Source organism: Zoogloea sp. GDB6 (genome assembly GCF_056724105.1).
The window spans coordinates 60,172-173,968 of the sequence record NZ_CM161497.1 but is presented as its reverse complement, the minus strand read 5'-3'; the positions used below and the strand labels follow the sequence as shown (position 1 = coordinate 173,968).

The following is a 113,797-nucleotide window of genomic DNA, read 5'->3' as shown; positions in this document are numbered from 1 at the left end:
GCCCGACCTGCACCATGCCCACCGGCAGCTCGATGTTGTGCTCCTTGTAGCGGTCGAGTCGCGGCCATTTCTTGGTCGGCAGGTAGTCGCCATCGACGCGCAGCTGCTCGAAGCCCTTGCCCCGCGCCCACTTGGCGAGGTCGGTGTACAAACCCTTGCGGTTGATGATCAGCGGCGCCAGCAGCTCGACGGAGCGGCCCTGGAAGTCGCGCTGGATCTGCGCGACGATGGCCTCGAAGCTCTGCGGCGTGACCGGCACGTCACAGTCCGGGCAGTACTGGGTGCCCAGCTTCACGTAGAGCAGGCGCAGGAAGGGCTGGATCTCGGTGAGGGTGCCCACGGTGCTCTTGCGCCCGCCGCGGCTGACCCGCTGCTCGATGGCCACCGTCGGCGGAATGCCGAAGATCGCATCCACCTCGGGCCGTGCCGACGGCTGCGCGAACTGGCGCGCGTAGGCGTTGAGCGATTCCAGGTAGCGCCGCTGGCCCTCGCCGAAGACGATGTCGAAGGCCAGCGTGGACTTGCCGGAGCCGGACAGGCCGGTGATCACCGTGAACTGGTCGCGGGGGATGTCCAGGCTGACGTTCTTCAGGTTGTGGTGGCGGGCGTGGCGGATGGTGATCGCCTTCGGCACCACCGCCCGGTAGCGCGGCGCCGGCTCGGCCACCACCGGCGCGGCCTGCATCGCCGACAGCTGGGCGGCGTAGTCGGCCAGCGCCTTGCCGGTATGGGAGGCCGGCGTGGCGATCAGCGCGGCCGGCGTGCCCTCGGCGACGATCAGGCCGCCGCCGCTGCCGCCTTCCGGGCCGAGGTCGATCAGCCAGTCGGCGGCGGCAATCACGTCCAGGTTGTGCTCGATGACGACCAGCGAATGGCCGGCGTCGAGGAGCTTTTCGAAGGCCGACAGCAGGCGCGCCACGTCCTCGAAGTGCAGGCCGGTGGTGGGCTCGTCGAACAGGAACAGCAGGCCGGGCTCGTCGGCAGCGTCGCCTTTCCTGGATTTCTTGGCGGCCAGTTGCGCCGCTTCGGCCAGGTAGCCGGCCAGCTTGAGGCGCTGGGCCTCACCGCCGGACAGGGTCGGCACCGGCTGGCCGAGGCGCACGTACTCCAGCCCCACGTCGGCTAGCGGCGCCAGCGCGGCGAGCACCGCCTTCTGGTCGGCGAAGAAGGCCAGCGCTTCGGAGACGGTCATCTCCAGCACGTCGGCGACGCTCTTGCCACGCCAGTTAAGAGCCAGGATCTCCGGCCGGTAGCGTTTGCCGTCGCAGTCCGGGCAACGCAGGTAGACGTCGGACAGGAACTGCATCTCCACGTGCTCGAAGCCCGAGCCGGTGCAGGTCGGGCAGCGCCCGGTGCCGGAGTTGAAGCTGAAGGTGCCCGGCGTATAGCCGCGCTCCTTGGCCTCCTCCAGGTTGGCGAAGAGCTTGCGGATGGCGTCCCAGGCACCCACGTAGCTGACCGGGTTGGAGCGCGCGCTCTTGCCGATCGGCGACTGGTCCACCATCACCACGCCCTTGATCGCCTCCACGCCGGCGAAGCCTTCAAAGGCGCCGGGACTCTCGGCGGGCTGGCCGAAGTGCTTGGCCAGCGCCGGGAACAGCACGTCCTGGATCAGCGTGGACTTGCCGGAACCGGACACGCCGGTAATGCCAACCAGGCGTTGCAGCGGGATCGCCAGATCGACGCCGCGCAGGTTGTGCTGGCAGGCGCCGAGCAGCGTCAGGCGCGGCGCGTCGGCCTCTACCTTCCGCGGCACACGGCGCGCATCGACGCGCTTGCGGCCGGCCAGGTAGGCGCCGGTCAGCGAAGCCGGGTCGTTGGCGATGCTCACCGGCGGGCCGTAGGCAACGATCTCGCCGCCGCGCTCGCCGGGCCCGGGGCCGATGTCGAGCAGGCGGTCGGCAGCGAGCATCAGCTGCGGGTCGTGCTCCACCACCACCAGCGAGTTGCCCGCGTCGCGCAGGCGCTCCATCACCCCGAGGATGCGGTTGATGTCGCGCGGGTGCAGGCCGATGGACGGCTCGTCGAGCACGAACAGGGTATTCACCAGCGAGGTGCCCAGCGCGGTGGTCAGGTTGATGCGCTGCACCTCGCCGCCGGACAGGGTGCGCGACTGGCGGTCCAGCGTCAGGTAGCCGAGGCCGACGTCCTGCAGGTACTTGAGGCGGCCCTTGATCTCGCCGAGCAGCAGCTCGGTGGCCTCGTCCAGCGGCGCCGGCAGCACGAGGCCGGCGACGAAGGGAACGATCTCGTCCACCGGGCGGGCCAGCAGTTCGTGGATCGCCCACTCGCCGCCGGCCGCCGGCAACCGCCACAGCAGCGCGTCCGGCTTGAGGCGGGCGCCGTGACAGGCCGGGCATTCGGTGTAGCTGCGGTAGCGCGACAGCAACACCCGGATGTGCATCTTGTAGGCCTTGCTCTCCAGCCAGTCGAAGAAGTGGCGCACCCCGTACCACAGGCGCGGCCAGGACGAATCCCAGCTCTTCCACTTGTCGTCGCCTTCGAGCAGCCAGTGGCGGTGTTCCGGCGACAGCTCGCGCACCGGCACGTCCATCGGCACGCCGTACTTTTTGGCCATCTTGGCCAGGTCGTCCTGGCACTCCTTGAAGCTGGGGCTCTGCCAAGGCTTCACCGCGCCTTCGGCGAGGGTCTTGGACTCGTCCGGAATGACCAGTTCGAAATCGACGCCGATGACCCGCCCGAAGCCGCGGCAGGTGTCGCAGGCGCCGATCGGCGAGTTGAACGAGAACAGGCTCGGCGTCGGGTCGGAATAGGCGATGTCGCAGTCGGCGCAGTGCAGGCCGGAGCTGAATTTCCAGCGTGTCTCGCCGTCGTCGCCCAGCGCATGCACGCTGAGGCGGCCGTGGCCCGCACGCAGGCCGATCTCCAGCGCCTCCATCACGCGGGCGTGTTCGGCGTTGCCGAGGCGGAAGCGGTCCTGCACCACGTCCAGCTGCTCGCCGTCGCGGGCATGGATGCGGGTGTAGCCCTGCTGGGCGAGAAGGCCGGCGATCTCCTCGTCGCTGAAGCTGGTCGGCACGGTGACCGGGAAGCTCACCACCAGGCGCGGATCGCCGGCCGCGGCGGCGCGGGCCGCCAGGTCGGCGAAGATCGTCGCCGGCGTGTCGCGGCTCACCGGCTTGCCGCAGCAGCGGCAGTGCAGCTTGGCGGCACGGGCGTAGAGCAGCTTGAAGTGGTCGGCCAGCTCGGTCATCGTGCCAACCGTCGAGCGGGAGGTGCGCACCGGGTTGGTCTGGTCGATGGCGATGGCCGGCGGCACGCCTTCGATGCGGTCCACCTGCGGCTTGTCCATGCGATCGAGGAACTGCCGCGCGTACGGGGAGAAGGTCTCCACGTAGCGGCGCTGGCCTTCGGCGTAGAGGGTGTCGAAGACCAGCGAACTCTTGCCGGAACCGGACACCCCGGTGACCACCACCAGCTCGTTGTGAGGGATGTCGAGGGACAGGTTCTTCAGGTTGTTCTGGCGGGCGCCGCGAATACGGATGGCGTCGGCCTCAGCAGGGCCGTGATCGGCCGGGCAGGCGGGATCTGAACACATGGGCAGTGGGGGTCGGAAATGAGGCGTGCAAGCCTTATTGTAGGGCCTGTTGGCAGACCTGCCGCAGCACCGTCGGTTCCCCGCACATCGACGCGCAAGCCGTCAGGGATTGACCAGCCTGTCGGTCGCGGCTTCATCCACGATCGATCGATCACGGAACAACTGGGTCTGCGGCGAAGTGGCCTGCTGGGCCAGCGCGCGGGCAGTCACGGCCAGCACCTCGCTGCTGTCGCCATCGGCGATCAGGATCAACTGGCGGGCCGGGCCGATCAAGCCGACGAAGCCCCGCATCTGGCCACCGTTCGGTAGTCCAACGGCGACGCAGTCGCCTACTTCCAGTTCGGCCCACTCGGCGGACAAGGACAATTCACCATCGAAATACTGCTTGTGGCGCAGGATCCGGAAATCCGGCCGTTCTCCCACCGGACCGAGGACCGGCATCGACGGCCGGCGGTAACGGGGCTCCGGGCCGGGCCGTCCGGAGATCAGCGCGGCATGCAACTCGATGCAAGGCGCCAGCCCCTCGCGAACATGCTCCGGAGACAAACCGATCCACGCCAGCCCCTCCTCCAGCGAGCGCATCAGCGCCGGCAACTGGACCATCAATTGTTGGCGGGCCACCTCGTCCGGCTCGGGCATCGCGCTGACCAGCAGCCGATGAGCCGTCTGCACCCGCGACGTCCACTGGGTGCTGCCGGTGCCGTAACGATAGGCGGCCTTGGCCAGCACATGCACCCAGTACCCCTCGATGAATGTCCGCACCACGGGCTCCGCGCGATGCCCGATCAGCAGGTAGATCGCCCGACTGGCCTGATGCAGGGCCACTTCGCGCCGTTCCAGGCGCTCGGCCTCATCCTTGAGGGCAGCAGCACGGGCCACGGCACCCTTCTGGCGGGATCTCAACAGGCCCTCCGCTCCAGACAAGGCAACCTGGAAATCCCGGTCCTCGATGCGGGGCACTCGCAGCAGCGGCCGCACGACCAACAGCAGCCCACGACATACGGGCAAGTCGGCAGGACAGTCCTGGGGCAGCGTACGACCGACATTGGCGATCAGATCCACCAGACGCAGTGCCGGATGACGCTCCGCGGCGAGCAAGGACTCACTGCGCAGGGCCAGGCGCAGCATTGTCACGCGCAACTGGGCCAGGATCATGCGGATCGTTGCCGGCAACGCCGGCGACGCGGCCACATAATTGAATACGGTCTCCACGACCTCGACCGACGCGGCTTTCGCCGGTGCCAGCAAGGCGCCAAGTTCGCTCGTCCCGAGGGACTGGGGTACACCGTTGCCATAGTTCTGGCGTTCGCTGAGCCAGGCTTCGATACGCTCCAGCAGGGCCGAGGCCAGCGTCGGATCCAGATGGGCCACGCCGGGCGCCATATCACGCCGGGCCAGCACGGACAGACGCAGCGCATCCACCGGATCGATCGGCAGAGGCGGCGCCTCCACCTCGTCCGCACGTTCGTTGCCAGGCCCCAGGGAGGAGCGGGACGGCGTGACGATCCGGTAACTGGAGTTGACACCCGCCGCCGCCAGATCCCGCTCGAGATCCCGGTAGAACGCGCACAGATGACGTTGCAGCGGCTCCTCAAGGCGCTCAAGGATCATCATCGCCTCCGCCGCACTGAGGCGCTCGGCTTCCTTCAACGCTCGCAACGCCCGGCACACGCTCTCGGTGCCAACCGGCGACTCCTTGTGCAGCACAGCATCAGTCCCGGACATCAGAATGCGCATGCGCAGGTGCAGGGCCGCCAGTTCCCGCTCGCAGCTATCCCGCAAGCGTTGGTCGAGATTCATCAACTCGACCGAGTAATCCATGTCGTCGTCGTGGACCAGACTGATGCTCGAGGCAGTCAGGCTCCGCATCTGCTCGAAGCCCTGTCGTTCCTTGCTGCCGGACAACTCGTCGAAACACTCGCCCGCAGCCTTGGCCAACTCGTCGAGCCAGACCTGATGACGAATCACCTCACTTGCAGCCTGGCGGAGCGTTCTCAGGAAACGCGCCCGACAATCGGCCAGCAATGCTGCTGCCATCGAAGTCGATTTGTCGTCGGTGGGGGAAGGATGCGCCATGGCCATCAGGGTCGTATTATGTTGGCGGATCTTAGCGATAAGTGGGCTTATCGGGAAAATTGCCGAAATCTTCAGCGTGAAGGACGCCCTGCCGGCCCGTATTTATCGAACAGACGCCTTCCCGCCCAGACGGCAAACACCAGAACGAGCGCCCACTTCACGGATGAGCATAAGCCCGACAAAGGAATGAGCACACTCGGTGCACCGAAGGAACCAGCCAGCAGTCGAAGTTGCAGCAGGTTTTCAGCAAGATCGAACAACGCCGCCAATGGCAGCAGGCATGCCAGCCTGCCAGACGCGCGGGTGTCGTGGTCCGGAAAAAAACCGCCGCGCGTTGCCAGCACATGACCGAACAGCGCATAGATGCACAGATGGACAAAATCCGCAGCAAAATGCCGACGGTACGCCTGCAGTCCATCAGTCCCCCATTCGCCCAGGATCCCCCAGTAGCGCTCTGCGCTGAAACTGAGTTGCAAGCAGATGATGTTGGGATGACGATCACCCAGAATGTAGGCCAGATGCACTTGGGACACCACCACCGCGACCCCCGCCAAACCCGTCAGAAAAAGGGATCTGCGTGCCATTTTTCCTGCTCCGGCCGATCACCTTCACTGCATGAGTGTGTAATAGTCACGCATGTGGCAAAGCAGCAATTGCCTATCGACATTTTCATCTTAAAATAATAAAAATATTATTTTTAATAAATTTATCAAACAAGCCCGCAGTCAGTATCCGATCATGACAAGCGCCACTCAAGCTTCACTCCCCAGCAGCGAAAAACTGGCGGCCGACCTGGCCGCAATCCGCATTCCCGCCTGCCCAGCCGTGGTCACCGAGGTACTGCGGGAGGCCCGCAAGGATGAACCGAATTTCAAGATCCTGGCCCGCATCATCTCGTCCGACGTCGGCATGTCGGCAATGGCGGTCAAGCTCGCCAACTCGCCAATGTTCGGCTCTGCCGCGCAGGTCAAGAGCGTACAACAAGCCATCAACCGCCTCGGCACCAGCAACATCCTGAACATCATAGTCGCAGCCGCGCTGCGCAGTTCAGTCGATAGCCTGCCAGCCGATTTCCTGCAGCATTTCTGGGACATGGCAGCCTCCCGAGCCCTGTGCGCCGGCCTACTGGCCCGCAAGCATGTGGGCATCCAACCGGAGGATGCCTACACCTACGGACTGTTCCAGAATGCCGCCGTGCCGGTACTGATGCAGCACTTTTCCACTTATGCCGAACTCTATGTACGCGCCGGCGAGCATGGGGATCATCTGGTCGCACTGGAGCGGGCGCACTTTCACAGCGACCACGCGGTGGTCGGCTGGCTGCTGGCCCGCAACTGGGGCCTGCCACCGAAGATCGCGTCGGCGATCCAGCACCACCACAATCCGGAACGCTACATCCTGCCGGAGGAGGAACTGCCATCGAATGCGCTGGCGCTGATCGCCGTCACCCAACTCGCCGAGTACATCATCACCGAACTCGGCGGCGCCGCACTGGACGTGAGCCAGCGTGCCTTTGAGGACGCCCGCAGCTTCCTCGGCACGACCGACCACGATCTGGACGAGTTCCGCGAGATCGTCGCTGCCGCGCTGGCCTGACGAAGAATCCTCCGGGGGCCGATGACTACACAGCCCCCGTCGGTACACGCAGACGCCTCGCTCCCGCGGCACAAAAAAATGCCCGCCATGTCTTGGCGGGCATTTTTCTGGAGCAGGCTCGAGCTTACTCGGTTTCGGCCTTCTTGCGGGTGGCCGGCTTCTTGGCGGCAGCCGTCTTGGGTTCCTTCTTCTCGAACTCGAAGCCGACCTTGCCGTCGTCGCCGCGCACCAGGAAGGCCGAGAACTTGCGCTTGGTGCGGCTCGACACGAAGCCGCGCAGCAGGTCGGTGCGCCCGGTATCGAGCAGCTTCTGCATCTGGTCGCGCTCGATCGGCTGCTGCAGGATGATCTTGCCGGAGCGGAAATCACACGACTTCTCCGGCCCCACCGACTTGCTGCACACGTAGGACAGGCCGTGTTCATACACCTGGGCACTGCACTTCGGGCACTGGCCAAGGGAATCCTGGCCGGAGAAGTCCACCGCCTCGGCGGCTTCGTCTTCTTTCGGCTGGCCGAAATCGAATTCCGGCTGCTTGTCGTCGTTGAGACGGATCTCCGCGTTGAACAGGCGCCCCATCTTGTTGCGGAAGCCCAGCAACGGACCAACCCGGCCGGTGGACAGCAGGGCCTCGATCTCCGGGATCTCGAACTGGCGGCCGGCGACGATCTTCCAGGCACTCCAGTCGCAGCTCTGGCAGGAGAACTTCTTGTAATTCTCCTTCACTTGGCCGCCGCACTTGGGGCATGGCGTCTGCAGCGTGGCGAAGTCGCCGGGCACGGTGTCGGACTCGTAGCGCTTGGCGCGCTCGACGATATCGCGGGTCATGGCCTGGATGTGCTCCATGAACTCGGCCCGCGACAGCGCCCCGCGCTCCATCTGCGCCAGCTTGTGCTCCCACTCTCCGGTGAGTTCCGGAGAGGTCAGCTCGTTGGTGCCGAGGCCGCGCAGCAGCGTGATCAGCGAGAAGGCCTTGGCAGTCGGGATCAGCTCCTTGCCATCCCGCAGCATGTAGGTTTCACCGATCAGGTTTTCGATGATCTGTGCGCGGGTCGCCGGCGTGCCGAGACCGCGGCCAGCCATCGCGGCGCGCAGTTCCTCGTCGTCCACCATCTTGCCGGCACCTTCCATTGCCGACAGCAGCGTGGCTTCGTTGAAGCGTGCGGGCGGCTTGGTGACCAGGGCCTTGACCAGGATCTCGTCGGTGCTGACCTTCTCGCCGGGCTCGACGGCCACCAGCTGCGGCGTGCCGCCCTCTTCGTCGCTCGCCACCGCGGCAGACTTGCCGTAGATGGCCAGCCAGCCCGGATTGACGAGGATCTTGCCCTCGGTCTTGAAGGCCTCGCCCTCGACGCGGGTGATGCGGGTGGTCACGCGGTACTCGGCGGCGGGGTAGAACACCGCCAGGAAGCGCCGGGTCACCAGGTCGTAGATCTTCGCCTCGGCCTCGGACAGGCTCTTGGGCGCTGTCCCGGTGGGGATGATTGCGAAGTGGTCCGAGATCTTGGCGTTGTTGAAGATGCGCTTGTTGGGCTTGGCCCAACCATGCTTGACGATCTCGTTGGCAAATGGGGTGTAGGCGTCCGGCAGGCCTCCGAGGATACCCTTGACCTGGCCGACGTAGTCTTCCGGCAGCGCGCGGGCGTCGGTCCGCGGATAGGTCAGGACCTTGTGCTTTTCATACAGCGCCTGGGCCAGTTGCAGCGTGGTGCGCGCCGAGAAGCCGAAACGGCCGTTGGCCTCGCGCTGCAGGGAGGTCAGGTCGAACAGCAGCGGCGACAGCTGGGTGGTCGGCTTGGACTCTTCCTCGACCGTGCCGGCCTTGCCCTCGCACTTGGCCTTGATGGCTTCGGCCTTCGCCTTGTCCCACAGACGGAAGGCGGTGGCATGCTCGGCGAGTGGCGTGCCTTCCTCGGGCTTCTTGAAACCCTCGTCGAACCAGCGGCCGGCATAGGCACCGGCTTGGCAGCCGAAGCTGGCCTCCAGCTCCCAGTAGTCGGTGGGCTTGAAGGCGCGGATCTTCTCCTCGCGCTCGACGACGATGGCCAGCGTCGGGGTCTGCACGCGCCCGACCGTGGTCAGGTGGAAGCCACCGGTCTTGGAGTTGAAGGCGGTCATCGCGCGGGTGCCGTTGATGCCGATCAGCCAGTCGCTCTCGGCACGGCACACGGCCGCTTCACGCAGACCTTCCACGTCGGCGGCGGCACGCAGCTGGGCGAAACCGTCGCGGATCGCACCGGCGGTCATCGACTGCAGCCACAGGCGCTGCACCGGCTTGGCCGAGCCCGAGTGCTGCACGATGAAGCTGAAGATCAGCTCCCCTTCGCGCCCCGCGTCACAGGCGTTGATCAGGCCTGTGACGTCCTTGCGCTTGATCAGACGGGTCAGCAGCTTGAGGCGGTCCTCGGTCTTCTCGATCGGGTTGAGGGCGAAATGGGGCGGGATGACCGGCAGGTGGGCGAAGGACCACTTGCCGCGCTTGACTTCGAATTCGGCGGGTACCGTGAGTTCGAGCAGATGGCCGACCGCCGAGGAGAGCACATAGTGCTCCGACTCGAAATAGTCCTTTTCCTTGGTGAAACCACCCAGGGCGCGGGCGATATCCGCCGCGACCGAGGGCTTTTCCGCGATGATCAGCTGCTTGCTCATTGGAGTACCTTCGTGCTGCGCACTCCGGTCCTCGCCCTGGGGGCGGCCGGCCGGCTCATGCCTGTAGTGCGCAACATGGCGCCTGATTCAGGTTGTTGGAGGAGCGGCGCATCATACGGAAGCCTGCGCCGGGCGTGCAAGCCGGGCCGCTCAATGCACCGGGAATGCAGCCGGCTCTTCGTCCTCGAGCCCTTCGTTGAGCAGCTCGTCGAGGATCAGGCCATTGATCGGGCGATCCTGCTGCCACAACACCATCAGCACGATGACCTTGAGGTTCTCCAGCTCGATTTCCGGATCGTCGAGGGCCAGGGCTCGCTCGATGATCACTTCCCTGCACTCGGCGTCGAGAATGCCTGCATTCTCGAGGAAGAGCAGGAAGCCGCGACACTCCACGCCCAGACGAACCAGCTCGTCGTCAGCGTAGATGCGCAAGGAGCCGGCGCGGGCGCACTGGGCCGGACGCTCGCCATCAGACAGCTGACGCAGGCCGGACAACCATTCCAGGGCGTCGGTGATTTCTTCTTCCTCGAAACCGGCGGCCGTCAATTTCCGGGCCAGCTGCGCAGGTTCGGGGCATGCGTCGGCGTGGACGTAGTTCTCGAAGAGGTACACGAGGATATCGAACATGGCGCGTAGGGCCTGAGGCCGGTGGTTTTTCAGAGGCGCTGGAGGCGCCCTCCGGGCAGGCGGGAGACCCGTCCGTCGAGTTCCAGCGTAAGCAGAATGGCGTAGAGCGCCTCCGGCGTCAAGCTGGTGCGGTGCACAAGAGTCTCGATATCCACCGGGTCATGCCCCAGCGCCGTGAGCACGCAGCCTTCGTCTCCGCCACCCTCAACCGGGCTGGAGGCTTGCTGCGGCGCCACTTCCCGTGCAGGCAAGCGCAGCTCCTCAAGTATGTCATTGGCAGATTCAACGAGCTTGGCGCCGTCGCGGATCAGGCGATGGCAACCTCGGGACAGGGGCGAGTGGATGGAGCCAGGAATCGCAAAAACCTCCCGGCCGCAGTCACCGGCCAGGCGTGCAGTGATCAGCGAACCGCTCTTCACCGCCGCCTCGACCACCAGCACGCCACGGGACAGACCGGCAATCAACCTGTTGCGGCGCGGAAAGTGATGGGCCAACGGGCCGCTGCCGAGAGGAAGCTCGCTGACGATGGCGCCGGCTTCGGCAATCCGCCGGGCCAGCGCCGCGTTGCGGGCCGGGTAGATGCGGTCGGCACCGGTGCCGATCACGGCCACCGTCCGCCCGTCGCCGGCAAGGCCGCCCCGGTGGGCCGCCGCGTCGATACCGAGGGCCAGGCCGCTGACGATGCCCAGGCCGGTGGAGGACAGCGCCGCGGAAAAGGCCTCGGCGTTGGCCTCCCCTTGCGGCGTCGCATTGCGCGCGCCCACCACGGCGATGGATGGGCGGCTGAGCAGGCCGGCGTCGCCTTTGACGTAGAGCAGCACCGGTGGATCGGGGATTTCCAGCAGCGCCGCCGGATAAGCCGCATCACCGAGCGTCAGGACGGCATTGCCGGGTTCGGCCAGCCAGGCCAGCGCGGTATCCACCGCCTCGTTAGCATCATGTTCGAGGAGCAAACGGCTCGTGGCATCACCGACAACCGCCGCCAACGCGCCCGGCGTAGCGGAATAGATGACCTCAGGCAGCCCGAAGGCGGCCAGCAGCTGGCGCTGGCTCGCCGGGCCCAGGCCCGGCGTGAGGGTCAGACGCAGCCAGCCGGAGAGGGGATGGACGGCCGGCAAGATGCTTCGGCGTTCAAGGCTTGCGGGCGCTGTCGGCCACCGCTACCGAGCCCTTGCTGTCCATCACCAGCGCATAGGAGAGCCGGTCGAAGACGCGGAACACGAAGACCAGCCCGTAGCGCTGCTCCGGCAGACGGAAACGCTGGGCCGGCCCCACGTCACCCTCCCGGTAGACGGCCTCCCCGCGGTTGCGGTGCAGCGCCAGCACATGGCCGACTTCCATGCCGTCCCGCTTGCCGAGGCTGATCGACACCACGTGGTAACGGCCGGTTTCAGTCACGCCGTTATAAATGGACACCACATGCCCACGCACATCCCCGTCCGGAGCATGGGGCACATAGCTGGGCAGCTCAGGGCGCCCCGCCGGCAGCAGACGGTCACCCTTGCCGATCTCCTGCTTGGCGCTCAATACCAAAAGGCTGGTCGGCACCGTGGCCTCCGGCTTGCCCTCGACGGGCTCCTGCGGGTCCTCTTCCGGATCGGCGGTCACCCGCGCCACCCCGAGATGAACGGCTTCATAGCCGAGGATCTCTCCGCTTAGCGGATCCTTCAACGGCTTAGCCTTGCGGTACACATTCCAGGTCTTGACGTCCGGCGTGATGCGCGTGGCAAAGATCGTATCGCCGGCCCCGGTGAAAACGCGTCCTTCCTGGGTGGCGACCAACACGCCGGCGGTCGCGTCGTCCTTGTCGGACACCACCACCGGCTCGGTCAGGAAGGGAGCGATGGCACGCAGTGGAATACTCTGGATCGCAGCCTGGTCCGGTTGTGAATAGACTTGCGGGAAACGCTTTTCGTACAGCGCGCGATCGACGGGGCCACCGACACGCGTGCCGAACTTGAGGGTCGGATTCGGACCGCTGCGGTCGAGGACGATGATCTGGCCTGGGTAGATGAGATGCGGGTTGCGGATCTGCTCCCGGTTCAGGCGCCACACCTCGGGCCAGCGCCAGGGTTCCTTGAGAAACTTGCCGGAGATGCCCCACAGGGTATCGCCGGGCACCACGACGTGGCTGTCCGGCGCGTCGTCGGCCAGGCGGATGGGACTTGCTGCACCGGCAGCCGCAGGCACCAGGGCTGCGACGCCGATCAGGAGGGCGGATATAATGCGAATCATCGGAAGAGCACTCGCTTTCGGCGAACAGGCACCGCCCGGCAAAGGGCTGCCTGTGTTGCGGAGCCGATACCCGCCTTGCAAGATGCGAGCATCGTAGATTTGGCTCAAAATTCTGCACGTAAAGTCTTCATCCGGCAATATTTATGGCCCTGCTACCCATTCTCCGTTATCCCGATCCTCGTTTGCACACCCGTGCTACTCCGGTACGCGAAGTGAACGACGAAATCCGCCGACTGATCGCCAACATGGCGGAAACCATGTACGAGGCCCCCGGCATCGGCTTGGCCGCCACACAGGTGGACGTCCACAAACGGGTCGTCGTCATCGATGTCTCGGAAGACAAGTCCGAGCTGCTGGCGCTGATCAACCCGGAAATCCTCGAACGCTCCGGCGAGCACCTCGGCGAGGAAGGCTGCCTGTCCGTGCCCGGTATCTACGACAAGGTCGTCCGTGCCGAACGGGTCAAGGTGCGCGCCCTCAACCAGAAAGGCGAGACCTTCGAGATGGAGGCCGACGGCCTGCTCGCGGTGTGCATCCAGCACGAGCTGGATCACCTGGAAGGCAAGGTCTTCGTCGAATACCTGTCCCAGCTCAAGCAGACCCGCATCAAGGGCAAGCTGGCCAAGAAAGCCCGGATCACCGCCTGATGAGAGTCGCCTTCGCCGGAACCCCCGAATTCGCCGCCGCCGCGCTGCAGGCCATCCTCGCCGCCGGCTTTGAAGTCCCGCTGGTCCTGACCCAGCCGGACCGCCCCGCCGGGCGTGGCATGCAGCTGCAGCCGAGCCCGGTCAAGCAGGTCGCAGCCGCCGCCGGCATCCCTGTCCATCAGCCGGAAAAGCTGCGCACGCCAGAACAGCAGGCGCCGCTGGCCGAAGCCGGCGTCGACGTGCTGGTGGTAGCCGCCTACGGCATCATCCTGCCCCAGGCGGTGCTCGACCTGCCGCGCTACGGCTGCCTCAACATCCATGCCTCGCTGCTGCCACGCTGGCGCGGCGCCGCGCCGATCCACCGGGCCATCGAGGCCGGCGACGCGGAAACCGGCATCACCATCATGCAGATGGACGCCGGCCTCGACACTGGCCCGATGCTGATGAAGCGCAGCACGGCCATCGAATCCGACGACACCACCGGCAGCCTGCACGACCGCCTGGCCAGCCTCGGCGCCGATCTGATCGTCGACGCCCTGCGGGCGCTGCCCGGCGGCGGCCTGAAGGCCACGCCGCAGCCGGCCGACGGCGTCACCTACGCGGCCAAGATCGGCAAGGCCGAAGCCACCGTGGACTGGACCCGCCCGGCCGCCGAGATCGAGCGTGCCATCCGCGCCTTCAACCCCTTCCCCGGCGCGCTGGGCACCTACCAGGGCACGCCGATCAAGCTATGGCGCGCCCGTGCCATCGACGCCAGCGGCGCTCCCGGCGAAGTACTGCTGGCCGAAGGGGCCGGCGTGATCGTCGCCTGCGGCGAGGGTGCACTGTGCATCACCGAGCTGCAGAAGCCCGGCGGCAAGCGTTTGGCGGCGGCCGATTTCGTCCGCGGCACGGCCATCGCCGTAGGTAGCCGCTTCGACTGATCCAGCCTCCCGACTGCAGCCCCAAGCCCGCGCCGCCCGCGGGCTTTTTTTCGCACTTCATGCCAGCCGGCTGCCGCTTTCATGCAAGCGCCTAAAAATTCTTGAATTTTTGGTGGTCTTCCCCATCTAACCAGCGCTTCCCACTTAATTCCGAAAGGACGGTTACACCCAATGCTCGGCAACTGGCTCAAGACATCCATCCTGATGGCGGCGATCATCGCGCTGTTCGGCGTGATCGGCGGCCTCATCGGCGGCAAGTCGGGGATGGTGCTCGCGCTGGTCTTCGGCGGCGCAATGAACCTGTTCTCCTACTGGTTCTCCGACAAGATGGTCCTGCGCATGTACAACGCGCAGGAAGTGGACGAAACCAGCTCCCCCTACCTGTACAACATGGTCCGCGAACTGGCCGGCCGCGCCCAGCTGCCGATGCCGCGCGTCTATATCATCCACGAGGACCAGCCGAACGCCTTCGCCACCGGCCGCAACCCCGAGAACGCCGCCGTGGCGGCCACCACCGGCATCCTGCAGATGCTCAGCCAGCGCGAACTGCGCGGCGTGATGGCCCACGAGTTGGCCCATGTGAAACATCGGGACATCCTGATCTCGACGATCTCGGCGACGATGGCCGGAGCAATCTCGGCACTGGCCAACTTCGCGATGTTCTTCAGCGGCCGCGACTCGGAAGGCCGCCCGGCCAACCCGATCGCCTCCATTGCGGTGGCCCTGCTCGCCCCGCTGGCCGCCAGCGTGATCCAGATGGCGATCTCCCGCGCCCGCGAGTTCGAGGCCGACCGGGGCGGTGCCGAAATCGCCAGCGACCCGCACGCGCTGGCCGACGCGCTGATGAAGATCGATGCATTCGCCCGCGGCATCCCGATGCCGACCGCCGAAGCCCACCCGGAAACCGGCCAGATGATGATCATGAACCCCCTGTCGGGCCGCGGCCTGGCCGGCCTGTTCAGCACCCACCCGGCCACCGAGGAACGGGTTTCCCGCCTGCGCGCGATGGCCAACCGCCGCTGAGGCTTTCTCTCAGCGCCCAGCGGCTGAAATCAAGATCGGCCTCGCCACGATCAACGCGGTATGACCGGGATCCGCGTGGCCGTGGCGATGGCTGCGCGTTGATCAGGGCCACGATTGCGATGCCAGCCATCTAACGTGACGAAGCCGGCTTCGAAACAATCCATCCACTGGCAGAGCGCGCTTTTCAGCGGCATGCTCATGACCGACCCGATGCGCCCCCCTCAAGGGCGCAGCGGATTGCTCCGACCAGCGGCGGCAACACCTGTCCCAGCGCCACCAACTGGTCTGCCAGCGCATCCACATTGCCGCTGCGCACGGTCCGACAGATTCCATCTGCCAGCGCAAAGACATCCACTGCGCCCACGTTACCCGCAGCCCCCTTCAAGGTATGGGATAGGTGTGCGATGGCCGCCAGATCACCGGCAGCCAGGCAAGCATTGAGGCGATCGGCCGCATCGCCATGGTTGCTGGCGAAGATATCAAGCAGTCGTCCATAGGTCGGCCACTTGCCACGCACCAGCCTCACCCCCCTCTCGGCGTCGAGTCCGGCAATACCTTGCAAGCGAGTAGCCCACGCATCGGACGTAGCGTCGGGTACAGGGGGCTGCACAGGCTCAGGCAAGGCATCCGCTCCTCCCTGTACCAGCCATTTGAGCAACACTCGACGCAGATCTTCCGGCTCCACCGGCTTGGCCAGGAAATCGTTCATACCCGCCATCCGGCACGCATCCTGGTCTTCCTCAAAGGCGTTGGCGGTCATTGCGACAATAGGCAAAGCATCCTGGTCAGGCAGGGCACGAATGGTACGGGTAGCCTCCAAACCGTCCATAACCGGCATCTGCATGTCCATCAGCACCAGATCGTAATCGCCGCTTCGCACGCACGCCACGGCTTGCTGACCGTTTTCGGCACACTCCACGACCAGCCCCAGATCGTCCAGCATGTCCACCGCCACTTCCTGATTGAGCTGATTGTCCTCAACCAGCAAGACTCTCCGCCCCTGCAACGCAGGCACATCTTCGGCCAGCAGATCAGTCCGTGCATCACCGCCCGCGACGGGCAGACTGATCCCCGGTCGGGTCTGCAGGCGTGCAGTAAACCAGAAAGAGCTTCCCTGTCCCAAGCGACTTTCCACCCCGGCTTCGCCTCCCATCAAGGCCGCCAGATGGCGGGTCAGAGCCAAGCCAAGACCGGTGCCGCCGTATTTGCGGGTAGTCGATGCATCGGCCTGCTCGAAAGACTGGAAGAGGCGCGACAACTGGTCGGGCGCAATGCCGATGCCGCTGTCACTCACCTCGAAGCGGACCAGCATCTCCTGTTCCCCCTCCTCCAGAATTCTGGCCTTGAGACTGACCCCACCCCGTTCGGTAAACTTCACCGCATTGCCGAGATAGTTGAGCAATGCCTGGCGCAAACGAGTCACATCACCGCGCAGCACCGGCGGCAGGCCGTCCGTATCCGAATGAAAACTCAGATGCTTGGCGGCGAGGCGTTCGTGGATCAGGGAATGAGCCTGATTGAACAGGGCTTCCGGAGAGAAATCGATAGACTCAAGCAACAGCTTGCCGGCCTCGATCTTCGAGATGTCGAGAATGTCGTTGATGATCGACAGCAGATGTGCCCCCGCATGACGGATCTTGTTCAGGCGGTCGCGCTGGGACGCATCGAGGGGGCTGCGCTCCAGCAGGCGGGCCAAGCCGAGGATGGCATTCATCGGCGTACGGATCTCGTGGCTCATGTTGGCCAGGAATGCGCTCTTCGCCTGACTGGCGGACTCGGCGCGCCGACGGGCTTCGGCCAGCTGCTCGGTGCGCTCGGCCACCAGATCCTCAAGGTGGTGGTGATATACGGCCAGCTGGGCATCCCGCTCGCGCAACTCGGTGATATCGAAAAAGGTCGTCATAAAGAAATCGCCCACGTCCGACCCTGACACCAACAGGGTCCGCTGCTCGCCGGATTTGCAGGTGACGCGGAATTCCCGTGGCTCGACAGGACGTCCTGCCGCGCGAGCTTGACTGACGGCATCCTGCCAAGAACTCCGCCCCCAAGCCCGATAAGCGGGGTCGGGATAGGCCAGCTGCCACCAGCACTCCGCATCGGGAATTTCCCGGCGGTTGTAACCGAAGCTCTCCACGAAGCGGCGATTGATATCGATGATCCGCCCCTCGCGATTGACAAGACTGAGCGGCAAAGGTGCCACTTCAAACAACTGGCGGAAACGCGCCTCGCTCTCCCGCAAGGCGGACTCTTCCCGGTGGCGGGCAACAGCAATCGCCGCCAGGTCGGTCGCCAGGGCCACCTGCTGAAGATGACGTTCGGCCGGCCCCGACGTGCTGCCCGGGTACAGCGCAAAAGTCCCAAGCACCACGCCCTCACGACTGAAAATCGGCGTCGACCAGCACGCCACCAGACCATATTCGGCGGCCAGCTCGCGATAATCCTTCCACAGGGGGTCAGTGGCGATGTCCCTGACGATCACCGGACTGCGCCGCCACGCCGCAGTCCCGCAGGAGCCCACGGCCTCGCCGATGGGCACACCATCCACGGCGCGGTTGTAACCATCGGGTAGATTGGGCGCAGCGCCATGGCGCAAGTGGACGCCATCCGCATCGAGCAACAGGATCGATACCCTCACGTCAGGCAGTTGTGCCTCCACACCGCGAGCCAGGGTTTCCAGCGTATTGCGCAGCGTAGCGCCAGACGCCACCATTTCCAGAATATGGCGCTGGGTCTCCAAGTAGATCTCGCCCTGCTTGCGGACGGTCACATCCGTCCACGAACCGACGATTTCCTCTCCATCCTCTGCATCACTGCCGGCCATTCGCAACTCGTCGCGCACCCAGAAATAGCGCCCGTCCCGATGGGCAAAGCGGTACTCGAGGCCCAGTTGCCCACCAACCCGAAGACTACGCCAGGCAGCCTTCGCCGCCTCGCGGTCATCGGGATGCAGCCCGGCCTGCCACCAGCCGGGCTCCAGCACTTCGTCCGGCATGTAGCCGAAGATACGCTGAATGTTGTCGCCGACCATCGCCGGCACCCAGCGCCCGGCCTTCTGCCGCATCGCATAAAGGATGGTTGGACTGGCCTCCACCAAATGGCGCAGCTGGCGCTCTGCGGCCACCTGACGGCGCTGGGCCTCCTCTCCTGCCGCCCGGTCGCGCAGGGCGCGGATGCCGAAGGCCAGATCGCCCCCGAGGTCGGACAGCAGACGCATTTCCTCTTCAACGAAGGCATCGGCCTCGCTTGAATAGACGCTGAGGACACCGAAGCAATGTCCATCGGCATCCAGCAAGGGAAGCGCGCAGGAAGATGCGTAGCCGTTGCGTGTCGCCGCATCCCGCCAGCGTTCGAAGCGCGGATCGCTCAGGATGTCGCGACACACCTGCGGGAGTCTGTCGCGAACTGCCGTACCGGTGGGCCCTGCACCGTCCTCGCCATCGCACCATGAAACGAAGAGCGAGTCGAAATAACCTTCGATACAGCCGAACTGGGCCACCGGCCGTACCTGCCGGCGTGCATCGTGTTCCGGATAGCCGACCCAGACCATTCGGTAACCACCGAACTCCACCATCAAACGGCAGACATCCTGCAACAGGGCATTCTCATCGGTGGCCCGTGCGACGGCCTGATTGCATTCGCTGACCATCAGCAAGGCTCGGTTGGCCCGCCGCAAGCCGGCTTCTACTCGCTTGCCCGCAGTGATGTCGCGGGCAACCCCAAGCACACCGATCAGTCGCCCATCTTCGTCGTACATGGGCGTCTGGATGGTTTCCAGTGTTTCCTGGTGACCATCTGACGCAAAGGTGACGGTCTCTTCGTTACGTACAGGCCCCGTCGCCGCCATGGCCGCCTGATCGTTCCGGCGAAAGACCTCGGCCAACTCGTTTGGCACGAAATCATGATCCCTGCGCCCAATGATGTCCGCCTCTCTAGCGCCGAAAAACAGCTCGAAGCGCGAATTGCAAGCCAGATACACGCCCTCTGGATCCTTCAGCCAGACGAGATCCGGCAGGGTACGCACAAGGGCCTCGAGCAAGGGCCCAGGACGCCCCCTGTCCGCTGGCGTCGGAGAGGCTGCGGGAACAGTTTGGGAACTCGATGTCTCCGGCTGCAGGCACATGATGAAACAGAACCCTTTGCGGTCGCGGGTTAAAGTCAGCCCGGCGCGGCCGTCAAACAGCGGGGACGGCACCGGACAAACGAAATCAGGACGCTGACATTAGCATGAAGCATTGTCGCGGCTTTGTGCATCTGGCCTGATTCAACCCGCTTTCCCATGGCTCCAGGCCAACAGCCCGCCCGGGATGTCATGCAGAGGCAGCACGCTCCCTGCGGCACCACGCAGGATGGCTTCCTTCGGCATACCGAAAACGACACAGGTTTCTTCGGCCTCGGCGATCGTCGCCGCCCCGGCATCCCGCATCTCCTTCAGACCGAGGGCACCGTCGTCGCCCATTCCGGTCATGATGATCCCCAGCGCGTTACCGCCGGCTACCCGAGCCACCGAACGGAAAAGCACATCCACCGACGGCTTGTGCCGATTGATCAGCGGGCCATCCATGACGCCGACGAAATAGCCGTTGCCATCCCGCGCCACCTGCAGGTGGCGCCCACCCGGTGCGATCAGCGCCAGCCCGGATTCGATGCGGTCGCCATGGCGTGCCTCGCGCACCTGGATGCGGCACAAGCCGTTGAGGCGGCGGGCGAACATCTCAGTGAAACCGGCCGGCATATGCTGCACCACCACGATACCCGGCACCTCCTCGGGCAGCGCGGTCAGCACGGCCTCCAGCGCCAACGTTCCGCCGGTGGACGTGCCGATGGCCACGATGCGCGTCCGATCGCCGCCGGACGCCAGACGCGGCCCACGCGGCAGGTCGTCGAGGGTCAGCTTCGGGCGTGGCGCCACCTCCGCCGCCGGCGTGATCCTGGCCTTGGCTTTAGCCGGATGCAGGCGGGCACTTGCCGCCGCACGGACGGCCGCCACCAGGCTGTCGCTCTCGTCCTGCAGAAACTGCTTGAGGCCGACCTTGGGCTTGGTAACCAAGCCAACCGCGCCGGCAGAGAGCGCCTCGAAACTGGCCCTGGCACCGCTCTCCACCAGCGTCGAGCAGATCACTACCGGCGTCGGCCGCTCGGCCATCAGCTTGCGCAGGAAGGTCAGGCCGTCCATGCGCGGCATCTCGATGTCGAGAACGACCACGTCGGGCCATTCCTTGCGCATCTTGTCGATGGCGAACAGGGGATCGACCGCGGTGGCCAGCACGGTCATGTCGGGTTGGGCATTGATCGCCTCGCTGGCGACCTGGCGCACGATCGCCGAGTCGTCGACGATCATCACACGAATCGGGCGGGATCTCATGGGCTCACCTCGTCGATGGGACGATGGGCCAGCCACACGTGACCGGTCCACAGGTCGAAAATCAGCTTGCGGTGCCCCGTCCCCCCGCAATGGGTGACGCTCGGGCGATAACCATGCCGCACCAGCAGCGCATCTGCCGCGTCCACGTTGCGACGGGCGATGTCCATGACTGCCGGGCGAGCGGCATCACGGTTCAGCATGTTGCCGCCGCCGAAAACCTTCACCTGGTAATCCGCCGGCCGTCCGCCCGCCTTTTCGATCTCCTGATCGAAGAGGGCCAGCGCCTCGTCCGCGTAGCGCCCATCCAGCGCCTTGCCGCCTGTCCGCCCACGGCTCGGCAGCATGTAATGGCACATGCCACCGATCAGGCGCAGCGGATGCCACAGGGTGATGGACACGCAGGAACCGAGCAGCGTCGAGATACGCGTGCGGCCACCACCGAAGAAGAATCCACCGGGCTGCAGGAAAACCTCCCGGATATCGTCACCGCACTCGATCATGGCTTGCGATAGATCGTCGCCTTCACCAGTTCCAGTCCCTGCTGGATGCCGTTGAGCGTCTCGGAATGGCCGATGAACAGATAGCCCCCCGACTTGAGGCGCGGCAACAGGTTGGCAACGACTTTACGCTTGGTATCCATGTCGAAATAAATCATCACGTTACGCAGGAAGATCACATCGAACTCACCGACGTCGGCCGGCACCGGCAGGGTCAGGTTGACCTGCCGGAAGCACGTGCGACGCTTGAGCTCGGGCGTGATCAGGAAGGTCCCGCTCTGGCTGCGTACCCCCTTCAGGCAATAACGGGTCAGGAATTCGGGCGGGATGCCCTCGTTCCGGTCGAGCGGATAATGCGCCGCCGCAGCCTTGGCCAGCACCTGGGTGCTGATGTCCGAGCCGACCACCTCCCACGGGGCCTGCGGCAGCGAATCGGCCAGCAGCATCGCCAGCGTATACACCTCCTCGCCGGTGGAGCAGGCGGCACTCCACACACGGAAGGTCCCGGCGGGACGACGGGCGCGGATCACCTCGTTCTTCAAGAAGGCGAAGTGACCCGGCTCGCGGAAGAAATAGGTTTCGTTGGTGGTCAACAGATCCACCATGACCTGCAGTTCCTCCGGATGCTGACCGGAGCTGAGCAGCCGGTAATACTGGGAAAAGGTGTCGAAGTTGTGGTGCTTCAGGCGCTTGGACAAGCGGCCGACCAGCAGCACCTTCTTCGCATCGGAAAGGCTGATACCGGCGATCTTGTAGATCAGCCGCTGAAACAGCGCAAATTCCTCGTTGGTGATGGCGGAACCCATGGGGCTCCCGACAGGAGGACGAACCCGCTCCATGGCGATCCTTAAAACAGTTCGACGTTGTTATCCGGCTCTGCGGGCTTGTTCAGCGTGGCCGCATAGGCCTGTTCTTCGCGGGCAATCACCTCGGCGGTGGCATGGGACGTGACGATGCGCTTGCACCAGGCATCCCCGTTACCGGGCAGAAACAGCAGCTTGCGCGACCAGGGGCCGAGGAAATCCGACGCCAGCAACGGAATGCCCTCCCGCTTCAGCCAATCCCGCGCAAAGCGCGCATTGCGCTGGCCTATAGCGAGGGATTGGCCGGTGGTTTCGATGATGGTACCACCGCCGAAAGCCTTGGCCTGCAGACGCGCCTTGCGGGCCCCCTGGGCCAGCAGCGCGTTGAGCAGGGCCTCCATCGCATAGTCGCCCGCCAGCAGCGCATCCACCTCGCCATGGGTGCTGCGCTGCATATTGGGCAGCATGAAGTGGTTGATGCCGCCGATACGGGCCTGGGGGTCGAACAGGCAGACCGCCACGCAGGACCCCAGCAAGGTCGCCAGCGGCCGCTCCCGCTCCACCGCCCAGGCACCGGGCGCCACGTTGCGGGCCAGACGCTCGATCTCCCGCGCCGGCAGGCTGGCGTAATCCATCGTCCTCACCCGCCGCACTCAAGCCGACGGCGTGCCTCCCGACAGGTCGGCCGTGCCGCCATCCGAAGCGACGCGGGCCAGCGTGGCAATCTCATCGACCGAGAGGACTTTTTCGACCTCCAGGATGATGACGAACTTGCCATTCACCTTGCCCATCCCCTTGATGAAGTCGGCGCGGATCTTGGCCCCGAAGGACGGTGGCGGCTCGATCTCCGAAGCTGGAATCTCCAGCACTTCGGACACCGCATCCACCACCACTCCAACATCCTGGCGCTCATCGTTCTCGGTGAGTTCGATGATGACGATGCAGGTCCGTCGCGAGATTTCGGAACGCTTGCCGCCAAAGCGGCTGGCCAGGTCAATCACCGGCACCACCGCACCGCGCAGGTTGATGACCCCGCGAATGAAGGGCGGCACCATCGGAATCTCGGTGACCGTACCGTATTCGATGATCTCCTTGATGTTGAGGATTCCGACGGCGAACATCTCGCCGCCGAGCAGGAAGGTCAGGTACTGGGCCGGACTGGTCTCGACCACTACCGGGGCCTTGGCCCCGGCAACGGCCGTCGCCCCTGCCGGCGTGGGCAGCGTAGTCATACTCTGGCTCCTTTCGCCGCTCAGAACTTCTCGAAGTCGCCTTCGTTGAACGCGAAGCCCGCCACCTTGGCCGGCGTACGGGCCTTGCTGACGTGGGAATGGCCCAGCGCCGCCGACGGTGCCGCGGCCAGAATCCGGCCCATATTGCGCTCGTCGATGGTGAAGAACTGCATCAGCTGCTGCAGTTGCTCAGCCTGGCCGCCCAGTTCTTCCGCGGTTGCGGCCAGCTCTTCAGACGCCGATGCGTTCTGCTGCGTCGCCTGGTTGAGCTGGTTCATCGCGTTGTTGATCTGGGCGACACCGGACGATTGCTCCTGGGACGCGGAGGCGATCTCCTGCACTAGGTCGGACGTCTTGCGGATAGACGGCACGATCTCATCAAGCAGTTGACCGGCACGCTCGGCCAGGCCGACGGAATCACCAGCCAGACCACCGATTTCCTGCGCTGCGACCTGCGAACGCTCGGCCAGCTTGCGCACCTCCGCGGCCACGACGGCAAAGCCCTTGCCGTGCTCGCCGGCGCGGGCCGCTTCGATGGCGGCGTTGAGGGCCAGCAGGTTGGTCTGGTAGGCGATGTCGTCGATGATGCCGATCTTCTGGGCGATCTTCTTCATCGCATCGACGGTGTTCTTCACCGCGTCGCCGCCCTCGGTGGCCTCCACCGCGGTCTTCGAGGCCAGGTTGTCGGTGACCTTGGCGTTATCGGCGTTCTGCTTGATCGAGGCCGACATCTGCTCGACGGACGCGGACGACTCTTCCACGCTGGCGGCCTGTTCCGACGACGACTGGGACAGGGACTGAGCGGTTGCCGAGACTTGGCCGGATGCATTGGTCAGCGCATCGGCGGCGGTGCGCACCTGGGTGATGGTGTCGGAGAGCTTGCCGACGGTGTTGTTCACCGCTTCCTTGAGCGCCTTGAAATCACCTTGGTAGTCGTTGGTGATGTTCTGGGTGAGGTCGCCCTGCTCGATCGCGCTCATGATGCGGCGCACTTCGTTGATCGGCCCGACGATGGCATCCAGCGTGCCATTCACGCCATCCACGATCTTGCGGAAATCACCCTGGTGCTGACTGGCTTCTGCACGGGTTTCCAGGCGTCCGGCAATCGCAGCCGCAGACAGCATGTTGGCGTCGGCCACCAGCTTGTTCACCGCCTCGATGCAGGTGTTGAGGTTGTTCTTGATGGTGTTGAAGTCGCCGTTGTAGCTGTCGCTGATCTTCGGCGGGATGTCGCCCTTGGAGATCCGATCCACATAGTTGGCGGCCACGTTCAGAGGCCCGATCACCGCATCGAGCGTGTTATTGACGCCCTCCACGATCCTGCGGAAATCACCTTGATGCTGGCTCGCATCGGCACGGGTCGCCAGACGGCCTTCCACCGCGGCCTTCGACAGCACGCCCGCATCGGCCACCAGCTTGTTCACCGCCTCGATGCAGGTGTTGAGGTTGTTCTTGATGGTGTTGAAGTCGCCGTTGTAGCTGTCGCTGATCTTCGCCGGGATGTCGCCCTTGGAGATCCGATCCACGTAGTTGGCGGCCACGTTCAGCGGCCCGATCACCGCATCGAGCGTGTTGTTGACGCCTTCCACGATCCTGCGGAAATCACCCTGGTGCTGGCTCGCATCGGCACGGGTCGCCAGACGGCCTTCCACCGCGGCCTTCGACAGCACGCCCGCATCGGCCACCAGCTTGTTCACCGCCTCGATGCAGGTGTTGAGGTTGTTCTTGATGGTGTTGAAGTCGCCGTTGTAGCTGTCGGAGATCTTCGCCGGAATGTCGCCCTTGGAGATGCGGTCGACATAGCTGGCTGCCACGTTGAGGGGACCGATCACTGCATCCAGGGTGCCGTTCACCCCTTCCACGATCTTGCGGAAGTCGCCCTGGTGCTGGCTGGCATCGGCACGCGTGGCCAGGCGGCCGTCGACCGCCGCCTTGGACAGCAGGTTCGCATCCGCAGCCATGGCTTGCACTGAACGTTGCACGGCTCCCACGGCATTGACGACCTGACCGATCTCATCCTTCGCGTCGCTGGCCAGACTGAAACTGAAGTCACCCACCGCCATCTTCTTGGCTGCATCCACAACCTGGGCCACGGGGCGAGTGATACTGCGAGTCAGCAGGAAAGCAATCACGGCGGCCAGCACAATGGCCAGCGCTGACAGGGAAATCAGCAAAGTCTTGGCGGCGGCTGCCAGTTCGACCGCAGCCTCACCCGTGCTCTTTGCACTCGCCACCTGGAACTTGGAAAACTCCTCCAGGGCTCCGTTGTAGCTGGCTGCCACATCAGTATATTCGCCGAACAACAGCTGGACGGCCTTATCCTGGTTGTACTGAGGCGACGTTGTATCGGCGAGCGGTAACAGGCGCTCCACCACAGCATTGAAGCGGGTGCGGGCCTCCTGGGCCTTGGTGATGAGCGCCTTGCCCTTCTCGGTATGCACCAGCGGCACCATCTCCTCGAGGATCTGTGCGTTACGGCTGCGGTACTTGGCGATGTCCTCAAGCTGTTTTCTCTCGAGTGCCTTGTCCGTCGTCATGATCATGTTGCGCACCCCGCGCCCCATGATCTGGACGTTGAGGCGGACTTCCTCGATCTGCACGATCTTCGGCAGGCGCTCCTCAGCGAGCTGCACCACCTGCCCGTTGAGGATGTTGATACGCGAGATCGACACGATGGAGATCGCTGCCAGCAGGACGAGGACAAAGGCGAATCCCAGGCCCAGGCGAACTCCGATCTTGAGGTTCTTGAACATGATGGTCTCCGGATGATGCAGAAGGTTCAGGCGCTACGTTGTTCGGGTCGGGCCAGGAGACGCTGCTCCGCTTGCCCGGAAATCTTGATGAGTGCAGGGATATCGAGAATCAGGGCCACCTCGCCGCTGCCGAGAATGGTCGACCCACCGATGCCCTGCAGGTGGCGGAAGATCGCCCCGAGGGGCTTGATGACCGCCTGAAGTTCGCCGGCCAGGCGGTCCACCACGATACCGGCGCGCTGGCCGGCATACTGCACGACCACCACACTTTCCCGCGCTGGCCGCTTGCCAGGCAGGCTGAAGCTCTCCCGCAGGCAGACCGACGGCAGGACCTGGCCACGCAGGTTGAAATAGTTGCGATCGTGTTCGGACTCGGGCCGCTCGACGCACTCGACCACCGCGTCGAGGGGAATCACGTAGGAGCGGTTGGCCGACACCACCAGGAAGCCGTCGATGATCGCCAGCGTCAGCGGCAGCCGCAGCGTCAGGCGCGTGCCTTGGCCGGCCTGGCTGCTGACGTTGATGGTGCCACGCAGGGCCTGCAGATTACGGCGCACCACGTCCATGCCGACGCCACGACCGGACAGATTGGTAACCTGATCGGCGGTGGACAGGCCGGGCGCGAAGATAAGATCGTAGATCTCGCGGTCGGACAGGTGGGTATCCGGGTCCACCAGGCCACGCTCGATGGCCTTGGCGAGGATCTTGTCGCGATTGAGGCCGGCGCCGTCGTCGGCCACCTCGATGACGATGTTGCCGGCATCGTGATAGGCGTTGAGCAGCAGCGTACCGCGCGGACTCTTGCCAGCGGCCTCACGCACAGCCGGCGCCTCGATGCCGTGATCGAGGGAATTGCGCACCAGGTGCATCAGTGGATCACCGATTTTCTCGACGATCGACTTGTCGAGCTCGGTCTCGCCACCGGAAATCACCAGTTCCACGTCCTTCCCCAGATCCTTGCAGGCATCGCGGACGAGGCGGTGGAAGCGGTTGAAGGTTTCGCCGATCTGCACCGTGCGCAGCTGCAGCGAAGCATCGCGGATCTCCTCCACCAGCCTCGTAAGCAACGACGAGGACTCGATCAGCTCGCCGTCGCTGCGCTTGTGGGCCAGCAAGCTGGTCGCCGCACCGGCGATCACCAGTTCGCCGACCAGGTTGATCAGGTGGTCGAGCTTGTCGGCCGGCACGCGGATCAGCTTGGCATCCTGGGCCTTCTTCTCGCTGACCTGGGTCTGCTTGGCCACCGCTGCGGCAACCACTTCAGGCTGCACGACCTGCTGGGCGACCAGAATCTCGCCGATCGGCTTGTCATGGCGTTCGGCCGCTGGTGCCTCACCATCGTCCATGGCTTGGGTACGCAAGCCCTCGCTCAGTTCGTCGGCGGTCAGCGCCCCGATGCGCACCAGGATCTCACCCAGGCGCAGGGTGTCTTCCGGCAGGCTCTCGATCAGCTCGACGTAATCGTTCACCTTGCTGTTCGGCGGCAGGATGGACAGCTGGCACTCGTCACGCACGAAGGCAAAGACATCCTCGATGGTCTGCTTGTCGGCGGCGGACTCCAGCGCGATCTCGAAGCCCAGGTAGCACAGCTCCGGATCCATCTCGGCGACGGCCGGCATCCTGTCGGCGAGAGTTTCCACGTGACGGATGTTGCCGACCGTCTCGAGGAAGCGCAGGAAGTTCTCCGGGTCCATGCCCTGGCGCAGCACTTCGGGACCGAAACGCACCGAGATGTGCCAGCAGTTGTGGCCAGTCTGTAGGGACGGGATCCGCTGCACGCCGGGCTCCTCAGTCTTGGGGGCCTGTTGCACCTGCCCCCCTGGGCCGAAGGCCCGCAAACGGGCCAGCAGGCTGGCCGTCTGGGCTTCGATCTCGGCCTCCCCCATCTGCGCCGTACCGGCCTCGCTGGCGACCAGCACACGCAGGTGGTCGGTACAAGCCAGCATCAAGGCGGCCAGTTCGGTGGTAACGGCAATCTCGTGATTACGCAGGCGGTCGAGGACGTTCTCAACCACGTGGGCAAAGGACTCTACCGCAACGGCTTCGACCATCCCGGCTGCGCCCTTGATGGTATGGGCCGCCCGGAAGATACCGTTGAGGGTGGTTTCGTCGTCGGGGTGCGCTTCCAGTTCGAGCAGCAACGACTCGAGCGCGTCGAGTTGCTCTCCGCTTTCCTGCAGAAAGACTTGCTTGAGTTCGTCCATGGTAGGGGCCGAAGTTATTCTGCCGGTACGACCAGCGGGTCGCCGAACCAGGCCGCGAGGTTGTAGAACTCGATGAGGGACTGCACCGCCGGGCTGTGGGCAACGATCGCCAGCGTTTTGCAGGCCGCACTGGCTTCCCGCTTGACCAGCATCAACAACTGACAGCCGGCCGAATCCATGCGCTCGACGCCGGACAGGTCCAACTCGATGCGCTCAGCCTCACCGAGCAGTTCGATCAACGCTGGTTTCAGTTCCGCAACCCGATAGATGGTGAAATCCTCGGCAAAGGCCCGCCGAATGACGCTCATGCTATCCCTCAATGGTTAAAACAGTTCGACTGCCGGACCATCACCGCCCGCTGAAGCAGACGAGGAGCGGGGAAGTGCGATGCCACTGCGTCGGGCATGTTCTTCACGCTCCCGCTCCATCACATAGCTTTCGAAAAGGCGATCAATCTGCTCTGTCATCGCCGGAATGTCGCTGATGGCGGCAGAGCCGTTCAGACAGGCGGACAGCTTCAACACGTGTTCGTCGAGGCGCTCCAGCGCCTCGATCACATGCCCCACCTGCTGACGGGTGACATCCTGAAACTGCACGCTGGCCATGGTTTCCATGAACATTTCGGCCAACCGGCGGCTCGATTCGCGGAACACGCCAAGGATCCGGTTCTCGTGCTCGAGCAGGTTGGTATAGCTGTCACTGACCTCATGGAACTGATCGGCCACCGTACGCAACGCATCCTCCTCGGCGTTCGAGATCGTCTGATCCAACTGTGCGCTGAACTTGGACTCGATGGTATGCACGACCCGGTCAATGCCTTCGCTGATCTTCAGCACGGCCTGGTCGGTCTGCCCTGCCAGCTTGCGTACCTCGTCCGCGACCACCGCGAAGCCACGCCCGGCCTCACCGGCCCGGGCTGCTTCGATGGCTGCATTGAGAGCCAGCAGGTTGGTCTGGCCGGAAATATCCCGTACCAGACTGACGAACTGGGCCAGCGACTTGGCTTCTGCGAGGGCCGCCATCACATGCGCCTGCTCTTCGCCGACGTTTTCAAGGCGGCGGTGAATGTAGTCCTGTAACGCTGTCAGGGTCTGCTGATTGCCAGCCGCCCGGGTGTTGGCCTCCTCGACGATCTGGCTGGACTCCTGAGAAAAGGCCTGCACGACCTGATCGAGATCCTGCACAACGGCGTCCACCGCCTGCAGGCGCTCAACCATGCTCAACGCAGCCGCCTCGGTCTGGTCAGTAACCGCATTGAGCTGCCCGACGAGGATGCCGTTGAGATGAGGCACCTGGTCCAGCGAGCGGCTCACCTCGGCCGCTACTTCGCTCTTGTACTCAAGCTCATCCTTGGTCTTGTTGAGCGCATGCTCCGCACCATACAGCGCATCCCGGTAGCGCATGATCGACAGCATGCTGAGCGCTTCGAAGCTGAGCAGCACGGCGGCAATTGCGCCAATCGCATCCACCAGGGACTGACTGAGCCCAAGATCATCCAGCAGTATCCGGTGATAGGCGTCATTACCGAAATACACGACGACAAACACGCCCACCGCCGTCAGCAAGGACAACAGCAGACGCCGGCGCCGGGATTTATCGCCGATGGCCGACATGGTCTTCAACGCAGGACGAGCTTGATCGTGTTGAGCAGCGTGTCAGCCGTCGCCGGTTTGACGATCCAGCCCGAAGCGCCGGCTGCCTTGGCCTCGGCACGCTTGCTCTGCTGGGACTCGGTGGTCAGGAACAGGATCGGCATGAAGCGCAGCTCCGCCCTCTGGCGCACCACCTTGATGAACTCGATACCGTTCATGCCAGGCATATTGAGGTCGGTGATCAGCAGGTCTGGTTTGGTGCCGGCAGCCAACTTTTTCTGGCCGTCTTCGGCGCTGTTGGCGGTAACGACTTGGAAACCTGCCTTGGAGAGGATTCCGGAAATGGATAGCAGGACGGTGGCCGAATCATCGACCAGCATGATTGTTTTCATTTTTTCTCCTCCCGGCAGGGCAAATCCGGGGTATCGGGACAGCAAAACTCATGGGGTGACAGGGTGAAAACCCAAAGCGGGCAACGCTTCCTGACATCTGTATATTGCATGGTTCTACGGACGATGCGGCGCAAACTTTAGACTCCCAGGACAAATATCAACCAACGGTGAAACAGGGCACTATCCACATGGCAATACTTGGCCGGAGATACGCGAAAGGACGTTTCAAGGGCTTCAAGAACTCTTGTAAACCGTTGTAAATCCTTCGTTTTTCAGGCTTCCACAAGGTACGGAGGCTGTATTTTTGCGGCGCAAGGTCGTATCATTCGGCTCCCCCGTTTCACCATTCCCGGTTTCCCCATGCTTCATCCCACCCGTTTCGACGTCATCGTGGTCGGCGGCGGCCATGCCGGCACCGAGGCCGCCCTGGCAGCCGCGCGGGCCGGGTGCGCCACGCTGCTGCTCACCCACAACATCGAGACCCTCGGCCAGATGAGCTGCAACCCGTCCATCGGCGGGATCGGCAAGGGCCATCTGGTCAAGGAAGTGGATGCCCTCGGCGGCGCCATGGCGGCGGCCACCGATGAAGGCGGCATCCAGTTCCGCATCCTTAACGCCAGCAAGGGTCCGGCCGTGCGCGCCACCCGCGCCCAGGCGGACCGGGTGCTGTACAAGGCCGCCATCCGCAAGCGCCTGGAAAACCAGCCCAACCTGTGGCTGTTCCAGCAGGCCGTGGACGACATCACCGTCGCCGGCGACCGGGTCACCGGCGTGGTCACGCAGATCGGCCTGCGCTTCGAGGCGCCCACCGTCGTACTGACCGCCGGCACTTTCCTCAACGGCCTGATCCACGTCGGCCTGCAGAACTACTCCGCCGGTCGCGCCGGTGACCCGCCGGCGATCAGCCTCGGCCAGCGCCTGAAGGAACTCGCCCTGCCCCAGGGCCGCCTCAAGACCGGCACGCCGCCGCGCCTCGACGCACGCAGCATCGACTTCTCGGTGATGGAGGTGCAGCCCGGCGACTATCCGGTGCCGGTGTTCAGCTTCCTCGGCAAGGCCAGCCAGCATCCGCGCCAGCTGCCGTGCTGGATCACCAACACCAACAGCCGCACCCACGACATCATCCGCGCCAACCTCGACCGCTCGCCGATGTACTCCGGCGTGATCGAAGGGGTCGGCCCGCGCTACTGCCCGAGCATCGAGGACAAGATCCACCGCTTCGCGGACAAGGACAGCCACCACGTCTTCCTCGAACCCGAAGGCCTGGATACCCACGAGATCTACCCCAACGGGATCTCCACCAGCCTGCCCTTCGACGTGCAGCTGGACATCGTGCGCTCCATCAAGGGCCTCGAGAACTGCCACATCCTGCGCCCCGGCTACGCCATCGAGTACGACTACTTCGACCCGCGCAACCTCAAGTCCAGCCTGGAAACCAAGTCCATCGGCGGGCTGTTCTTCGCCGGCCAGATCAACGGCACCACCGGCTATGAAGAAGCCGCCGCCCAGGGCCTGCTGGCCGGCATCAACGCCGCGCTGCAGGTGAAGGGCCAGGAGGCCTGGTGCCCACGTCGCGACGAAGCCTACCTGGGCGTGCTGGTGGACGACCTGATCACTCGCGGCGTCTCCGAGCCCTACCGGATGTTCACGTCCCGCGCCGAATACCGCTTGTCCCTGCGCGAGGACAACGCCGACCTGCGCCTCACCGAAACCGGCCGCAAGCTGGGCCTGGTGGACGACGAACGCTGGGCCGCCTTCTGCGCCAAGCGCGAAGCCATCGAGCGCGAGACCGCACGCCTGCGTGCCACCTGGGCGACGCCCGCCAAGGTGTCGGCGGAAGCCGCCGAAGCCGTGCTCGGCAAGTCCATCGAGCGCGAATACTCCTTCTTCGACCTGCTGCGCCGCCCCGGCGTCAGCTACGCGGCGCTGATGACGCTACCCGGCGCCCCGGAAGCAGCGGAAACCGACCCACAGGTCGTCGAACAGCTGGAAATCGCCGCCAAGTACCAGGGCTACATCGACCGCCAGCTCGACGAAGTGGCGCGCCAGGCCGATGCCGAGGCCACCCGCCTGCCGCCGGATCTCGACTATTCCACCGTGCGCGGCCTGTCGAAGGAAGTCCAGGGCCGCCTCAATCAGCACAAGCCGGAAACCATCGGCCAGGCCAGCCGCATCCAGGGTGTCACCCCGGCGGCCATCAGCCTGCTGCTGGTGTGGCTGAAACGCGGCGAACTGGCCCGCGGACGGGAGCAGAAATCAGCATGAGCAGCCGCACCCTCGAACAGGGCATCGCCGCCCTCGGACTCACTCTGCCCACCGACGCTCCCCAGAAGTTGCTCGCCTTCGGCCAGTTGCTGATCAAGTGGAACAAGGTCTACAACCTCACCGCGATCCGCGACGAAGCCCAGGTCACCACCCACCACCTGCTCGACTCCCTGTCGGTACTACCGCAGCTGGATGGCATTTCCCGACTGGTGGACGTCGGCTCCGGCGGTGGCCTGCCCGGCGTCGTGCTGGCCATCTGCCGGCCTGACCTGCAGGTGGACTCGGTCGAGACCGTACAAAAGAAGAGCACCTTCCAGAACCAGGCACGGATCGAGCTCAAGCTCAACAACTTCCGCGCCCACCACGCCCGCATCGAAAACTGGCAACCGGCCTATGCGCCGGACGCCCCCGACGGCATCATTTCGCGCGCCTTTGCCGACCTGGCCGACTTCGTGAACCTCACCGCCCACCTGGCCGGACCGCAGACGCGCATCCTCGCCATGAAGGGCGTGTACCCTGAAGACGAAATCGCCCGCATTCCGAAAGGCTTCACCATGGAACGCAGCGCGGAACTCCAGGTGCCCGGCCTCGACGCCGAACGCCATCTCATCATTGTGAAACGGACTTGAGCATGGCCCGCATTTTCTGCATCGCCAACCAAAAGGGGGGCGTCGGCAAGACGACCACCTGTGTCAACCTCGCCGCCGGCCTGGCGGCCGCCAAGCAGCGGGTACTGCTGATCGACCTGGACCCCCAGGGCAACGCAACGATGGGTAGCGGCATCGACAAGCGCACCCTCGGCAAATCGGTCTATCACCTGCTGGTCGGCCTGTGCACCGTCGCCGAGGCGCGCGTGCGCTCGGAAGCCGGCAAGTACGACGTGATCCCCGCCAACCGCGATCTGGCCGGCGCCGAAGTCGAACTGGTCGGCCTGGAGCGGCGTGAGAACCGCATGCGCGACGCCCTCGCGCTGCACGCCCAGGAATACGACTTCATCCTCGTGGACTGCCCGCCGTCCCTGTCGCTGCTGACCCTCAACGGCCTGTGCGCCGCCCACGGCGTCATCATCCCGATGCAGTGCGAGTATTACGCGCTGGAAGGCCTTTCCGACCTGGTCAACTCGATCAAGAAGGTGCATGCCAACCTGAACCGCGAGCTGGGCATCATCGGCCTGCTGCGCGTCATGTTCGACCCCCGCGTCACGCTGCAGCAGCAGGTTTCCGCCCAGCTCGAATCGCACTTCGGCGACAAGGTCTTCAAGGCCGTCGTGCCGCGCAACGTGCGCCTTGCCGAAGCCCCCAGCCATGGCGTGCCCGGCGTGGTGTTCGACCGCAGCGCCAAGGGCGCACAAGCCTACCTGGCCTTCGCCAAAGAACTGATCCAGCGGGTCAAAACTCTCTAACCGACACCATGGCATCTCCGAAACTCAAAGGCCTCGGCCGCGGTCTCGACGCGCTCCTCGGCGGCAATGCCGAGCCGGAAAAGGCCGAGGGCGAACTGCAGATCCTGCCCGCCTCCGAACTTCAACCCGGTAAGTACCAGCCGCGCACGCGCATGGATCCGGGCTCCCTGGAGGAGCTGGCGGCATCGATCAAATCCCAGGGGGTCATGCAACCCATCCTGGTGCGCCAGATCGGCGGCGCCTTCGACGCCAAGCGCTACGAGATCATCGCCGGCGAGCGGCGCTGGCGCGCCGCTCAGATCGCCGGCCTGTCCGCCGTGCCCTGCCTGGTGCGGGATATTCCGGACGAAGCCGCGCTGGCGATGTCCCTCATCGAGAACATCCAGCGGGAAGACCTCAACCCCCTCGAAGAGGCCGCCGGCATCCAGCGCCTCATCGACGAGTTCGGCATGACCCACCAGCAGGCCGCCGACGCCGTCGGGCGCTCCCGCCCGGCCGCCTCCAACCTGCTGCGCCTGCTGCAACTGGCCCCGCCGGTGCAGGAACTGCTGATGGCCGGCGACATCGACATGGGCCATGCCCGGGCGCTGCTGCCCCTCGATGGCGCTACGCAGATCGGCCTGGCCAACCTGATTGCCGCCAAGGGCCTGTCGGTACGCGACGTCGAGCGCCTGGTGAATCAGGTACTCAATCCCCACAACAAGCTACCGCCCCCGCCACCTGACCGGGACATCCTGCGCCTGCAGGAAGACATCGCCGACCGCATCGGCGCAACGGTGAAGATCAAGGCCAACAAGAAAGGGGTCGGCGCAGTGACGATCGAGTTCGGCAGCCTGGACCAGCTCGATGGGCTGCTCGAGAAGCTGAACCTGAAGTAAGCGAAAAGGCTTGTGCGGGCGAGTTCACTCGCCCCTACGACTTGTCCTGCCCCAGCAACTGCTTGAGCAGAGAGCGCCTGGCCTCCTGCCGCTTGGCCCCACGCGACTGTTCATGGGGACCCGCCTTGCGCAGCAAGGCCGGAACGACAAGGGGATTCCTGGGCCCGCTCTTCCGGACACCGTCCGGATTACGGAACACCAGCTTCTGACGAGTACCGAGAGTCCGATTGGCCATTGCGCAGTCAGGGCTTGCGGCGATGGGCTGCGTCGGCAGCAGCGAGCTCCTGCAACGTGGCGGCTTCCGTCACACCGGAAATCTCGGCAAAACAAGTATCAAGCGGGCACTCACGGCCCGGAGGACAGCCGTGCTCCAAGGCACACTGGCGCTGCGTCTGATCGGTCAAAACCATCTCGCGGACGGCTTCGCAACGACTGATGGGCGAATCGATGAAGCTCATGATATTCCTCCCGTCGATGCTTTCAGTGTAGTCCGGGCGTGCTAGATTTCCTTACCATCAGAAGGGCTTTCACCCCCCAGACCACTTCCGCCATTCTTTACCAGCTCTGGGGCAGTTTCTTGCACAGGATGATGCGTTGCTGCTCGATCTCGATGTAACCACCGGCAACAAGATCGCGGAGAATGCGATTCACCATCTCCCGCGAGGCTCCCACCATATTGGCAAGGTCCTGCTGGGTCAGGCGGCGGTCGATCAGCATCATGCCATCCCGCTCGACGGCCATCGTTTCGAAGAGCCGGGCGATCCGCCCGAACACATCGACGAGCGCAAGCGCCCGGACGTTGTCAGTGAGCAGGCGGATCCGTGCTACCAGGTTGCGTACTACCATCTGCATGCAGGTCGGATCAGACTCGATCAGACTCAGGAAGGCCGTGCGCGGAATCTGCAATACTTCACTGCGCGTCACCGCGATGACGGATGCGGAACGCGGCGAATCGTCCAGCAGGGCGAGTTCGCCGAAGTAATCCCCCGGATCGAGGAGGGAAAGGGTGACCTCCCGCCCATTGTTATCCGTGAGAAAAGCCTTGAGGGACCCACTTTGCACAACGAACAGACTGCTGCCTTCATCCCCCTCGTTGACCACGATGGTATTGGCCGCAAAGCTGCGTATGCGCGAACGCTCCTTCAGCGTCTTGACCTGTATGTCATTCAGGCCCGCAAACAGATCCACCCGCTCGAGATACATCACCGACTTTCCCCCATGACCGAACAGTTCTGACCTGTCCCGTGCCGTTCCCCGACAAACCCCTCGCCGGACTTCTTCTGAGCACCGTGCTGGTGCTGGCAGTAGTTTTTTTCTCGCCAGCCCAGGAACTCGAGAACGGCGCAGGCCTCGATTTGCTTTACGCGCTCCGCGGTCCTCGCCCGGCGCCTGAATCCGTTACGATTATAACCCTCGATTCCCGCTCAGCCCGGGACCTCGGTCAGTCTCCACGTCCCGAACGCTGGCCCCGCATCTTACATGCGCGCCTCGTCAACGGCCTGGCCGAGCGGGGTGCCAAAGCGATCGGCTTCGATGTGCTTTTCGAGAGGGAACGCGAACCCGCCGACGATCAAGCCTTGGCTGCGGCCTTGCGCAAAGCGGGCAACGTAACACTCATTGAAGGCATCAGCCGCGAGTCCGTCACCGGCCCCCACGGTGAAATCCTGGCCAGCATCGACCGCCTTACCCAAGCCCAACCCTTGCTGCGCGATGCTGCGTGGGCCAACGGCCCCTTCATCATGCCGAAAACGCCGGACGGCGTCATCGAATTCTGGAGTGCCGTCCCAAGCGTTGGCGACCGACCTTCCCTCCCATTCCTGATGGCTCGGCGCATGGGTCATCACGACGCCCGGTCGGCGGATGCGCAACGCCGCATTCTCAACCTCTATGGCCCGATCGGCAGCATTCGCACGATCCCCTATTCCACCGCCCTGGAACTGCTCACCGACCCATCGGCCGGGGACGCAGCATTCCGTGGCAAGGCGGTACTGATCGGCTTTTCCGAATTCAACCAGTCGCGCCAGGCCGACATGTTCCGGACACCTTACAGCACGCCGGACGGCCTCGACATCAGCGGCGTCGAACTATGCGCCACCGCGCTGGGCAATCTGCTCGAAGACTCCAGCCTGGAGCGCCCCCCCACAGGGGCTGCGGCCGCTGGAGTACTCATCTGGGGACTGCTGCTCGCACTACCGTGGCGCTTTGCCGGCGCTCGACGAGCCCTGGCGATCACGCTGGGCCTTGCCCTTGGCTGGCTCGTCATCGCCTGGGCCTGCTTCACCTGGGCGTATCTATGGCTACCCGTAATCCTGCCCGTCATCATTGCCCCCCTGATTGCCTCGGTCGGGGGCATCACCCTGCAGATGCGCGCCGCCCGGCAACGGGAACGCCAACTCGTCAGGGCCCTCGACCGGGGGCTCAGTCGCCAGGGCAATGCCAAACTCGCAGCGCTTCTGCAGGATCAGGATGGCGGCCGTACCGTCCACGGGGTTTGCCTGTGCAGCGATATCGAATCCTACACCAGCCTGTCCGAGGGTCTCAGCCCCGAAGCCACCCGCGACACGCTGAACCGGTATTTCGAGATTTTCATCCCGCTCGTCGAAGCCCACGGCGGCCATGTCATGGACATCGTCGGCGACTCCGCCATGTGCTTGTGGCTGGCCGATGACTCGGCCACGGACGCCTGCAGCCGGGCTCGGGCCGCGGCACTGGCACTGCATCTGCGCATGAACGAGAACCAGGCACCAGGCACACTGAAAACACGCTTCGGTCTCCACTATGGCCCGGTTTTTCTCGGTGAAGTCGGAAGCGATCAGCATCGGGAATTACGCGTGGTCGGCGACATCGTCAATACTTCAAGCCGCATCCAGGGCGGCAACAAGCCCCTCGGGACGCGCATCCTGGCGTCTGCGGCCGTCGTATCTCACGGCCGTGACAGCGCCGAACAGGGTTATGCCCGCGCCCTCGGGGCTTTCGCCCTGATCGGCAAGCGGGCGCCGCTGGAACTCCATGAAATCCTTCCCGTACCACTCTCTCCGGACTTGGGAAATGCCTTCGAAACGGCGCGCAACGCTTACATCAGCGACGCGCCGGAGTCCGCAATTCCCCACCTGCAGCGTCTACTGGAACAGCAGCCGGACGATGGTCCGGCGCGCTTCTACCTGCAGCGCTGTCATGACCGCCTGGCTGGCTCACCGCTTCCCGACGGCGATGGGCATATCGTCATGACCAGCAAATAGACCTACATCGAAAGTCATGTAACAGATCGATACAATCAGCATTTTTTCTCAACAAGACAATGACTTAAAGAACGGTCAAATGCGCATTTCGCGGCGATTTGCAGTTAATATGGCGTCTCAAACATCTAGTCAAATGCTTCACAAATTCGATTCGGTACAGTTGTAATGGAGCCTACCCTTCCAACCCAGGGCATTTTTTCGCTACGCCCACACCAGCTTGGCCTAGCTGTTGCGTGTGCCGTCGTGGCGCTCGAAGCGGGGGCTGCCTGCGAACCGAAAGCCGGTACCCTGACCGCCGTCGAAGGACGAGTCGAAGTCCGCAGCAACACCGGCGGTAACTGGCAGGCTGCGACGCTCCGTCAACCCTTGTGTCCAGGCGACCAGGTTGCCGTACGTGGCCCTGGTCGCGCAGCTGTGGTGCTGAGCCAGAATGTTCTGGTCCGTCTGGACCAGAACACCACGCTGACACTACCGCCAACCGCCGACAGCGGGGAATTGGGCCTCAGCCGCGGGATCGTTCACGTCATCAGCCGCTTCAGCAAACGCTTCGGCGTGATCACGCCGTTCGTCAATGCAATGGTGGACGGAACCGAGTTCACCGTCGCCAGCCATGAGCAAGACGCCCAGGTCGTAGTCGCCGAAGGCCGCGTCCGAACCGGCAATGCCGCAGGCGAGAAAATCCTGGGGCCTGGCGACGCCATCGAGGCCCGCGCCGACAGCGCACCCGGCAGCATCACGGTACGCCCCCTGGATGCGGTCGCCTGGGCCATTCACTATCCCCAGGTCGCGCGCATTGGCAGCAGGGAGCTTTCCCACCACCCCGAGGCACTGCGGCAGAAACTCGAAACAGCCCAGCGTGAAGCCGATCGGGGCCATTTCCTGGCAGCCCTCGACGCCCTCGGACAGACACCGACCACCGATCCCACAGTCGCCGCCCTCAAAGCCGGCATCCTCCTCGGCCTAGGCAGAGTAGACGAAGCCACCGCACTGCTGTCGTCCCACTCCCAGCAAAGCCACCCGTCGCTGGCGGCAACCTCGGCCATCGTGCATGTAGCCCGCAATGAGAATGCCCAGGCGGAAGCAGCAGCCCGGCAAGCGGTCGCCCTCGACGAAACGTCCGTTGCCGCCCAACTGGCCTTGAGCTACGTCCTGCAAGCCACCCGCCACCTGCCGGAAGCACGTGCCGTGGCAGAGCATGCCACCCTGCTGGCCCCCAACGATCCGGTAGCATGGGCACGGCGTGCAGAGCTCGAACTGAATCTAGGCAATGCTACCGCAGGCGGAGAAGCCGCCCGCCGCGTCCTGTCCCTGGATCCTGACACCCAGCGTGCCCGTGCGCTAGCCGCCTTCGCTCGCCTGCTGCGCAGCGAGACTGAAGCCGCCCGTGGCGAATTCCTGGCAGCACTCGAGACTGACGACAGCGATCCTTTGACCCATTTCGGGCTCGGCTTGGCACTCATGCGCCTCGGCGACACCGAAGGCGGGCGCCGTGAAGTCGAAATCGCCGCCCTCCTCGACCCCAGCAATGCCGAGCTTCGCAGCTACCTCGGGCGCGCGTATCTGGAGGAAGCACGCAACAAGGTAGCCGGCGCCCAGTTCGATCTGGCCCGTCGCCTCGATCCGGCTTCGCCGACGCCCTGGTACTTCGACGCCTTTCTGAAGCTGCTGGAACGCGAACCCTTGGCCGCCATCCGCAACGGAGAAGAGGCCCTGGCCCGCAACGACAACCGCAGCATCATGCGTTCCAGCGAACTGCTCGACCAGGACCGTGCCGCACGCACAGCCAGTCTCGGCGCAGCCTACCAGCAGGTCGGCTTTGCCGCCGCGGCCCAGGCGACGGCGATCAACGCGCTCGACGACGACGTGCAGAGCACATCGGCTCATCGCCTGTTGGCCGACGCCTACGCGGAAACACCACGCTTCGAGACGGCCCGTCTGGGCGAACTGCTACAGGCCCAGTTGCGTCAGCCTATCGGCCAGTGGCCCCTGCCGCCTCAGTTCGTGATGCCGCCGCTGCCCACTCTCGACGGACCGCGTGCCGCGTCCCCGGAAGAAGCCACCTCCTTCTTCGACCGCAAGCCCGACCGCTTCGCAGCCACACTGGCGACAGGAACCCGGGAAACCCAGTCCGGCAGCCTGGTAGCCTCCCATTCCTGGGAGCGCGGGCAGATCTCCGTCGGCGCCTTCGACTACCGCGGCCGCGGCCTCGACGAACGCATGGCCGACACCCATCTCAGTGGTGGCCGCGTCAATGCTCAGTTTGCGCTGACGTCCGATACCATGGTCCTGGGAGAGATCCGTCACAGCGAGCGCAACGGCGGCGATCTCGACAGGTCCTTGTTCGATGGCCCGATCAATACAGACCATCGCATCATCAACGACCTGTACCGCGTTGCCCTCCGCCATACCTTTGGCAACGGCGAAGAATTCATCGCCGAAGCCAATACCCAGCGCATCCGGGAGCGCGTCGAGGATCTCTTCCAGAGTAGCGGGCTCGACAACAACGCCGATGCAACGCTGGGACAGCGCAGCAAAGCCATGTCAGCCCTGTATTCGTTGCAACGGGATTGGGGTAACGTCACCACCGGCGCCACGGCCTTCCGCCTAGCCGGAGCACGCGACGTTAATCTATCCTTCGCCCCCAGCGCAGCCCCCGACATGATCCTGGGCGCCTATACGCTCCCGACTGTGCAGCTCCGGAGCGACCGAGACACCGTGTTCAGCTATGGCCAGTGGAGGCTGACCCCGGTCGTCACCCTACATGGCGGCGCCGAGTATGTCCGTCTGGACGAACTCAACAACACCAAGAGCGAACGCATCAACGGCAAGCTGGGGATCGTTGCTCGCTTGAACAACGGCACCACCTTGCGCGGAGCGTTCTTCCAGGGTGTTTCCGGCTCGAAATACGATCGGGAAAGCCTCGCCCCCACGCAGTTTGCCGGCTTCAACCAAGTCTTCGACGACACCAACGGCACCCGTTGGCGGCGCGCTGCTGCGGGTGTCGAACAACGCTTCGGCAATGGAGTCAACACCGGTCTGGAAGTCTCCGCCCGCCACATGGATGTACCGATACCGGACTTCTTCAGCAGTTCCAACGACCTCGAGGCCTGGAAAGAGCAACTTCATCGTGCGCATCTCACCCTGCCTCTCGGCCAAAAGGTTGCGTTCAGCCTCGAATGGCGCCATGAAGAAATCAAGGCCCCGGACAACACTGCCCTGCGAGACAGCTTCAATCCCTACAAGGTCCGTACCAATCTGATTCCGGCCCGGCTGTGGTTCAAGACCGGCCCCACCGACACCCTGCTCGAGCACTGGACCGTCGACCAGCATGCTGCACTGCTGTCCAGTGCGGGGAGCGAAACCCGCGCCCAATCGAAGTTCTCGGTTACCAACCTTCGTTTCTCGGTGCCCATGGCGAGCAATCGCCTGACCCTGTCTCTTGGCATATACAATGTATTCGACCGTCAATTCCGCTTTCAGAATACCGACCTGAACGGCGACCCTCGGGTCCCCCTGTTCTACCCCCAGCGCACCGCGCTGCTGCAGGGCAACCTGCGTTTCTGAACACGGAGCTTGCTGGTCGTCCATCGTATAAACCATCTGGAGAACCAAAAGAATGAGGCTGTTTCCGACGCAACGCACCTTCCGGCAACTCACGCTGATCGCCGCTGGCCTGATGGGCTATGCGCTGATCCAAGCGCCTGCCTTTGCCGCCGGCAACCTGGGGCAATTCACCAAGGGCACGCTGGCCCCTGCCGACATCACCGGTGCCGTGGTTTTCGGTAAGAACGGGGAGGTCATCCCGCTCGACGCCAAGGGCAAGCCTGCCAAGGCCTGTGTAATGTCCAAGCTGGCAACTGATGCGGCCAAGGCCAAGAAGACCGCGCTGCCGGAATGTGAAAGCGGCAACGCCCAAGGCAGCTCCGACGGCCCCAAGGCCAAGGACGGCACACCCTGCCAAGGCTCGTACATCGTCTGGATCGGCGGAGTTCCCATCAGGATCTGGTACCCCGCCGGCTGCACCCCTCCGTACTGATCTTCCCGCAATGAAATGGGCCGCATTGGCGGCCCATTTCATTTGGAGGCGCGCGCAATTCAATGCCCCGGCAAGCGGCTCGGATGAAACTGAAGGCGATAGCTGCGGATATGCCCCCAAAGCACCGCGAGCAGATCGATTTCGTCCGGAATATCCTCCAGATCGAACTCCAGGCAGATCTCGCTACTACCCGGCAAATCGCTGGAACTCAGGTTGGCAGCGGCACAGGGCAATGCAGAGCGGTAATGAAGTAGGTGGGCCATAGTTCCATGCGTCCGGAAAGCACGGGCCATCGAATTAAAAGAGCCATAGGGAACAACTTGACTCGACCCGTAGCCCTGAAGCTTAGGCTCAACACCCGGAACACGAAGCCGGCAAAGTCACCCTTCCCATGTGAAGGGTGTCACTCAGCAAAGGGGGCACTGGCTGACGCTCAATCAGCCCGCCCCTTGACGACCGGTTTCAACTTCAAGGTCGTGGCAATGCGGTCGGCCATCTCCCGGGCTTCCAGTGCGGACGCGAATGGTCCCAGTTGAAGCCGGTACTTACCCTCGGAAGCCAGCACCGACACGGACTCCTTGAGCGATTTGAGCTCGTGCTCGACGAAGCCCTTGAAGTTCTCGGCATTGACGGACGAGGCAAACGCCCCCAACTGCAGGAACACCCCCTCACGCTCCGGGCGCGGCACGCTGGAGTAACTCTGGCTCTGTGCAAGCTGCGGCACCGCCGCCGTCGTCGCCACGGGCTCTGGCGCAACCCGCGGCACAGCGGGAGCCGGCACAGCCGCCACCACACCGGCTGGAGCAGCCGGCTGCGGACGGGACGCATGCACGACAGCCGGCACAGCCACCTTCCGGCGTGCCAGCGGCGGCACCGGCCGACGGAGCTGGACCATCGCCACCCCTTCGGGCAGGACCAGGGAAAGCTCTACACTGGCGTGCCCTTGGTCGGCAAAGCCGAGCTTGTAGGCGGCGGCATAGGAGAGATCGATGATCCGCCCAGGATGAACCGGGCCGCGATCATTGATACGGACGATAGCCGAACGCCCGTTGGCCAGATTGGTCACCCGCACATAGCTGGGGATCGGCAGGGTCGGATGGGCACCGGTCAGCGCGTACATGTCGTAGGGATCACCGCTGGACGTACGGCGCCCCTGCAGGGCCTTGCCGTACCAGCTAGCCGTCCCCCTCTCGCGGAAGGCACTGGCATTGTTCCCCAGCACGGCACCACGGGCGAGCGCGTAGTCGCCCCCTTCATACACCGGGGCGATCAGCTCTCCGCCTTCGTCGGACTGAGCCGACGCATCCTCGCCTGCTCCATAACGCAAGCGACCACTCGTAAAGGACGACACTTGAGCCGGCCTGAGGCCCGTTTGCAGAGTCTGGGCATGCAGAACCCCGGCAGCCGGAGCATCGGCCACCGAACCTTGTTGCGGGAGGCCCGCACAGCCGGTCAGGAGCAGGGCGCTACCAAAGGGCACCAGCGCAAGGCCGGCGCGACGAAAAATCGCTACAGGGGGCATGACGCTCTTCCTGTTCGGGCACGCGCATCAGCGCGCGCGGGTTCAGGTGCCTACCCGACGCCGATGACGCTGTATGCTCATGAGCATCCCAACGCCGAGACAAAGGGTAACGAGTGCAGTGCCGCCGTAACTGACGAAAGGCAGCGGAACTCCAACAACGGGGAGGATTCCGCTCACCATGCCCATGTTCACAAACGCATAAGTGAAGAAGATCAGCGTCAGGGCGCCAGCAAGCAGGCGCGAGAACAGGGTCGGGGCACCAGCGGCAATAAAAAGGCCGCGAAAAATCAACAGGATATAAAGTACCGCAAGAAGCAGGGCGCCGGCAAGTCCAAATTCTTCGGTGAGCACTGCGAAGATGAAGTCCGTATGACGTTCAGGCAGAAAGTCCAGGTGTGTCTGGGTACCCTTGCCCCAGCCCTTGCCCAGCACCCCACCCGAACCGATGGCAATAGTGGACTGGATGATGTGGAAGCCCTTGCCTAGCGGATCGGACGTTGGATCGAGCAGCGTGCACACCCGGTGTTTCTGATAATCCCGCAGGCCCGGCCACACCACATCCGGCTGACAGATGGTGTCGCCCATCGCGACAATGGCCCCGACACCAACGATGCCGACCAGCGCCACCGGCAGGATCAGACGCCAGGTCAGGCCGGCGAAGAACAGCACGTAGAAACCCGCCGCAGCCACCAGGATCGCCGTGCCCAGGTCGGGCTGCTTGGCGATCAAGCCCACCGGCACCAGCAGCAGCGCCGCTGCCACGAAGAAATCCCGCACCCGCAACATGCCTTCCCGGCTTTGAAAGTACCAGGCCAGCATCAGCGGCATTGCGATTTTCATCAGCTCGGACGGCTGGATACGCGCCACGCCGATGTTCAGCCAGCGCCGAGCCCCCTTCGAGACATCACCGAACAAGGCCACACCGATCAGTAGCAGCACGCCCAGCACGTACAGCGGCAAGGCCACACTCATCATGCGCTGGGGCGGAATACGGGCGGCAGTCCACATCACCACGAAAGCCACCCCGATATTCATCGCGAGGGTATCCAGGCGATCCGGCGAGGCACTGACCATAACCACCGTGGAAAAGCTCAGGATCGCCAACACGATCAGGGCCAATGGCCCATCGAGCGGCGAGAGGACTCCTGCCAGCCACTTACGGAGACTGAAGCGGAAGTCAGTCACCGCCGGCATCCCCCGTCGAACCTTCCGCCGCCGGATCTTCAGCGGCCATCCCGGCCGGCAGCTTACCGAGCAGGTAGTAATCCATCACCGCACGGGCGATCGGAGCCGCCGACTGGGCTCCAAAGCCGCCGTTCTCCACGAGCACCGCCAGTGCGATGGTCGGCTTGTCAGCCGGCGCGAAGGCAATGAACAGCGCATGGTCGCGCAGACGCTCATTGATCTTCGCCGAGTACTTGCCGCCCTTCAGCGAAAACACCTGGGCCGTGCCGGTCTTGCCAGCCGCCAGATAGGGGGCACCAGCGAAGGCCCGTGCGCCGGTCCCCTCCTTGTTCACGCCCACCATCGCCCGCCGGATCGTCTCCAGGTGCTCCGGCTTGATCGGGATGGTCTTGATCGGCTCCGACTCGATGGCGCGGCGGGAACCATCCTTCGCGCTTTCGATGTACTTGACCAAGTGCGGCTTGTACATCACACCGCCCGCCGCCAACGTGGCGGTGGCATGGGCCAGTTGCAGCGGCGTATAGGCGTTGTAACCCTGACCAATGCCGATGGAGATCGTCTCACCACCGAACCACTTCTGCTGCTCCGGCCGCTTGAAACGCTTGCGCTTCCATTCCGGCGACGGCAGCACGCCGGTGCTCTCACCTTCGATGTCGATGCCGGTGCGGCTACCAAAACCGAACTGGCCCATGATCGACGCAATCAGGTCGATGCCCATGTCGTTGGCCAGGCGGTAATAGTAGGTGTCACAGGACTGCACGATGGAACGGTACATATCCACCATGCCGTGGCCACCCGGCTTGTCGTCGCGAAAATGGTGACCACCGAAATCATAGAAGCCCGGATCGGCGATCGCCTGGCCAGGCGTTCTCTTGCCGCTCATCAGCGCCGCCAGGGCAAGGAAGGGCTTGAACGTCGAGCCTGGCGGATAGGCGCCATTGAGGGCCCGGTTGACCAGCGGATGATCGGGCGAGTTGTTCAGTTCATCCCAGTCCTGCGCTCCGATGCCATCCACGAACAGGTTGGGATCAAAGGTCGGCACCGACACCAGCGCCAGGATGCCGCCGGTACCCGGCTCAATGGCCACCAGGGCCCCGCGACGATTGCCGAAGGCCTTCTCGACCACCTCCTGCAGCTTCAGGTCGACGGTCAGGATCAGGTTGTTGCCCGGTGTCGCATTGGTCCGCCGCAAGCCCCGCACCGCCCGGCCGCCGGAGTCCACTTCAACCTCTTCGAAACCGGTCGTGCCATGCAACTCCCGTTCGTAGCTCTTCTCGAGACCGGCCTTGCCCATGTGGTCGGTGCCACGGTAGTTGGCCGAATCGTCATTCTCCTCGATACGCTCCAGATCGCGATCGTTGATGCGACCGATGTAGCCGACCAGGTGGGCACCCAGATTGCCCATTGGATAATCGCGGAACAGACGGGCCTTCAGCTCGACGCCCGGAAACCGGTAGCGCTGAGCGATGAAGCGGGCCACTTCCTCGTCCGACAGGCGGTTGCGGATCGGCAGCGACTCGAAGCTCTTGCTCTCGTCCATCAGCTTCTTGAGACGCCGGCGGTCCTTCGGCTGGATGTCCACCAGCTTGGAGAGCGCCTCTATGGTCGCATCCAGGTCCGCCACCTTGGACGGCGTGATCTCGAGCGTGTAGGCCGAATAGTTACGGGCCAGCACCGTACCGTTGCGATCAAGGATGAGCCCGCGGTTAGGCACCACCGGCACAAGGGAAATCCGGTTGTCTTCGGCTCGCGTGGAGTAGTAGTCGTAGCGGAGCACCTGCAGGTAGAAGAAACGCGCCGCCAGCAGTACGAAGCACACCACCGCCACGACGCCGGCCACCGCCAGGCGGTTGCGGAAACGGGCCAATTCCTGCTCAGGAGTACGAATACCGCTCATGACATGTCGCCGGCGCTAGATCGGCCGGTTCTCGTCCCGCTCGACCGGCTGGTACTGGGGCAGCAACAGCACGTAGTGCAACGGGATCCACAACGCCGCACCGACGAAGCTGCCGAAGAACATCCACCAACCGGGGAACTCGGCGCCCGCCAGCAGGCGCACGACGACCATCACGACCTGCGTCAGGAAAAGCAGCGGCAGCACGTGCAAAGCCTGCTCCACCGGTGTGAACCACAGCACCCGGCGGGCCAGCTCATTAGAGGCATAGGCCAGCAGCACATAGGCGAAAGCATGCTGCCCCAGCGCCGCACCGACACCGATGTCAGTCAGCAGACCAAAAACAAAACCCGCACCAATGCCAATCTTGAGCGGCTCGCGGACACACCAGAAGGCCAGAACCAGCGCCACGAAATCCGGCACCGCCGGCAGATGGCCAGTCGGGATGTAATTGAGGAACAGTGCGATGAAGAGCGTCGTATAGACGAACCACATCTTCACCGGCAGCAGGATTCGGCTCGAACGGTTAGTCGGTTGCATCGCCTAGTCCTTCACCGCCCGGGACTTGCGCCCCTTGCCCTTGTTGATGACTTCCGGCTCCGGCGGCCGCGGCAGCACATTGGCCCGCTGACCGAGTACCAGCACGTGGCTGAACTGCTCGACGCCGGCCGCCGGCAGACATGGAATGCGTGCGAAGGCCTGCGCCTGGTCGCGCTCCACGCGCGCCACCGTCGCCACCGGCAGCCCCGACTGGAAGACGCCGTCAAGGCCCGAGGTCACCACCTTGTCGCCGGGCTGCACGTCGGCATTGGCCGCCAGGTAGCGCAGCTCCATCAGACCGTTGCCCGAACCGAACAGCACTGCCCGCAGACCGCTGCGGACGATCATCACCGGAATCGCCTGATCCTTGTCGGTCAACAGCGTCAGTTCGGACTGCATCGGGAACACGCGGGTGATCTGGCCGACCACGCCGACGTTGTCCACCACCGCCTGCCCGGCCTCGATACCGGCCTGGGTACCCTTGTCGAGAATCACCTTGCGGGAGAACGGGTCTTTGGCGGTGTACATGATCTCGGCAACGACCGTATTGACCTTCTGGCGCTCGCGCACCTCCAGCAGCTCACGCAGGTGGCGGTTCTCCTGCTCAATCTGGTCGAGGCGCAACAAGCGCTCGGCGCCCTGCAGCTGCTGGCGCTTGAGTTCCTTGTTCTCGATCTGCAGGCGCACCAGCGACGCGAAGTAGTCCGAAGCGTTGCGCACAAAATCCGCCGGCGTGGCCGCCGCCATCTGCATCGGATAGGCCAGCACCGACAGCCCCTGGCGGAAGGCCTCCAGGTAGCGCAGGTTGAGATCGCTGACCAGCAGCCCCAGCGAGACAAGCACGAAAAACACGAGCTTGGCCAGCGGCGCGGGCCCGCGTTTGAAGAAAGGAGGAGGCGAATGACCGACCATGGGGCAGTTCGCTTGCGATCACGCAACGACCGTGCCCGGGACCAGCCCGGGTCGCCGGCGCATGCGGATGAACGAAGCGTTCACCGCAGGCGCCCCGGTCGTCGCCGACGCTTACTCGCTGGTAAAGATGGAGCCGAGCTGGTCCATCTTTTCGAGGGCCATGCCCGAGCCGCGCACCACACAGGTGAGGGGATCGTCGGCAACGATCACCGGCAGGCCGGTTTCTTCCATCAGCAGGCGATCCAGGTCACGCAGCAACGCGCCACCGCCGGTCAGCACCATGCCGCGCTCGGCGATGTCGGCGCCCAGTTCGGGGGGCGTCTGCTCGAGGGCGATCTTGACCGCAGAAACGATCTGGTTAAGGGGCTCGGTGAGCGCCTCGAGGATCTCGTTGGAGGAAATCGTGAAGGCGCGCGGGATGCCCTCGGCCAGATTGCGGCCCTTGACTTCCATCTCCTGCACCTCGGAACCCGGGAAGGCCGAGCCAATGCCCTTCTTGATCGCCTCGGCGGTGGTTTCGCCGATCAGCATGCCGTAGTTGCGGCGGATGTAATTGACGATGGATTCGTCGAACTTGTCGCCACCGACGCGGATCGAGCCAGCATAGACCATGCCGCCGAGGGAGATCACGCCCACCTCGGTGGTGCCGCCGCCGATATCCACGACCATCGAGCCGGTCGCATCGGCCACCGGCATGCCGGCACCGATCGCCGCCGCCATCGGCTCCTCGATCAGGTACACATTGCTGGCACCGGCGCCGAGGGCGGATTCGCGGATCGCCCGGCGCTCCACCTGGGTCGACCCGCAGGGCACGCAGATGATGATGCGCGGGCTGGGGGAGAACAGGCGGGTGTCATGGACCTTCTTGATGAACTGCTTGAGCATCTGCTCGGTGACGGTGAAGTCGGCGATCACGCCATCCTTCATCGGCCGGATGGCCGTGATGTTGCCCGGCGTCTTGCCCAGCATCTGCTTGGCGGACATCCCCACGGCAAGAATGGTTTTCTTGGCGTTCGGCCCGCCTTCGGTGCGGATGGCGACCACGGACGGCTCATCGAGAACGATGCCTTTCCCCCGGACGTAGATCAGCGTGTTCGCGGTGCCAAGGTCAATGGCGAGGTCATTCGAAAAGTAGGAGCGCAGAGAACCAAACATCGGTGGAGAATCCCGGAAACCGTAGGGGTTGGAGGTGGGAATTGGGCAATCGAAGAATCGCTTATGATAACCTACAAACCTTTGTCGTTTAAGCAACTTTGTAAATAGCCATGTCTCTTTCCCTCGACGAAGTCCGCCATATCGCCAAGCTCGCCCGACTCGAACTCGCCGTTGGCGACGCCGAGGCCACGCAGGCCAAACTGAACGGAATTTTCGGCCTCATCGAGGAGATGCAGGCGGTCGATACCGACGGGGTCGAGCCGATGAGCCACCCCCAGGAACTGGCCCAGCGCCTGCGCGACGACGCGGTCAGCGAAACCGACCGCCGCGCCGCCTTCCAGGCCGTCGCACCGCAGACCGAAGCCGGCCTGTACCTGGTGCCGAAGGTCATCGAATAAGGCCCGCCACCGGACTCTGATCGCCGCCGGCCTGGCCGGCGCCCCAGCACCGCTCAAACCGCAGCCCCACGCACCATGATCGAATCCAGTCTCAAGGACATCGCCGCGGCCCTCCGCGACAAGAAGGTTTCCGCCGTCGAACTCGCCACCGAGAGCCTTTCCCGCATCGAAGCCGGCAACGCCCGCATCAACGCCTTCGTCACCGTCGACCGGGACGGTGCGCTGGCCACCGCCAAGGCCGCCGACGAACGCCTCGCCGCCGGCACCGCCGGTCCGCTGACCGGCATCCCGCTGGCCCACAAGGACGTCTTCTGTACCGAAGGCGTGCTCACCACCTGTGGCTCGAAGATGCTGTCCAACTTCGTCAGCCCCTACGACGCCCACGTGGTCAGCCTGTTGAAGGCCGCTGGCGCGGTGATGGTCGGCAAGACCAACATGGACGAGTTCGCGATGGGCTCCTCCAACGAGAACTCCCACTTCGGCCCGACCCGCAACCCCTGGAACACCGACAAGGTGCCTGGCGGCTCGTCCGGCGGCTCCGCCGCGGCGGTCGCGGCGCGCATGGTGCCGATCGCCACCGGCACCGACACCGGTGGCTCGATCCGCCAGCCGGCCTCCCTGTGCGGCATTACCGGCATCAAGCCGACCTATGGCCGCGTGTCCCGTTACGGCATGATCGCCTACGCCTCGTCGCTCGATCAGGGCGGCGCCTTCGGCTACAGCGCCGAAGACTGTGCGCTGCTGCTGTCCGCCATGGCCGGCCACGACCCGCGCGATTCCACCAGCCTCGAACAGGGCGCCGAAGATTTCGGCCGCGACCTCGCCAAGCCCCTCGCCGGCCTGCGCGTCGGCCTGCCGAAGGAGTTCTTCGCCGAAGGCATGTCGGACGACGTGCGCGCCACCGTCAACGCCGCCATCGCCGAATACCGCAAGCTCGGCGCCACCACCGTCGAGGTGAGCCTGCCCAACGCCCGCCTGGCGATCCCGGCCTACTACGTGATTGCCCCGGCCGAGGCCAGCTCCAACCTGTCCCGCTTCGACGGCGTGCGCTACGGCCACCGCGCCGCCGACTACGGCGACCTCAACGACATGTACTGCAAGAGCCGCGCCGAAGGCTTCGGCAGCGAGGTCAAGCGGCGCATCCTGGTCGGCACCTACGTGCTGTCCCACGGCTACTACGACGCCTACTACATCAAGGCCCAGAAACTGCGCCGCCTGATCGCCAACGACTTCGCCGCCGCCTTCCAGCAGTGCGACCTGATCGCCGGCCCGGTGAGCCCGACGGTAGCCTTCGGCATCGGTGAGAAGAGCGACGACCCGGTCCAGATGTACCTGTCCGACATCTACACCATCGCCGTGAACCTCGCCGGCCTGCCCGGCCTGTCGCACCCGGCCGGCTTTGGCGCCGGCGGCCTGCCGGTGGGCCTGCAACTGATCGGCAACTACTTCGGCGAGGCCCGCCTGCTGAACGCGGCCCACCAGTACCAGCAGCACACCGACTGGCACACCCGGGTACCCGCCGGCCTGTGAAGGCACGCACCATGACCACCCTGCCACGCGCCTCCATCGCCCGCATCGCCGCCGGCCTGGCCGTGGCTGTGCTGGCCGGCTGTAGCGTGGTCGCACCGCGCCCCTCGACGGCGCCGCCGGCCCCGGCAGCCGAACAGCAGCCGGCCGAGGTACTGGCTGCCCCGTCCGGTCGCCTCAAGCCGATGCCGCTGCGCACCTTCACGGTCGCCACCGACTGCCGTTTCCGCGACGAGACCGGCAGCTCCGGCAAGGCCACCGTGGACGTGAGCGAATCCAAGGTGCGGGCCCTCAACGTCGAACTGACCATGCCCAAGCACGGCATCTGCCGCTATGAGCTGGCCAGCTTCCATCAAACCCAGGCCCTGCCGTCCGTCGAACTGGAAGGCCCCCGCGACTGCCGCGTGCGGATGTGGGAACAGGGCGAACAGATCACCGTCGCCTTCGCCGGCTGCTACAGCATGTGCTCCCCGTCCAGCGCCCACGACTACGTGTGGCCGCTGCTGATCGACAAGAACACCGGCAAGTGCGACTGAACGACCAAAAAATCTAGAGAGCAAACATGAGCAGAACCGACTGGGAAGTCGTCATCGGGCTGGAAATCCACACCCAGCTCAACACGCAGTCCAAGATCTTCTCCGGCGCCAGCACCGCCTTCGGAGCCGAACCCAACGCCCAGGCCTGCGCGGTGGACATCGCGCTGCCCGGCGTGCTGCCGGTGCTCAACAAGGGCGCCGTCGAGCGGGCCATCCGCTTCGGCCTGGCCATCGGCGCCACCGTCGCGCCGAAGAGCGTCTTCGCCCGCAAGAACTACTTCTACCCCGATCTCCCCAAGGGCTACCAGATCAGTCAGTACGAGCTGCCGGTGGTCCAGGGCGGCCAGATCACCCTGCAGGTACCGGATGGCAAGGGCGGCGCCTACGAGAAGGTCGTCAACCTGACCCGCGCCCACCTGGAAGAAGACGCCGGCAAGAGCCTGCATGAAGACTTCCACGGCATGACCGGCATCGACCTCAACCGCGCCGGCACGCCGCTGCTCGAGATCGTCTCCGAGCCCGACATGCGTTCGTCGGCCGAAGCCGTGGCCTACGCCAAGGCCCTGCACGCGCTGGTGCGCTGGATCGACATCTGCGACGGCAACATGCAGGAAGGCTCCTTCCGCTGCGACGCCAACGTCTCCGTGCGCCCCCGCGGCCAGGCCGAGTTCGGCACCCGCCGCGAGATCAAGAACCTCAACAGCTTCCGCTTCCTGCAGCAGGCCATCGACTACGAGATCCAGTGGCAGATCGATCTCATCGAGGACGGCGGCAAGGTCCAGCAGGCCACCGTGCTGTTCGACGCGGACACCGGCGAAACCCGCGCCATGCGCAGCAAGGAAGACGCCCACGACTACCGCTACTTCCCCGACCCCGACCTGCTGCCGCTGGTGATCTCCAGCGAGTGGATCGAGCGCGTGAAGGGCGAGCTGCCGGAGCTGCCGGAGGCCCTGTCGGCCCGTTTCCAGGGCGAATACGGCCTGTCCGCCTACGACGCCACGACCCTCACTGCCAGCCGCGAAGTGGCCCAGTTCTACCTCGACACCGTTGCCGCCGCCGGTGCCGCCAACGCCAAGACCTGCGCCAACTGGGTGATGGGCGAACTCGCCGGGCGCCTCAACAAGGCCGAGCTGGACATCACCGCCAGCCCCGTCAGCGCAGCGCAACTGGCCGGTCTGGTGCAGCGCATCGCCGACAACACCATCTCCAACGCCATCGCCAAGAAGGTCTTCGAGGCGCTGTGGAACAAGGAAGGCGAGTCCGCTGACGCGATCATCGAAGCCCAGGGCCTCAAGCAGGTCACCGACACGGGCGCCATCGAGGCGATCATCGACGAAGTGCTGGCCGCCAACCAGAAGTCCGTCGAGGAATTCCGCGCCGGCAAGGAAAAGGCCTTCAACGCGCTGGTCGGCCAGTGCATGAAAGCCTCCAAAGGCAAGGCCAACCCGGCCCAGGTGAACGAGCTGCTGAAGAAGAAGCTCGGCTGAACCTCAGTCAGCCAGCCTGCAAGAAACGCAACGGGCCGCCCCTCGGGACGGCCCGTTTTGCGTGAACGGCGCCCTACTTCCAGTACGGCAACAAAGCCTTCGCCGCGTCGATGCGATGCGCCGCGCTGGCCGTCGGGTCGTTCATCACCGCCAGCAGGAAGCTCTGCGGATCGCCGAAATGGCCTTCGACGCCGAGCCTTTCGGTGCCGCCCATCGTCGGCAGTACCGGCAAGCCGGACTGCACCTCGGCCACGACCGATGGCGCAGCCACCACCGGCGGCGGCGCCAATTGCACCAGCGCCCGCTCGAAAGCCATCCGGTCGATGCGCAGGAAATTGCCCAGCAAGTCGGCCTGGCGTTCCGGATTCGGCGCGATGTCCAGCCACGGCTCATGGGCCAGCACGCGGCCCATCGACGGATCGATGAAGGCCGACCACTTGCCGCTGGCGACGTTGATGCCCGGCACCACGTGCACCGTCGTTCCCGGACACGGCGCCAACCGCGCCGTCGGCACCTCGGCCAGATAACGCCGGCTCAACCCGGCCAGGAAACTGCCCGCCTTCGCCAGCGGCACGGGATCCGCCAGCGAAAACCACAGCTGGAAACCATCGGCCCCCGTTACCGCCATCACCGGCGCCGGCAACTGCAGATCATCCTGCACCGCCTGCCACAGGGCCGCGACGCAATCCCAGGCGTCCGCACCGCTCACCCCCAGCACCATCGCCCGCAGCTGCCCGTCCGGCCCCAGCGGATCGAAGACCTGCGCCACACCGCTCAGCAAGGCCTCTTCGTCCGGCGACAAGCCGGGATAGAAAAAGAGCCGCTGCAGTTCCGCAACCAGTTTGTTCATGGATCACCACCCGACGACGACCGGGCGACTGTACCCGGCCTCCCTACCCATCCGCAACGCAGAGCACCCGGCACCGGCGGCAAAGATACGAAAAAGGTCCGGCCGCTCACACGATTTGACCCGCACGCCCTCCCAATTCGGGCAATAATCCACTGCACGCCGCCGTCGCAGCCCCGCCATGAATACCATCGACATTTTTCCGTGGGACGATAACTTCAACACGGGCCTGCCCACCATCGATGAGCAACACCGCAAGCTGGTGCATCTGCTCAACCGGCTGGCCGGCCAGCTCACGCAGGAAGCGGACGAGCTGGACCTGGCGCCGCTGTTCGACGAACTGGTTGCCTATACCGTCTATCACTTCGAGACCGAAGAACGGATCTGGAACACGTTCATGGGGGGCGACGCCCACGAAATCGCTCACCGGAACAACCACGCCTCCTTCATCCGCTACGTCCAGCAGACCCGCAACAGCCTGCACACCCGCCCGCAAACGGAAGTCGCCGAAGATGCCCTGGGGTTCCTGACCCGCTGGCTGGCCTCCCATATCCTCGAAACCGACCGGGCCATGGCCTACACCGTGCGCGCCATTCAGGACGGCATGCCGCTGGAAGTCGCCAAACAGCATGCCGCACGGCAGATGAGCGGGGCCACCCGCACACTGGTCGACATCATCCTGTCGATCTACGCCACCCTGTCCAGCAACACCCTGCGCCTCTTGCGCGAACTGGCCGAACACCGCCAGGCCCGGATCGCCCTCAGCGACGCCAAGGACGCCCTGGAGAAATCCGGTCGATTGTTGCAGACCATCATCGATACGGTGCCGATGCGCGTCTTCTGGAAAGACCGGGACCTGCGCTACCTCGGCTGCAACCCGGTCTTCGCGCGGGATGCCGGCAAGTCGGCCCCGTCGGAACTGATCGGCAAGGACGACTACGCCCTCACCTGGGCACCGGAAGCCGACATCTACCGGGCCGACGACCGCGCCGTCATCGAATCGGGCGTGGCCAAGCTCGGCTACGAAGAGCCGCAGACCACGCCGGACGGCCACCAGATCTACCTGCGCTCCTCCAAGGTGCCGCTCACCGGATCCGATGGCGACATCATCGGGGTACTGGGCATTTACGAGGACATCACCGACAGGACCGAAGCCCAGAAGGCCCTGCACGAGAGTGAGGAGCGCCTGCGCCTGGCCCTCGGCGTCGCCAACCAGGGCTGGTTCGACCTGGATCTGCCCAGCGGTCGGGTAAACCTCAGCCCCAATTACGCCAGCATCATCGGCCACGCCGACGGCAACTTCGAAACCAACCTCTCCAACTGGTTCGCCAACATCCACCCGGACGATGTGGAAGCCCTGCAGCGCAAGTTCGCCGCCTGCCTGCGCAGCGGCGGCCCGGAAAGCATGGAATACCGCCGCCGCACCCGCTCCGGCGACTGGATCTGGCTCGAGTCCGTCGGCAAGATCGTGCAATGGGATGCCTCCGGCAAGCCGCTGCGCATGATCGGCATCCATACCGACATCTCCGCCCGCAAGAAAGCCAGCGAAGAACAACGCCGCCTGAACCGCGCCCTGCGCCTGCTCAGCGAATGCAATCTGGCCCTGGTCCGTGGCGATGACGAAAGCCAGTTGCTCAACCACATCTGCCGCCTGGTGGTCGAATCCGGCGGCTACGTGATGGCCTGGGTCGGCTACGCGGACAACGACTCCCAGAAGTCGGTCCAGCCCGTCGCCCGCTCGGGCTACGAAGAGGGCTATCTGGACAATGTGCGGATCAGCTGGGACCACAACCTGGACATCGGCCGCGGCCCGACCGGCAGTGCCATCTGGTCCGGCGAGACGCAGATCAATCAGGACGTGGCGAGCAATCCCGGCCTCGGCCCCTGGCGCGCGGCCGCCACCCAGCGGGGCTACCGCTCGTCGATCGCCCTGCCGCTGCGCCACGACGGCACGGTGTTCGGCGCGCTGACCATCTATGCGGCAGAGCCCCATGCCTTCCACAAGGATGAAATCACGCTGCTCGAAGAACTGGCCGCCAACCTCAGCTTCGGCATCCGGGCCCTGCGCACCCGTGCCCAAAGGGAGGCCGCCATCGCCGCCAATCAGGCCAAGAGCTCCTTCATCGCCAACATGTCCCACGAGATCCGCACGCCGCTCAATGCCATCAACGGCATGGTGCACCTGCTGCGCCGGGACGGCGTGGACGAGCAACAGGAAGGCCGCCTGGCCAAGATCGAGGACGCCAGCCAGCACCTGCTGGAGATCATCAACACCGTGCTCGACCTGTCGAAGATCGAAGCCGACAAGCTGGAACTCGCCGACGACCCCGTCGACCTGCACGCCCTGCTGCAGCGTGCCGCCGCGATGGTCCAGGAGCGGGTGCACGGCAAGCACCTTCAACTGAGCATCACCCTCTCGCCTGATCCGGCACCACTGCTTCGCGGCGACGCCACCCGCCTGCAACAGGCCCTGCTCAACTACCTCGCCAATGCCGTGAAGTTCACCGAAGCCGGACACATCCGGCTGAACTGCGAGATCACTGCAGACGACGGCGACTGCGCGTGGGTGCGCTTCACCGTCCAGGACACGGGGATCGGCATCGCCCCCGACGCGCTGGCCCGCCTGTTCTCGGCTTTCGAACAGGCTGACAACTCCACCACCCGCCAATATGGCGGCACCGGCCTCGGCCTCGCCATCACCCGCAAGCTGGCCGAACTGATGCAAGGCGAAACCGGCGCCGAGAGCACCCCCGGCGAAGGCAGCACCTTCTGGTTCACCGCCCGCCTCAAGCACGCGGCACACACGGCCAGAGCAGCAAACCCGACGACAGACCTCACCAACGCCGAAAGCACCCTGCGCCAGCGCTTCGCCGGCAGCCGTGTGCTCCTCGTCGAGGACGAACCCACCAACCGGGAAGTCGCCAAGCTCTTCCTCGAGGACGTGGCACTGGCCGTGGATATCGCCGTGGACGGCCTCGAGGCCGTATCCCGGGCCCGCTCGCAGCCCTACGACGTGATCCTCATGGACATGCAGATGCCGCACCTCGACGGCCTCGATGCCAGCCGCCAGATCCGCTGCTTGCCCGGCCACGCCCATACACCGATCATCGCCATGACCGCTAACGCCTTTGCCGACGACCGCCAGCGCTGCCTGGCCGCCGGCATGGACGACTTCATCGCCAAGCCCTTCGCCCCCGAGCAACTGTTTGCGACGCTGCTCCAGTCCCTCGCCAACCGCGGAACATGACCCCTCCCATGCGGGGGGCATCCTCCGCACAAGCACATTTACATTAACCCATTGTGGGCTAGACTGGCCTTAGCCCGCCGGCGACAGACAAGCGGGCCACACAACCCGGCCCGGACGGACAGCGCCGCGCCGCGGCCCCACCGCCGGGCTCACTCCTGGAATGGGGATGATCATGGCCAAGACTTCTTCAGATACGGGCAGCAAGAAACCCTCCAAGAGCAGCACCAAGCCGCCGAAGACCACGAAGCCACCAAAGACGCCGCCCCCACCGGCCAGCCTCCTGATCAACGCCTGGGAACAGGACCCGGGTGCCAGCTCTGCCGCCGACGGTGGCACGCTGATCCAGCGTAGCGTCCCCCAGCTGTCCGCCACGCCCCTGCCCACCAAGATCACCCACCCGTCCGCCGCCCCCGCCGCCGGGGTGTACATGCCCGCCACCGCCGAGTTCCGCTACTGGGCCTGTGCCGACGCGCTGCGCCGCGGCTCCGACTTCTGGGGTGGCCTCATCGCCGGCGTCCAGTGGCAGGTCGGCGCCACCCTGCCGGTGGATCTCGACCACGGGCAGGATCTCAACGCCTATTACGACCGGGTCGGCCTGCGCTTCTTCCACGGCAGCGTGCGGGGCCGCACGTTCTATTCCGGCGAAAGCCCGGACGTCGTCTGCCACGAACTCGGCCACGCCCTCCTCGACGCGATCAAACCGCAGCTGTGGGACGCCGCCAGCCTGGAAGTGGCCGCCTTCCACGAATCCTTCGGCGACATGAGCGCCCTGCTCACCGCCCTGCAACTGCCCTCCGTGCGCCACAGCGCGCTCGCCGAGACCCAGGGCGTGCTCTACCGCTCCAGCGCCCTGTCGCGCCTGGCCGAGCAGCTCGGCTGGGCGATCCGGCAGAGCTACCCGGACGCCGTCGAGAGCGACTGCCTGCGCAACGCGGTCAATTCCTTCTCCTACACCGCGCCCCAGCACCTGCCCAGCTCGGGGCCCGCGTCGGTGCTCAGCGCCGAAGCGCACTCCTTCTCCCGCGTGTTCACCGCCGCCTTCTTCGAAGGGCTGGCCGGCATGTTCAAGGCCCAGCCCAGCCAGGACGAGAACGGCCTGCTCCGCGCCAGCCACGACGCCGCCACGCTGCTCGTCGCCGGCATCGGCAGTGCGGCGGTGGTGCCGGCCTTCTACAGCCAGGTGGCGGCGCAGATGATCCTCGCCGCCAAACAGCAGTTCGCCGCCCTGCCCTACGCCCAGGCCCTGAAGAGCGCCTTCGTCCGCCACGGCATCCTGTCCCCCGCCGCCGCCGCCACCACCGAGACCGCCAGCCCCCGCGGCATGGCCGAACCGGCGGCCGAGCTGGCACGCGTAAGCCTCTCGGTGGCCGAATACGGCCTCAGCGACGAGGAGGTGCACGTCTATGCACCATCCCAGGCCGCCCAACTGGCCGTCGCCGGTGGAGCGCGGGGCATGGGCTCGTCCCCCGACACCGCGCCCACCGACGCCGCCCGGGCCTTTCTGGAACACCTGCTGCGCCGGGGCCGCCTCAAGCCCCAGGAAGAGAAAGGCGGACAAACTCGCGGACTGGTCGCCCGCAGCACCGCCCCCAACACCCACGAAACCCACACCCACGAGCTGCGCCGGGAAGGCAAGGACCTCGTCCTGCGCCGCCTGCGCATAGACTGTGGCCCATACTGCACGCACCACTGACACAGCCACTCCGGCGGGACGCCCGCCCCGCCGGCCTCCACCAACACCTCGGATAGCCCCGTGACCGACCCGCAAGCCCCCGCCGCCAACCCGGACGAAGCCCTGCTACATGCCGGACTGGCCCGGCGCGGGCTGGAACTGGCCGGCATCGACGCGCACCGGCCCGACGGCAGCTACGACCTGCAGGTCACCCGCCTGCAGGCCCTCGACGGCGGGCACGGCCACACCCTCTACGCCCCGGTACGCTTCCCGTGCCGGGTCCGCCTGACGGCGGCCGGCGAGCTCGACTGGCTGGACGGCGACGCCGCCGCGGACGCCGCCCGGGCCGACGCCCAGGCCTGGCTGTCGATGCTGATCGCCAACCAGCAACTCGCCCCGGCCGGCGCGCCACTACCGCCGGGTGCCACCCACCGTATCGAACCAGACGCCGCCGGCCGCCCGGTGGTACACCGCGCCCGCTTCGGCCTGGGCTTCCACTGAAGGCCCCGCAGCCGGCCGCTGCCGACCGGAGAGACATTCATGCCCCTGCCCACCGCCCCCCGTGCCGTGCTGATCGACTTGGCCGGCGTGCTGCACATCGACGACCAGGCCATCCCCGGCGCGGTCCGGGCCCTCGAGGCCCTGCGCGCCAGCGGCCTGCCGCTGCGCTTCCTGACCAACACCACGCGCAGCCCGCGCGGGCGCATCGTCGCCAGCCTGCAGGCGATGGGTTTCGACATCACCGCCGACGAGATCCAGACCGCCGTGCTGGCCACCCGCCGGCTGGTGGAGCAGCGCGGCCTGCATCCGCATTACCTGGTCCACCCCGACATCGCCGGCGAAATCGGCACCAGCCATGCCGAGCCCGATGCGGTGGTGATCGGCGACGCCGGCCCGCATTTCGAATACGACGCGCTGAACACCGTCTTCCGCCTGCTGATGCAGGGCCTGCCCTTCATCGTGATGGCCCGCAACCGCTACTTCATGGCCCACGACGGCCTCACCCTCGACATGGGCGCCTTCGTCAGCGGCCTGGAATACAGCAGCGGCCGCCAGGCCGAGGTGGTCGGCAAGCCGGCCGAGCTCTTCTTCCGCACCGTGCTCGACGAACTCGGCGTGGCCCCCGCCGACGCCGTGCTGATCGGCGACGATCTGGCCGACGACATCGGCGGCGCCCACGCCGCCGGCATTCCCGGCATCCTGGTGCGCACCGGCAAGTTCCGCCCGGCGGACGAGCACCACCCCACCCATCGCCCGGCCGCCGTGGTGGACGACTTCGCCTCCGCCGTCGCGCTGCTGGCCTCCACGACCTGAAGCCCGGCCGGCATGGACACCCGGCGCAAACTGGCCCCGGACGCCCTCGGCGCCTTCGAATCGGCGGTGATGGGCATCGCCGGCACCGCACCGGCCTTCAGCGTCGCCGTCACCACCGCCACCATCGTCGCCGCGGTGGGCGTGCTGTCGGTGGGCAGCATCCTGTACTGCGGCCTGATCATGTTCGGCATCATGCTGGCCTTCTTCCACCTGTGCAAAATCACCCCCGACGCCGGCGCCGCCTATGCCTGGGTCGGCCACGTCTTCGGGCGCAGGTGGGGCTTCTTCGCCGGCTGGGGGCTGTTGGTCGCGTCGATCTTCTTCATGGTCTCGGCCACCGTCCCGGCGGCCACGTCGACGCTGGTGCTGCTCGCCCCCGGCAAGGTCGAGAGCACCGCCTGGGTGACCTTCACCGCGGCACTCTGGCTGACCCTGGTCACCGCCGTGGTGACCCGCGGCATCAAGCACTCCAGCTACGCGCAACTGCTCCTCACCGGCACCGAGACCGCCGTGGTGCTGGCGCTGATCGTCGGTGCCTTCGTCGAATACGGCGGGCGGCCGGCCCACGTGCCGTCGGTCATCTGGTTCTCGCCGTTCTCCTTCACGCCGCAGCTGTTCGCCACCGGCGCGCTGACCGCGATCTTCTTCTACTGGGGCTGGGACGTGACCCTCAACCTCAGCGAGGAAACCCGCCACGACGGCACGGACGGCGCCCACCCGGCCGGCAAGGGCGCCTTCTGGGCGATGGTGAACCTGATCCTGTTCTTCATCATCATGATGGTCGTGGTCCTCATCGTGCTCAGCGACGAGGAGATCGCCACGGCCAACACCAACGTGCTGTACGCCATCGCCAACAAGCTCTTTCCACCGCCGTGGAACTACCTGGCGGTGCTGTCCACCATTCTCAGCACCATCGGCACCATCGAGACCCAGATCCTGCAGTTCAGCCGCAGCATGTTCGCGATGGCCCGCGACGAGATGCTCCACCCCCGTTACGCCGACATCCATCCCCAGTGGCAGACCCCGTGGCTGGCCACGCTGGTGATCTGGCTGCTCGGCGTGCTGCTGCTGTTCAGCGCGTCCTACATGCCGTCGGTGAGCCGCATCCTGCAAAGCTCCATCCTCGCCATCGGCTTCCAGATCTGCTTCTACATGAGCCTGGCCGGCTTCGCCTGCGCCTGGCACTACCGCGCCAGGCTGGCGAGCGGCGCCGTGGACGCCGTGTCCTACGTGCTGTGGCCGCTGCTGGCGGCGCTGTTCATGGTCTTCATCGCCATCTACAGCATCCCCAGCTTCGACGCCGTCACCGACATCATGGGCATCGGCGGCATCCTCATCGGCTTCGTGCCGCTGATCCTGGGCCGGCTGCGGCGGGTGAACCGCGCGCCCTAGCCCCATGTCCCTAAAAAGCACCCGCCGCTCCGACTACGAAACCGCCGCCATGCCGCTGGGGGTGATGCCCAAGGACTACCCGGACGGTTTCGCAGTGGACACCCATCGCCACACCCGGGGCCAGCTCATCTACGCCACGGCCGGCCTGATGAAGGTGTCCACCGCCACCGCCCTGTGGCTGGTCCCACCGCAGCACGCGCTGTGGATGCCGCCGGAGCTCGACCACCGCATGCAGGCCATCGGCCGCGTCAGCCTGCGCAGCCTCTACGTGCGGCCCGACGTGCTGCCGCCGGACCTGCCCGCCCACCCCAGGGTCATCCGCGTGTCGGCCTTCCTGCGCGAGCTGCTGCTACGGGCCGCCGCCGTGCCCATCGGCTATGCGGAAGACAGCCACGACGCGCAGATCCTGGCCGTGCTGCTCGGCGAGATCGCGCTGGCCTGCCAGGCCATCGACTTCCGCCTCGCCACCGCCAGGGACAAGCGGTTGGCCCGGGTCTGCGACGCGCTCATCGCCGACCCGGCCCGGGGCGACAGCCTGGAGGACTGGGCCAGCTTCGCCGGCACCTCCGGCCGCACGCTGGCGCGCCTCTTCAACAGGGAGTTCGGCGTCACCTTCAGCGCCTGGCGCCAGCAGGTCCGCATCATGCTCGCCTTGCCACGGCTGGCCGCCGGCGAGCCCGTCACAGTGGTCGCCGCCGACCTGGGCTACGCGACGCCGGGCGCCTTCACCCAGGTGTTCCGGCGCCTGATGGGCGCCGCACCGAGCAGCTATTTCGCGGACTGAGCGTCCCCCAGCCGGGCGCCATCGGCAGGGCGCCCGCCCGCTTGTCCGATTCGCCACCGAAGATGGCAAGGCCAGCGCAGCGGGCCGCGCTTCATCCGCCTACTCTCCTCCCATGCCCACCCGGCGTACCAACCGCAAGCCCAGAGGAGAAACCACCGCATGAACCCGCAAGCCACTCCGGCCCCAGCCGCCCATCCGGGCCCCGTCCAGCGCCAGGACATCGGATTCGACGCCGACGGCATCACCCTGCGCGGCTGGCTGTACCGCCCGCAGCAGGAGGCCACCGGGCAACACCTGCCGGCCATCGTGATGTGCGGCGGCTACGGCACGACGAAGGAGATGTTCACCGACCTCTACGCCGAGAAGTTCGCCGCCGCCGGCTTTGCGGTGCTGCTCTACGACCACCGCGGCTTCGGCGCCAGCGACGGCCTGCCACGCCACGAGGCCAACCCGTGGCAGCAGGTGGAGGATTTTCGCCACGCCATCACCCATGCCCGCGGCCTGGACGGCATCGATGGCGAGCGCGTCGGCATCTGGGGCAGCAGCTACAGCGGCGGGCACGCGCTGGTCGTCGCCGCCACCGACCGCCGCGTCAAATGCGTGGCCGTCCAGGTACCGACCACCAACGGCACCCAGGCCGCCCTGCGCCGCGTCTCCGGAGACGCCGAAACCGCCCTCTTGGAACGCTTCGCCACCGACCGCCAGCAACGTGCCGCCAGGGCCGCGCCGGCCATGCTGCCGCTGATGGGCGACGCCGACTCCGGCGCCGTCTACCGCAGCCCGGACTCCATCGCCTGGTACACCGCCGCCTACCGGCGCGCCCCCGCCGAAAAACCGGAGATCAGCCTGCGCTCCGTCGAGTTCGCGCGGGCCTACAACCCCGGCGACTACATCGAACGCATCAGCCCGACTCCCCTGCTGATGCAGATCGCCGAACAGGACTCGATCACCCCCACCGACCTCGCTCTGGCCGCCTACCGCAACGCCCTCGAACCCAAGTCCCTGCGCATCATCCCCGGCGCCGGCCATTTCGATGCCTACGGGCGGGACTTCGAAGCCAGTTCCAGCGCCGCGCTGGCGTGGTTCGTGGACCACCTGCGGCCGACTGGGTTGTAGGCTACCGCACGGGCCAGAAACATCTTCGCCTGGGTCGCCGACTCCAATGCGAGGGCCTGGACCTTCTATCGCAGGCAAGGCTTTGTCGCCACCGACGAAACCCAGGCCCACCCGCAAGCCGCGCAGCGTCGTCAAGACACAAGCCTGAGCCCCCTCCAACCCTATCCCCGCACCCAATCGAAGGCTTCCGATACAGGACGGCCCCCGGCGGAGATCGCGCCCCATGCGAAAGAGGTAATCAATTCGGATGGCTCACGGCTTCGATAGAATGACGGCTCCGTCGGATACGTTTGCCTGCCGTGGAGCTTGCTTGAAACCTCGCCAGGCGTCCGCCAAAAGCAGACCCACGCGTCCGTGTAAACGCGGTTCGCCATTCCCAATCGGAATACCTGTGCTTTTTCTAAAATTCATTGCCACCATTTACGCAGTCCTGGTGTTACTTGGTGGGCTTCTCGCGGCCGAAGACAGTTCTGTACTTGGCTATCCCGAGTTCCTGGTGTTCGGAACTATCGTTGCATCTATCGCACTGGCACTCGGCATTCTCTCTCTGACATACAGGTGGTATCCGACCTGGGTTCGGGACTATTGGAAGCCAACGTTTGCCTTCTGCGTAGCAGACTTTGTTGTTGGGATGCTCATGGATTCATCAATCCCGGATGACTACAATCTTTCAACTGACGGCGTGGCCTGGCTGCTCAACACCGCTGTCGTAATGCTTTTCTTGGCGCCTGCCTACTATTTGAATTTCAAGCTTGCGTTCCATCTCCGTGACCAATAATCCATCAATCGGACCGCCGAACCGGAGCTGCCCGGTGCGACACACCGCAGGCTGAATGCCCTGCGGCAGATGCGCGTGTTCTCGCTTATGGCACTTGTTGCGCTGTGCGCGTGCGAGAAACCAGACACGCGCGTTTCTTGTTATACGGCGCAACTTCATCTCGAGCGTAACGGCGCATGTGTATCTGAACCCGGCAGTACCGGGGAACTTCGATCGGGTTGGTCTAGTGACCGCCCGCATCACAGCTGATTTGCCCTGAGGGAAAGCGCAATTTTGGGAACTGAATCTCACAGAAACCCCAGGAACCCATCCGCAAACAGCGCCACCCCCACCAACCCGATGGGAATCGCCGTCCACCACACCCGCTTGGCCTTGACCAGGCCAGCCACCGAGTTGAGCAGGATCGCCACCTGCAGGAAGATCACCGCCAGGCCGAAGGGGCGGCCATGCAGTTTGGCTTCGTCGCGCAGGGCCTCGAAGCCGCGGGCCTTGGCTTCGATGTCCTTCTTCTCCTGCTTGTAGCGCTCGATCTCCTTCTGGTACTCGGCGATCTTCTGCTATTTGAATTTCAAGCTTGCGTTCTATCCCCATGACCAATAATCCAGTCAATCGGACCGCCGAACCGGAGCCGCCCGGTGCGACACGCCGCAGGCTGAGCGCCCTGCGGCAGGCGAGCGCGTTCTCGCTTATAGCGCTTGTTGCGCTGTGCGCGTGCGAGAAAACAGCTACCGGAGAGGCTCAGTCTGAATTGCGGACTGACGTCATTAACTTCGAAAAAGCCACGGGAAACCTCCCGCCTCCAATTATTAGCGAGAAGTTCACCGAACTCATCCGAAATTACATACCCGAAGGCACTACGTTCAGTGACGCTGAGGCATTTCTTGTCAAAGCGGGTTTCAAGCTCGACACGGATCCATACAGAATTCCAAAGAGGGCCGGTCATCACGATGAGACACACGCTTATCTTGTTATACAGCGCAACTTCTACTCGACCGCAATGGCGCATGTGTATCTGAAACCGGCAGTGCCAGGGAACTTCGATCGGATTGGTCAAGTGACCGCCAGCATCACAATTGATTTGCCCTGAAGGAGAAAATAATCCTGGGAACTGAATCTCACAGGAACCCCAGGAACCCATCCGCAAACAGCGCCACCCCCACCAACCCGATGGGGATCGCCGTCCACCAGACGCGCTTGGCCTTGACCAGGCCGGCCACCGAGTTGAGCAGGATCGCCACCTGCAGGAAGATCACCGCCAGACCAAAGGGGCGGCCATGCAGTTTGGCTTCGTCGCGCAGAGCCTCGAAGGCGCGGGCCTTGGCTTCGATGTCCTTCTTCTCCTGCTTGTAGCGCTCGATCTCCTTCTGGTACTCGGCGATCTTCTGCTATTTGAATTTCAAGCTTGCGTTCTATCCCCATGACCAATAATCCAGTCAATCGGACCGCCGAACCGGAGCTGCCCGGTACGACACGCCGCAGGGCGCTCAGCCTGCGGCAGGTGCGCGCGTTCTCGCTTATAGCGCTCGTTGCGCTGTGTGCGTGCGAGAAAACAGCTACCGGAGAGACTCAGTCTGAATTGCGGGCTGACGTCATTAACTTCGAAAAAACCACGGGAAGTCTCCCGCCACCGGTTGTCGACGAGAAGTTCACCGAGCTCATGAGGAATTACATACCCGCAGGCACTACGTTCAGTGACGCTGAGGCGCTTCTTGCCAAAGCGGGTTTCACGATCAACACGGACCCATTCAGAGTTCCGCCGCGGGCCGGTCATCACGATCAGACACGCGCGGCTCTTGTTATAGAGCGCGGCCCTATCGCGACAGTAAGGGCGCATGTGTATCTGAACCCGGCAGAACCGGGGAACTTCGATCGGGTTGGTCGAGTGACCGCCCGCATCCTAGTTGATTTGCCCTGAGGGAGAGCAGAATCCTGGGAACTGAATCTCACAGGAACCCCAGGAACCCATCCGCAAACAGCGCCACCCCTACCAGCCCGATGGGAATCGCGGTCCACCACACGCGCTTGGCCTTGACCAGGCCGGCCACCGAGTTGAGCAGGATCGCCACCTGCAGGAAGATCACCGCCAGGCCGAAGGGGCGGCCATGCAGTTTGGCTTCGTCGCGCAAAGCCTCGAAGCCGCGGGCCTTGGCCTCAATGTCCTTCTTCTCCTGCTTGTAGCGCTCGATCTCCTTCTGGTACTCGGCGATCTTCTGCTGGTAGGCGGGCACGGCCGGGTTGTCCGGCGGCAGGGCCATGGCCTGCAGGCGGAACTGCTCCACCTGCACCTCGAACAGGTGCTGCTTGGTGCTCTTGGACTGGTAGAAAGCCCACTGGTCCGAGGCCAGCGCCTGATTGACCACCCCTTGGGTCGAGAACGACCCGCCCTTGAAGGTGGACAGGGTCGCGCACACGGCCAGCACCACGGTGGCCAGGGACATGCCGTTGAGCCACGGCTCCTTCTTTTCTTCGCTCATGCTTCCAACTTTCCTTGCTGCAGATACAGGTGGCGGATCACGCCGCCTTCACTCGACGACGGCCGGCGCCAGGGTGGCTGCGGGTGCGGGCGGGGGAGCCAGCACTGCGCAGGCCTCGGGCAGCCCGTCCAGGCCCTGCTTTTCGACACTGAAACGGGCCACCGGCGCGTCGTGGCCGGCCTGCTGCACGCGGATCACGTAGAGGCTGTCGTAATCGTCGTCGGCCCACTTGGGCACCGCCTTGGGGTCGGCGCCGAGGGTCTTGAGGAACAGGCGCGCCAGGGATTCGCCCCAGTGGTGCTCCCAGGCGATCACGTGGGTGCCCGCCTCCTTGGCCAGCACCTGGTGCACCAGCGGCTTGATGTCCTCCATGCCGCCGCCGAGGGTCACCGGCCTGCCGGCGCGGATCGCCAGCGGCTCGATGGTGGCCAGCGGGCGCACATAGTTGAAGGGCACGCCCTTGTCCTTCTTCACCACCCCCGGATTGGGCGCATACACCCCATCCGGCACGCCGAAGCGCGACAGCAGCAGCGGCGCCAGCGCCAGCGAGCGGTTGAGCCCCTGGCAGGTAAGCTGGCCCAGCCCGTCGGCGGGCTTCTCGCCGTGGCGCAGGATCACGATGCTCATGTCCGCAAAGGCCGGCACAGCCGCCAGCCCGCACACCAGCGCCAGGCCCCGCAGCGCACTGCGCGCGGCAAGGGTTCGAAGGATCTTCATGTGAGTCGGCCCCCATGGCAGCCCCGCCGCCGGAATGGGGCGGAGCAATTCAAGAGGCGCGATCTTCCGGGATTTTGGCCGCGAAGGACAGGGGGCCGTGGGCCATCCGGCAACCCACCCGCCGGGGTGGATATTCACTGTCCATTTTTCGGGTGCGGAGCCCGAAGTTTCGGACTCGACTGCCGAAGTTTCGGATTCCGGATTCGAAACTTCGGACCTTGAATCCGGAACCCCGGTCCCGGCGTTCGAAACTTCGGCGGGCGGGACCGAATATTCGGCCCGAGCCCCCCGACATTCGATGACGGCCGCCAAAACTCCGGAGTCAACCACCGAAAAACGGATGGCATTCTCCCGTCTCCGGGAGAATGCCATCCAAGCATCGACGAGCGAATCCGAAAGGCGCTCCGGCGCCGTTCGGCAACCCGCGCTCAGGCCGTGGCTTCGGCCGGCTTGGCGCGGCGGCCGGGATTGCGCACCAGCATCGCCTTGCGCAGGGTCTCCAGCCCCTCCCCCTTTCCGAACATCTTCATCAACGCATACCCTTCCAGCATGGCCACGAGGATGTCGCTGCCCAGCGCCGTCGTGGTGTCCTCCGCCTTCGCCACCACCTCGCGCAAGCGCAGCAGGCGCGGCCGCAGCGCATCGAAGGCGGCGAAATCGCGCTGCACCTCAGCCACCGAAAAGCTCGGCGGCAGGATGTCCCGGTTGTGCTCCAGCACCAGCGCCGTCTGACGACAGAACTGCTCCGACTTGTCGCCCATCTTGCTGAGCGAGCGTACCTCGTCGGCCGACAGGCTGATGAAGGGCGCAAAGATCTGCTCGATGGTGGTGAGCGCCTGATCCAGCGTGGCAAGGGCTTCGGCGGACAGATCGAGGGAAACGAGGTTCTGCGTCATGGCGTGGCTCCGGGTGAAATAGGGAAGATCGCGCCGGACGGGTCCGCAAGGCGGACAGGCATCGCCGGCGCGCCGGAATATTACGATGAGATTACGTCAAATGCATACACCAACGAACAAGGCGGACCATCGCGGCCTCAACCTCATTGGCTGGCCGTCCGCGGAGTGACGTACTCAACTGAAGCCATTCGCAGCAGACAGGAGCATGGCGGGCATGACAAGAAAATGGTGCAATACGGCCAATCGCGGCCCCTTAGATACCCTTTCGCAAAGTGGACACTGCTCCCGTTAAACTGTCTGGCATACTTAAACACTCATGCTGTAAACATGAACTCGAAACATCTGAATTTCATGAGCAAAGTACAACCATCCGGGCGCCTCCGGGGTCATCTGTCATACGAGCCCCGGCGTTCGTGTAAAGACTGTTGGCGATAGCACATGGCCACTTGGAAAAAAGTAGTCCTTTGGGTTATCGGTACCCCCCTCGTAATGTTTGGTGGCTGCGCTGCATTGTTAGCGCGCCTTGGCGCGGATATGTGCGCAGAGTCGATGATCGACCAATTCCCGTCGCCCAGCGGGAAATTGAAAGCTGTTGTATTTCAAATAGATTGTGGGGCCACAACCAGCTTCAACAGCCATGTTTCTATCGTGCCCGCTGACACCGACACCTCCAAGAAGGATTCTCTGCCCCAAAGTTTCTTTGTCGCCGATGGAAACCGTGGTCAAGCACCGACCGGGAAAGGCGGCGGCCCAGAGGTTCGCGTCACCTGGAGGGATGACGGCCACCTCGAGATCCAGCACCACCATCTTGCGCATCTAATTCGCGCGGAGCTGAAATCAGAAGGGGTCACCATTGACTACACACCATTTCGCTAAACCCGTACTCAGCCTCGTTTCCCTCTATCGCCGAGATGTCTCGCAAGCGCGGCAGACTCTTACCAATCGAAGTCCAGCTTGAAAGAATTTCCATTTATTGAATTCAACAATATTGTTTTTCAAGTGCAGTGACCTCTCTCGCCATTCTTCTCGCCGGTTTCTCGATATTCAGCGCAATTAGCCTTGCCCTGACGCATTTCCGCGGCGACCAATACCAAGGCCAGCCGATGTCGCGCCTGATGGGATTTGTCCTGCTGATGGCGTTGAGCGGTCTGCAGATCGCGCACTTCGTGTGGCTGTACCTCGATCAGGAATGGGTGGCAACGCTGCCGTACCGCATGATCCTGTTTGCCGTGGCGCCCTCTTTCTTCCTGTTCAGCCAGCCCTTGCTGACCCCCAAGGTGCCCCCTCTGATTAGGCCTGCGCTTCTCGGTCACGCGCTGCCAATCGTGATTTCCCCCTTCCTGCCTGACGATTTGTCCTTGCCGCTGGCTTTCAGCGTTGGCGCCGGCTACCTGCTGTGGCTGGCGCGCAGTCTCTACGCCCTGCGCGGCGAGCGGGCGAGCTTCCACCGGGAGATGATTCTGCTGGGCTGCGTATTCGGTATTGCGATCGGCGTCTCGGCGCTTGGGCTGGCCCAGGCGTCGCTGCCTGGCAAACTGTTTTTCAGTCTGTACGCGATCTCGATCGGGGCCGCCTTTTTTCTGGTGCAAACCACGCTCGGCCTCCGGCCAAAACTATCCGTTGAGGTCACGGAAACCGTGCAGACTGCCTATGCCAGTTCCACGCTGACCAATGTGGATTGCGATGCGGCCCTGGCGAGGCTGAACACCCTGATGACAGCTGACCGAAGCTATGTGGAGCCGGACCTGAGCCTTCCCGGTCTGGCTGAACGTCTCGGACTTAGCACTCACCAACTGTCGGAGCTGATGAATGCCCGGTTGGGCAAGGGTTTCTCCCGCTACTTGCGTGAACTGCGCGTTGCAGCCGCCAAAGCCATGTTGTGTGATGAACCGTCCGCCTCTGTCCTGTCCGTTGGACTCAGCGTGGGATTTACCTCGCAGTCGAATTTCTACGAGGCCTTCCGCGAGATCGAGGGCACGACCCCCGGCCAGTTCCGCAAGCTCCACGCCAGGAGCAAGCCATCCAAGTAGCGGTGATTGGCTGACCGAAGCTCCGAAATGATCTTTCCGGAGCCGAAAAATGTTCCGTTTCGATAGGAATGGAAGGATTCAGGAGGGCTGATCTCCACACTGGGGGCTCCAGTAACCAATCGGGAGCCCTTCATGAATCCTTACGTTCTGCTGTTTGCTGAATCTCTCATCTGCGTCGCCGCGAGCCTCGCGGTTCTGCACGTGCTGTCCGGTCCCCTGGTGAATGTCCTTAACCGGGTCTGCCCGGATGAGCAGGCTGCGTCCTTCTGGTTGAGCTACACGAAGGTGATGCTGGTGATCGCCCCGCTGCTGCTGGTACTGATGGTCGATATGTTCTCGCGCTCCAGCAACCCGATAGATAGCTTGCGTCTTGCCTTGGTGGCGGCCTTGGTCGGGTTGCTGATCGGCCTTCGCTCGATCGGCAAGCGCCTGGGCCAGTTCGTTACGGTACCGCGGCAGCCGGGGAGCGCATCGTGAACATTCTGCTGACCGGGGCGAGCGGCTTCATCGGCCACAATCTCGTCGCTGAACTGACTACTGCCGGACACCGCATCAAGCCGGTATGCCGCAGCGAGGGAGTCGACTTCAGCCGGATGCTGTCGGTGGCTGACTGGCTGCCGCACCTTGAAGGCGTCGATGCCGTCATCAATAGCGTCGGCATCATCGGGGAAAGCGGCTCCCAGCGTTTCGAACTCCTGCACGCCCTCGCGCCGTCGGCATTGTTTCGCGCCTGCGCCCAGGCCGGTGTCCGGCGGGTGTTGCAGATCTCGGCGCTGGGAGCCGACAAGACGGCGTTCTCTGCCTACCACCTGAGCAAGCGCGCCGCCGACGACTGCCTGCGCAGCCTCGATCTCGACTGGTTCGTGCTGCGCCCTTCGTTGATTTACGGCCTCGGCGGCAAGAGCGCGGACCTGTTCATGCGCCTGGCGGCGCTGCCGCGGATCCCGGTCATCGATAACGGGCAGCAAGAACTGCAGCCTGTCCATATCAGCGATGTCGTGGCCACCGTCATGCAAAGCCTCACGTCGCCCAAGACGATGCAGACGCTGGACATTGTAGGCACTGAAATCATCACGTTCGCCGAGTGGCTGCAAACGATGCGCCAGGCGCTGGGGTTGCCCCGCGCCCGGCTTATTCACATCCCATTCCGGGTGGCGATGGCGATTGCCCAGGTGGGACGGCACTTCAACCCGATGCTGCAACCGGAGAACTTGCGCATGCTGAAGACCGGCTACTGGGCCGATTTCCGACCGCTGGTACAGTTCTTGGGCCGTCCGCCCCTGACCACCAAGCCCAGCCTGTTCTTCTCCGCAGGCACATCCACAAGGGGTGCGTCATGACCTACTCCGTTCTCAAAACGCTGCATATTCTCAGCATGGTGCTTCTCTTCGGCACTGGTCTTGGCAGTGCGTTCTACAAATGGATGGCCGACCGCAGCGGCAACCTTGCCCATATCGCGGTCACCAACCGCCATGTCGTATTGGCCGACTGGATCTTCACCACGCCGACCGTCATCTTGCAGCCCATCAGCGGCCTGTGGATGGTTCATCTGCTCGATGCTCCGCTGACAACGCCGTGGATTGCGGCCAGCCTTTCCCTCTTCTTCTTCGCTGGCGCTTGCTGGCTCCCCGTGGTCTGGCTGCAGATTCGCATGCAGAAAATCGCCACCGAAGCCGTTGCCGAAGGATCTGACTTGCCGGTGCTTTACTGGCGGATGGCACGCTGGTGGTTCTGGCTTGGCGTGCCCGCCTTTACGGCAATGGTTGCTGTCGTCGCACTGATGGTCTTCAAATACATTCCAGGAGTTGGATCATGAAAAGCTTGATGCAACAGGCGCTCGGCGCCGACTGGGATAAGCTGCCGCCGGCCCTCCAGGCCCATTACCGGTTCGGCACGACGACTGACACTGGCCGGATGGATATTGAGTATCCTCGGTTCATGCAGCCGTTTCTGAGTGTGCTGAGGGTATTCGGGGCGCTGGTCAATCGCGGTGGGCAGCAGGTGCCAACGGTGGTTGAAAAGAGCGTCGTAGGTGAGCGGCAGCATTGGCGGCGCACCATCACCTACCCGGACGGGAGGGTGATCTATTTCGACAGCTTCTGGATCTCGGCTGGCCACGGCCAGGTGATCGAATTCGTCAATCCTGTGCTCGGACTACAGATGGCCCCGTACGTGACAGGAGGCCGACTCCATTATCGCGGCGTCCGGTTCGTCGTGAAGCTGGGACCGATCCTGTTGCCGATCCCGGAATGGATGGTGCTGGGCCACACCACCATCGTCGAGGAAGCGGTGGATGAAAACCATTTTGTCATGGACTTCCGCCTCACTCATCCGTTGTTTGGGCAGCTTTTCCGCTATTCCGGCAAATTCGAGGCTGCATCACGCTAATCCACTTTTGAATTCCACTGGGGGAGAAAATGGCCGGAGTGCTCGTAAATCCGGCCATTGGATTTGAGCTTATGTAACGACCGCTCAAGGTCGGTAGCAGCCCCTACCCTTCTTGACCTCCCCCCGCCCCCCGGTCAATACTCCCCGCGTCGTCGAAACAGAGACGATCCGGGTTGGAAGCCCGAGAACCAAGGCGGACCGATTAGCCGCGCCGCGGCTATTTTTTCGTCCGTCACGCCCGTGGTGCGCCTTGATCAATGGTGGGCCGGGCGGGGAGGCTTCGGCCTGCCGGTCCCTTGGTTCCGGTCTTCCAACCTCGCTTTGGCCCGCCCCCCGTTTGGAAGCGAGGGGTGGAACTGTCCAGCAAACCGAGGAGCATCACACCATGGCATTTCCCGCCCTGGCGTGCGCACGTCCGCACGCATCCGCTTCGCCCCCTTCTCTGCACCCTTTCCCTGATTTCCCGACCACGCCAGGTCGGCATGTCGCCTTGTTGAACAGGAGGGCGCCGGCATGAGTCACGCACTGAGTTTTCCGGCGCCCGGCGACGGCCTGTACCGGCTGGCCGACGACGTGGGGCGCATGACCTTGTTCGACCAGTTGTCGGCGCGCCAGCAGCAATTGCATGCGCTGCTGGCGATGACCTGCGGAGATGCGTGGGAGGTTTTCCGACAGCAGGCACCGAGCCAGCAGGAGAACTATCTGTGGGCCTGCTCCATGATCGCGGCGGAAGCACGGGATCTGATCGAGGCACTGCAGGCGCGGCCGGACTGAGCGCGGAAGACCACGTGCCCACTCGAATATGAATAGGCGGCCCCTTGGGGCCGCCTATTCACCCTTCAGGCGCTCACATCTCGCCCCCTATACTCTCTCACCGCCACAAACCATCGGAGTCACCGTCCATGTTCGTCGTGCTGCTGAACTACGTGAAGCCCTTATCCGAAGTCGATCGTTTCGTTGGAGAACATCGCCAGTTCCTGGAGCGCCATTACGCCGCGGGGAATTTCCTGCTCTCCGGGCGTAAAGAACCGCGTACGGGGGGCGTAATCCTCGCGACCGCAGGATCCCGTGCGGAAGTCGAGCGCATTATCCAGAGCGATCCATTTCACCGGGAAGAGATCGCCAGCTACGAGATCGTCGAGTTCCTGCCGTCGATGTCGGCCGAGCACCTTGCCGATCTGGTCGTGCCGTAACGCAAACGCTCCCGAACGTCGGCTTATCCGGTCTGCAATTAGCGATTTTCCGGCCACGCGGGGTCGGCATGTCACCTTGTTCGGGCAGTAGGAGGAACATGACGTGGCTCATATAATTGCCCCATGGAGCGCATCCAATCCATCAACCTGGCCCGTATCGACTGGTGTCTTGCCGACAGCGGCATGACGCGGGATGAACTCGCCCGCGAGGTTGATATTGGGCCGGCGATACTGGCGAAGGTGTTCGAGGGAGAAGCGGGGCTCACCTTCAAGCAGTTGCGCAGGCTTGCCACGTACTTTGGGCGCGGCACCCTGTTCTTTCTTTCACCGGAGCCGGTCAACGAAGCGGCTGCCCATACGCCCCAATTCCGCACACTCGCCAACCAGAAGCCAGAGTTGTCGGCGCGCATGAAGTTGTTGATAGAGCGCGTGGAGCGCCAGCGGGAAATCTATCTCGCCCTGCGGGACGAGCTCGACCCGGAGGAGGTCGTCCACTTTTCGCCGCCCGATCTGGCAGGACTCAGTGTTTCTGATGCCGCGCGTAAGGTCCGCGATTGGCTGGGGCTTGCTGATCGCAACGATTTCAACAGCTACCGGTCGGCCATCGAGGCGCGGGGCTTGCTGGTGTTCCAGAGCAACGGTTATCACGGTCAGTGGCAGATTGCCAAGGACAGTCCGGTCCTTGGTTTCTCACTGTATGACCCGGCGTGCCCGGTGATCCTCGTCAAGAAGCAGGACTCGGATGCGCGCCAGAGTTTCACGCTGATGCATGAGCTGGGTCATCTGCTGCTGCACAAGACCAGTTCTATCGATGACGAAGGCGACCTGCATGCGCGTGCGGGCGTCGAGCAGGAGGCCAATGCCTTTGCGGGCCAGCTGCTGGTTCCAGATGCCTTCCTTCTGAGCATCCGGGATCTCGAGCGCCCCGACGACGTGGCCGCATACGACGAATGGCTGGCTCCGCAGCGCCGCCACTGGGGCGTGAGCGGCGAGGTCATCCTGCGTCGTTTGGTGGATGTTGGCCGGCTTTCGAAGGCTCAGTACGGTGCATACCGGCAATGGTGGGCGACACGTCAATTACCCCAAAAGACGGGCGGCAGCCGCGAGTATCGCAATCGCGAGCCCAAGCATATTTTTGGTGATGGATATGTACGCACGGTCCTCGATGCACTCAACGCCCAGCGCATCTCCTTGGCCAAGGCAAGCACCTACCTCGACAACCTAAAGATCAGCGACCTGCACAAGCTTGAACAGCACTATGCAAGTATTTGATGCGTCGTCCATGATCCACGCATGGGATAACTATCCCATCGAGCAGTTTCCGGGGGTATGGAACTGGATGGCGGATCGGATGGCGCAAGGCTTGATCCAGATGTCTGAAGTGGCGGTAGAGGAAGTGGAGCACAAGGTGCCTGAGTGTGTGGAGTGGCTTAAAAATGCCGACCTGCAAAAACTGCCCGTCACCGAAGCTATATTGCTGGAGGCCATGCGTGTCAAAGCCCTACTCGGGATCGAGGAAGACCGTTACGGAAAGGGCGTCGACGAAAACGATCTCATCATCATCGCAACCGCGAAGATGAAAGGATGCGAGTTGGTGACCAACGAGGCGGTTCAGCTTTCGGGTAACAAGCAAAAGCGAAACTGGAAAATCCCGACGGTCTGCGACATGGACACTGTGCATGTTGTGTGGATCAGTTATCTCAACTATCTCAAGCGAACCGGCGCGACCTTTGGTTGATTCATCAAGGTGGCGCGTTTTATCAAGGAAACCTGATCTGCCGCAGCAACCATCCGTTCGACGCGATCTGCTGATCCTCTGGCTTTCCATCGCTGCGGTTGCGCTTGTGCTGGGGTGGTTGCTGCTGTTGCTCAGCCACCAGAGCGCCGGCCCCCAGATTGCGCGGGCGCGCCAGCTGACCTCGACCAGTTGCGAGGCGCTGCAAGCGGGTGCGGTACGCATGCGTCAGCAGTTTCCGCCGGCAAACGGTCCGTCCCGTCCCATGGCCCCGGCCTCGGCACAGGCGGTGCTCGATCTGGCGCTGCGCGACCAGCCGGGCATGGAGGGCGGCTTCTGGCGCGCGGATGCGGGGGTGGTGGCCTACGCCTTTCCAACCTATGACGGCACGGGAATCAAGCGCGATCCACCGAGCGCCGAACTGGAGCGCATTGCCGCCACGGCCCAGCGTGCGCAGGATTCCGCAGGCCTCGTGGCGGACGTGCGGCCGGGTTTGCGCGAGGCGGTGGCTTTTGCGGCCTGCCCCGTGAACACCGATGACCGGCGCCTGGTCGCATGGACGCTGATGCGCGTGCCGCTGCTGGCGACAGAAACGGTCAACACCTTGATCCTCGCGGTGAGCCTGCTGCTGGCGCTGGTCGTGGTCTCCGGTGCGTGGCTGGGCTGGATGATTTCGCGCTGGCAGCGTCAGTCGAGCGATCTGCGCAGGCAGCTGGCCCAGTCCGAACGCCTGGCCACGCTGGGACGCGTCTCCGCCGGGCTGGCGCACGAGATCCGCAACCCCTTGGGCACGATGCGCATGAAGGTGGAAAACGCCTTGGCTGCACCGGCGGACTTGCGGGAGGCACGCGTGGAGGGTGCGCTGGATGCCGTGCTGTCCCAGACGGCGCGCCTGGAGACGCTGGTGTCGAGCCTGCTGGCTTTGACGCAACCGTTCCGCGCCGAGCGTCAGGCCGTCGACCTGCAGGGCTGGCTGGAGGCGCGGCGCAGCGCCCACGCCGAAGCGGCGCAAAGGCATGGCGTACGAATCACGCTGGCGCTTGAGCCGGAACTGGCCGCCGCCGCAAAAGGACTCGCGCTGTTCGATCCGGTACAAATGGCCCGCGTCTTCGACAACCTGCTGCTCAACGCGCTGGCGCACACGGGAGAAGGCGGCGAGATCGAGCTCGGTGCCAGTCGCACGCGCCGCGGCGCCCTGCTGCTGTGGGTGGCAGACAATGGTTGCGGGATACCGGCCGAGCTGCGCGATACGCTGTTCGAGCCTTTTGCCACGTCCCGCGCGGGCGGCACCGGCCTGGGGCTGGCGCTCGTGCGCGAGATCGTACAGGGCCATGGCGGGCAGGTCGCGCTCACCGGGTCGGCCAGGGGAACACGCATTGAGATGGAGCTGCCGTGGCCCGAATCCTGATCGTCGACGATGACGCGGCGTTCCGCGACAGCCTCGCAGAAACGCTGCAGGACCTGGGGCATTCAGTGCTGCAGGCCGAAACCACCGACGCGGGCCTGCACACGCTGCGCAGCGAGGCGGTGGATGCCGCCATCGTCGACCTGCGGCTGCCGGGAGAGGATGGCCTGACCTTCCTGCGCCGGGCGGCTCGTATCTCGCAGGTGCCCTGCATCATGCTCACCGCCTACGCGAGCGGCGGCAATACCATCGAGGCGATGCGCCTGGGAGCGTTCGACCATCTGACCAAGCCGGTGGCCCGGGCGACCTTGGTGGAAACGCTCGGCCGCGCCCTGCGGCAGGAAGCCAATGCGCCGGACCGGCAGCAGGAGGCCGGCGCCGCGCCCGTTGCCAGAGCGCCCGCGGACAGCAGCGAACTGGTCAGCAGCAGCGAAGCGATGCGCCAGGTCTTCAAGCGCATCGGGCTGGCTGCGGGCAGCGAGGCCACGGTGTTGATCCTCGGCGAGACGGGGACGGGCAAGGAGCTGGTGGCACGCGCCCTGCACCGCAACAGCGGCAGAGCCGCCGGGCCTTTCGTCGCGGTGAACTGCGCCGCGATTCCCGCCGAGCTGATGGAGAGCGAGCTGTTCGGCCACGTCAAGGGCGCGTTTACGGGCGCCGTCAGTGAGCGCTTCGGGCGCTTTCGCGAGGCCGATGGCGGCACCCTGTTCCTCGACGAGATCGGCGACATGCCGCTGTCCACTCAGGCGAAAATTCTGCGGGTGCTGCAGGAACGCGAGATCACCCCGGTCGGCGCCAACCGCGCCCAGCCGGTGGATGTGCGCATCGTCGCGGCCACGCACCGGGACCTGCCCGCGGCGGTCAGGGAGGGGCGCTTCCGGGAAGACCTGTGGTACCGCCTGCAGGTGGTGCCGCTGTGGCTGCCACCCCTGCGTGAGCGCCTGGGCGATGTGCTGCCGCTGGCCGAACACTTTCTGCGCCTGCTGGGCGGCGACGCGCCCAAGCGGCTGAGCGCGGCGGCAGCCCGGCTGCTGCTGGCCCACCCCTGGCCCGGCAACGTGCGCGAACTGCGCAATGCCATGGAACGCGCGGCCATCCTCAGCCACGGCGCCGTCATCGATGTCGAACATATCGGCCTGCAGACGCCCACGCTGTCCGCCCCGGGCCTGGACATCGACTGGGACGGCCCGATGGAACTGGCCGTCGCCCGCGTGGAACGCGAGATGATCGTGCGCGCCCTGGCGGCGACGGCCGGCAACCGCGCGGAGGCGGCGCGGCGCCTCGGTCTGTCGCGCCAGCAGCTCTACCGCAAGCTGGCCGAGTTCAAGCTCGATTGAATCTGCCGCCCGGAGGGCGGTGTCCGATCCGGTGACACCCGGACGTCACCAGAGCGGACGGCGGATACCGTCACACGATTTCAAGCCGTTGATTTAATTAGAACTCTCTTTGGCATGGTGTTTGCGCTACAGCTTGGGTGCCTTTCCCGACCCAAGGAGCTTCGCCATGTCCGCGCATTTCCCCGCCACGTCCGTCGCGCTGGCAGTCGGCCTGTGCAACCTGAGCGCCCACGCCGTGCCGCCCGGTCCGGCCTCCCATCTGCCCCTGCCCCCACATCAACGGTTCGAGGCCCCTGCGCCAATGGGCCAGTACGCCGTGGAAGGCCAGGTCCAGCGGATGCTCATCAATCCCTACGGTGAGGTTGACGGACTGCGCCTGAGCGACGGGACGATTGCCCGATTCCCGCCGCACATGGCCGATGCACTCACGGCGACGGTCAAGGTCGGGGACGCCGTCCGGATCATCGGACGGGCGGAGGCGGGAGGCACGCTCAAGGCCGACGCCATCGTCCACACCGGCAGCGGACGGGCGCTGTACGACCAGCCGCCGCCGGTTGGCGCGGGCCGGGCCCTACCGCCCCACCTGCGCGCCCAGCGACTGCAGCCCCAGCAGGTGGAGGGCCGCGTGGAAACGGTGCTCACCGGTCCACGGGGAGAGGCCAACGGCGTCATTCTGAACGACGGCAGCATCGTCCGCTTCCCGCCTGAAAGCCTGCGTCTGTCGGTGCAGACGGGGGCGCCGTTCGCGGCGTCCGGACTCGGTACCCACAATGCGTTTGGCACATCCCTGGAGGCCGTCAGCATGGGCACCGCCCTGTCCGCTCTGCAACCGCTCTACGAGCGCGCACCGTAAATACTGGAATCCCCCCGATGCCCCCCAAGGTCTTACCCATCGCCCTTCTTCTCGTCTCCAACGCGTTCATGACGTTTGCGTGGTACGGCCACCTCAAGTTCGGAGAGCGCCCCCTTTACCTGGTGATCCTGGTGAGCTGGCTGATCGCCCTAGCGGAATACTGCTTCGCGGTTCCCGCCAACAGGATCGGCCACACCATCTACAGCGCCGCAGAGCTCAAGACGATGCAGGAGGTCATCACGCTGGTCGTCTTTGCGGTCTTTTCCGTCGTCTATCTCGGCGAGCGGCTCACGCTCAATCATCTGGTGGGCTTTGGTTTCATCTGCCTGGGTGCGTTCTTCGTCTTCAAAGGCCCGTTGAACTAGGAAGCGATGATGGCCATGCTCTCCACGCACACCAGCTCGCGAAGCTGGCTTTCCGGGCTGAACTTCTTCCTGGCCGACGTCCGTGACGGTCTGGGGCCTTTTCTCGGCGTGCTTCTGGCCAGCCAGGGCTGGCGGGTCGATGACATTGGCTATGTGATGGCCATAGGCGGCGTCGCAGGCATGGTGGCGACCACGCCGATGGGGGCCTGGGTCGATGCGTCGCGCCACAAGCGGCTTCTGCTGGCGAGTGGCGCCATCGTGCTCACGCTCGCCACCGCGGCGCTATGGACGGCACCGTCGTTCAGGGTCGCGGCCGCTTCCCAGGCGGTGACCGGTGCCGTGGGCGCCTTGATGGGGGCCGCCATCACGGGCATCACCTTGGGCCTCGTTGATCGAAAGGATTTGCCCCGGCAGCTGGGTATCAACGAGGCCTGGAACCATGCCGGCAACCTGGTCGCGGCAGGATTGGCCGGGCTGGCAAGCTACCGCTGGGGGCTGTCAGCCGTGTTCGCACTGATGGCGCTGATGGCCTGCGCGGCGCTCGCCTGCTTGCGGATGATCCGTCCGCAGGACATCGACCATGAGCGGGCTCGTGGCGGTGATCCGGCTCCCCGCCCGCCGACTCGAGATCGCAGCGCCCCGCCGTCCGCCCGGCAGGTACTGACGGATTCGCGCGAACTGGGCCTTATCGCGATCACCATGCTGCTGTTCCACCTGGGTAATGCCGCGATGCTGCCCTTGTTTGCGCAATCGATCGTCACGCGTGGGCTGGCAGACCCCGGCATTTTCACGGCATCGGCCGTGATCGTGGCACAGCTGGTCATGATTCCTGCAGCCCTTTGGGCCGGATGGCATGCCAGTCGGCACGGATATCGGACACTGATCATTACCGCCCTGCTGGCTTTGACCTTTCGGGGACTGATCGCCGGTTGCTGGGAATCCCCGTGGGCACTGATTCCGGTTCAGGCCCTCGACGGAATCGGCGCAGGTCTGCTGGGGGTCGCCTTGCCCGGGCTTGTTGCGTCCATCCTGCAGGGCACCGGAAACGTCAATGCCGGGCTCGGTGCCGTGATGGCAATCCAGGGTGCGGGCGCGGCCATGAGTCCGGCGCTCGCTGGCTGGATCGCACATCGTTTCGGCTATAGCGCGGCCTTCGTCGTCCTGGGCATCGTTGCCGCAGCCGGGCTGCTCATCTATCTCCATGGCATTCTTTCTAAAATACATCCGGAGAACCTGGAAAGCCTCTTCGCCGGGCCGGGGGACGCTTTGCTCGAAGAGGTTGAAAAACGGTAAGCAGTGCACCACCAATGCAGAGCAGCAGCGACGGCGTGAACCGCGGGAGTGGCACGATGCCGTGGCCGGGGCGGCCGATGATCGTCACCGCGACGAATTGATGCAGGTGCAGGGCGCGAACATCGCCCCGGAGATCAGGGAAATCGAGAAATATGGACGCCATGTCTGCCCAATAAAATGGCCCGATGAAATCCGGTGCCTGGGCCTTGGCGGCCTTGATCTTTCCATCCTGCGTCTTCGCCGCCCGTCCGTTCGTCACGGATGATGCGCGCCTGACGACCGGTGGCAGTTGCCAGTTCGAGAGCTGGACGCGCGTCTATCAGCACAGCCGGGAAGTCTGGGCGCTGCCGGCCTGCAATCCGACCGGCAATTTCGAATTCACCTTTGGTGGCGGGCGGGCCCGATACGACGGCGAATCGTCGACGCGGGATTTCGTCTTCCAGGCCAAGACCTTGTTCCGCCCGCTGGAGACCAACGACTGGGGCTGGGGCCTGGCGGCAGGCACCATCCGTCATCCGGAAATCGCCCCCGGCCCCAACCTGCTCGGCAATACCTACGCCTATATCCCGATGTCCATTTCCCTGGATGACGACCGACTCGTCATCCATACTAATCTGGGCTGGCTGAAGGATCGGGCTTCCGGGCGCAACAGCGCGTCGTGGGGGGTGGGTGGCGAATTCAGCTTGCGCACCAGGCTGCTCGGCATCGCCGAGACCTACGGCGACAACCACGGCATGTCCTATGGACAGGTGGGGGTCCGCTATTCGGTGATCCCCGATCTGTTCCAGGTCGATGCCACCGCCGGGCAGCAGCTGGCCGGGCCCGGCAAGAGCCACTGGCTGTCCTTCGGCATCCGCTACACGCCCGACAAACTGTTCTGAACACAAACCAGGGAGACTGGATGATCGGGTAATGGGCGAGCCCCTGCCCGGCCTCCAGGCCGGACAGGGGCTTTCCACTTTCTACATCACATGGCGGCCAGGGCCTGGCCGCCGTCACCTCAGAAGATCTGCACGAACAGCCAGTACAGGCTGCCCGACAGGATGATCGCCGCCGGCAGGGTGAGGACCCAGGCCATCAGCAGGTTGCGGACGGTGGACATCTGCAGGCCGGAGCGGTTGGCAGCCATGGAGCCGGCCACGCCGGAGGACAGCACGTGGGTGGTGGATACCGGCAGGCCGAACATGTCGGCGCCGCCGATGGTGCCCATCGCCACCAGTTCGGCGGATGCGCCCTGGGCGTAGGTGAGGTGGGTCTTGCCGATCTTCTCACCGACGGTCACGACGATGCGCTTCCAGCCGATCATGGTGCCCAGGCCGAGGGCGATGGCTACCGCCACCTTGACCCACAGAGGGATGAACTTGGTCGCCGCGTCGAGTTCCTTCTTGAACGCCTTCAGGTTGGTGCGCGCGTCGTCGTCGAGCTTGACCGCTTCATTCTTCTCTATGAAACGGATCGCTTCGGAGACCAGGTACATGTCGTTGCGCACGTTGGCCACGGAGTCGGCCGGCACCTTGGCGAGGGAGTCGGACTGCTTGACCTGCTCCTCGATGGCGCCACTCAGCGCAGCCAGGGCCGGCAGCACCTCGGGCGTGAGGTCCTTGCTGCGGATGTAGGTCGACAGCACGTCGCGGGGGGCGGCCGGCGGCGCCATCGGTGCGGCCTTGAGCAGGGCTTCCTGGGTGACGTGGGCGACGGCGGCGAACTGTGTGACCTCGCTGGCCGGCATGGCGCGGTTCAGCGCGTAGGACAGCGGCACGGTGCCAACCAGGATCAGCATGATCAGGCCCATGCCCTTCTGGCCGTCGTTGGAGCCGTGGGCGAAGGAGACGCCGGTGCAGGTGAGGATCAGGATGCCGCGGACCCACCAGGGCGGCGGGGTGTCGCCCTTCGGCTCGTCGTACAGCTCACGGTTCTTCACGAGGGTGCGCAGCACCAGCAGCAGGATCGCGGCGCAGCAGAAGCCGACCAGCGGGGACAGCAGCAGGGAGTAGCCGACCTTGGTGGCCTGGGCCCAGTCGACGCCGCTGGTGCCGTCGCGGCCGTGCATCAGCGCGTTGGCCACGCCGACGCCGATGATCGAGCCGATCAGGGTGTGGGAGGACGAGGCCGGCAGGCCGAACCACCAGGTGCCGAGGTTCCAGATGATGGCGGCGATGAGCAGCGCGAAAACCATCGCGAAACCGGCGCTGGAGCCGACTTGCAGGATCAGTTCGACCGGCAGCAGGGAGATGATGCCGAAGGCCACCGTGCCGCTGGACACCAACACGCCGAGGAAATTGAAGACGCCGGACCACACCACCGCGAAATGGGGCGGCAGCGAGTGGGTGTAGATGACGGTGGCCACCGCGTTGGCGGTGTCGTGGAAGCCATTGACGAACTCGAAGCCGAGGGCGATCAACAGCGCGATGCCGAGCAGCAGGTAGGGCAGCAGGGAACCCATCTGCGTGCTCGATTCGGCGATGTCGGCAAAGACGCTGTAGCCGGTGAACAGCAGGCCGCCGAAGATGAAGACCAGGAACAGGGCGCGGCTGCGCGGCCCGGTGCCGCGGTCCAGGTTGGGTTTGGATGCGGCACGCAACGCGTCGGGCGGGGCGGCCATTTCAGTGCTGGAGTTCATGCGGTTATTACCTGTTGATGGGGTCGCCGCATTGTCATTGCCGCGCATGACGGTTCAATGATGAGCGCATGGCATGTCATGGTGCCGATTGCAACAAATGGCAAACCGGCCCGGCGGCCCCATCCCCGCAACGGGGCCGCCGGTGGGCAAGCGGCACTCAGCCGAAGTAGTTGGGCACCATCATGTCGTCGGACACTGCGTGGCGGACGTAGTCCGGGTGACGCACCCGCTCCGGCAGGTCGACCGGCGGACGGATCACTTCCTCGTAGGGCATCTGGTCGAGCAGATGCTGGATGCAGTTGATGCGCGCGGCCTTCTTGTCGTCGGCGTGGACGATCCACCAGGGGGCTTCCGGAATGTGGGTACGCTCCAGCATCACCTCCTTGGCCTCGGTGTATTTCTCCCAGCGGGCACGGGACTCCAGGTCCATGGGGCTGAGCTTCCACTGCTTGAGGGGGTCGTGGATGCGTGAGAGGAAGCGGAAGTGCTGTTCCTCGTCGGTGATGGAGAACCAGTACTTGATGAGCTGGATGCCCGAGCGCACCAGCATGCGCTCGAACTCCGGCACCGAGCGGAAGAACTCTTCGTACTCGTCGTCGGAGCAGAAGCCCATCACCCGTTCGACGCCGGCCCGGTTGTACCAGCTGCGGTCGAACAGGACCATCTCGCCGGCAGCCGGCAGGTGATGCACGTAACGCTGGAAGTACCACTGGGTGCGCTCCCGGTCGTTCGGCGCGGGCAGGGCCACCACGCGGCACACGCGGGGGTTGAGGCGCTGGGTGATGCGCTTGATGACGCCGCCCTTGCCGGCCGCGTCGCGGCCTTCGAAGAGGATCACCACGCGCCGCTTGTTGGTTGCCACCCAGTCCTGCAGCTTGACGAGTTCGCCCTGCAGGCGGAGCAGTTCCTTGAAGTAGCGCTGGCGCCGCAGCTTGTCCTCGTCGGACGCCGGCCGGCTCTCCCCCGCCCCGATGGCGTCGAAGCGGGCGTCGTCCATTTCGAGTTCCAGTTCCTCGTCGTAGCTGTCCAGCAATTCCCGCTCGAGGCGGCGGTGGAGATCGCGGATGTCGTCGTTGTCCATGGGAGCCCTCTCTGTCTGGTTGTCGATCCAAGTTCGACCGGCAGCGTGCAGCACGCGTGTTACAGCGAGGAGGCAGGTATTTCAGGCACCGGGGAAATGGAGCGAGAAACACGCACCGCCCGCCGGCAGGTTGCGGGCCGTAATGCCGCCGCCGTGCAGGTGCATGATCTCGCGGGAGATGGACAGCCCGAGACCGACGCCCCCCGCCCCGGTCTGCGTCCGGCTCGACAGGTTGAAACGCTCGAAGATGCTCTCCATCTCGTCGTCGGGAATCCCCGGCCCCTGGTCGATGACGTCGAGGCGGTAGCCGACGGCGGGCTCCGCGGTGCCGCTGTACTCGACGGCCAGACGGAGGACGATTTCCGAGTTGAGCGGCGAGAACTTCAGCGCATTGCCCAGCACGTTGGTGAGCACCTGGCCGATGCGCTGCGCATCGGCGCGCAGCGGGGTCGGAGCCTCGGGCCGGTCGAGGCGGACGACGATGTTGCGGTGCCCCGCGGTGTCGGCAAAGGTGTCCCGGACAGTGGCCAGCAATTCGCCGAGATCGGTGTAGCCGATATCCAGCACGATGCGCCCGGTATCGAGCCGGGACAGGTTCAGCAGGTCGTCCACGAGCAGCGACAGCTTGACCGTGCTTTCGTGGATGCGGGCGAAAAAGCCGCCGAGCTTGGGCCGATCGGCATCGGAATGCCGCTGGGTACCCAACTGGGAGAAGGCCATGATGGCGTGCAGCGGCGTGCGCAGCTCATGGGACATCCGCGTCAGGAAATCGCTCTTGGCCCGGTTCGCACGCTCGGCCTCCTGCTTGGCCAGCCGCAGGTCACGGGTCCGTTCCTCGACCATCGCAAACAGGCGGTCGCGGTGTTGCCGCAGCTCATCGGCGGCGCGGCGCTCGTGTTGACGCAATGCGGCAAGCACGTCGCTGGTGAAGCCGACCCCCTGCAGTTTGCCCTCGCAGACGATGACGAAGCTCTCCGGCAGGCTGCCCGGCACGTCGCCGACCAGGCGGTCGGCGATCTCGTGGATCGGCATCCCGGCGTCGATGCGCACCGGCGCACCGTCCATGATCTTGGTACAGCGTTTCTTGCCGTAGACCTCCCAGTGGAAACGGCCGGCGATCTGCACCATGAAGCTCTGCCGGTTGATCAATCCGACAAGGAGGCCATCGGCCAGCACCGGCAGGCACTGGATCTGCGGCGCGGCCTCGAAGATCTCGAAGACTTCCGTGTTGCGGGCGCCGGCATCGATGAAACGCACCGCGTGGCACAGGTCAGCCGCGGTACACGCCAGTGTGTCCCCATCCTGCGCGGGGGACGCTTTGCCGGAATAAGTGCTTTTATTGGCCACGATGAACGACGCGATAAGGCAAGGGGGAGATGGCGCGGGGCGCTGCGGACTGCCGGCGGACGCTGACAGGGCTTGGTCGGGCCTCAACGGGTTGGGTATCCATGGACATTCAAGGCTAACCCGCTTTGGTGACAGGGAATTTGCAGGCTAATATCGGCGCCAGCGTGAGCATTGCAACGCGGTGACGCAAAACCGTCACATTAAGGAAACCCTACTCCGTTATAAGATATTCGTATCACCCCGGATCCATCAGCGAAGCCCCGACAGTCATGGCAAAAGACCGCGTGAAGCCCTCGCCCGCCAAAACCGGCGCATGGGCCATCATCCAATGCATCGAAACAGGCAAGTTCCTGCTCGGCAAGCGTTCTGAAGTCGTCAACAACTCAGGGCTGTGGAATTTCTTCGGGGGCCGCGTCGATCGCGGCGAGGCGCCGCGCAAGGCGCTGATGCGCGAGCTGGTGGAGGAAACCGGCCTGCGCGTGAAGGAAAAACAGCTGATCAAGCTCGGCCGCGTGTCGTCCATCAGCGGCAACGTGGCCGACCGGGACATGCACTACTACCTGCTGCGCGTCAGCCAGGAGATCGCTCCGCGCCTGAACCGCGAGCATTCCAACTTCCGCTGGTTCAAGCCCGGCAGCCTGCCCGAAAAATTCAACCGGCCGACCACCACGGCGATCAAGCGCGGTCTGCTCAAGAAGCTCGAGCACTGACCTCACGGCGCAGCCGGCGCCGCACCGCGGAAGGCTTCCTCCAGATACCCCAGCAGCGCCTTGATGCGTGCCGGCTGATAGCGCCGGCTCGGATAGGCGACATACAGCGGCGAAGGCTCGCCGCGGGCGTCGGGGAAGAGTTCCACCAAACGGCCTGCAGCGAGGTCGTCTTCCACATCCAGACGCGACTTGTAGGCGATGCCGTGCCCCTGCACGGCCCACTGGCGCACCAGCGCGCCGTCGTCGGCGGCGCGGTCGCCGCGTACCACGATCTCCCTCTGCTGGCCCTGGTGGAACAGGCTCCAGCGGTCGAACAGTTCCCCATTGCGGTAGAAGCAGATGCAGTTGCGGCCGGCTAGCTCCTCAAAGGTAACCGGCGTGCCGTGACGGGCCAGGTAGGCCGGCGCGGCGACCAGCACGCGGCAGTTGTCGGCGAGTTTGCGGCCAATGAGGCTGGAGTCGGCCGACAGGCCGTAGCGCAGCACCAGATCCACCGGGTGGCGGTAGAGGTCGGTGAGGCTGTCGGACAGGTGCATGACCAGCCGGACCTGCGGGTGGCGCAGGCGGAAGGTTTCGAGCAACGCATCGAGGCGGCCGCGGCCCAGGTCGGACGGAGCGCCCAGGTGGATATCCCCGCTGAGCTGCTCGCGCCCTTCGCGCAGCGCGGCGAGGCCTTCTTCGAGCAATTGCTGGGACTGGCTGCAGTAGGCGAGGAAGTTCTCCCCGGCCTGGGTGAGCCGTAGCGAACGGGTCGAGCGTTCGAAGAGCTGGCTGTCCACCCGCTGTTCAAGGCGCTTGATGGCGGCGCTGGCGGCGGCGGCACTGAGACCGAGAGCCCGCCCGGCGGCGCTGATGTTGCCCAGTTCGCTGACGCGGATGAAGAGCTGGACGTCGGCCAGGTGAATCATTTTCAAACCTCGTTTGATAATGCATCAAATCCTAGCCCAATTATCAAACGGCAGGCCCTTGCCTAGACTGGCCTCGTCTCCACTTCCTTCAGGCCGTCATCATGAACTCTCCCCTCTTCCAGCCCTTCTCCCTCGGTGCCCTGACGCTGCCCAACCGCGTCGTGATGCCGCCGCTGACCCGCGCCCGCGCCGGCCAGCCCGGCAACGTGCCGACCGCGATGAACGCCGAGTACTACGCCCAGCGCGCCTCGGCCGGGCTGATCATCGCCGAGGCCACCGATATTTCGGCGGACGCCAAGGGCTATTCGCTGACGCCGGGCGTGCACAGCGCCGAGCAGATTGCCGGCTGGCGCCTCGTCACCGACGCAGTGCATGCAGCCGGCGGGCGCATCTTCCTGCAGATCTGGCACTGCGGCCGCATGTCCCACCCGGACCTGCGCGCCGGCGCGACGCCGGTGGCCCCATCGGCAGTCGCCTTCCCGGGCCAGATCTGGCTGGCCGGGCCCGACGGCAAGGGCGGCATGGTGGATTGCCCGGTGCCCCGCGCCCTCGACCGGGCCGAGATCGCGCCCATCGTCGCCTCCTTCCGCCAGGCCGCGCTGAACGCCATCGAGGCGGGCTTCGACGGCGTCGAGATCCATGCCGCCAACAGCTACCTGATCGACCAGTTCCTGCGCACCACCTCCAACCGGCGCGACGACGATTACGGCGGCAGCCGGGACAACCGCCTACGCTTCCTGCGCGAGGTGGTGGACGCGGTGATCGGCGCGATCGGCGCCGAGCGCACCGGCGTGCGCCTGTCGCCGCGCAACCAGGCGCGCGGCATGGACTGCCCGGACAGCCTGCCGACCGCCCTCGCCGCGGCGGCCTTCCTGGCCGAACGCGGGGTGGCCTACCTGCACACCAACGAGCCGGAAGAGCCCGAGCCCAACCCGGCGGCAGAAGCCTTCCATGCGGACCTGCGCGCGGCCTTCCCGCGGCCGATCATCGTTGCCGGCGGCTATACGCTGGCCCGCGCCAACGCGGTGCTGGCCAAGGGCCACGCCGACCTGGTGGCCTTCGGCCGGCCCTTCATCGCCAACCCGGATCTGCCGGCCCGCCTGCAGCACGGCTGGCCCCTCAACACCCCGGACGGCACCACCTTCTTCGGCGGGGACGCCCACGGCTACACCAGCTATCCCTTCCACGCCGCAATCACCGAGGAGAGCCCCGCATGAAAGCCATCGGATACCGGCAACCCGGCCCCATCGAGCGGGACGACGCACTGATCGACATCGAACTGCCGCGCCCGCAGCCCACCGGCCACGACCTGCTGGTGGAGGTGCAGGCGATCTCGGTGAATCCGGTCGACACCAAGGTGCGCCACAGCGCCACGCCGGCGGACGGGGAATACAAGGTGCTCGGCTACGACGCAGTCGGCGTGGTGCGCGAGGTGGGGCCGGCGGTCAGCCTGTTCCGCCCCGGCGACGCCGTGTGGTACGCCGGCGCCATCGACCGCGCCGGCAGCAACGCGGAGTTCCAGCTGGTGGACGAGCGCCTCGTCGGGCACAAGCCGAAGAGCCTGTCGGCGGCCGACGCGGCGGCTCTGCCGCTGACCGGCATCACCGCCTGGGAGCTGCTGTTCGACCGCCTGCAGGTGCCGCTGGCCGGCAGCGGCCGGCCGAGCACGCTGCTGATCGTCGGCGCCGCGGGCGGGGTCGGCTCGATCCTGATCCAGCTGGCCCGCCAGCGCACCGACCTGACGGTGGTGGCGACGGCGTCGCGGCCGGAAACCCGCGCCTGGGTGACGGACCTCGGCGCCCACCACGTGATCGACCATCGCCAGCCCTTCGCGGCGCAACTGGCGGCGCTGAACCTGCCGCCGGTGGACCAGGCGATCAGCCTGACCCACACCGACAGCCACTTCCCGCAGCTGGTGGAGGTGCTGGCACCTCAGGGCAAGCTGGCGCTGATCGATGACCCGGACCCCATCGATGTGCGCCTGCTCAAGCGCAAGAGCCTGAGCCTGCACTGGGAACTGATGTTTACCCGCAGCCTGTTCCACACTCCGGACATGGTGGCCCAGCACCGCCTGCTCGACGCACTGGGCGAGTTGGTGGACCAGGGCGCAGTACGCAGCACTGCGCAGCTACACCTGGGCATCATCAACGCCGCCAACCTGCGCAAGGCCCACGCACTGCTGGAAAGCGGCACGACCCTCGGCAAGGTGGTGCTGGAGGGCTTCGCCTGACGTACCCCGGCGGCGGCTAGCGCCGCCGCAACCAGCGCAGGATGGTCGAGAACAGCCGGTCTGGATCGACCGGTTTGGACAGGAAGTCATCCATGCCGGCGGCCAGGCACTGGGCGCGGTCTTCGGCAAAGGCGTTGGCGGTCATCGCGATGATCGGCACCTGGCTGTATGCCGGCAGCGCGCGGATCCGGCGGGTCGCCTCGAGGCCGTCCATCTCGGGCATCTGCATGTCCATCAGGATCAGGTCGAAAGGCGAGCCGGCCGCCATGTCCACCGCCACCGCGCCGTTGCCTGCCACCGCCACATCCAGCCCGGCGTCGAACAGGAACAGCTTGGCGACCTCCTGGTTCACCGGCTCGTCCTCCACCAGCAGAACCTGCGCACCGGCGTACTCCCTCTGCAGCACGCTCTCCGCACAACCGCCGTCATCCTGATCCGGCGGCGCCTGCTGGACAGAACGCCCGACCCCCAGCCAGGCGGTGAACCAGAAGGTACTGCCCTTCCCGACATCGCTCGTGACGCCGGCTTCGCCGCCCATCAGCTCGGCCAGCCGCCGGGTGATCGCCAGCCCGAGGCCGGTGCCGCCGTACTTGCGGGTGGTGGAGGCGTCCCCCTGCTCGAAGGGGCGGAACAGCTTGGGCAGGACCTCCCGCGGGATGCCGATCCCGGTATCGCTCACTTCGGCGCGCACACGCAGCGCATCGCCCTGGCGCTCGTCGATGCGCAGGCTGAGGGTGATAGCGCCGGACTCGGTGAACTTGACCGCATTGCTGGCGAGGTTCAGCAGCGCCTGCGTGAAGCGCGTCGAATCACCGCGCACCAACCAGGGCACGCTCTCCGTGTCCACAACGAGGCACAGGCCCTTGGCTGTGCTGCGGTCGTGGATCATGGAGGCGACGTTGGCTGCCACCCCGTCCAGCGCGAACTCCCCTTCCTCGAGGATGAACTTCTCGGCCTCGATCTTGGACAGGTCGAGGATGTCGTTGATGACGCCGAGCAGGTGCTGGGCGGCACCGTCGATCTTGCCGAGCTGCTCAGCCTGGGTCGGGCTGACGCCGTCCCGCTGCATGATGCGCGCCATGCCGAGCACTGCGTTGAGGGGCGTGCGGATCTCATGGCTCATGTTGGCGAGGAAGGCGCTCTTGGCCCGATTGGCGGACTCGGCGGCCTCCTTGGCCTGCAGCAGTTCGCGGGTGCGCGCGTCCACCAGGCTTTCAAGGTTCTGGCGGTGGCGCAGCAACTCGTGCTCGGCGCGCTTGCGTTCGGTAATGTCGGTGGAGATGCCGATGTAGCTGCACACCCGGCCTTCGTCGTCGCGCACCGGTTGTCCGATGGACAGCAACCAGCGGGGCGGCGCGTCGCCCGGCAGATTGACGCGCCATTCCACTTCGAAACGCTCGCCCCGCGCGCTCGCACCGGTCACGACAGACTCCACTCGACCCCGGTCCACGGGGTGTACGAGCTGCCGCCAGGCATCGTAGGAAGGGGTGATGGCCTGGGGCTCCAGACCGTACAGCGCCCATAGTTCGTCGGACCAGAAGTTATTGTTGCTGTCCACAAACCATTCCCACGATCCGGCCCGGGCCGCATCGAGGGCCAGGCGCAGGCGGCGCTCGCTGGCCTTGAGAAGCTCCTCGGCCAGACTGCGCTCGGTGACATCCGAAACGGTGGCGAGCACGTGATCGACGCCATCGATGTTGAGGCTGCCGAGGCTCAGCTCGATGGCGAACTCGCTGCCGTCCTTGCGGCAACCATGGAGGTTGCGTCGGGACATCAGGGCCTGGGCCTGCGCGGGGCTGTGGTGATAACGCTCGCGCTGGAGGCCGTGGCCTTTCCGCTGGGCTTCCGGCACCAGCATGTCGACCGGCTGGCCGACCAATTCGTCTTCTCCATAACCGAACATCTGCGCGATGGAGGGATTGACGAGCACCATCTCCCCGTCGGGCTTGACCACCAGCAGGCCTTCGACGCTGGAATCCCAGACCTGGCGGAAACGGGCCTCGCTATGAGCCCGGGCATCCTCGGCGCGGCGCAGGTCGGAAATGTCGGTAAAGGTCAGCACGGCACCCGCAGTGCAGCCAGCATCGTCGAGGTAGGGATCGACCTGGATCAGGTAATGCAGGTCGCGCTGTTGCACATGCTCGACCCGCGAGCCCTCGCCCGCCACCACGCCAGTCACCCACTGCCGCAACAGCGGCAGGTCGAGATGGCAGGGCACGCCGTACAGGAACTGGCCGATGTCGTCGGGCAGCAGGCCGAAGATGCGTCCGGCCAGTGCATTGAAGCGGGTCACCCGCCCATCCCGATCCACCACGACCAGGCTGGAGCGGATGGAGTCCTGGATGTTGGCAAGGGTGGTGTTGAGCTGCACGTATTCGAGGGACTTCAGGCGCAGTGCCTCGTTGAGCGTAGTGAGCTCCTCATTGGAGGCCTGCAGCTCTTCGTTGGAAGACTGCAGCTCCTCACTGGCGGCCTGGATCTCCTCGTTGAGGGCTTGCAATTCCTCGTTGGAGCTTTCCAGTTCCTCGATGACCGCCTGCAGGTGTTCCCGGGTGTCGGCCAGTTCCTGGCGCAGGCGGGCGATCTCGTCCGCCGCTTCGGCAGCCGCCAGCCCTTCTCCCGCGGCATCCACCGGTGGCATCGGCTTGACCGTGGTTTCCTCGAAGCTGATCAGCACAGCCCCCGATGGCGCCCCATCCGGCCCGGCCACCCGCCGCAACACCGGACGCACCTTCAGGGTTGCGTCACCGATGCGCACCTGGGCACCCATGCCACGCAACACATCGGCGGCATCCTGGCGCATGCGCACGCCCAGGGCCTTGAGCTCACCGCGCAATTCCGGCAGCACCAGCGCAAACACCGAGAAGTCGGCACTGGCCACCGGCAGCGCGAAGTAGCGCCGCGACGCGCCAAAGAAATACAGGGGTTCGAAATGGGCATCCACCAGCACCCCCGGCGGACCATAGGCTTCCGCCACCAGGTCCCGCGCCTGTTCGGCCAGCACGTCCCGTTGCGGCCGGGCGTGCTGGCGCGGCGCCACGCGGGCGAGGCGATCTGGCAAGCCGTAGCGGAAGCCGGGCACGTGCTCCGCGCCAGTGGAGGTGCGGCGTCGATACAGTTTGCCGGCGGCATCGACGGGCTCGAACAGGGCTTGTGCGGCGCCGATGGATTCGGCCTTGCCGAGAAACAACAGCCCGTCCGGGTTGAGGGCGAAGTGGAAGCTGCTGATCAGCTCGGCCTGCTGCTCGGGCTTGAAATAGATCAGCACGTTGCGGCAACTGACCAGATCCATGCGAATGAAGGGCGGATGGCCGGTGAGGTCGTGCAGCGAGAAGACGCACAGTTCCCGCAGGGCCTTGCCGACCCGCCAACCTTCCCCGTCAGCAACGAACCAGCGAGCCAGGCGTTCGGCCCCCAGGCCTTCCAGTTCGGCGGCATCATAACGGCCGGCGCGGGCGAACTCGAGCGCCTCCTGGTCGATGTCGGTGGCGAAGATGCGGACCTGACGCGGCACCGCGTGCTCATGGACGGTCTCGGCCAGCAACATCGCAATGGAATACGCTTCCTCGCCCGTTGCACAGGCCGGCACCCAGGCCCGCAGCGGCACGCCGGCCGGCTGTCGGCCGACCAGTTCACGCAGGCTGTGCGCCAGTTCGCCGAACACTTCGGCATCGCGGAAGAAGGACGACACGGACACCATACAACCCTGCAGCAGACGGGTCAGTTCCTCCGTGTACGTTTGCGCGTAGGCCAGGTAGTCCACAAAGGTGTTCAAGCCCAGTATCCGGCAACGCCGCACGGCATGGCGGTGCAAGCCACCTTCCTTATAACGTTCGAGGTCCACGCCGGTTTGCCGGGAGGCCAGTTCGAGCAGGGCACGGTAGGCTTCCGCCTCCCCCTGAGAAGATGGTTCGGGACTGCTCGTCATTGTTCTTGCATTGCCCGTCGTATGCGCATCGGAGTCCGGACAGCTACACGCCATCCACCACCGGATGATGGTATGCCTAAGTTCGGGCCCATACCACGCTACCCAACACAGGTATGGCGGTACTTTTTCGCAGCTTGCGAAAGCGCCCCGAACGTTCCATGATTAATCATCGAATCCCTCCACGAGGAGCAGCCCTCATGACCCGCTCCGTTGCCCTCCTCCTCGCGCTGGCTCTGGGATGCATCTCCACAGCGCAAGCCTGCAGCACCTCCAGCGGCACGCACAGCAAACCCGACATCAGCAAACCGGCCCAGCCTCCGGCAGGGGCCTGACCCGCATTCCGGATTCCCGGCGGGGCGCCCTCGCGCCCCGCCTTCGCGCTTACCCTGTCCGCATCTTCAACACACACCTATAAAGGAGACAACGATGCCGAATAGAACCCTGCGTGACGTCATCGACGGCCAATCCATCACCTGCGCCATCGCTGCAACCAGCGTCCGTGCCGCGGCAGTCGCCATGGCCAATGCCAAGGTCGGCGCGATTCTGGTGATCGACGACGACGGCCTGCTGACCGGCCTGTTCACCGAACGCGACGTACTCAACCGGGTAGTGGCTAAGGGCCTCGACCCGGACAAGACCCCCCTCGCCGACGTGATGTCGGTGAACCTGCAGACCGCCAGCCCGGACAAGCTGCTCGACCACGCGCTGCACATGATGTTCGAGGGCGGTTTCCGCCACGTACCGGTAGTCGACAACGGCCGGCCGGTTGGCATGGTGTCGGCGCGCAATGCGCTGGGCCGCGAAATCTGCCAGTTCGAGGAGGAACTGAAGGAACGCGACCATATCGCCGAGATTCTTTAAGACCTTGACGATCGGGCCCTGCCGGGGATTGGCCCCTCTGGCAGGGCCTGTTCTTGTGGAGCACCACGCTCTGCAGACGCGCCGCCGAGCGGAGTTTCGGGGCGAGTGAATTTACACCTGGGGACGGAAGCCAGGCGCATCGCCGTCCGCACAAAGCGCCAGCCCCGCACGGAAATCGCCTAGAATCGCGTTTTCCCCTTTCCAAGCCCCCAATCCCATGTTCTCCGGAATCGTTGCCGCTACCGGCCGCATCCTGAGCGTGTCGCCCCTTGAAGACGGCGTTCGCCTCGCCGTGGACGTCGGCACCCTCGACCTGGACGACGTCCAGCTCGGCGACAGCATCGCCAACAACGGCGTGTGCCTCACGGTGATTGCCCAAGAAGGCAAGACCGTCCACTTCGACGTATCCCGCGAAACCCTCAACTGCACGGTCGGTCTCGCCGAACCCGGCGAAGTGAACCTCGAGAAGGCCCTGCGCCTGGCCGACCGCCTCGGCGGCCACCTGGTCACCGGCCACGTGGACGGCATCGGCGAAGTGGTCAAGTTCGCGCCGATCGGCGAGAGCCACGAACTGGTCATCCGCGCCCCGGCCGCCCTCGCCGGCTACATCGCCAAGAAGGGCTCGGTGACGATCGACGGCGTGAGCCTGACGGTGAATCGCGTCGACGGCCGCGAGTTCTCGATCAACCTGATTCCCCATACCGTGCAGGTCACCACCCTCAAGCGCCTCGCCGCGGGCAGCACCGTGAACCTGGAGATCGACCTCATCGCCCGCTACGTGGAGCGCATGCAGGCCTGGCGCAACAGTGAAGAAGGAGCCTCCGCATGAGCGCACTGGCCCCGATCCAGGACATCATCGCCGACATCAAGGCCGGCAAGATGGTCATCCTCGTGGACGAGGAAGACCGCGAGAACGAAGGCGACATCGTCATCGCCGCCGAGTACATCACGCCGGAAGCCATCAACTTCATGGCCAAGCATGCCCGCGGCCTGATCTGCCTGACGCTGACCGAGGCGCGCTGCCGCCAGCTGGGCATCAACCACATGGCGCGGGACAACCGCAGCCAGTTCAGCACCGCCTTCACGGTGTCGATCGAGGCTGCCGAGGGTGTCACCACCGGCATTTCCGCCGCCGACCGGGCGCGCACCGTGCAGGCCGCCGTGGCCCGCCACGCCAAGTCCACCGACATCGTGCAGCCGGGCCACATCTTCCCGATCATGGCCAAGCCGGGCGGCGTGCTGATCCGCGCCGGCCACACCGAAGCCGGCTGCGACCTGGCCGCCATCGCCGGGCTGGAACCGGCGTCGGTGATCTGCGAGATCATGAACGACGACGGCACCATGGCCCGCCTGCCCGAACTCATCGAGTTCGCCCAGGAGCACGGCCTGAAGATCGGCGCGATCCGCGACCTCATCGAATACCGCGCACGCACCGAGAAGCTGATCGAGAAGGTCAGCGAGAAGACCGTCGCCACCGCCCACGGGCCGTTCCGCCTGTGCGCCTTCGAGGACAAGACCTCCGGCGACGTCCATCTGGCAATGGTGTATGGCGACATCTGTGCGGACGTCGAAACCCTCGTCCGTGTCCATGAACCGGTATCGGTGCTGGACTTCCTCGACACCACCAGTGGCCGCCACAGCTTCCCGGTGGACGCCGCCCTCAAGCGCATCACCGAACACGGCAATGGCGTGATCGTGCTGCTGTACCGCCCGCAGAGCGGCCAGGACCTGCTCGCCCAGCTGTCCGGCGACCCGGCCGCCGCCAAGCCAGCCCAGAAGTGGGACCCGCGCCTGTTCGGCATCGGCGCCCAGATCCTGCGCGAACTCAAGGTCGGCAAGATGAAGCTGCTGGCCAGCCCGCGCAAGATCCCGAGCATGGCCGGTTTCGGCCTGACCGTCGTCGGCCACGTCGCGCCCGAAGCCTGAGCCCACCGGCCCACGAATCCTCCTTTCAGGTAACCCCATGCCCCGTTACGACAACATTCCCGAAATCGCCCCGAACCTCGACGGTCAGGGCCTCCGCGTCGGCATCGTCATGTGCCGCTTCAACATCGACGTCTGCGAAGGCCTGCTGTCTTCCTGTACCGCCGAGTTGCTGCGCCTTGGCGTCGCCCCCGATGCGATCACCATCGCCACCGTGCCCGGCGCCCTCGAAGCCCCGCTGACCCTGCAGGTCATGGCCAAGAGCGGCCGCTACGACGCGCTGGTGGCCCTCGGCGCGGTGATCCGCGGCGAGACCTACCACTTCGAGCTGGTCTCCAACGAGCAGGGCGCCGGCCTCACCCGCGTCACGCTGGACACCGGCGTGCCCATCGCCAACGGCATCCTCACCACCGAGGACGACGACCAGGCGCTGGCCCGCATGCAAGTGAAGGGTGCCGACTGCGCTCAGGCCGCCGTCGAGATGGCCCGTCTGCTGAAGGCGCTGGCATGAGCACGCCGAACAAGTCCCCCCGCCGCCGCGCCCGCGAATTCGCGCTGCAGGGTATCTACCAGTGGCTGCTGAGCCAGTCCTCGCTGACCTCCATCGAAAGCCAGATGGGCGAAGTGGGCGGTTTCGACAAGTGCGACCGCGACCTCTTCCTCGGCCTCTTGCGCGGCACCATCGGCAATGCGCCGGACCTGCAGGTGGCCTTCGCCCCCTACATCGAGCGCCCCCTCAACGAGCTGTCCCCGATCGAGCGCGGCATCCTGCTGATGGCCACCTTCGAGCTGGTGCATCGCCCGGAAACGCCCTACCGCGTGATCATCAACGAGGCCATCGAGCTGGCCAAGGGCTACGGCGGCACCGACGGCCACAAGTTCGTCAATGGCGTGCTCGACAAGCTCGCTGCCCGCGTGCGGGCCGACGAGGTGGAAGCCAACGCCCAGCAGCGTCGCGCCCCCCGCAACAACGACAAGTCGAACTGATCCGGCCCCGCCGCCGGACCGTCCCTGCGCGATGCCCTCCGAATTCGCCCTGATCCGCCGGCACTTCACGCGTCCCGCCCGCCACACCGACCTGGCGGTGGGCGACGACGCGGCGCTGATCCGGCCCCGGGCCGGCATGCAGCTGGCCATCTCCACCGACATGCTGGTGGCCGGCACGCATTTCTTCGCCGACACCGACCCGGAAGACCTCGGCTGGAAGACCCTCGCGGTGAATGTCTCCGACATCGCCGCGATGGGCGCCGAGCCGCGCTGGGTGGTCCTGGCGGCCAGCCTGCCGAACGCCGACGAGGCGTGGATCGCCGCCTTCGCACGCGGCTTCTTCGCCTGCTGCGAGGCCTTCGGCATCGACGCGATCGGTGGCGACACCACGCGCGGGCCACTCAACCTGTGCCCGACGATCTTCGGTGAAGTCCCGACCGGCACCGCCATCACCCGCTCCGGCGCCCGCCCCGGCGACGACCTGTGGGTGTCCGGCGCACCGGGCCGTGCAGCCCTCGGCCTCGCCGACCTGCGCGGCGAGATCCGCCTGGCCAAGGCCTACCGCGACGACTGCCTGGCCGCGCTGCAACGGCCGCAGCCGCGGGTCACCCTTGGCCTTGCCCTGCGCGGGCTCGCCAACGCGATGCTGGACGTCTCCGACGGCCTGTTCGGCGACCTGAGCCACATCCTCGAACTATCCCGCGTCGGCGCCGAGATCGACGAGGCCAGGCTGCCCCTCAGCACACTGACCGACGCCTGCGGCGACGCAGCGCGGGCCTTCACCGCCTGTAGCGCCGGCGGTGACGACTACGAACTGCTGTTCACCGCGCCGGCCGACCGCCGCGGCGACATCGAGGCCATTTCGCAAAGTCTGGGGTTGCCGCTGCACCGCATCGGCCACATCACGGCGCAGACCGAACAACTCTCGCTACGCACCCGCGACGGCCAGTTGCGACCGGCGCGGGCCAGCGGCTACGACCACTTCGGCCGCAGCACATGAAGCCCACACCGCGCTTCCTGGTTTCCGATCCGGCCCATTTCGTGGCCCTCGGCTTCGGCTCCGGGCTGGCACCGAAGGCTCCCGGCACCTTCGGCACGCTGGCCGGGTGGGCCCTGTTCCCCTTCGTGTCGGCGCCGCTGTCCGACGCGATGTTCGCCGCGCTGCTGGTGGCCTGCTTCCTGTTCGGCGTGCTGGCCTGCGAACGCACTGGCCGGGCTCTCGGCGTTGCCGACCACGGCAGCATCGTGTGGGACGAAATCGTCGCGATCTGGCTGGTGCTGTGGCTGACCCCCGCCACGCTGGCCTGGCAGGCCGCCGCCTTCGTGACCTTCCGCTTTTTCGACATCGTCAAGCCGCCGCCGATCCGCTGGGTGGACGAACGCACCCGCGGCGGCTTCGGCGTGATGCTCGACGACCTGCTGGCCGCCGGCTATTCGCTGCTGGTGCTGGCCATCCTGATGAGGATCATCGGCTGATGGACGCGCAACTGGAAACCCTGTCCCGCCTCGTCGGCGAGCATCTGCAGGCCAAGGGCTGGCGGCTCGCCAGCGCCGAATCGTGCACCGGCGGCTGGGTCGCCGAAGTGGTCACCGCCACGGCCGGCAGTTCGGCCTGGTTCGACTGCGGCTTCATTACCTACTCCAACGACGCCAAGTGCGCGCTGCTCGGCGTCTCGCCGATGACCCTGGCGCGTTACGGCGCGGTCAGCGAACAGACCACGGCGGCGATGGCCAGCGGCACGCTGGAACGCGCCGAGGCCGACCTGGCCCTGTCGATCTCGGGCATCGCCGGCCCCACCGGCGGCTCCCCGGAAAAACCCGTCGGCACCGTCTGCTTCGGCTGGATCCGCAGCGGCGAGGCAGCCCAGACCGCCACCTGCCACTTCGACGGCGACCGGGAAGCGGTGCGCCGCCAGGCCGTCGTCTTCGCCCTCGAAGAACTACTCCGCCGCTACCGCTGAAGATCTCCGACGCCGGCACGCGCGGCATCAAAAAAGTCATCTGGCATGCAGATTGCAATATTGCTCAGCAATTTCGCTGGACGCCCGCCAACGACTGTATAAAATACCAGCATCGCCACATGCCTCGTGGCGAAAATTTGCTGCGGCACCTGCGTCCACTCCTACGCAAACTCTGTGCCATAATCTCCAAAACCCTTATCACAAGGATCAAGACAAATGGATGACAACAAGGCCAAGGCCCTCGCCGCTGCCCTTTCGCAGATCGAAAAGCAGTTCGGCAAAGGCTCGATCATGCGCCTCGGTGACGGCGAGGTCGAAAGCGACATCCAGACCGTGTCCACCGGCTCCCTGGGCCTCGACATCGCCCTCGGCATCGGCGGCCTGCCCCGTGGCCGGGTTGTCGAGATCTATGGTCCCGAATCCTCCGGCAAGACCACGCTGACCCTCCAGGTCGTTGCCGAGATGCAGAAGCTCGGCGGTACCGCCGCCTTCATCGACGCCGAACACGCGCTCGACGTTACCTACGCCCAGAAGCTCGGCGTCAATATCGGCGACCTGCTGATCTCCCAGCCGGACACCGGCGAACAGGCCCTCGAGATCGCCGACATGCTGGTGCGTTCCGGCGGTGTGGACGTGGTCATCATCGACTCCGTCGCAGCTCTCACGCCCAAGGCCGAAATCGAAGGCGAAATGGGCGACCAGCTGCCCGGCCTGCAGGCCCGCCTGATGTCCCAGGCCCTGCGCAAGCTCACCGCCAACATCAAGCGCACCAACACGCTGGTCATCTTCATCAACCAGATCCGCATGAAGATCGGTGTGATGTTCGGCAGCCCGGAAACCACCACCGGCGGCAACGCGCTCAAGTTCTACGCGTCCGTGCGCATGGACATCCGCCGCATCGGCACCATCAAGAAGAACGACGAGGTGATCGGCTCCGAGACCAAGGTCAAGGTCGTCAAGAACAAGGTCGCCCCGCCGTTCCGCGAAACCCTGTTCGACATCCTGTACGGCGAGGGCACCTCCCGCGAAGGCGAGATCATCGATCTGGGCGTCCAGCACAAGTTCGTCGACAAGTCCGGCGCCTGGTACGCCTACAACGGCGAGAAGATCGGCCAGGGCAAGGACAACGCCCGCGAGTTCCTGAAGACCAACCCGCACATCGCCCGCGAGATCGAAAACAAGATCCGCGTGGCGGTCGGCCTGCCCGAGATGGCAGCGGTGGCTCCGGCAGCCGCAGCGACGGCCTGACGCAGCGGCCCCGGACGGCACGCCGATGGCTGCAAGCCTGCATGAGCGCGCACTGCGCTGCCTGGCCCAGCGGGAACACTCCCGCGCGGAGCTGGCGCGCAAGCTCGGCGCGCTCGGCAGCCCCGAGGAGGTCGATGCCGAGCTCGACCGCCTCGTGGACCTCGGCCTGCTGTCCGATGCCCGTTTCGCCGACGCCTACGTACGCTCCAAGGCCAGCCGCTTCGGCGCCGCCCGTCTGAAACTGGAACTGAGCCGCCGCGGGGTATCCTCCGAACTGATCGGCGACGCCATCGAGGAAAACACCGCCGAGAGCGAACTCGAACGAGCGCGCGACATCCACCGCCGAAAATTCGCCACTCTGCCCGCAGACGCGCGAGAATGGGCACGGCAGGCGAGATTCCTTCAAGGTCGCGGCTTTTCCACCGAAATCATTCGTAGAGTCCTGAAAGAACACCCCGGCGATGAGCCTGCTTAAAGTCAGCAACCTGCGCAAGAAGTACAAGGCCCGCACGGTCGTTCACGACGTCTCCTTCAACGTCGGCAGCGGCGAGGTGGTCGGTCTGCTCGGTCCCAACGGCGCCGGCAAGACCACCTGCTTCTACATGATCGTCGGTCTGGTGGCCGCCGACGGCGGTGAGATCACCCTCGACGACGAGGTGCTGACCCATCGCCCGATCCACCAGCGAGCTCGCCTCGGGCTGTCCTACCTGCCGCAGGAGATGAGCGTCTTCCGCAAGCTGACGGTGGCCGAGAACATCCAGGCAGTGCTTGAACTGCAGAGCCTCTCCAAGGCGCAGATCGCCAGCCGCCTCGACGAGCTGCTGAACGAGCTGGGCATCGAACACCTGCGCGACAGCACTGCGATCTCCCTATCCGGCGGCGAACGCCGGCGCTGCGAGATCGCCCGCGCGCTAGCCACCGATCCGCGCCTGATCCTGCTGGATGAACCCTTTGCCGGCGTCGATCCGATCGCCGTCATCGACATCCAGAAGATCATCCGTTTCCTGAAGGACAGGGGGATCGGTGTGTTGATCACCGACCACAACGTCCGTGAAACCCTCGGCATCTGCGACCGTGCCTTCATCATCAACGCCGGCGAAGTACTGGCCAGTGGCCGCCCGGACGAGATCGTTCACAACGAACAGGTTCGCCAGGTGTACCTCGGCGAGCACTTCAGGCTCTGAGGCCCGATACGACTCATGAAGCCCAGCCTCCAGCTCAAACTCTCCCAGCATCTCGCGCTGACGCCCCAGCTGCAGCAGTCCATCAAGCTGCTGCAGTTGTTGACCCTCGAACTCAACCAGGAGATCGAGAAGATCCTCCTGGAGAACCCCATGCTCGAACGGGAGGAGCCCGAGGGCGATCTCGGCTCGAGCCGCGTCGAGGCACCCGGCCCTGTGGCGCCAGCGGGCAGCGAAGCCGCCCACGAGCGCGAGCAGGAGCAATCCCGGGAGGCGGAACGCGAGCGCGAACCGGATCACGATTTCGACGGTAGCGGCGAAGCCGGTGAATGGGCTGCGGCGGGTAGTGGCGGGCAACGCGACGACGATGACGAGACCGACTTCCAGGAGTTCCAGGCCGCGGTGCCGTCCTTGCGCGACCACCTGGACGCCCAGGTTGCGCTGACCCCGCTGTCCGACCGGGATCGGGCGCTGGTGCGCTTCCTCATCGAGGCCCTCGACGACGACGGCTACCTCAGCCAGGACCTGGCCGATCTGCTGCCGCTGTTGCCGCCAGAGCTGGAAATCGAGCTCGACGACCTCAAGATCGCGCTGCGCCAGATCCAGAGCCTGGACCCGGCCGGCATCGGCGCCCAGGACGTGGGCCAGTGCCTGGCCCTGCAACTGCATACCCAGCCCCCCAGCGAAGCCCGAGACCTGGCCATCGCCATCGTCAGCGAACATCTCGAACTGCTGGCCGCCCGCGACTTCCTGAAGATCAAGCGCGCACTGCGCTGCAGCGACGACACGCTGCGCGAGGCCCACGCGCTGATCCTCGGCCTCAACCCGCGCCCCGGCGCCCAGTTCTCCCAGGCCGACACCCGCTACGTGGTCCCCGACGTGGTGGTCCGCAAGATGCGCAACAACTGGGTCGTCAGCCTCAATCCGGACGCGATGCCACGCCTGCGCATCAATCAGCTGTATGCCCAGATCCTGCGCGACAACCGCGGCGCCAGCGGCTCCCTGTCCAGCCACCTGCAGGAAGCACGCTGGCTGATCAAGAACGTGCAACAGCGTTTCGACACCATCCAGCGGGTTTCGCAAGCGATCGTTGACCGCCAGCGCCAGTTCTTCGATTATGGCGATGTGGCAATGCGACCGCTGACCCTGCGGGAAATTGCCGAACAGCTGGATCTACACGAATCCACCGTTTCGCGGGTGACCACCCAAAAGTACATGGCCACACCGCGGGGCATTTTCGAGTTCAAGTATTTTTTCGGCAGTCACGTTGCCACCGACAGCGGTGGGGCTGCTTCCTCGACGGCGATTCGGGCGCTGATTCGCCAGCTCGTGGGAGCGGAAGACAAGAAGAAACCCTTGTCCGACGCCAAGATTGCCGAGTTGTTGGGCCAGCAGGGTATCGTCGTGGCGCGTCGGACAATTGCAAAATACCGCGAGTCCCTCGATATTCCGCCGGTCAGTCTGCGCAAAACCATCTGACAGAAAGGTAGCAACCATGAACCTCAACATCACGGGGCATCACGTCGAAGTTACGCCGGCCATCCGCGAGTACGTTACGAGCAAGCTGGACCGCGTGATCCGTCACTTCGACAACGTCACCAGCGTCGGCGTGATCCTCTCGGTGGAAAAGCTGCGTCAGAAGGCCGAAGTCACCGTGCACGTGCGCGGCAAGGACATCTACGTCGAGAACGAAGATGCCGACATGTACGCAGCCATCGACGGGCTGATTGACAAGCTCGACCGTCAGGTCCTGAAGTACAAGGACAAGACCAGCGACCACGGTCACGACTCCCTGAAGCAGCACCTCGCCGAGTCCTGATTCCCGGCGCTAAGTAATACGCTTTTCCCCGGGACCGTTGTGGCTATAATGCGCCCCAATTGACACAACGGCCCCGGCGGCCTCCGCCTCCGGATCTTCCTGAATCGCCTTTCACCGGCAACCTGTGTCGGACCGTTCCGCACACGGGAGAGTCCTCGCATGAACCTCATCGCCAAACTTCTGCCGCCGACCAACGTGGTCGTCGGGCTCGAGGCGAGCAGCAAGAAGCGCGCTTTCGAGCAAGCCGGCCTGCTGTTCGAGAACAACCACGGCATCGGCCGCAGCACCGTCTTCGACAGCCTGTTTGCCCGCGAGAAGCTCGGCTCGACCGGCCTCGGCCAGGGCATCGCCATTCCCCACGGCCGCATCAAGGGCCTCAAGGAGGCGCTGGGTGCCTTCATCCGCCTCGCCGACCCCGTTCCCTTCGACGCCCCCGACGGACGTCCCGTATCGATGCTGTTCGTGCTGCTGGTGCCCGAGCAGGCCAACGAACACCATCTTCAACTGCTGTCCGAACTGGCTCAGATGTTCAGCGACCGCAGCTTCCGAGAACAATTGATGAGCGCGCCCGATGCCCAGGCGGCCCACACCCTTTTCGCCCAATGGGGCAGCCATGCGTCAGACGACGGTCAGCCGGCTGTTTGACGACAATCTGGAGCGCCTGCGGCTGCGCCACATCTGCGGCAGCCTGGCGACCCGTATTTCGGTCTCCGAAGACCGCATCTGGCCTGCCGACATGGTCGGCCACCTCAACCTGATCCACCCGGACCGCCTGCAGATCCTCGGCTCCTCCGAGATGGCCTGGGCCCGCCGCCAGACCCGCGAGAAGGTCATCCACCACGTCAGGGAGATCCTTTCCTACGCCCCGCCGGCACTCATCGTCGCCGACGACGAGGAGATCCCGAGCATCATCCGCACGCTGTGCGCAAACGAGGACATCGCCCTCTTCGCCAGCCCGCTGCCGTCCGCCAATGTCATCGACCTGCTGCGCAGCTACCTGTCGCGCCAGCTGGCCGAAAGGGTCGCGCTGCACGGGGTGCTGATGGACGTACTGGGCCTCGGTGTGTTCATCACCGGCGACTCAGGTGCCGGCAAGTCGGAACTGGCGCTGGAACTGATCTCCCGCGGCCACGGCCTGGTGGCTGACGACATCGTCGAGTTCTCGCGCATCGCCCCGACCGTACTGGAAGGACGCTGCCCCGAACTGCTGCAGGACGTCATCGAGGTGCGCGGCCTCGGCATCCTCAACATCCGCACGATCTTCGGCGAGACGGCCTGCCGGCGGAAGATGAAGCTCAAGCTGGTGGTCCACCTGCAACGCCGCCAGCCGGGCCAGGAAGACCCGCTGCGCCTGACCCTCGACGGCGAACAGCAGCCCATCCTCGGCGTGCCGGTACGCCGTGTCGTGCTGCCGGTTGCGGCCGGCCGCAACCTCGCCGTGCTGCTCGAAGCGGCCGTGCGTTCGACGATCCTACTGCTGCGCGGCATCGACTCGACGCAGGAATTCGTCGACCGCCAGCGACGCGCGATGGAAGAAAGCGGCTTTTAGCCGCCGCAACTCCACGACTTGGCGCAAACGACGCATCGGCGTGCCTCTCCGCCGTCCACTGCGGGTCTCACAGTACGTTTATGGCGCACGCGCAGCACCGCCAAACCGTCCATGCGAGGAGTGACAAGATGAAGGAATGCAAGGCCTCCGCCAAGGACAAGAAGAGCGACGAGCGCAAGAAGTTCATGAGGGGCCGCCTGAAGGACTGAATCGCCGCACAGGCTTCATGCATGGACCAAGGGCCGCAATCGCGGCCCTTGGTCATGTGATCCGGCACGCCTCCAGCAGCATCACCCAAGGGCGAACGCCACTACATCCGACATATTGTCGCCGACGGAAAACCCGCAGCCGATGTGCCCCTTTTCGCCGAGGATGAACTCCTCGCGCTTGACGCAGTGTTCAGGGCTACCCTCCTCGAGCAAGAAGGTGCCGTTGGTGCTCGAATCGGCCAGATAGAACAACCCATTACGAAGCTCGAGACGGGCATGCTGACGCGATACCCGCGGATCGGTGATCACAATATCGTTACCGGTATCACGCCCGAACAGCAAGGCCGGGCGGGCCACATCGATCACCCAACTGCGCCCACGATAACTGATTCGCATGTGTTTATGAGCCTGTAGTGCCTCATGGCGCAGCTCGGCAGGCGTGGGCGGTGGAGCCTCCCCCAGTTCGAGAACGGGAATGGGCATTTCGCCTGCACCATCGCTGGCCTGTCCCAACATGCGGCGCAGGGACGGCGTCAATACCCGCCCCAGGTTTTCCGATACCGCGATACTGTCGGGAACATGACTTTCGACCAGCAGCACAGCCAGCTTTTCAGCCTCCAGCCCCAGCCCATCGGCTTCTGTTTCCAGCACCACCCCGGCTTTGAGCATGAGCTTGATACCCCTCATCGGCGGCAGGGCTCGCACCCGCTCACGCATCTCCCGCGCGGCCAACAAGGCTGCATCCGCATCCAGAAAGTGCGCAACCAGCGATGCCTTCTTGACCGCGAAGCCGATGGCCTGATAGGCCTCGGCGCAGCGTGACATACGATTCAGACTGCGTTCGACCGCATAGGCCGCCTCGGCCTCACCCAGCTTTTCGGCAAGGAGAATGCCGCCGGCAATTTCGGCAAGGAGGAGGCAGGGCGCCTTGGCGCGATCAGGCATGCTGAACGACTCCGTAATCCGCACCTGGCGGAAAAAAGTTGGCCCGGACCACACGGTCTCCGGCCAGGGCAATGCAATGGTTCATGACATCAGCTCTTCCAGATTCCGATCGGGATGGCTGCCGCCCCCTCCGGATGGACCGGCAATTCCGGTTTATCGAAAACGATGTCGCCCTGCTCGACCTGGGTGTCTCGCGACACGTTACGGAAGTCGAACAATTCGGCATCCGCCATGTGGGATGGCACGACGTTTTTCATGGCGGTGGCAATCGACACGATGCGCCCCGGAAAACGCTCATCCCAGTCACGCAGCATGGCCTTGATCTGCTTGCGTTGCGCATTCTCCTGGCTACCGCACAGGTTGCACGGGATGATCGGGTACTCCATGCCACGGGCGAAACGCTCGATGTCCTTCTCAGAACAGTAAGCCAACGGCCGGATCACCACATTCTGCCCATCGTCGCTGACCAGCTTCGGTGGCATTCCCTTCATCTTGCCTCCGAAGAACATGTTCAGGAACATGGTTTCGATCATGTCATCGCGATGATGGCCGAGGGCGATCTTGGTTGCACCGAGCTCCTTCGCCGTTCGGTAGATGATGCCCCGCCGCAGGCGTGAACACAGTGAGCAGGTCGTCTTACCTTCAGGAATCTTGTCCTTGACAATTGTATAAGTGTCTTCGGTCACGATCCGGTATTCCACGCCCACCGATTCGAAATACGCCGGCAGTACGTGATCCGGAAAGCCGGGCTGCTTCTGGTCGAGGTTCATCGCGACAATACGGAAGTCGATCGGCGCGCGCTCCCGCATTTCCATCAGCAGGCTCAGCAGCGTGAACGAGTCCTTCCCGCCCGACAGGCAGACCATGACCACGTCGCCATCCTCGATCATCCGGTAATCGCCGATTGCCTCACCGACCTTGCGCATCAGGAATTTCTTCAGGCGCAGGAGCGTATTGGAGTGGCGGCCTTCCGTTTCGGGTTGTTCGGCGGCCGGGCTGGCGAGGGCTGGCACTACTTGTTCCATGTCAATTAAATTTCCGAAGATTATAGTCCGATCGCACAATTACCGATCGGCATAAATGTTAAATAGCTTATAAATGGGCGCTTCGCCCACCATCCACCGATAAAATCTGCCCCGTGACGTATGGCGCGTCGAACAGCAGGAAGCGCACCGTGCGCGCGATGTCGGACGGCGAGCCGACTCGCCCCAGCAAGGTATGGGCGACGATGCGCTCCCGTTCCGGCGGCGGAAACTGTCCATCGTCGGGCCATTCGATCGCCCCCGGCGCCACACCATTCACCCGTACCCGGGGCGCCAGTTCCTGTGCCAACGCACGGGTCAAACCCAACAGGCCGGCCTTTGCGGCGCAGTACAAAGGGTAGCCCTTCAACGGCCGTTCGGCATGGATGTCGACGATGTTCACGATCGAGCCCCCACTCGCCGTCAGATGCGGCGCCGCGGCCTGGGCGAGAAACAGCGGCGCTTTCAGATTGGAACCGATCAGATCGACCCATGCCGTTTCGTCGATCTCACCGAGCGCTGTCGGGAAAAAACTCGACGCGTTGTTGACCAGCCCATCGAGCCGCCCGAAATGTGCCACAACGGACTCGACCAAGCTGGGCAGACACGAGCAGTCCAGCAGGTCCACCTGCAGCGCTAGCGCCGAGCCCGGACGTAAGCGTTCCAGCGCGGCGACCAAGGCCTCGGCCTCGCTGCGGGAATGGCGATAATGCACGGCCACCCGCGCACCGGCTTCATGGAGGCACCGCACCAGTTCGGCGCCGACGCGCCGCGCACCGCCCGTCACCAACACGACCGGGGCGATCGGATTTTCAATCATGACTACCAAGGGGAGCGAATTCAAGCGAAGGGCGTAATCATACGGTGCCCGCCCCCTCGACGGTGCACTGCAACCAACGGGTAAAATGCGGATTTTCCCCTACTCGCCACCGCCATGAACCTGCCCCAGCCCTCGCCCGACGCCCTCGAACAGAGCGCACGCCTCGTTTCCCGACTGCGCAGCCTGATCGAGGCCCAGGACGGCTGGATCTCCTTCGCCACCTACATGGCCGAAGCCCTATATACGCCTGGCCTCGGCTACTACAGCGGCGGAGCCCACAAGTTCGGGCCGGGCGGCGACTTTATCACCGCACCGGAACTCACCCCTTTGTTCGGACAAGCCCTGGCTGCCCAAGTGCAGCAGGTCATGGGATTGTCGGCACCGCACATCATCGAGGCCGGCGCCGGCACCGGCCTGCTGGCCGCCGACCTGCTGCTGGAACTGGAGCACCGCGGCACGCTGCCGGACAGCTACGGTATCCTCGAAGTATCCGGTGAGCTGCGCGAACGCCAATTCGACACCCTCGCCGCCAAAGTGCCCCACCTGGCATCCCGCGTCCGCTGGCTGGACAGCCTGCCGGAGCGCTTCTCCGGTGTGCTGGTCGCCAACGAAGTGCTCGACGTGATGCCCGTACACCTCGTGGCGTGGCGCCCGGACGGCATCTTCGAGCGGGGCGTGGCCCTCGGTGCCGACGGCAACTTCGCATGGGCCGACAAACCAGTAAGCGGCAAGGTGGCCGAGGCCGCCGCCGCCCTCTACATACAGCTGCCCGAGGAAGGCGAATACGTCAGCGAGATCAACCTCGCCGGGCGGGCGTGGATCGCCGAATGGGCGGCACGCCTGGAGCGCGGAGCCATGCTGCTGGTGGACTACGGCTACCCACGGGCCGAGTACTACCTCGACAGCCGCGCCACCGGCACCCTGCTGTGCTACTTCCGCCACCACGCCCATGGCGACCCCTTCCTGTGGCCGGGGCTCAACGACATCACCGCCTTCGTGGACTTCACCGCCGTGGCCGAAGCCGGTTTCGAAGCCGGTCTCGATGTGCTCGGCTACACCAACCAGGCCACGCTGCTGTTCAACTGCGGCGTCCTGGAATGCCTGGCCCGCCGGGCGCCGGAAGACAGCGTGGATTACATCCGCGCCTCCAAGGCCGTACAACGCCTCACCGGCCCCCATGAAATGGGTGAGCTGTTCAAAGTCATCGCGCTCGGCAAGGACATCACCCAGCCGTTGCTCGGTTTCCTCCGGGGTGACCGCCTCCACGCGCTCTAAAAGGCAAAAAGGCCTGCGGGCTCGATGAGCCGGCAGGCCTGACGGGAACCACGAGTCCTACTCCTGGTAGCGATAGACTGCAGCCAGGAAAGCCTCCACGTCAGTGGGCGCTGCATGCTGCCCGCGCCCGACGCTCGCCACCTCCTGCAGCCCCAGCGCCAGTTCGGGAGGCAAGGGGTTGGCATTCAGCACCTCATCGCCGTACGCCATGCCGACCTCTTCGACCGGCTCGCCGTAGATCCGAGCACCACTTTCCATATCCATGCTGATCACCATATCGGCCTCCGTTGCGGGTAAAGGAAAAAATCAGGCCCGCTGATGTATCTAACGGCTGCGGCCTCCAAAGGTTGAAGGAAAATCGGTACGGAACCCCTGCAGCCGTCTCCGCACCCTCTCGTTCACGGTTTCAGCATGGTCGATGGCGCAGCGCGCCGCCATGACAGACTTCACGGCACGGGCCAGACACGGGCCCTGCAGGGCATTTACAGGCCCTTTTCCTTCATCCAGTGCACGATCGGCTCGGCCGCCAGACGCCAGTCCGACTCCATCATCAGACCATGCCCGAGGCCCGGCAGGATCTGCGCCTTGACCCCGTAGCGGGCCGCCGTCATGCGCACCTGGTCCGGCGGAATCAGCACGTCGTACTCACCACCGAGCACCAGCATCGGCGGAATCTGCATGCGCGACAGGAAGGGCAGGTCGAACAGCGACATATCCCAGATCGCCCGGTGGGACTCCGGCTGGCACAGGTGGTAATAGCGCTGCAGGCGCTCCAGTTCGATCGCCTCGTGGAACAGCGCGTCCCGCAGGGTTTCCATCTGCGGCTGGCCGCCGCCCATCAGGCGGTTGAGATCGCCGAGCAGGTGCGGCCGCGCGAAGGCCAGGCCGAAAGCCGAGCCGAGCAACCCCTGTGGCGGCACCGAGGACATCAGCACCACGCCCGGCGCCGAGTGGTTCTCGAGGAATTTCTGCACCACCATGCCGCCCATCGAGTGCCCCACCAGCACCGGCGGCGCTGGTAGCGCGGCAGCCACCTCGGCCACGTCGGCCACGTAGTCGGCTATGGAGAAGCTGTCCAGATAGGCCCGCCCGCGGCTCTTGCCATGGCCGGACAGGGACATCGCATATGCCGTGTAGCCCTGCTCGGCAAACCACGACAGGAAAAACTCATCCCAACACCAGGCAGCGGTGTAGGCGCCGTGGACGAACAGCAGGGGCGTTTCGTGGGCCGCGCCGGCCGGCGCGCGACAGAGAACTTCCAGATCGCCGAAACGGGAGCGGTTCATGCACGCGCCCTCTGAAGAAAGACGGCTGGAAATGGCAGGCGAGAGATCGGCGTCATGGGGTGGGCATGAATATGTATTGTTGTGGGTCCAGAACTTACAGCACACACGGGCGGGGCGAAAGCGGAAAACATGTTGCTGCGCAGAAAACTGCGGTTAAATCGGGACTTTGAATGACGGAAGGCGGCGGACAATGCTCAAATGGCTGCTGGCCATCGTGGTGGTGGCCGTGGTTTCCGGACTCGGCTCCAGCCTGCCGCTGCGGCGCTGGCGCATCGGGCACCTGCCCGGTGACCTGCACTTCGACCTCTTCGGGCGGCATATCCACATCCCACTCACCAGCACCCTGCTGATGTCACTGGCTGTCTGGCTGCTGATCCGGGCGCTGTAGCGGCTCAAGAGGTGCCCGCACGGCAAAGATCACGCTATCGAGAACCTGGCCGTCAGCAGACATCAGCTCCAGCACGTGCCGACCGGCCACCGGCCGCCAGGCGATCCGCTCGCCGCTCCCGAGGTCCTCACCATTGAGACGCCACCTAGCCCCGGCCGGCATGTGAGTAGCCTCGAAATACACCTTGAAGCCCTCGTCACGCAGCAGCGCCATGGCATCCACCAGCACGCCATTAAGAGGTTGGGCGATACGCGGCAGCAGTCGCGGCACGGCGACCCGCTCCACCTCGGTGCCGCGGATGAACCACTCCCGCCGCGGGCTCTCGACCGGCGGCTCGAACACCACCAGGCTCGACACCACGCCCGGCGGCGGCAACGGTCGAGACGGCGTCTGGCCCCGCAACAGGCCGCGCAGGATATCGTGCCAGGCCTGGCTGCCGATCTGCGGGGCGTTGCGTAAACCAGCGACCCACAGGACGATCGTGAAGCGCTCGGAGAAGCCCACCGTCAGCGTCTCGCGGCTGTCCGCGACGTACTGCCGAAAGGCGAAAGGCTGCGGATTGCCGTCGGCATCCGGCACGGCCAGCATGTCGGCCACGATGAAGCTGGCCTCCGGGCGCAACACACGGCGTGACGGACGCTCCGAGGCGGCCAGGAAGCGCGGCGCCTGCCATTGTCCCCCTACCGCCAGGCTGCGATAGAGGGCCGCCAGCGGCAGCAAGGCGAGCTCAGCGCCACCACCGCGCACATCCACGTCGGCCTGGCGCAGACGATCCGGCAGGCCGTCCGCCACCAACCTGCCCACCGCCTGGGCCGGATCGCTCATTCCCTCCACCAGCGCCCGCCGCACACTGACCCACATGCGCTCGTCGGGCAGCGTCGGAGCGTGATTGGCCAGCGACTCCTCCATCAGGCTGGCCGCCGTGATCAACCGACGCTCCAGCGCCAGGCCGTAGGCAAAGGGAGACAACAGGCTGCCCGGATTACGTGGCGTGAGCGCGTGGTCGGGCGCCGCGTAATCGGGCGCTCCGACGTAGGCCAGCACCTCGCCGGTAGGATTGTCGAGCACCACCGCTGCCGCCTCCAGCGTGCCGAGGCGATGCAGCACCGACGTCACGCCACGCTGGGTATCTGCATCCAACGTGGTCGTGAGGCGTTCACCGGGATGCTGGAGGAGTAGCCGTCCGGCCTGGGAAGCCAGCTCCCAGCGCGGCCCGGTATGCTGGCGATCCAGATTGTTGGCAGCAAGGCGCTGGGCTGCGGTGCAGGCCGACGGCGCATTGAGGCGCTCCGCCAGCACACAGGCCCGATGGGCCACCACGTCCGGCTTGGCATTAGGCCCACGCAGGAGAACAGACAGGATCAGCGCCTCGGGGCGCCCCAACTCGCTCGGCGACTTGCCGAACAGCGCCCGTGCCGCCGCATGGACGCCCTGCAGATCACCACGGAAGGGCGCCAGGTTGAGATAGGCCTCGAGGATCTGCTCCTTCGTCCATCGGGCTTCCAGCGCCTGCGCGGCCAGGGCCTGGTCCCACTTCTGGCCGAGGCTGCGCCGCGGCATGCCATCGCGGCCGAGCGCCAGTTCCGGGTCGAGCAGGCCCGCCACCTGCATCGACAGGGTCGAGGCGCCGCGCTTGCGGTCATACCACAGGTTGTGCCACAGGGAGCCGGCAAAGGCCTTCCAGTCAACGCCGGAATGCTCGAAGAAACGCTTGTCCTCCGCCGCCAGCAAGGCCTCCTTCAGCGATGGGGACAGGCTGTGCAGCCCCACCCATTCCAGGCGGCGCACATGGGGATTGAGGCGCCGCTCGGCCAATGGTGTGCCATCCCGGGCGAGCAGGACACCCACCGAAGGCACGGCACCGGCCCTGACCTCGGAAAAGGCAGGGATCGGCTGCACGGCAGCGGCGGAAACGGCCAGCCCCAGGCCGCAAGCCAGCAGGGCTATTCGCCGGACCAGGGAGGACGCGACAGGCAAATCGACAGGCGAGCGCATGGAAGTGCGCGCATTGTAGGTTGCAATGACGACGGCGTGCGTAGAATGGCTAACGAGTTTCCTCCGGACAGACGCTGCGCCCCTCGCCCGCGTCTCCGACGGCATCTCTCTCACTCACTCCGCGGCCTTCCAGCTGACGCACCGCCGCCACCCGTGCCGCATGGACCTCGACCGGGATACGCGCCTTGTCCGCCACGCCGCGGGCAATGGCGCCCGCATCGACGCCGCGCACCGCGGCCAGCGCCACAAGCAGGCGCTCGCGCTGGGGATAGGGTCGCTCCTCATAAGTGCTGCGCCCCCGGTAGTCGCAGGCGCAGGCGTCGAGCAGCGCGACGAAACGTTCGGGCCGGCGCAGGCCGTCGCAGCGCTCGATGAGCTTGACCACGGTCTCGGCGCGCAGGACCTGGCCCTGGTGCACGATGCCGTGCTCACGGGCCATCATCAGCGCCAAGTCGCGGCAGTCGACCGGGCATTTGAGGCGCTGGCAGACGTCCCGCGCCAGCCTCTCGCTGGCCGCCTCATGC

Annotated in this window: 108 protein-coding genes (2 of these 108 running past the window's edge); 62 read left to right on the top strand and 46 right to left on the bottom strand. The window is 65.0% G+C overall.

Annotated features, from left to right (window positions below):
• The 3 genes from uvrA to AC1PQG_RS00785 all read right to left on the bottom strand — a co-directional run.
• Positions 1-3,559: the 5' portion of an excinuclease ABC subunit UvrA gene (gene uvrA / locus AC1PQG_RS00795; RefSeq protein WP_481120786.1), read on the bottom strand. Its footprint begins 1,955 nt before the window's first position; only the first 3,559 of its 5,514 coding nucleotides appear in the window; the start codon lies at positions 3,557-3,559; its stop codon lies beyond the left edge, outside the window.
• Positions 3,560-3,661: 102 nt separating this feature from the next.
• On the bottom strand, positions 3,662-5,635 hold the full coding sequence (locus AC1PQG_RS00790; RefSeq protein ID WP_481120785.1) for a DUF1631 family protein: 1,974 nt from the start codon (positions 5,633-5,635) through the stop codon (positions 3,662-3,664).
• 71 nt (positions 5,636-5,706) lie between these two features.
• Positions 5,707-6,219, bottom strand: a complete 513-nt coding sequence (locus AC1PQG_RS00785; RefSeq protein WP_481120784.1) for a hypothetical protein — start codon at positions 6,217-6,219, stop codon at positions 5,707-5,709.
• 154 nt (positions 6,220-6,373) lie between these two features.
• On the opposite strand from AC1PQG_RS00785, the gene AC1PQG_RS00780 reads away from it, so the two are divergent.
• Complete coding sequence (locus AC1PQG_RS00780) at positions 6,374-7,231, top strand: HDOD domain-containing protein (protein WP_481120783.1); 858 nt, start codon at positions 6,374-6,376, stop codon at positions 7,229-7,231.
• 124 nt (positions 7,232-7,355) lie between these two features.
• Here AC1PQG_RS00780 and AC1PQG_RS00775 read toward each other — a convergent pair whose 3' ends face one another.
• From AC1PQG_RS00775 to AC1PQG_RS00760, 4 genes are all read right to left on the bottom strand, one after another.
• Complete coding sequence (locus AC1PQG_RS00775; RefSeq protein ID WP_481120782.1) at positions 7,356-9,878, bottom strand: DNA topoisomerase III; 2,523 nt, start codon at positions 9,876-9,878, stop codon at positions 7,356-7,358.
• Positions 9,879-10,028: 150 nt separating this feature from the next.
• Positions 10,029-10,505, bottom strand: a complete 477-nt coding sequence (locus AC1PQG_RS00770) for a Smg family protein (RefSeq protein ID WP_481116954.1) — start codon at positions 10,503-10,505, stop codon at positions 10,029-10,031.
• Between the two features lie 29 nt (positions 10,506-10,534).
• Positions 10,535-11,623, bottom strand: a complete 1,089-nt coding sequence (dprA, locus tag AC1PQG_RS00765; protein WP_481120781.1) for a DNA-processing protein DprA — start codon at positions 11,621-11,623, stop codon at positions 10,535-10,537.
• A gap of 13 nt (positions 11,624-11,636) precedes the next feature.
• On the bottom strand, positions 11,637-12,740 hold the full coding sequence (locus AC1PQG_RS00760) for a LysM peptidoglycan-binding domain-containing protein (protein ID WP_481120780.1): 1,104 nt from the start codon (positions 12,738-12,740) through the stop codon (positions 11,637-11,639).
• 143 nt (positions 12,741-12,883) lie between these two features.
• Between AC1PQG_RS00760 and def the strand changes: the two genes are divergently transcribed.
• From def to htpX, 3 genes are all read left to right on the top strand, one after another.
• A complete protein-coding gene (gene def / locus AC1PQG_RS00755) occupies positions 12,884-13,387 on the top strand; it encodes a peptide deformylase (protein ID WP_481116951.1) in 504 nt (167 codons plus the stop codon).
• Positions 13,387-14,310 (top strand): methionyl-tRNA formyltransferase, encoded by a 924-nt coding sequence (gene fmt / locus AC1PQG_RS00750; RefSeq protein WP_481120779.1) that lies wholly within the window; start codon positions 13,387-13,389, stop codon positions 14,308-14,310. Before def ends, fmt begins: the two co-directional genes overlap by 1 nt.
• Before the next feature lie 171 nt (positions 14,311-14,481).
• A complete protein-coding gene (gene htpX, locus AC1PQG_RS00745) occupies positions 14,482-15,333 on the top strand; it encodes a zinc metalloprotease HtpX (RefSeq protein ID WP_481120778.1) in 852 nt (283 codons plus the stop codon).
• Between the two features lie 50 nt (positions 15,334-15,383).
• Here the strand turns inward: htpX and AC1PQG_RS00740 are convergent, their stop codons facing one another.
• The 12 genes from AC1PQG_RS00740 to AC1PQG_RS00685 form a co-directional block, all read right to left on the bottom strand.
• Complete coding sequence (locus tag AC1PQG_RS00740) at positions 15,384-15,533, bottom strand: hypothetical protein (RefSeq protein ID WP_481120777.1); 150 nt, start codon at positions 15,531-15,533, stop codon at positions 15,384-15,386.
• Entirely contained in the window at positions 15,530-19,354 is a 3,825-nt protein-coding gene (locus AC1PQG_RS00735) for a PAS domain S-box protein (RefSeq protein ID WP_481120776.1), read from the bottom strand. The genes AC1PQG_RS00740 and AC1PQG_RS00735 overlap by 4 nt, the downstream gene beginning before the upstream one ends.
• Before the next feature lie 240 nt (positions 19,355-19,594).
• Complete coding sequence (locus AC1PQG_RS00730; protein WP_481120775.1) at positions 19,595-20,695, bottom strand: protein-glutamate methylesterase/protein-glutamine glutaminase; 1,101 nt, start codon at positions 20,693-20,695, stop codon at positions 19,595-19,597.
• On the bottom strand, positions 20,692-21,195 hold the full coding sequence (locus AC1PQG_RS00725) for a chemotaxis protein CheD (protein ID WP_481120774.1): 504 nt from the start codon (positions 21,193-21,195) through the stop codon (positions 20,692-20,694). Before AC1PQG_RS00725 ends, AC1PQG_RS00730 begins: the two co-directional genes overlap by 4 nt.
• Positions 21,192-21,998 carry a CheR family methyltransferase gene (locus tag AC1PQG_RS00720; RefSeq protein ID WP_481120773.1) on the bottom strand — a complete coding sequence of 269 codons (807 nt, stop codon included), beginning with the start codon at positions 21,996-21,998 and terminating at the stop codon, positions 21,192-21,194. Before AC1PQG_RS00720 ends, AC1PQG_RS00725 begins: the two co-directional genes overlap by 4 nt.
• A 41-nt stretch (positions 21,999-22,039) precedes the next feature.
• Positions 22,040-22,630, bottom strand: a complete 591-nt coding sequence (locus AC1PQG_RS00715) for a chemotaxis protein CheD (RefSeq protein WP_481120772.1) — start codon at positions 22,628-22,630, stop codon at positions 22,040-22,042.
• Between the two features lie 18 nt (positions 22,631-22,648).
• On the bottom strand, positions 22,649-23,227 hold the full coding sequence (locus AC1PQG_RS00710) for a chemotaxis protein CheW (protein WP_481120771.1): 579 nt from the start codon (positions 23,225-23,227) through the stop codon (positions 22,649-22,651).
• 20 nt (positions 23,228-23,247) lie between these two features.
• Positions 23,248-25,980, bottom strand: coding sequence for a methyl-accepting chemotaxis protein (locus AC1PQG_RS00705; RefSeq protein ID WP_481120770.1), 2,733 nt, complete (start codon positions 25,978-25,980; stop codon positions 23,248-23,250).
• A 26-nt stretch (positions 25,981-26,006) separates the two neighbouring features.
• The gene (locus tag AC1PQG_RS00700; protein WP_481120769.1) at positions 26,007-28,184 is read right to left on the bottom strand and encodes a chemotaxis protein CheA; all 2,178 of its coding nucleotides are present in this window, start codon (positions 28,182-28,184) and stop codon (positions 26,007-26,009) included.
• Positions 28,185-28,198: 14 nt separating this feature from the next.
• Positions 28,199-28,492 carry an STAS domain-containing protein gene (locus AC1PQG_RS00695; RefSeq protein WP_481120768.1) on the bottom strand — a complete coding sequence of 98 codons (294 nt, stop codon included), beginning with the start codon at positions 28,490-28,492 and terminating at the stop codon, positions 28,199-28,201.
• 15 nt (positions 28,493-28,507) lie between these two features.
• Positions 28,508-29,797 carry a methyl-accepting chemotaxis protein gene (locus tag AC1PQG_RS00690; RefSeq protein WP_481120767.1) on the bottom strand — a complete coding sequence of 430 codons (1,290 nt, stop codon included), beginning with the start codon at positions 29,795-29,797 and terminating at the stop codon, positions 28,508-28,510.
• A gap of 5 nt (positions 29,798-29,802) precedes the next feature.
• A complete protein-coding gene (locus AC1PQG_RS00685) occupies positions 29,803-30,168 on the bottom strand; it encodes a response regulator (protein WP_481120766.1) in 366 nt (121 codons plus the stop codon).
• 360 nt (positions 30,169-30,528) lie between these two features.
• Between AC1PQG_RS00685 and mnmG the strand changes: the two genes are divergently transcribed.
• From mnmG to AC1PQG_RS00665, 4 genes are read left to right on the top strand one after another with little or no spacing between them, the layout of a single operon-like run.
• A complete protein-coding gene (mnmG, locus tag AC1PQG_RS00680; protein ID WP_481120765.1) occupies positions 30,529-32,433 on the top strand; it encodes a tRNA uridine-5-carboxymethylaminomethyl(34) synthesis enzyme MnmG in 1,905 nt (634 codons plus the stop codon).
• Positions 32,430-33,062: a 16S rRNA (guanine(527)-N(7))-methyltransferase RsmG gene (rsmG, locus tag AC1PQG_RS00675; RefSeq protein WP_481120764.1), complete on the top strand. Its 633-nt coding sequence runs from the start codon at positions 32,430-32,432 to the stop codon at positions 33,060-33,062. Before mnmG ends, rsmG begins: the two co-directional genes overlap by 4 nt.
• Positions 33,063-33,064: 2 nt before the next feature.
• A complete protein-coding gene (locus tag AC1PQG_RS00670) occupies positions 33,065-33,835 on the top strand; it encodes a ParA family protein (RefSeq protein ID WP_079434801.1) in 771 nt (256 codons plus the stop codon).
• A gap of 8 nt (positions 33,836-33,843) precedes the next feature.
• Positions 33,844-34,713, top strand: coding sequence for a ParB/RepB/Spo0J family partition protein (locus tag AC1PQG_RS00665; protein WP_481120763.1), 870 nt, complete (start codon positions 33,844-33,846; stop codon positions 34,711-34,713).
• A 242-nt stretch (positions 34,714-34,955) separates the two neighbouring features.
• Here the strand turns inward: AC1PQG_RS00665 and AC1PQG_RS00660 are convergent, their stop codons facing one another.
• Together AC1PQG_RS00660 and AC1PQG_RS00655 are read right to left on the bottom strand one after the other, a co-directional pair.
• Complete coding sequence (locus AC1PQG_RS00660; RefSeq protein ID WP_481120762.1) at positions 34,956-35,171, bottom strand: hypothetical protein; 216 nt, start codon at positions 35,169-35,171, stop codon at positions 34,956-34,958.
• A 97-nt stretch (positions 35,172-35,268) separates the two neighbouring features.
• Positions 35,269-35,916, bottom strand: a complete 648-nt coding sequence (locus tag AC1PQG_RS00655; RefSeq protein ID WP_481118186.1) for a Crp/Fnr family transcriptional regulator — start codon at positions 35,914-35,916, stop codon at positions 35,269-35,271.
• 41 nt (positions 35,917-35,957) lie between these two features.
• Here AC1PQG_RS00655 and AC1PQG_RS00650 point away from each other — a divergent pair, with 41 nt between their 5' ends.
• From AC1PQG_RS00650 to AC1PQG_RS00640, 3 genes are all read left to right on the top strand, one after another.
• A complete protein-coding gene (locus AC1PQG_RS00650; RefSeq protein ID WP_481120761.1) occupies positions 35,958-37,952 on the top strand; it encodes a CHASE2 domain-containing protein in 1,995 nt (664 codons plus the stop codon).
• Between the two features lie 243 nt (positions 37,953-38,195).
• Positions 38,196-41,516, top strand: coding sequence for a FecR domain-containing protein (locus AC1PQG_RS00645; RefSeq protein WP_481120760.1), 3,321 nt, complete (start codon positions 38,196-38,198; stop codon positions 41,514-41,516).
• Positions 41,517-41,568: 52 nt separating this feature from the next.
• Positions 41,569-41,988, top strand: a complete 420-nt coding sequence (locus AC1PQG_RS00640; RefSeq protein ID WP_481120759.1) for a hypothetical protein — start codon at positions 41,569-41,571, stop codon at positions 41,986-41,988.
• 59 nt (positions 41,989-42,047) lie between these two features.
• Here AC1PQG_RS00640 and AC1PQG_RS00635 read toward each other — a convergent pair whose 3' ends face one another.
• From AC1PQG_RS00635 to AC1PQG_RS00605, 7 genes are all read right to left on the bottom strand, one after another.
• The gene (locus AC1PQG_RS00635; protein ID WP_481120758.1) at positions 42,048-42,251 is read right to left on the bottom strand and encodes a hypothetical protein; all 204 of its coding nucleotides are present in this window, start codon (positions 42,249-42,251) and stop codon (positions 42,048-42,050) included.
• A 170-nt stretch (positions 42,252-42,421) separates the two neighbouring features.
• Positions 42,422-43,510, bottom strand: coding sequence for a septal ring lytic transglycosylase RlpA family protein (locus tag AC1PQG_RS00630; RefSeq protein ID WP_481120757.1), 1,089 nt, complete (start codon positions 43,508-43,510; stop codon positions 42,422-42,424).
• 42 nt (positions 43,511-43,552) lie between these two features.
• Positions 43,553-44,695, bottom strand: a complete 1,143-nt coding sequence (rodA, locus tag AC1PQG_RS00625; protein ID WP_481120756.1) for a rod shape-determining protein RodA — start codon at positions 44,693-44,695, stop codon at positions 43,553-43,555.
• Positions 44,688-46,592: a penicillin-binding protein 2 gene (gene mrdA, locus AC1PQG_RS00620; RefSeq protein WP_481120755.1), complete on the bottom strand. Its 1,905-nt coding sequence runs from the start codon at positions 46,590-46,592 to the stop codon at positions 44,688-44,690. Before mrdA ends, rodA begins: the two co-directional genes overlap by 8 nt.
• Before the next feature lie 15 nt (positions 46,593-46,607).
• Positions 46,608-47,129, bottom strand: coding sequence for a rod shape-determining protein MreD (mreD, locus tag AC1PQG_RS00615; protein WP_481120754.1), 522 nt, complete (start codon positions 47,127-47,129; stop codon positions 46,608-46,610).
• A 3-nt stretch (positions 47,130-47,132) separates the two neighbouring features.
• Entirely contained in the window at positions 47,133-48,041 is a 909-nt protein-coding gene (mreC, locus tag AC1PQG_RS00610) for a rod shape-determining protein MreC (protein WP_481120753.1), read from the bottom strand.
• A 111-nt stretch (positions 48,042-48,152) separates the two neighbouring features.
• Positions 48,153-49,196 carry a rod shape-determining protein gene (locus AC1PQG_RS00605; protein WP_079434790.1) on the bottom strand — a complete coding sequence of 348 codons (1,044 nt, stop codon included), beginning with the start codon at positions 49,194-49,196 and terminating at the stop codon, positions 48,153-48,155.
• A 110-nt stretch (positions 49,197-49,306) separates the two neighbouring features.
• Between AC1PQG_RS00605 and gatC the strand changes: the two genes are divergently transcribed.
• The 4 genes from gatC to gatB all read left to right on the top strand — a co-directional run bounded on the left by gatC (position 49,307) and on the right by gatB (position 53,144).
• Positions 49,307-49,594 carry an Asp-tRNA(Asn)/Glu-tRNA(Gln) amidotransferase subunit GatC gene (gene gatC / locus AC1PQG_RS00600; RefSeq protein ID WP_481120752.1) on the top strand — a complete coding sequence of 96 codons (288 nt, stop codon included), beginning with the start codon at positions 49,307-49,309 and terminating at the stop codon, positions 49,592-49,594.
• Positions 49,595-49,669: 75 nt separating this feature from the next.
• Complete coding sequence (gene gatA, locus AC1PQG_RS00595; protein WP_481120751.1) at positions 49,670-51,124, top strand: Asp-tRNA(Asn)/Glu-tRNA(Gln) amidotransferase subunit GatA; 1,455 nt, start codon at positions 49,670-49,672, stop codon at positions 51,122-51,124.
• Between the two features lie 11 nt (positions 51,125-51,135).
• Entirely contained in the window at positions 51,136-51,657 is a 522-nt protein-coding gene (locus AC1PQG_RS00590; protein ID WP_481120750.1) for a hypothetical protein, read from the top strand.
• Positions 51,658-51,683: 26 nt separating this feature from the next.
• On the top strand, positions 51,684-53,144 hold the full coding sequence (gene gatB / locus AC1PQG_RS00585; RefSeq protein ID WP_481120749.1) for an Asp-tRNA(Asn)/Glu-tRNA(Gln) amidotransferase subunit GatB: 1,461 nt from the start codon (positions 51,684-51,686) through the stop codon (positions 53,142-53,144).
• A 73-nt stretch (positions 53,145-53,217) separates the two neighbouring features.
• Here gatB and AC1PQG_RS00580 read toward each other — a convergent pair whose 3' ends face one another.
• Entirely contained in the window at positions 53,218-53,994 is a 777-nt protein-coding gene (locus tag AC1PQG_RS00580; protein ID WP_481120748.1) for a hypothetical protein, read from the bottom strand.
• Positions 53,995-54,172: 178 nt separating this feature from the next.
• Between AC1PQG_RS00580 and AC1PQG_RS00575 the strand changes: the two genes are divergently transcribed.
• The 8 genes from AC1PQG_RS00575 (at position 54,173) to AC1PQG_RS00540 (ending at position 64,294) form a co-directional block, all read left to right on the top strand.
• Positions 54,173-57,238, top strand: coding sequence for a bacteriohemerythrin (locus AC1PQG_RS00575; protein WP_481120747.1), 3,066 nt, complete (start codon positions 54,173-54,175; stop codon positions 57,236-57,238).
• 172 nt (positions 57,239-57,410) lie between these two features.
• A complete protein-coding gene (locus AC1PQG_RS00570; RefSeq protein ID WP_481120746.1) occupies positions 57,411-58,931 on the top strand; it encodes a gluzincin family metallopeptidase in 1,521 nt (506 codons plus the stop codon).
• A 60-nt stretch (positions 58,932-58,991) separates the two neighbouring features.
• Positions 58,992-59,411 carry a hypothetical protein gene (locus AC1PQG_RS00565; RefSeq protein WP_481120745.1) on the top strand — a complete coding sequence of 140 codons (420 nt, stop codon included), beginning with the start codon at positions 58,992-58,994 and terminating at the stop codon, positions 59,409-59,411.
• A gap of 39 nt (positions 59,412-59,450) precedes the next feature.
• The gene (locus AC1PQG_RS00560; RefSeq protein WP_481120744.1) at positions 59,451-60,224 is read left to right on the top strand and encodes a TIGR01458 family HAD-type hydrolase; all 774 of its coding nucleotides are present in this window, start codon (positions 59,451-59,453) and stop codon (positions 60,222-60,224) included.
• 12 nt (positions 60,225-60,236) lie between these two features.
• Complete coding sequence (locus tag AC1PQG_RS00555; protein WP_481120743.1) at positions 60,237-61,616, top strand: APC family permease; 1,380 nt, start codon at positions 60,237-60,239, stop codon at positions 61,614-61,616.
• Positions 61,617-61,620: 4 nt separating this feature from the next.
• Positions 61,621-62,400, top strand: a complete 780-nt coding sequence (locus tag AC1PQG_RS00550) for an AraC family transcriptional regulator (RefSeq protein ID WP_481120742.1) — start codon at positions 61,621-61,623, stop codon at positions 62,398-62,400.
• Between the two features lie 159 nt (positions 62,401-62,559).
• Positions 62,560-63,516 carry an alpha/beta hydrolase gene (locus AC1PQG_RS00545; protein ID WP_481120741.1) on the top strand — a complete coding sequence of 319 codons (957 nt, stop codon included), beginning with the start codon at positions 62,560-62,562 and terminating at the stop codon, positions 63,514-63,516.
• A gap of 310 nt (positions 63,517-63,826) precedes the next feature.
• Positions 63,827-64,294 carry a hypothetical protein gene (locus tag AC1PQG_RS00540; protein WP_481120740.1) on the top strand — a complete coding sequence of 156 codons (468 nt, stop codon included), beginning with the start codon at positions 63,827-63,829 and terminating at the stop codon, positions 64,292-64,294.
• 287 nt (positions 64,295-64,581) lie between these two features.
• Here the strand turns inward: AC1PQG_RS00540 and AC1PQG_RS00535 are convergent, their stop codons facing one another.
• Positions 64,582-64,845 carry a DUF4337 family protein gene (locus AC1PQG_RS00535; RefSeq protein WP_481122948.1) on the bottom strand — a complete coding sequence of 88 codons (264 nt, stop codon included), beginning with the start codon at positions 64,843-64,845 and terminating at the stop codon, positions 64,582-64,584.
• Positions 64,846-64,883: 38 nt separating this feature from the next.
• Between AC1PQG_RS00535 and AC1PQG_RS00530 the strand changes: the two genes are divergently transcribed.
• Positions 64,884-65,381: a hypothetical protein gene (locus AC1PQG_RS00530; protein WP_481120739.1), complete on the top strand. Its 498-nt coding sequence runs from the start codon at positions 64,884-64,886 to the stop codon at positions 65,379-65,381.
• Positions 65,382-65,409: 28 nt separating this feature from the next.
• Here the strand turns inward: AC1PQG_RS00530 and AC1PQG_RS00525 are convergent, their stop codons facing one another.
• The 4 genes from AC1PQG_RS00525 to AC1PQG_RS00510 form a co-directional block, all read right to left on the bottom strand.
• Positions 65,410-65,673: a DUF4337 family protein gene (locus AC1PQG_RS00525; protein WP_481122947.1), complete on the bottom strand. Its 264-nt coding sequence runs from the start codon at positions 65,671-65,673 to the stop codon at positions 65,410-65,412.
• A gap of 564 nt (positions 65,674-66,237) precedes the next feature.
• Positions 66,238-66,768 (bottom strand): DUF4337 domain-containing protein, encoded by a 531-nt coding sequence (locus AC1PQG_RS00520; RefSeq protein WP_481120738.1) that lies wholly within the window; start codon positions 66,766-66,768, stop codon positions 66,238-66,240.
• 48 nt (positions 66,769-66,816) lie between these two features.
• Positions 66,817-67,485: a hypothetical protein gene (locus AC1PQG_RS00515; RefSeq protein WP_481120737.1), complete on the bottom strand. Its 669-nt coding sequence runs from the start codon at positions 67,483-67,485 to the stop codon at positions 66,817-66,819.
• Positions 67,486-67,913: 428 nt separating this feature from the next.
• The gene (locus tag AC1PQG_RS00510; RefSeq protein ID WP_481120736.1) at positions 67,914-68,381 is read right to left on the bottom strand and encodes a hypothetical protein; all 468 of its coding nucleotides are present in this window, start codon (positions 68,379-68,381) and stop codon (positions 67,914-67,916) included.
• A 549-nt stretch (positions 68,382-68,930) separates the two neighbouring features.
• Between AC1PQG_RS00510 and AC1PQG_RS00505 the strand changes: the two genes are divergently transcribed.
• From AC1PQG_RS00505 to AC1PQG_RS00430, 16 genes are all read left to right on the top strand, one after another.
• Complete coding sequence (locus AC1PQG_RS00505; RefSeq protein WP_481120735.1) at positions 68,931-69,257, top strand: hypothetical protein; 327 nt, start codon at positions 68,931-68,933, stop codon at positions 69,255-69,257.
• A 128-nt stretch (positions 69,258-69,385) separates the two neighbouring features.
• Entirely contained in the window at positions 69,386-70,411 is a 1,026-nt protein-coding gene (locus tag AC1PQG_RS00500; RefSeq protein ID WP_481120734.1) for an AraC family transcriptional regulator, read from the top strand.
• A gap of 132 nt (positions 70,412-70,543) precedes the next feature.
• Complete coding sequence (locus tag AC1PQG_RS00495; protein WP_481120733.1) at positions 70,544-70,888, top strand: hypothetical protein; 345 nt, start codon at positions 70,544-70,546, stop codon at positions 70,886-70,888.
• Complete coding sequence (locus AC1PQG_RS00490) at positions 70,885-71,751, top strand: complex I NDUFA9 subunit family protein (protein ID WP_481120732.1); 867 nt, start codon at positions 70,885-70,887, stop codon at positions 71,749-71,751. Before AC1PQG_RS00495 ends, AC1PQG_RS00490 begins: the two co-directional genes overlap by 4 nt.
• A complete protein-coding gene (locus AC1PQG_RS00485) occupies positions 71,748-72,227 on the top strand; it encodes a DUF2269 family protein (protein WP_481120731.1) in 480 nt (159 codons plus the stop codon). The genes AC1PQG_RS00490 and AC1PQG_RS00485 overlap by 4 nt, the downstream gene beginning before the upstream one ends.
• Complete coding sequence (locus AC1PQG_RS00480; RefSeq protein ID WP_481120730.1) at positions 72,224-72,799, top strand: DUF4166 domain-containing protein; 576 nt, start codon at positions 72,224-72,226, stop codon at positions 72,797-72,799. The genes AC1PQG_RS00485 and AC1PQG_RS00480 overlap by 4 nt, the downstream gene beginning before the upstream one ends.
• 513 nt (positions 72,800-73,312) lie before the next feature.
• A complete protein-coding gene (locus tag AC1PQG_RS00475) occupies positions 73,313-73,573 on the top strand; it encodes a hypothetical protein (RefSeq protein WP_481120729.1) in 261 nt (86 codons plus the stop codon).
• A 128-nt stretch (positions 73,574-73,701) separates the two neighbouring features.
• Positions 73,702-73,992: a YciI family protein gene (locus AC1PQG_RS00470; RefSeq protein WP_481120728.1), complete on the top strand. Its 291-nt coding sequence runs from the start codon at positions 73,702-73,704 to the stop codon at positions 73,990-73,992.
• 123 nt (positions 73,993-74,115) lie between these two features.
• The gene (locus AC1PQG_RS00465) at positions 74,116-75,264 is read left to right on the top strand and encodes an ImmA/IrrE family metallo-endopeptidase (protein WP_481120727.1); all 1,149 of its coding nucleotides are present in this window, start codon (positions 74,116-74,118) and stop codon (positions 75,262-75,264) included.
• Positions 75,251-75,730 carry a DUF4411 family protein gene (locus tag AC1PQG_RS00460; protein WP_481120726.1) on the top strand — a complete coding sequence of 160 codons (480 nt, stop codon included), beginning with the start codon at positions 75,251-75,253 and terminating at the stop codon, positions 75,728-75,730. Before AC1PQG_RS00465 ends, AC1PQG_RS00460 begins: the two co-directional genes overlap by 14 nt.
• Complete coding sequence (locus AC1PQG_RS00455; protein WP_481120725.1) at positions 75,723-77,135, top strand: sensor histidine kinase; 1,413 nt, start codon at positions 75,723-75,725, stop codon at positions 77,133-77,135. The genes AC1PQG_RS00460 and AC1PQG_RS00455 overlap by 8 nt, the downstream gene beginning before the upstream one ends.
• Entirely contained in the window at positions 77,120-78,469 is a 1,350-nt protein-coding gene (locus AC1PQG_RS00450; protein ID WP_481120724.1) for a sigma-54-dependent transcriptional regulator, read from the top strand. The genes AC1PQG_RS00455 and AC1PQG_RS00450 overlap by 16 nt, the downstream gene beginning before the upstream one ends.
• A 109-nt stretch (positions 78,470-78,578) precedes the next feature.
• A complete protein-coding gene (locus AC1PQG_RS00445) occupies positions 78,579-79,322 on the top strand; it encodes a hypothetical protein (protein ID WP_481120723.1) in 744 nt (247 codons plus the stop codon).
• 17 nt (positions 79,323-79,339) lie between these two features.
• Positions 79,340-79,687 carry a DMT family protein gene (locus AC1PQG_RS00440; RefSeq protein ID WP_481120722.1) on the top strand — a complete coding sequence of 116 codons (348 nt, stop codon included), beginning with the start codon at positions 79,340-79,342 and terminating at the stop codon, positions 79,685-79,687.
• 9 nt (positions 79,688-79,696) lie between these two features.
• Positions 79,697-80,980, top strand: coding sequence for an MFS transporter (locus tag AC1PQG_RS00435; RefSeq protein ID WP_481120721.1), 1,284 nt, complete (start codon positions 79,697-79,699; stop codon positions 80,978-80,980).
• 185 nt (positions 80,981-81,165) lie between these two features.
• Positions 81,166-81,861, top strand: a complete 696-nt coding sequence (locus AC1PQG_RS00430; protein WP_481120720.1) for a hypothetical protein — start codon at positions 81,166-81,168, stop codon at positions 81,859-81,861.
• A 119-nt stretch (positions 81,862-81,980) separates the two neighbouring features.
• Here AC1PQG_RS00430 and AC1PQG_RS00425 read toward each other — a convergent pair whose 3' ends face one another.
• The 3 genes from AC1PQG_RS00425 to AC1PQG_RS00415 form a co-directional block, all read right to left on the bottom strand.
• On the bottom strand, positions 81,981-83,600 hold the full coding sequence (locus AC1PQG_RS00425; RefSeq protein WP_481120719.1) for an inorganic phosphate transporter: 1,620 nt from the start codon (positions 83,598-83,600) through the stop codon (positions 81,981-81,983).
• 157 nt (positions 83,601-83,757) lie between these two features.
• Positions 83,758-84,681 carry a polyphosphate kinase 2 gene (ppk2, locus tag AC1PQG_RS00420; RefSeq protein ID WP_481120718.1) on the bottom strand — a complete coding sequence of 308 codons (924 nt, stop codon included), beginning with the start codon at positions 84,679-84,681 and terminating at the stop codon, positions 83,758-83,760.
• A gap of 81 nt (positions 84,682-84,762) precedes the next feature.
• Complete coding sequence (locus tag AC1PQG_RS00415; protein WP_481120717.1) at positions 84,763-86,028, bottom strand: ATP-binding protein; 1,266 nt, start codon at positions 86,026-86,028, stop codon at positions 84,763-84,765.
• Between the two features lie 269 nt (positions 86,029-86,297).
• Here AC1PQG_RS00415 and AC1PQG_RS00410 point away from each other — a divergent pair, with 269 nt between their 5' ends.
• The gene (locus tag AC1PQG_RS00410; protein ID WP_481120716.1) at positions 86,298-86,738 is read left to right on the top strand and encodes an NUDIX hydrolase; all 441 of its coding nucleotides are present in this window, start codon (positions 86,298-86,300) and stop codon (positions 86,736-86,738) included.
• 2 nt (positions 86,739-86,740) lie between these two features.
• Here the strand turns inward: AC1PQG_RS00410 and AC1PQG_RS00405 are convergent, their stop codons facing one another.
• Positions 86,741-87,646 carry a LysR family transcriptional regulator gene (locus AC1PQG_RS00405; RefSeq protein ID WP_481120715.1) on the bottom strand — a complete coding sequence of 302 codons (906 nt, stop codon included), beginning with the start codon at positions 87,644-87,646 and terminating at the stop codon, positions 86,741-86,743.
• Positions 87,647-87,747: 101 nt separating this feature from the next.
• Between AC1PQG_RS00405 and AC1PQG_RS00400 the strand changes: the two genes are divergently transcribed.
• Positions 87,748-88,863, top strand: coding sequence for an alkene reductase (locus tag AC1PQG_RS00400; protein ID WP_481120714.1), 1,116 nt, complete (start codon positions 87,748-87,750; stop codon positions 88,861-88,863).
• Complete coding sequence (locus AC1PQG_RS00395) at positions 88,860-89,876, top strand: zinc-binding alcohol dehydrogenase family protein (protein ID WP_481120713.1); 1,017 nt, start codon at positions 88,860-88,862, stop codon at positions 89,874-89,876. The genes AC1PQG_RS00400 and AC1PQG_RS00395 overlap by 4 nt, the downstream gene beginning before the upstream one ends.
• Before the next feature lie 16 nt (positions 89,877-89,892).
• Here AC1PQG_RS00395 and AC1PQG_RS00390 read toward each other — a convergent pair whose 3' ends face one another.
• Complete coding sequence (locus AC1PQG_RS00390) at positions 89,893-93,804, bottom strand: CheR family methyltransferase (protein ID WP_481120712.1); 3,912 nt, start codon at positions 93,802-93,804, stop codon at positions 89,893-89,895.
• A gap of 197 nt (positions 93,805-94,001) precedes the next feature.
• Between AC1PQG_RS00390 and AC1PQG_RS00385 the strand changes: the two genes are divergently transcribed.
• The 17 genes from AC1PQG_RS00385 (at position 94,002) to AC1PQG_RS00305 (ending at position 105,542) form a co-directional block, all read left to right on the top strand.
• Positions 94,002-94,136 (top strand): hypothetical protein, encoded by a 135-nt coding sequence (locus tag AC1PQG_RS00385; protein ID WP_481120711.1) that lies wholly within the window; start codon positions 94,002-94,004, stop codon positions 94,134-94,136.
• Positions 94,137-94,230: 94 nt separating this feature from the next.
• Positions 94,231-94,665, top strand: coding sequence for a CBS domain-containing protein (locus tag AC1PQG_RS00380; protein ID WP_481120710.1), 435 nt, complete (start codon positions 94,231-94,233; stop codon positions 94,663-94,665).
• A 217-nt stretch (positions 94,666-94,882) separates the two neighbouring features.
• Positions 94,883-95,494: a riboflavin synthase gene (locus AC1PQG_RS00375; RefSeq protein ID WP_481120709.1), complete on the top strand. Its 612-nt coding sequence runs from the start codon at positions 94,883-94,885 to the stop codon at positions 95,492-95,494.
• Positions 95,491-96,591: a bifunctional 3,4-dihydroxy-2-butanone-4-phosphate synthase/GTP cyclohydrolase II gene (gene ribBA / locus AC1PQG_RS00370; protein WP_481120708.1), complete on the top strand. Its 1,101-nt coding sequence runs from the start codon at positions 95,491-95,493 to the stop codon at positions 96,589-96,591. Before AC1PQG_RS00375 ends, ribBA begins: the two co-directional genes overlap by 4 nt.
• 37 nt (positions 96,592-96,628) lie before the next feature.
• Entirely contained in the window at positions 96,629-97,099 is a 471-nt protein-coding gene (ribH, locus tag AC1PQG_RS00365; RefSeq protein WP_374481487.1) for a 6,7-dimethyl-8-ribityllumazine synthase, read from the top strand.
• Entirely contained in the window at positions 97,096-97,575 is a 480-nt protein-coding gene (gene nusB, locus AC1PQG_RS00360) for a transcription antitermination factor NusB (protein ID WP_481120707.1), read from the top strand. The genes ribH and nusB overlap by 4 nt, the downstream gene beginning before the upstream one ends.
• Before the next feature lie 31 nt (positions 97,576-97,606).
• A complete protein-coding gene (gene thiL / locus AC1PQG_RS00355) occupies positions 97,607-98,575 on the top strand; it encodes a thiamine-phosphate kinase (protein WP_481120706.1) in 969 nt (322 codons plus the stop codon).
• On the top strand, positions 98,572-99,051 hold the full coding sequence (locus AC1PQG_RS00350) for a phosphatidylglycerophosphatase A family protein (RefSeq protein WP_481120705.1): 480 nt from the start codon (positions 98,572-98,574) through the stop codon (positions 99,049-99,051). Before thiL ends, AC1PQG_RS00350 begins: the two co-directional genes overlap by 4 nt.
• Positions 99,051-99,536 carry a nicotinamide-nucleotide amidase gene (gene pncC, locus AC1PQG_RS00345; protein WP_481116873.1) on the top strand — a complete coding sequence of 162 codons (486 nt, stop codon included), beginning with the start codon at positions 99,051-99,053 and terminating at the stop codon, positions 99,534-99,536. The genes AC1PQG_RS00350 and pncC overlap by 1 nt, the downstream gene beginning before the upstream one ends.
• A 216-nt stretch (positions 99,537-99,752) precedes the next feature.
• A complete protein-coding gene (recA, locus tag AC1PQG_RS00340) occupies positions 99,753-100,784 on the top strand; it encodes a recombinase RecA (protein ID WP_481120704.1) in 1,032 nt (343 codons plus the stop codon).
• Between the two features lie 25 nt (positions 100,785-100,809).
• Complete coding sequence (recX, locus tag AC1PQG_RS00335) at positions 100,810-101,259, top strand: recombination regulator RecX (RefSeq protein ID WP_481120703.1); 450 nt, start codon at positions 100,810-100,812, stop codon at positions 101,257-101,259.
• Positions 101,246-101,968 (top strand): LPS export ABC transporter ATP-binding protein, encoded by a 723-nt coding sequence (gene lptB / locus AC1PQG_RS00330; RefSeq protein WP_481120702.1) that lies wholly within the window; start codon positions 101,246-101,248, stop codon positions 101,966-101,968. Before recX ends, lptB begins: the two co-directional genes overlap by 14 nt.
• Positions 101,969-101,983: 15 nt before the next feature.
• Entirely contained in the window at positions 101,984-103,444 is a 1,461-nt protein-coding gene (locus tag AC1PQG_RS00325; RefSeq protein ID WP_481120701.1) for an RNA polymerase factor sigma-54, read from the top strand.
• Between the two features lie 16 nt (positions 103,445-103,460).
• Entirely contained in the window at positions 103,461-103,784 is a 324-nt protein-coding gene (gene hpf / locus AC1PQG_RS00320; RefSeq protein WP_481116867.1) for a ribosome hibernation-promoting factor, HPF/YfiA family, read from the top strand.
• A gap of 159 nt (positions 103,785-103,943) precedes the next feature.
• Positions 103,944-104,429 carry a PTS IIA-like nitrogen regulatory protein PtsN gene (ptsN, locus tag AC1PQG_RS00315; protein ID WP_481116866.1) on the top strand — a complete coding sequence of 162 codons (486 nt, stop codon included), beginning with the start codon at positions 103,944-103,946 and terminating at the stop codon, positions 104,427-104,429.
• Positions 104,398-105,333 (top strand): HPr(Ser) kinase/phosphatase, encoded by a 936-nt coding sequence (hprK, locus tag AC1PQG_RS00310; RefSeq protein WP_481120700.1) that lies wholly within the window; start codon positions 104,398-104,400, stop codon positions 105,331-105,333. Before ptsN ends, hprK begins: the two co-directional genes overlap by 32 nt.
• An 80-nt stretch (positions 105,334-105,413) precedes the next feature.
• Entirely contained in the window at positions 105,414-105,542 is a 129-nt protein-coding gene (locus AC1PQG_RS00305) for a PsiF family protein (RefSeq protein ID WP_481120699.1), read from the top strand.
• Positions 105,543-105,623: 81 nt separating this feature from the next.
• Here AC1PQG_RS00305 and AC1PQG_RS00300 read toward each other — a convergent pair whose 3' ends face one another.
• The 3 genes from AC1PQG_RS00300 to AC1PQG_RS00290 all read right to left on the bottom strand — a co-directional run bounded on the left by AC1PQG_RS00300 (position 105,624) and on the right by AC1PQG_RS00290 (position 108,329).
• Positions 105,624-106,487 carry an FHA domain-containing protein gene (locus AC1PQG_RS00300; RefSeq protein ID WP_481120698.1) on the bottom strand — a complete coding sequence of 288 codons (864 nt, stop codon included), beginning with the start codon at positions 106,485-106,487 and terminating at the stop codon, positions 105,624-105,626.
• Between the two features lie 89 nt (positions 106,488-106,576).
• Positions 106,577-107,512, bottom strand: a complete 936-nt coding sequence (gene ttcA, locus AC1PQG_RS00295) for a tRNA 2-thiocytidine(32) synthetase TtcA (RefSeq protein WP_481118185.1) — start codon at positions 107,510-107,512, stop codon at positions 106,577-106,579.
• 67 nt (positions 107,513-107,579) lie between these two features.
• Positions 107,580-108,329: a pteridine reductase gene (locus AC1PQG_RS00290; protein ID WP_481120697.1), complete on the bottom strand. Its 750-nt coding sequence runs from the start codon at positions 108,327-108,329 to the stop codon at positions 107,580-107,582.
• A 114-nt stretch (positions 108,330-108,443) separates the two neighbouring features.
• Between AC1PQG_RS00290 and AC1PQG_RS00285 the strand changes: the two genes are divergently transcribed.
• On the top strand, positions 108,444-109,604 hold the full coding sequence (locus AC1PQG_RS00285; protein ID WP_481120696.1) for a class I SAM-dependent methyltransferase: 1,161 nt from the start codon (positions 108,444-108,446) through the stop codon (positions 109,602-109,604).
• A gap of 57 nt (positions 109,605-109,661) precedes the next feature.
• Here the strand turns inward: AC1PQG_RS00285 and AC1PQG_RS00280 are convergent, their stop codons facing one another.
• Together AC1PQG_RS00280 and AC1PQG_RS00275 are read right to left on the bottom strand one after the other, a co-directional pair.
• Positions 109,662-109,868, bottom strand: a complete 207-nt coding sequence (locus AC1PQG_RS00280; protein ID WP_481120695.1) for a hypothetical protein — start codon at positions 109,866-109,868, stop codon at positions 109,662-109,664.
• Between the two features lie 218 nt (positions 109,869-110,086).
• Positions 110,087-110,890: an alpha/beta hydrolase gene (locus AC1PQG_RS00275; RefSeq protein WP_481120694.1), complete on the bottom strand. Its 804-nt coding sequence runs from the start codon at positions 110,888-110,890 to the stop codon at positions 110,087-110,089.
• A gap of 190 nt (positions 110,891-111,080) precedes the next feature.
• On the opposite strand from AC1PQG_RS00275, the gene AC1PQG_RS00270 reads away from it, so the two are divergent.
• Positions 111,081-111,278, top strand: a complete 198-nt coding sequence (locus AC1PQG_RS00270) for a DUF2905 domain-containing protein (RefSeq protein ID WP_481116858.1) — start codon at positions 111,081-111,083, stop codon at positions 111,276-111,278.
• Here AC1PQG_RS00270 and AC1PQG_RS00265 read toward each other — a convergent pair.
• On the bottom strand, positions 111,243-113,273 hold the full coding sequence (locus AC1PQG_RS00265; protein ID WP_481120693.1) for a transglycosylase domain-containing protein: 2,031 nt from the start codon (positions 113,271-113,273) through the stop codon (positions 111,243-111,245). The two genes, AC1PQG_RS00270 and AC1PQG_RS00265, sit on opposite strands and share 36 nt — an antisense overlap.
• Before the next feature lie 49 nt (positions 113,274-113,322).
• Positions 113,323-113,797, bottom strand: the end of a protein-coding gene (locus AC1PQG_RS00260) for a multifunctional CCA addition/repair protein (protein ID WP_481120692.1). 809 nt of this gene lie beyond the right edge of the window; 475 of the gene's 1,284 nt are visible here — the last part of the coding sequence; its start codon lies beyond the right edge, outside the window; its stop codon occupies positions 113,323-113,325.

Excerpts from the sequence above, each read along its gene's own strand:
- AC1PQG_RS00775 (WP_481120782.1), bottom strand. The coding sequence starts at position 9,878 with ATGAGCAAGCAGCTGATCATCGCGGAAAAGCCCTCGGTCGCGGCGGAT.
- ribBA (WP_481120708.1), top strand. The coding sequence starts at position 95,491 with ATGAGCGCACTGGCCCCGATCCAGGACATCATCGCCGACATCAAGGCC.
- AC1PQG_RS00280 (WP_481120695.1), bottom strand. The coding sequence starts at position 109,868 with ATGGATATGGAAAGTGGTGCTCGGATCTACGGCGAGCCGGTCGAAGAG.
- AC1PQG_RS00435 (WP_481120721.1), top strand. The coding sequence starts at position 79,697 with ATGGCCATGCTCTCCACGCACACCAGCTCGCGAAGCTGGCTTTCCGGG.
- AC1PQG_RS00605 (WP_079434790.1), bottom strand. The coding sequence starts at position 49,196 with ATGTTTGGTTCTCTGCGCTCCTACTTTTCGAATGACCTCGCCATTGAC.
- mrdA (WP_481120755.1), bottom strand. The coding sequence starts at position 46,592 with ATGAGCGGTATTCGTACTCCTGAGCAGGAATTGGCCCGTTTCCGCAAC.
- AC1PQG_RS00410 (WP_481120716.1), top strand. The coding sequence starts at position 86,298 with ATGGCAAAAGACCGCGTGAAGCCCTCGCCCGCCAAAACCGGCGCATGG.
- AC1PQG_RS00590 (WP_481120750.1), top strand. The coding sequence starts at position 51,136 with ATGACCACCCTGCCACGCGCCTCCATCGCCCGCATCGCCGCCGGCCTG.
- AC1PQG_RS00385 (WP_481120711.1), top strand. The coding sequence starts at position 94,002 with ATGACCCGCTCCGTTGCCCTCCTCCTCGCGCTGGCTCTGGGATGCATC.
- AC1PQG_RS00300 (WP_481120698.1), bottom strand. The coding sequence starts at position 106,487 with ATGCCTGATCGCGCCAAGGCGCCCTGCCTCCTCCTTGCCGAAATTGCC.
- AC1PQG_RS00685 (WP_481120766.1), bottom strand. The coding sequence starts at position 30,168 with ATGAAAACAATCATGCTGGTCGATGATTCGGCCACCGTCCTGCTATCC.
- fmt (WP_481120779.1), top strand. The coding sequence starts at position 13,387 with ATGAGAGTCGCCTTCGCCGGAACCCCCGAATTCGCCGCCGCCGCGCTG.
- AC1PQG_RS00375 (WP_481120709.1), top strand. The coding sequence starts at position 94,883 with ATGTTCTCCGGAATCGTTGCCGCTACCGGCCGCATCCTGAGCGTGTCG.
- AC1PQG_RS00630 (WP_481120757.1), bottom strand. The coding sequence starts at position 43,510 with ATGCCCCCTGTAGCGATTTTTCGTCGCGCCGGCCTTGCGCTGGTGCCC.
- AC1PQG_RS00670 (WP_079434801.1), top strand. The coding sequence starts at position 33,065 with ATGGCCCGCATTTTCTGCATCGCCAACCAAAAGGGGGGCGTCGGCAAG.
- AC1PQG_RS00695 (WP_481120768.1), bottom strand. The coding sequence starts at position 28,492 with ATGAGCGTCATTCGGCGGGCCTTTGCCGAGGATTTCACCATCTATCGG.
- AC1PQG_RS00690 (WP_481120767.1), bottom strand. The coding sequence starts at position 29,797 with ATGTCGGCCATCGGCGATAAATCCCGGCGCCGGCGTCTGCTGTTGTCC.
- AC1PQG_RS00350 (WP_481120705.1), top strand. The coding sequence starts at position 98,572 with ATGAAGCCCACACCGCGCTTCCTGGTTTCCGATCCGGCCCATTTCGTG.
- mnmG (WP_481120765.1), top strand. The coding sequence starts at position 30,529 with ATGCTTCATCCCACCCGTTTCGACGTCATCGTGGTCGGCGGCGGCCAT.
- AC1PQG_RS00380 (WP_481120710.1), top strand. The coding sequence starts at position 94,231 with ATGCCGAATAGAACCCTGCGTGACGTCATCGACGGCCAATCCATCACC.
- nusB (WP_481120707.1), top strand. The coding sequence starts at position 97,096 with ATGAGCACGCCGAACAAGTCCCCCCGCCGCCGCGCCCGCGAATTCGCG.
- AC1PQG_RS00730 (WP_481120775.1), bottom strand. The coding sequence starts at position 20,695 with ATGAGATCCCGCCCGATTCGTGTGATGATCGTCGACGACTCGGCGATC.
- mreD (WP_481120754.1), bottom strand. The coding sequence starts at position 47,129 with ATGCAACCGACTAACCGTTCGAGCCGAATCCTGCTGCCGGTGAAGATG.
- AC1PQG_RS00780 (WP_481120783.1), top strand. The coding sequence starts at position 6,374 with ATGACAAGCGCCACTCAAGCTTCACTCCCCAGCAGCGAAAAACTGGCG.
- AC1PQG_RS00465 (WP_481120727.1), top strand. The coding sequence starts at position 74,116 with ATGGAGCGCATCCAATCCATCAACCTGGCCCGTATCGACTGGTGTCTT.
- AC1PQG_RS00635 (WP_481120758.1), bottom strand. The coding sequence starts at position 42,251 with ATGGCCCACCTACTTCATTACCGCTCTGCATTGCCCTGTGCCGCTGCC.
- recA (WP_481120704.1), top strand. The coding sequence starts at position 99,753 with ATGGATGACAACAAGGCCAAGGCCCTCGCCGCTGCCCTTTCGCAGATC.
- recX (WP_481120703.1), top strand. The coding sequence starts at position 100,810 with ATGGCTGCAAGCCTGCATGAGCGCGCACTGCGCTGCCTGGCCCAGCGG.
- AC1PQG_RS00555 (WP_481120743.1), top strand. The coding sequence starts at position 60,237 with ATGGACACCCGGCGCAAACTGGCCCCGGACGCCCTCGGCGCCTTCGAA.
- AC1PQG_RS00390 (WP_481120712.1), bottom strand. The coding sequence starts at position 93,804 with ATGACGAGCAGTCCCGAACCATCTTCTCAGGGGGAGGCGGAAGCCTAC.
- ppk2 (WP_481120718.1), bottom strand. The coding sequence starts at position 84,681 with ATGGACAACGACGACATCCGCGATCTCCACCGCCGCCTCGAGCGGGAA.
- AC1PQG_RS00705 (WP_481120770.1), bottom strand. The coding sequence starts at position 25,980 with ATGTTCAAGAACCTCAAGATCGGAGTTCGCCTGGGCCTGGGATTCGCC.
- AC1PQG_RS00760 (WP_481120780.1), bottom strand. The coding sequence starts at position 12,740 with ATGATTCGCATTATATCCGCCCTCCTGATCGGCGTCGCAGCCCTGGTG.
- AC1PQG_RS00725 (WP_481120774.1), bottom strand. The coding sequence starts at position 21,195 with ATGATCGAGTGCGGTGACGATATCCGGGAGGTTTTCCTGCAGCCCGGT.
- AC1PQG_RS00285 (WP_481120696.1), top strand. The coding sequence starts at position 108,444 with ATGAACCTGCCCCAGCCCTCGCCCGACGCCCTCGAACAGAGCGCACGC.
- def (WP_481116951.1), top strand. The coding sequence starts at position 12,884 with ATGGCCCTGCTACCCATTCTCCGTTATCCCGATCCTCGTTTGCACACC.
- AC1PQG_RS00275 (WP_481120694.1), bottom strand. The coding sequence starts at position 110,890 with ATGAACCGCTCCCGTTTCGGCGATCTGGAAGTTCTCTGTCGCGCGCCG.
- gatB (WP_481120749.1), top strand. The coding sequence starts at position 51,684 with ATGAGCAGAACCGACTGGGAAGTCGTCATCGGGCTGGAAATCCACACC.
- AC1PQG_RS00265 (WP_481120693.1), bottom strand. The coding sequence starts at position 113,273 with ATGCGCTCGCCTGTCGATTTGCCTGTCGCGTCCTCCCTGGTCCGGCGA.
- mreC (WP_481120753.1), bottom strand. The coding sequence starts at position 48,041 with ATGGTCGGTCATTCGCCTCCTCCTTTCTTCAAACGCGGGCCCGCGCCG.
- pncC (WP_481116873.1), top strand. The coding sequence starts at position 99,051 with ATGGACGCGCAACTGGAAACCCTGTCCCGCCTCGTCGGCGAGCATCTG.
- AC1PQG_RS00520 (WP_481120738.1), bottom strand. The coding sequence starts at position 66,768 with ATGAGCGAAGAAAAGAAGGAGCCGTGGCTCAACGGCATGTCCCTGGCC.
- AC1PQG_RS00660 (WP_481120762.1), bottom strand. The coding sequence starts at position 35,171 with ATGAGCTTCATCGATTCGCCCATCAGTCGTTGCGAAGCCGTCCGCGAG.
- AC1PQG_RS00770 (WP_481116954.1), bottom strand. The coding sequence starts at position 10,505 with ATGTTCGATATCCTCGTGTACCTCTTCGAGAACTACGTCCACGCCGAC.
- AC1PQG_RS00720 (WP_481120773.1), bottom strand. The coding sequence starts at position 21,998 with ATGGGTTCCGCCATCACCAACGAGGAATTTGCGCTGTTTCAGCGGCTG.
- AC1PQG_RS00530 (WP_481120739.1), top strand. The coding sequence starts at position 64,884 with ATGACCAATAATCCAGTCAATCGGACCGCCGAACCGGAGCCGCCCGGT.
- AC1PQG_RS00395 (WP_481120713.1), top strand. The coding sequence starts at position 88,860 with ATGAAAGCCATCGGATACCGGCAACCCGGCCCCATCGAGCGGGACGAC.
- AC1PQG_RS00700 (WP_481120769.1), bottom strand. The coding sequence starts at position 28,184 with ATGGACGAACTCAAGCAAGTCTTTCTGCAGGAAAGCGGAGAGCAACTC.
- AC1PQG_RS00715 (WP_481120772.1), bottom strand. The coding sequence starts at position 22,630 with ATGGATTACGCCAGCCTGCCGGCGCGGGAGATCGAGCGTCTGGCCCGC.
- AC1PQG_RS00785 (WP_481120784.1), bottom strand. The coding sequence starts at position 6,219 with ATGGCACGCAGATCCCTTTTTCTGACGGGTTTGGCGGGGGTCGCGGTG.
- AC1PQG_RS00430 (WP_481120720.1), top strand. The coding sequence starts at position 81,166 with ATGAAATCCGGTGCCTGGGCCTTGGCGGCCTTGATCTTTCCATCCTGC.
- AC1PQG_RS00485 (WP_481120731.1), top strand. The coding sequence starts at position 71,748 with ATGACCTACTCCGTTCTCAAAACGCTGCATATTCTCAGCATGGTGCTT.
- AC1PQG_RS00575 (WP_481120747.1), top strand. The coding sequence starts at position 54,173 with ATGAATACCATCGACATTTTTCCGTGGGACGATAACTTCAACACGGGC.
- thiL (WP_481120706.1), top strand. The coding sequence starts at position 97,607 with ATGCCCTCCGAATTCGCCCTGATCCGCCGGCACTTCACGCGTCCCGCC.
- ribH (WP_374481487.1), top strand. The coding sequence starts at position 96,629 with ATGCCCCGTTACGACAACATTCCCGAAATCGCCCCGAACCTCGACGGT.
- AC1PQG_RS00475 (WP_481120729.1), top strand. The coding sequence starts at position 73,313 with ATGAGTCACGCACTGAGTTTTCCGGCGCCCGGCGACGGCCTGTACCGG.
- AC1PQG_RS00425 (WP_481120719.1), bottom strand. The coding sequence starts at position 83,600 with ATGAACTCCAGCACTGAAATGGCCGCCCCGCCCGACGCGTTGCGTGCC.
- AC1PQG_RS00545 (WP_481120741.1), top strand. The coding sequence starts at position 62,560 with ATGAACCCGCAAGCCACTCCGGCCCCAGCCGCCCATCCGGGCCCCGTC.
- AC1PQG_RS00460 (WP_481120726.1), top strand. The coding sequence starts at position 75,251 with ATGCAAGTATTTGATGCGTCGTCCATGATCCACGCATGGGATAACTAT.
- ptsN (WP_481116866.1), top strand. The coding sequence starts at position 103,944 with ATGAACCTCATCGCCAAACTTCTGCCGCCGACCAACGTGGTCGTCGGG.
- AC1PQG_RS00580 (WP_481120748.1), bottom strand. The coding sequence starts at position 53,994 with ATGAACAAACTGGTTGCGGAACTGCAGCGGCTCTTTTTCTATCCCGGC.
- AC1PQG_RS00505 (WP_481120735.1), top strand. The coding sequence starts at position 68,931 with ATGATCGACCAATTCCCGTCGCCCAGCGGGAAATTGAAAGCTGTTGTA.
- rsmG (WP_481120764.1), top strand. The coding sequence starts at position 32,430 with ATGAGCAGCCGCACCCTCGAACAGGGCATCGCCGCCCTCGGACTCACT.
- AC1PQG_RS00325 (WP_481120701.1), top strand. The coding sequence starts at position 101,984 with ATGAAGCCCAGCCTCCAGCTCAAACTCTCCCAGCATCTCGCGCTGACG.
- AC1PQG_RS00790 (WP_481120785.1), bottom strand. The coding sequence starts at position 5,635 with ATGGCGCATCCTTCCCCCACCGACGACAAATCGACTTCGATGGCAGCA.
- AC1PQG_RS00495 (WP_481120733.1), top strand. The coding sequence starts at position 70,544 with ATGAATCCTTACGTTCTGCTGTTTGCTGAATCTCTCATCTGCGTCGCC.
- ttcA (WP_481118185.1), bottom strand. The coding sequence starts at position 107,512 with ATGGAACAAGTAGTGCCAGCCCTCGCCAGCCCGGCCGCCGAACAACCC.
- AC1PQG_RS00290 (WP_481120697.1), bottom strand. The coding sequence starts at position 108,329 with ATGATTGAAAATCCGATCGCCCCGGTCGTGTTGGTGACGGGCGGTGCG.
- AC1PQG_RS00665 (WP_481120763.1), top strand. The coding sequence starts at position 33,844 with ATGGCATCTCCGAAACTCAAAGGCCTCGGCCGCGGTCTCGACGCGCTC.
- AC1PQG_RS00515 (WP_481120737.1), bottom strand. The coding sequence starts at position 67,485 with ATGAAGATCCTTCGAACCCTTGCCGCGCGCAGTGCGCTGCGGGGCCTG.
- AC1PQG_RS00440 (WP_481120722.1), top strand. The coding sequence starts at position 79,340 with ATGCCCCCCAAGGTCTTACCCATCGCCCTTCTTCTCGTCTCCAACGCG.
- AC1PQG_RS00550 (WP_481120742.1), top strand. The coding sequence starts at position 61,621 with ATGTCCCTAAAAAGCACCCGCCGCTCCGACTACGAAACCGCCGCCATG.
- hprK (WP_481120700.1), top strand. The coding sequence starts at position 104,398 with ATGCGTCAGACGACGGTCAGCCGGCTGTTTGACGACAATCTGGAGCGC.
- AC1PQG_RS00270 (WP_481116858.1), top strand. The coding sequence starts at position 111,081 with ATGCTCAAATGGCTGCTGGCCATCGTGGTGGTGGCCGTGGTTTCCGGA.
- AC1PQG_RS00480 (WP_481120730.1), top strand. The coding sequence starts at position 72,224 with ATGAAAAGCTTGATGCAACAGGCGCTCGGCGCCGACTGGGATAAGCTG.
- AC1PQG_RS00560 (WP_481120744.1), top strand. The coding sequence starts at position 59,451 with ATGCCCCTGCCCACCGCCCCCCGTGCCGTGCTGATCGACTTGGCCGGC.
- AC1PQG_RS00405 (WP_481120715.1), bottom strand. The coding sequence starts at position 87,646 with ATGATTCACCTGGCCGACGTCCAGCTCTTCATCCGCGTCAGCGAACTG.
- AC1PQG_RS00710 (WP_481120771.1), bottom strand. The coding sequence starts at position 23,227 with ATGACTACGCTGCCCACGCCGGCAGGGGCGACGGCCGTTGCCGGGGCC.
- gatC (WP_481120752.1), top strand. The coding sequence starts at position 49,307 with ATGTCTCTTTCCCTCGACGAAGTCCGCCATATCGCCAAGCTCGCCCGA.
- AC1PQG_RS00570 (WP_481120746.1), top strand. The coding sequence starts at position 57,411 with ATGGCCAAGACTTCTTCAGATACGGGCAGCAAGAAACCCTCCAAGAGC.
- AC1PQG_RS00640 (WP_481120759.1), top strand. The coding sequence starts at position 41,569 with ATGAGGCTGTTTCCGACGCAACGCACCTTCCGGCAACTCACGCTGATC.
- AC1PQG_RS00470 (WP_481120728.1), top strand. The coding sequence starts at position 73,702 with ATGTTCGTCGTGCTGCTGAACTACGTGAAGCCCTTATCCGAAGTCGAT.
- hpf (WP_481116867.1), top strand. The coding sequence starts at position 103,461 with ATGAACCTCAACATCACGGGGCATCACGTCGAAGTTACGCCGGCCATC.
- AC1PQG_RS00400 (WP_481120714.1), top strand. The coding sequence starts at position 87,748 with ATGAACTCTCCCCTCTTCCAGCCCTTCTCCCTCGGTGCCCTGACGCTG.
- AC1PQG_RS00740 (WP_481120777.1), bottom strand. The coding sequence starts at position 15,533 with ATGAGCATGCCGCTGAAAAGCGCGCTCTGCCAGTGGATGGATTGTTTC.
- AC1PQG_RS00510 (WP_481120736.1), bottom strand. The coding sequence starts at position 68,381 with ATGACGCAGAACCTCGTTTCCCTCGATCTGTCCGCCGAAGCCCTTGCC.
- AC1PQG_RS00305 (WP_481120699.1), top strand. The coding sequence starts at position 105,414 with ATGGCGCACGCGCAGCACCGCCAAACCGTCCATGCGAGGAGTGACAAG.
- AC1PQG_RS00655 (WP_481118186.1), bottom strand. The coding sequence starts at position 35,916 with ATGTATCTCGAGCGGGTGGATCTGTTTGCGGGCCTGAATGACATACAG.
- lptB (WP_481120702.1), top strand. The coding sequence starts at position 101,246 with ATGAGCCTGCTTAAAGTCAGCAACCTGCGCAAGAAGTACAAGGCCCGC.
- gatA (WP_481120751.1), top strand. The coding sequence starts at position 49,670 with ATGATCGAATCCAGTCTCAAGGACATCGCCGCGGCCCTCCGCGACAAG.
- htpX (WP_481120778.1), top strand. The coding sequence starts at position 14,482 with ATGCTCGGCAACTGGCTCAAGACATCCATCCTGATGGCGGCGATCATC.